This is a genomic window from Streptomyces radiopugnans, from assembly GCF_900110735.1.
GTDB lineage: Bacteria > Actinomycetota > Actinomycetes > Streptomycetales > Streptomycetaceae > Streptomyces > Streptomyces radiopugnans.
Genome location: NZ_FOET01000012.1, coordinates 1 through 114582, shown reverse-complemented (window position 1 = coordinate 114582; position 114582 = coordinate 1). Strand labels below are relative to the sequence as shown.

The 114582-nt window shown below is 74.2% G+C and carries 99 protein-coding genes and 1 riboswitch (1 of these 100 only partly in view); of the genes, 47 read left to right on the top strand and 52 right to left on the bottom strand.

The features are described from left to right. The 9 genes from BMY40_RS20165 to BMY40_RS20125 form a co-directional block, all read right to left on the bottom strand. Positions 1–154 carry the beginning of an ABC transporter permease gene (locus tag BMY40_RS20165; protein ID WP_093661622.1) on the bottom strand. Its footprint begins 1112 nt before the window's first position, so only the first 154 of its 1266 coding nucleotides appear in the window; it begins with the start codon at positions 152–154; its stop codon lies beyond the left edge, outside the window. Then, the gene (locus BMY40_RS20160) at positions 151–1287 is read right to left on the bottom strand and encodes an ABC transporter permease (RefSeq protein ID WP_093661620.1); all 1137 of its coding nucleotides are present in this window, start codon (positions 1285–1287) and stop codon (positions 151–153) included. Before BMY40_RS20160 ends, BMY40_RS20165 begins: the two co-directional genes overlap by 4 nt. Then, positions 1284–2813, bottom strand: a complete 1530-nt coding sequence (locus BMY40_RS20155; RefSeq protein ID WP_245770209.1) for an ABC transporter ATP-binding protein — start codon at positions 2811–2813, stop codon at positions 1284–1286. The genes BMY40_RS20160 and BMY40_RS20155 overlap by 4 nt, the downstream gene beginning before the upstream one ends. A gap of 399 nt (positions 2814–3212) precedes the next feature. Further along, positions 3213–4277 (bottom strand): BMP family lipoprotein, encoded by a 1065-nt coding sequence (locus BMY40_RS20150; protein ID WP_093661616.1) that lies wholly within the window; start codon positions 4275–4277, stop codon positions 3213–3215. Between the two features lie 505 nt (positions 4278–4782). After that, positions 4783–6030, bottom strand: coding sequence for an amidohydrolase (locus BMY40_RS20145; protein ID WP_093661614.1), 1248 nt, complete (start codon positions 6028–6030; stop codon positions 4783–4785). Between the two features lie 169 nt (positions 6031–6199). Further along, positions 6200–7258, bottom strand: a complete 1059-nt coding sequence (locus tag BMY40_RS20140; protein WP_093661612.1) for a hypothetical protein — start codon at positions 7256–7258, stop codon at positions 6200–6202. 216 nt (positions 7259–7474) lie between these two features. After that, positions 7475–8410 (bottom strand): N-acetylneuraminate synthase family protein, encoded by a 936-nt coding sequence (locus tag BMY40_RS20135; RefSeq protein ID WP_093661611.1) that lies wholly within the window; start codon positions 8408–8410, stop codon positions 7475–7477. Positions 8411–8412: 2 nt separating this feature from the next. Beyond that, positions 8413–9633, bottom strand: coding sequence for an acylneuraminate cytidylyltransferase (locus BMY40_RS20130; RefSeq protein ID WP_093661609.1), 1221 nt, complete (start codon positions 9631–9633; stop codon positions 8413–8415). Positions 9634–9680: 47 nt separating this feature from the next. Continuing rightward, on the bottom strand, positions 9681–10964 hold the full coding sequence (locus BMY40_RS20125; protein ID WP_245770208.1) for a DUF6716 putative glycosyltransferase: 1284 nt from the start codon (positions 10962–10964) through the stop codon (positions 9681–9683). A 250-nt stretch (positions 10965–11214) separates the two neighbouring features. Between BMY40_RS20125 and BMY40_RS20120 the strand changes: the two genes are divergently transcribed. The 3 genes from BMY40_RS20120 (at position 11215) to BMY40_RS27570 (ending at position 14076) form a co-directional block, all read left to right on the top strand. Next, entirely contained in the window at positions 11215–12207 is a 993-nt protein-coding gene (locus BMY40_RS20120) for a glycosyltransferase family 2 protein (RefSeq protein ID WP_093661607.1), read from the top strand. After that, positions 12204–13559, top strand: a complete 1356-nt coding sequence (locus BMY40_RS20115) for a hypothetical protein (RefSeq protein WP_093661605.1) — start codon at positions 12204–12206, stop codon at positions 13557–13559. Before BMY40_RS20120 ends, BMY40_RS20115 begins: the two co-directional genes overlap by 4 nt. Before the next feature lie 364 nt (positions 13560–13923). Then, positions 13924–14076, top strand: coding sequence for an SCO1431 family membrane protein (locus BMY40_RS27570; protein ID WP_107436782.1), 153 nt, complete (start codon positions 13924–13926; stop codon positions 14074–14076). Between the two features lie 45 nt (positions 14077–14121). Here BMY40_RS27570 and BMY40_RS20110 read toward each other — a convergent pair whose 3' ends face one another. Beyond that, positions 14122–15732: an acyl-CoA mutase large subunit family protein gene (locus BMY40_RS20110; RefSeq protein ID WP_093661603.1), complete on the bottom strand. Its 1611-nt coding sequence runs from the start codon at positions 15730–15732 to the stop codon at positions 14122–14124. Between the two features lie 268 nt (positions 15733–16000). Between BMY40_RS20110 and BMY40_RS20105 the strand changes: the two genes are divergently transcribed. Beyond that, the gene (locus tag BMY40_RS20105; protein ID WP_093661601.1) at positions 16001–16936 is read left to right on the top strand and encodes a L,D-transpeptidase family protein; all 936 of its coding nucleotides are present in this window, start codon (positions 16001–16003) and stop codon (positions 16934–16936) included. Between the two features lie 259 nt (positions 16937–17195). Here the strand turns inward: BMY40_RS20105 and BMY40_RS20100 are convergent, their stop codons facing one another. Further along, a complete protein-coding gene (locus BMY40_RS20100; RefSeq protein WP_093661599.1) occupies positions 17196–18380 on the bottom strand; it encodes a hypothetical protein in 1185 nt (394 codons plus the stop codon). Further along, positions 18377–19021 carry an RNA polymerase sigma factor gene (locus tag BMY40_RS20095; protein WP_093661597.1) on the bottom strand — a complete coding sequence of 215 codons (645 nt, stop codon included), beginning with the start codon at positions 19019–19021 and terminating at the stop codon, positions 18377–18379. The genes BMY40_RS20100 and BMY40_RS20095 overlap by 4 nt, the downstream gene beginning before the upstream one ends. Positions 19022–19569: 548 nt before the next feature. On the opposite strand from BMY40_RS20095, the gene BMY40_RS20090 reads away from it, so the two are divergent. From BMY40_RS20090 to BMY40_RS20070, 5 genes are all read left to right on the top strand, one after another. Next, entirely contained in the window at positions 19570–22335 is a 2766-nt protein-coding gene (locus BMY40_RS20090) for an FG-GAP-like repeat-containing protein (RefSeq protein WP_245770198.1), read from the top strand. Positions 22336–22574: 239 nt separating this feature from the next. Next, positions 22575–23204: an RNA polymerase sigma factor gene (locus BMY40_RS28695; protein WP_093661593.1), complete on the top strand. Its 630-nt coding sequence runs from the start codon at positions 22575–22577 to the stop codon at positions 23202–23204. A gap of 35 nt (positions 23205–23239) precedes the next feature. Continuing rightward, complete coding sequence (locus tag BMY40_RS20080; RefSeq protein ID WP_143071796.1) at positions 23240–24439, top strand: hypothetical protein; 1200 nt, start codon at positions 23240–23242, stop codon at positions 24437–24439. Positions 24440–24492: 53 nt separating this feature from the next. Further along, positions 24493–27225: an alpha/beta fold hydrolase gene (locus BMY40_RS20075; protein WP_093661589.1), complete on the top strand. Its 2733-nt coding sequence runs from the start codon at positions 24493–24495 to the stop codon at positions 27223–27225. Beyond that, positions 27222–28127, top strand: a complete 906-nt coding sequence (locus tag BMY40_RS20070; protein WP_093661587.1) for an ABC transporter permease — start codon at positions 27222–27224, stop codon at positions 28125–28127. The genes BMY40_RS20075 and BMY40_RS20070 overlap by 4 nt, the downstream gene beginning before the upstream one ends. 119 nt (positions 28128–28246) lie before the next feature. Here BMY40_RS20070 and BMY40_RS20065 read toward each other — a convergent pair whose 3' ends face one another. After that, positions 28247–29875 carry a beta-N-acetylhexosaminidase gene (locus BMY40_RS20065; RefSeq protein WP_093661585.1) on the bottom strand — a complete coding sequence of 543 codons (1629 nt, stop codon included), beginning with the start codon at positions 29873–29875 and terminating at the stop codon, positions 28247–28249. 241 nt (positions 29876–30116) lie between these two features. Between BMY40_RS20065 and BMY40_RS20060 the strand changes: the two genes are divergently transcribed. From BMY40_RS20060 to BMY40_RS20040, 5 genes are all read left to right on the top strand, one after another. Then, entirely contained in the window at positions 30117–30761 is a 645-nt protein-coding gene (locus BMY40_RS20060) for a 2-oxo-4-hydroxy-4-carboxy-5-ureidoimidazoline decarboxylase (protein WP_093661583.1), read from the top strand. 135 nt (positions 30762–30896) lie between these two features. After that, a complete protein-coding gene (gene sdhC / locus BMY40_RS20055; protein WP_093661581.1) occupies positions 30897–31277 on the top strand; it encodes a succinate dehydrogenase, cytochrome b556 subunit in 381 nt (126 codons plus the stop codon). Positions 31278–31281: 4 nt separating this feature from the next. Next, complete coding sequence (locus BMY40_RS20050; RefSeq protein ID WP_093661579.1) at positions 31282–31716, top strand: succinate dehydrogenase hydrophobic membrane anchor subunit; 435 nt, start codon at positions 31282–31284, stop codon at positions 31714–31716. Positions 31717–31740: 24 nt separating this feature from the next. Continuing rightward, complete coding sequence (gene sdhA / locus BMY40_RS20045; protein WP_093661577.1) at positions 31741–33495, top strand: succinate dehydrogenase flavoprotein subunit; 1755 nt, start codon at positions 31741–31743, stop codon at positions 33493–33495. Then, positions 33495–34265 (top strand): succinate dehydrogenase iron-sulfur subunit, encoded by a 771-nt coding sequence (locus BMY40_RS20040; RefSeq protein WP_093661575.1) that lies wholly within the window; start codon positions 33495–33497, stop codon positions 34263–34265. Before sdhA ends, BMY40_RS20040 begins: the two co-directional genes overlap by 1 nt. A 259-nt stretch (positions 34266–34524) precedes the next feature. Here BMY40_RS20040 and BMY40_RS20035 read toward each other — a convergent pair whose 3' ends face one another. Together BMY40_RS20035 and BMY40_RS20030 are read right to left on the bottom strand one after the other, a co-directional pair. Beyond that, the gene (locus BMY40_RS20035) at positions 34525–35925 is read right to left on the bottom strand and encodes a metallophosphoesterase (protein ID WP_093661573.1); all 1401 of its coding nucleotides are present in this window, start codon (positions 35923–35925) and stop codon (positions 34525–34527) included. A 69-nt stretch (positions 35926–35994) separates the two neighbouring features. Continuing rightward, positions 35995–36243, bottom strand: a complete 249-nt coding sequence (locus BMY40_RS20030; RefSeq protein WP_093661571.1) for an SCO4848 family membrane protein — start codon at positions 36241–36243, stop codon at positions 35995–35997. Between the two features lie 111 nt (positions 36244–36354). Between BMY40_RS20030 and BMY40_RS20025 the strand changes: the two genes are divergently transcribed. Then, positions 36355–37974 (top strand): D-alanyl-D-alanine carboxypeptidase, encoded by a 1620-nt coding sequence (locus tag BMY40_RS20025; RefSeq protein ID WP_425443146.1) that lies wholly within the window; start codon positions 36355–36357, stop codon positions 37972–37974. An 86-nt stretch (positions 37975–38060) separates the two neighbouring features. On the opposite strand, the gene BMY40_RS20020 is transcribed toward BMY40_RS20025, so the two are convergent. Together BMY40_RS20020 and trpS are read right to left on the bottom strand one after the other, a co-directional pair. Next, positions 38061–38645, bottom strand: a complete 585-nt coding sequence (locus BMY40_RS20020) for a 2'-5' RNA ligase family protein (RefSeq protein WP_093661569.1) — start codon at positions 38643–38645, stop codon at positions 38061–38063. A 57-nt stretch (positions 38646–38702) separates the two neighbouring features. Next, complete coding sequence (gene trpS, locus BMY40_RS20015; RefSeq protein WP_093661746.1) at positions 38703–39716, bottom strand: tryptophan--tRNA ligase; 1014 nt, start codon at positions 39714–39716, stop codon at positions 38703–38705. Between the two features lie 263 nt (positions 39717–39979). Between trpS and rocD the strand changes: the two genes are divergently transcribed. After that, positions 39980–41242 (top strand): ornithine--oxo-acid transaminase, encoded by a 1263-nt coding sequence (gene rocD, locus BMY40_RS20010; protein ID WP_093661567.1) that lies wholly within the window; start codon positions 39980–39982, stop codon positions 41240–41242. 69 nt (positions 41243–41311) lie between these two features. Here the strand turns inward: rocD and pdxR are convergent, their stop codons facing one another. Then, positions 41312–42895 carry a MocR-like pyridoxine biosynthesis transcription factor PdxR gene (gene pdxR, locus BMY40_RS20005; RefSeq protein ID WP_093661565.1) on the bottom strand — a complete coding sequence of 528 codons (1584 nt, stop codon included), beginning with the start codon at positions 42893–42895 and terminating at the stop codon, positions 41312–41314. Positions 42896–42942: 47 nt separating this feature from the next. Here pdxR and BMY40_RS20000 point away from each other — a divergent pair, with 47 nt between their 5' ends. The 9 genes from BMY40_RS20000 (at position 42943) to BMY40_RS19965 (ending at position 49105) form a co-directional block, all read left to right on the top strand. Beyond that, positions 42943–43446 (top strand): carboxymuconolactone decarboxylase family protein, encoded by a 504-nt coding sequence (locus BMY40_RS20000; RefSeq protein WP_245770197.1) that lies wholly within the window; start codon positions 42943–42945, stop codon positions 43444–43446. Next, entirely contained in the window at positions 43443–44192 is a 750-nt protein-coding gene (locus BMY40_RS19995; protein ID WP_093661561.1) for an isocitrate lyase/PEP mutase family protein, read from the top strand. Before BMY40_RS20000 ends, BMY40_RS19995 begins: the two co-directional genes overlap by 4 nt. A gap of 171 nt (positions 44193–44363) precedes the next feature. Continuing rightward, on the top strand, positions 44364–44966 hold the full coding sequence (locus BMY40_RS19990) for a M48 family metalloprotease (protein ID WP_143071795.1): 603 nt from the start codon (positions 44364–44366) through the stop codon (positions 44964–44966). Further along, positions 44963–46174: an MAB_1171c family putative transporter gene (locus BMY40_RS19985; protein ID WP_177214076.1), complete on the top strand. Its 1212-nt coding sequence runs from the start codon at positions 44963–44965 to the stop codon at positions 46172–46174. The genes BMY40_RS19990 and BMY40_RS19985 overlap by 4 nt, the downstream gene beginning before the upstream one ends. A 53-nt stretch (positions 46175–46227) precedes the next feature. Then, on the top strand, positions 46228–47193 hold the full coding sequence (locus BMY40_RS19980) for an NsdA family TPR-like regulatory protein (protein WP_093661557.1): 966 nt from the start codon (positions 46228–46230) through the stop codon (positions 47191–47193). Further along, positions 47190–47693 carry a DUF3574 domain-containing protein gene (locus BMY40_RS19975; RefSeq protein WP_093661555.1) on the top strand — a complete coding sequence of 168 codons (504 nt, stop codon included), beginning with the start codon at positions 47190–47192 and terminating at the stop codon, positions 47691–47693. The genes BMY40_RS19980 and BMY40_RS19975 overlap by 4 nt, the downstream gene beginning before the upstream one ends. 160 nt (positions 47694–47853) lie before the next feature. After that, on the top strand, positions 47854–48264 hold the full coding sequence (locus BMY40_RS19970) for a Uma2 family endonuclease (protein WP_177214075.1): 411 nt from the start codon (positions 47854–47856) through the stop codon (positions 48262–48264). A 30-nt stretch (positions 48265–48294) separates the two neighbouring features. Next, the gene (locus BMY40_RS28080) at positions 48295–48453 is read left to right on the top strand and encodes a hypothetical protein (RefSeq protein ID WP_177214074.1); all 159 of its coding nucleotides are present in this window, start codon (positions 48295–48297) and stop codon (positions 48451–48453) included. A 223-nt stretch (positions 48454–48676) separates the two neighbouring features. Then, on the top strand, positions 48677–49105 hold the full coding sequence (locus BMY40_RS19965; protein ID WP_093661551.1) for a VOC family protein: 429 nt from the start codon (positions 48677–48679) through the stop codon (positions 49103–49105). Between the two features lie 134 nt (positions 49106–49239). Here BMY40_RS19965 and BMY40_RS19960 read toward each other — a convergent pair whose 3' ends face one another. From BMY40_RS19960 to BMY40_RS19950, 3 genes are all read right to left on the bottom strand, one after another. After that, on the bottom strand, positions 49240–49488 hold the full coding sequence (locus tag BMY40_RS19960) for an AAA family ATPase (protein WP_245770196.1): 249 nt from the start codon (positions 49486–49488) through the stop codon (positions 49240–49242). A 237-nt stretch (positions 49489–49725) separates the two neighbouring features. Next, on the bottom strand, positions 49726–50208 hold the full coding sequence (locus tag BMY40_RS19955) for a hypothetical protein (protein WP_177214073.1): 483 nt from the start codon (positions 50206–50208) through the stop codon (positions 49726–49728). Continuing rightward, on the bottom strand, positions 50205–50597 hold the full coding sequence (locus BMY40_RS19950) for a hypothetical protein (protein WP_177214070.1): 393 nt from the start codon (positions 50595–50597) through the stop codon (positions 50205–50207). Before BMY40_RS19950 ends, BMY40_RS19955 begins: the two co-directional genes overlap by 4 nt. A 169-nt stretch (positions 50598–50766) precedes the next feature. On the opposite strand from BMY40_RS19950, the gene BMY40_RS19945 reads away from it, so the two are divergent. Beyond that, the gene (locus BMY40_RS19945; RefSeq protein ID WP_093661545.1) at positions 50767–51015 is read left to right on the top strand and encodes a GntR family transcriptional regulator; all 249 of its coding nucleotides are present in this window, start codon (positions 50767–50769) and stop codon (positions 51013–51015) included. Positions 51016–51112: 97 nt separating this feature from the next. Here the strand turns inward: BMY40_RS19945 and BMY40_RS19940 are convergent, their stop codons facing one another. From BMY40_RS19940 to BMY40_RS19905, 8 genes are all read right to left on the bottom strand, one after another. After that, a complete protein-coding gene (locus BMY40_RS19940) occupies positions 51113–52084 on the bottom strand; it encodes an ABC transporter substrate-binding protein (RefSeq protein ID WP_093661543.1) in 972 nt (323 codons plus the stop codon). Between the two features lie 68 nt (positions 52085–52152). Next, positions 52153–54300 carry an ABC transporter permease subunit gene (locus tag BMY40_RS19935; protein WP_093661541.1) on the bottom strand — a complete coding sequence of 716 codons (2148 nt, stop codon included), beginning with the start codon at positions 54298–54300 and terminating at the stop codon, positions 52153–52155. Further along, the gene (locus BMY40_RS19930; protein WP_245770207.1) at positions 54297–55403 is read right to left on the bottom strand and encodes a quaternary amine ABC transporter ATP-binding protein; all 1107 of its coding nucleotides are present in this window, start codon (positions 55401–55403) and stop codon (positions 54297–54299) included. The genes BMY40_RS19935 and BMY40_RS19930 overlap by 4 nt, the downstream gene beginning before the upstream one ends. Before the next feature lie 47 nt (positions 55404–55450). Beyond that, the gene (locus BMY40_RS19925) at positions 55451–57049 is read right to left on the bottom strand and encodes a GMC family oxidoreductase (protein ID WP_093661537.1); all 1599 of its coding nucleotides are present in this window, start codon (positions 57047–57049) and stop codon (positions 55451–55453) included. A 95-nt stretch (positions 57050–57144) separates the two neighbouring features. Further along, positions 57145–58629: an aldehyde dehydrogenase family protein gene (locus tag BMY40_RS19920; protein ID WP_412696509.1), complete on the bottom strand. Its 1485-nt coding sequence runs from the start codon at positions 58627–58629 to the stop codon at positions 57145–57147. 369 nt (positions 58630–58998) lie between these two features. Continuing rightward, entirely contained in the window at positions 58999–59988 is a 990-nt protein-coding gene (locus BMY40_RS19915; protein ID WP_093661533.1) for a malate dehydrogenase, read from the bottom strand. A 322-nt stretch (positions 59989–60310) separates the two neighbouring features. After that, complete coding sequence (locus BMY40_RS19910) at positions 60311–60802, bottom strand: DUF3017 domain-containing protein (RefSeq protein WP_245770195.1); 492 nt, start codon at positions 60800–60802, stop codon at positions 60311–60313. Then, positions 60792–61664 carry a bifunctional methylenetetrahydrofolate dehydrogenase/methenyltetrahydrofolate cyclohydrolase gene (locus BMY40_RS19905; RefSeq protein WP_093661529.1) on the bottom strand — a complete coding sequence of 291 codons (873 nt, stop codon included), beginning with the start codon at positions 61662–61664 and terminating at the stop codon, positions 60792–60794. Before BMY40_RS19905 ends, BMY40_RS19910 begins: the two co-directional genes overlap by 11 nt. Before the next feature lie 359 nt (positions 61665–62023). Here BMY40_RS19905 and BMY40_RS19900 point away from each other — a divergent pair, with 359 nt between their 5' ends. After that, on the top strand, positions 62024–62695 hold the full coding sequence (locus tag BMY40_RS19900; RefSeq protein ID WP_093661527.1) for an RDD family protein: 672 nt from the start codon (positions 62024–62026) through the stop codon (positions 62693–62695). Between the two features lie 256 nt (positions 62696–62951). Further along, positions 62952–63524, top strand: coding sequence for a hypothetical protein (locus BMY40_RS19895; RefSeq protein ID WP_093661525.1), 573 nt, complete (start codon positions 62952–62954; stop codon positions 63522–63524). Positions 63525–63585: 61 nt separating this feature from the next. Here BMY40_RS19895 and purH read toward each other — a convergent pair whose 3' ends face one another. Together purH and purN are read right to left on the bottom strand one after the other, a co-directional pair. Continuing rightward, complete coding sequence (purH, locus tag BMY40_RS19890) at positions 63586–65163, bottom strand: bifunctional phosphoribosylaminoimidazolecarboxamide formyltransferase/IMP cyclohydrolase (RefSeq protein WP_093661523.1); 1578 nt, start codon at positions 65161–65163, stop codon at positions 63586–63588. Next, positions 65156–65809 carry a phosphoribosylglycinamide formyltransferase gene (gene purN / locus BMY40_RS19885; RefSeq protein WP_245770194.1) on the bottom strand — a complete coding sequence of 218 codons (654 nt, stop codon included), beginning with the start codon at positions 65807–65809 and terminating at the stop codon, positions 65156–65158. The genes purH and purN overlap by 8 nt, the downstream gene beginning before the upstream one ends. A 231-nt stretch (positions 65810–66040) precedes the next feature. Between purN and BMY40_RS19880 the strand changes: the two genes are divergently transcribed. Continuing rightward, a complete protein-coding gene (locus tag BMY40_RS19880; RefSeq protein ID WP_093661520.1) occupies positions 66041–67042 on the top strand; it encodes a hypothetical protein in 1002 nt (333 codons plus the stop codon). 75 nt (positions 67043–67117) lie between these two features. On the opposite strand, the gene BMY40_RS19875 is transcribed toward BMY40_RS19880, so the two are convergent. Beyond that, on the bottom strand, positions 67118–68380 hold the full coding sequence (locus BMY40_RS19875) for a cell division protein PerM (RefSeq protein ID WP_093661518.1): 1263 nt from the start codon (positions 68378–68380) through the stop codon (positions 67118–67120). A 262-nt stretch (positions 68381–68642) separates the two neighbouring features. Between BMY40_RS19875 and BMY40_RS19870 the strand changes: the two genes are divergently transcribed. Next, positions 68643–69563, top strand: coding sequence for a SigE family RNA polymerase sigma factor (locus tag BMY40_RS19870; RefSeq protein ID WP_093661516.1), 921 nt, complete (start codon positions 68643–68645; stop codon positions 69561–69563). Between the two features lie 93 nt (positions 69564–69656). Here the strand turns inward: BMY40_RS19870 and sucD are convergent, their stop codons facing one another. The 9 genes from sucD to BMY40_RS19825 form a co-directional block, all read right to left on the bottom strand. Further along, positions 69657–70541: a succinate--CoA ligase subunit alpha gene (gene sucD, locus BMY40_RS19865; protein WP_093661514.1), complete on the bottom strand. Its 885-nt coding sequence runs from the start codon at positions 70539–70541 to the stop codon at positions 69657–69659. 24 nt (positions 70542–70565) lie between these two features. Further along, a complete protein-coding gene (gene sucC, locus BMY40_RS19860) occupies positions 70566–71738 on the bottom strand; it encodes an ADP-forming succinate--CoA ligase subunit beta (protein ID WP_093661512.1) in 1173 nt (390 codons plus the stop codon). Between the two features lie 242 nt (positions 71739–71980). Further along, a complete protein-coding gene (locus tag BMY40_RS19855; RefSeq protein WP_245770206.1) occupies positions 71981–74908 on the bottom strand; it encodes an NHLP bacteriocin export ABC transporter permease/ATPase subunit in 2928 nt (975 codons plus the stop codon). A 127-nt stretch (positions 74909–75035) separates the two neighbouring features. Further along, a complete protein-coding gene (locus tag BMY40_RS19850) occupies positions 75036–77405 on the bottom strand; it encodes an NHLP family bacteriocin export ABC transporter peptidase/permease/ATPase subunit (protein WP_093661508.1) in 2370 nt (789 codons plus the stop codon). Continuing rightward, positions 77390–78196 carry an HlyD family efflux transporter periplasmic adaptor subunit gene (locus BMY40_RS19845; RefSeq protein ID WP_093661506.1) on the bottom strand — a complete coding sequence of 269 codons (807 nt, stop codon included), beginning with the start codon at positions 78194–78196 and terminating at the stop codon, positions 77390–77392. The genes BMY40_RS19850 and BMY40_RS19845 overlap by 16 nt, the downstream gene beginning before the upstream one ends. A gap of 313 nt (positions 78197–78509) precedes the next feature. Then, the gene (locus BMY40_RS19840; protein WP_093661504.1) at positions 78510–78749 is read right to left on the bottom strand and encodes a hypothetical protein; all 240 of its coding nucleotides are present in this window, start codon (positions 78747–78749) and stop codon (positions 78510–78512) included. A gap of 641 nt (positions 78750–79390) precedes the next feature. Further along, complete coding sequence (locus BMY40_RS19835) at positions 79391–80521, bottom strand: VWA domain-containing protein (protein ID WP_245770204.1); 1131 nt, start codon at positions 80519–80521, stop codon at positions 79391–79393. A 145-nt stretch (positions 80522–80666) separates the two neighbouring features. Further along, the gene (locus BMY40_RS19830) at positions 80667–83135 is read right to left on the bottom strand and encodes a DUF5682 family protein (RefSeq protein ID WP_425443145.1); all 2469 of its coding nucleotides are present in this window, start codon (positions 83133–83135) and stop codon (positions 80667–80669) included. After that, the gene (locus tag BMY40_RS19825; protein ID WP_093661500.1) at positions 83132–84232 is read right to left on the bottom strand and encodes an ATP-binding protein; all 1101 of its coding nucleotides are present in this window, start codon (positions 84230–84232) and stop codon (positions 83132–83134) included. The genes BMY40_RS19830 and BMY40_RS19825 overlap by 4 nt, the downstream gene beginning before the upstream one ends. A 252-nt stretch (positions 84233–84484) precedes the next feature. Between BMY40_RS19825 and BMY40_RS19820 the strand changes: the two genes are divergently transcribed. Both BMY40_RS19820 and BMY40_RS19815 read left to right on the top strand, forming a co-directional pair. Then, positions 84485–85684 carry a hypothetical protein gene (locus tag BMY40_RS19820; protein WP_177214072.1) on the top strand — a complete coding sequence of 400 codons (1200 nt, stop codon included), beginning with the start codon at positions 84485–84487 and terminating at the stop codon, positions 85682–85684. Then, positions 85681–87306, top strand: coding sequence for a DUF5691 domain-containing protein (locus BMY40_RS19815; protein WP_245770193.1), 1626 nt, complete (start codon positions 85681–85683; stop codon positions 87304–87306). The genes BMY40_RS19820 and BMY40_RS19815 overlap by 4 nt, the downstream gene beginning before the upstream one ends. 124 nt (positions 87307–87430) lie before the next feature. Here BMY40_RS19815 and icmB read toward each other — a convergent pair whose 3' ends face one another. After that, positions 87431–87841: a coenzyme B12-dependent isobutyryl CoA mutase small subunit gene (gene icmB / locus BMY40_RS19810; RefSeq protein ID WP_093661496.1), complete on the bottom strand. Its 411-nt coding sequence runs from the start codon at positions 87839–87841 to the stop codon at positions 87431–87433. Positions 87842–88148: 307 nt separating this feature from the next. Here icmB and BMY40_RS19805 point away from each other — a divergent pair, with 307 nt between their 5' ends. Both BMY40_RS19805 and BMY40_RS19800 read left to right on the top strand, forming a co-directional pair. Then, positions 88149–89084 (top strand): alpha/beta hydrolase, encoded by a 936-nt coding sequence (locus tag BMY40_RS19805; RefSeq protein ID WP_093661495.1) that lies wholly within the window; start codon positions 88149–88151, stop codon positions 89082–89084. Between the two features lie 360 nt (positions 89085–89444). Beyond that, a complete protein-coding gene (locus tag BMY40_RS19800; RefSeq protein WP_093661742.1) occupies positions 89445–90962 on the top strand; it encodes a M23 family metallopeptidase in 1518 nt (505 codons plus the stop codon). A gap of 182 nt (positions 90963–91144) precedes the next feature. On the opposite strand, the gene pcrA is transcribed toward BMY40_RS19800, so the two are convergent. After that, positions 91145–93661, bottom strand: a complete 2517-nt coding sequence (gene pcrA, locus BMY40_RS19795; protein WP_093661493.1) for a DNA helicase PcrA — start codon at positions 93659–93661, stop codon at positions 91145–91147. 59 nt (positions 93662–93720) lie between these two features. Between pcrA and BMY40_RS19790 the strand changes: the two genes are divergently transcribed. Then, on the top strand, positions 93721–94323 hold the full coding sequence (locus BMY40_RS19790) for a DUF1707 SHOCT-like domain-containing protein (RefSeq protein WP_245770192.1): 603 nt from the start codon (positions 93721–93723) through the stop codon (positions 94321–94323). 175 nt (positions 94324–94498) lie between these two features. Next, positions 94499–94640: riboswitch (cyclic di-AMP (ydaO/yuaA leader) on the top strand. Between the two features lie 10 nt (positions 94641–94650). Then, positions 94651–95853, top strand: coding sequence for a C40 family peptidase (locus BMY40_RS19785; RefSeq protein WP_093661491.1), 1203 nt, complete (start codon positions 94651–94653; stop codon positions 95851–95853). A gap of 75 nt (positions 95854–95928) precedes the next feature. Here BMY40_RS19785 and BMY40_RS19780 read toward each other — a convergent pair whose 3' ends face one another. Next, the gene (locus BMY40_RS19780; RefSeq protein WP_093661489.1) at positions 95929–96282 is read right to left on the bottom strand and encodes a hypothetical protein; all 354 of its coding nucleotides are present in this window, start codon (positions 96280–96282) and stop codon (positions 95929–95931) included. Between the two features lie 134 nt (positions 96283–96416). Here BMY40_RS19780 and BMY40_RS19775 point away from each other — a divergent pair, with 134 nt between their 5' ends. The 3 genes from BMY40_RS19775 (at position 96417) to BMY40_RS19765 (ending at position 98802) form a co-directional block, all read left to right on the top strand. Beyond that, complete coding sequence (locus BMY40_RS19775; protein ID WP_093661487.1) at positions 96417–96665, top strand: helix-turn-helix transcriptional regulator; 249 nt, start codon at positions 96417–96419, stop codon at positions 96663–96665. Beyond that, positions 96662–97195, top strand: coding sequence for a hypothetical protein (locus BMY40_RS19770; protein ID WP_093661485.1), 534 nt, complete (start codon positions 96662–96664; stop codon positions 97193–97195). Before BMY40_RS19775 ends, BMY40_RS19770 begins: the two co-directional genes overlap by 4 nt. Before the next feature lie 269 nt (positions 97196–97464). Further along, positions 97465–98802 (top strand): hypothetical protein, encoded by a 1338-nt coding sequence (locus BMY40_RS19765; RefSeq protein WP_425443144.1) that lies wholly within the window; start codon positions 97465–97467, stop codon positions 98800–98802. 107 nt (positions 98803–98909) lie between these two features. On the opposite strand, the gene BMY40_RS19760 is transcribed toward BMY40_RS19765, so the two are convergent. Next, the gene (locus BMY40_RS19760; protein ID WP_093661483.1) at positions 98910–99740 is read right to left on the bottom strand and encodes a pectate lyase; all 831 of its coding nucleotides are present in this window, start codon (positions 99738–99740) and stop codon (positions 98910–98912) included. Positions 99741–99934: 194 nt separating this feature from the next. On the opposite strand from BMY40_RS19760, the gene BMY40_RS19755 reads away from it, so the two are divergent. Together BMY40_RS19755 and BMY40_RS19750 are read left to right on the top strand one after the other, a co-directional pair. Further along, positions 99935–100459 (top strand): SigE family RNA polymerase sigma factor, encoded by a 525-nt coding sequence (locus tag BMY40_RS19755; protein ID WP_093661481.1) that lies wholly within the window; start codon positions 99935–99937, stop codon positions 100457–100459. Positions 100460–100463: 4 nt separating this feature from the next. After that, positions 100464–101189 (top strand): hypothetical protein, encoded by a 726-nt coding sequence (locus BMY40_RS19750; protein WP_093661479.1) that lies wholly within the window; start codon positions 100464–100466, stop codon positions 101187–101189. On the opposite strand, the gene BMY40_RS19745 is transcribed toward BMY40_RS19750, so the two are convergent. Then, positions 101117–102685, bottom strand: coding sequence for a PspC domain-containing protein (locus tag BMY40_RS19745; protein ID WP_093661737.1), 1569 nt, complete (start codon positions 102683–102685; stop codon positions 101117–101119). The genes BMY40_RS19750 and BMY40_RS19745 overlap by 73 nt on opposite strands. 130 nt (positions 102686–102815) lie before the next feature. Between BMY40_RS19745 and BMY40_RS19740 the strand changes: the two genes are divergently transcribed. Both BMY40_RS19740 and BMY40_RS19735 read left to right on the top strand, forming a co-directional pair. Further along, positions 102816–104069 carry an ATP-binding protein gene (locus BMY40_RS19740; RefSeq protein WP_177214071.1) on the top strand — a complete coding sequence of 418 codons (1254 nt, stop codon included), beginning with the start codon at positions 102816–102818 and terminating at the stop codon, positions 104067–104069. Continuing rightward, positions 104066–104752 carry a LuxR C-terminal-related transcriptional regulator gene (locus BMY40_RS19735; RefSeq protein WP_245770191.1) on the top strand — a complete coding sequence of 229 codons (687 nt, stop codon included), beginning with the start codon at positions 104066–104068 and terminating at the stop codon, positions 104750–104752. The genes BMY40_RS19740 and BMY40_RS19735 overlap by 4 nt, the downstream gene beginning before the upstream one ends. A 65-nt stretch (positions 104753–104817) precedes the next feature. Here the strand turns inward: BMY40_RS19735 and BMY40_RS19730 are convergent, their stop codons facing one another. After that, positions 104818–105780, bottom strand: coding sequence for an AraC family transcriptional regulator (locus BMY40_RS19730; protein ID WP_093661475.1), 963 nt, complete (start codon positions 105778–105780; stop codon positions 104818–104820). 90 nt (positions 105781–105870) lie between these two features. On the opposite strand from BMY40_RS19730, the gene BMY40_RS19725 reads away from it, so the two are divergent. Next, positions 105871–106704, top strand: coding sequence for an NAD(P)H-binding protein (locus BMY40_RS19725; protein WP_093661473.1), 834 nt, complete (start codon positions 105871–105873; stop codon positions 106702–106704). A 24-nt stretch (positions 106705–106728) separates the two neighbouring features. On the opposite strand, the gene BMY40_RS19720 is transcribed toward BMY40_RS19725, so the two are convergent. Both BMY40_RS19720 and BMY40_RS19715 read right to left on the bottom strand, forming a co-directional pair. Continuing rightward, positions 106729–107292: a dihydrofolate reductase family protein gene (locus tag BMY40_RS19720; protein ID WP_093661471.1), complete on the bottom strand. Its 564-nt coding sequence runs from the start codon at positions 107290–107292 to the stop codon at positions 106729–106731. Between the two features lie 106 nt (positions 107293–107398). Next, positions 107399–108007, bottom strand: coding sequence for a Uma2 family endonuclease (locus BMY40_RS19715; protein ID WP_093661469.1), 609 nt, complete (start codon positions 108005–108007; stop codon positions 107399–107401). Positions 108008–108251: 244 nt separating this feature from the next. On the opposite strand from BMY40_RS19715, the gene BMY40_RS19710 reads away from it, so the two are divergent. Continuing rightward, positions 108252–108728 carry a hypothetical protein gene (locus tag BMY40_RS19710; RefSeq protein ID WP_093661468.1) on the top strand — a complete coding sequence of 159 codons (477 nt, stop codon included), beginning with the start codon at positions 108252–108254 and terminating at the stop codon, positions 108726–108728. Positions 108729–108737: 9 nt separating this feature from the next. On the opposite strand, the gene BMY40_RS19705 is transcribed toward BMY40_RS19710, so the two are convergent. Further along, positions 108738–109328: a Uma2 family endonuclease gene (locus BMY40_RS19705; RefSeq protein ID WP_093661466.1), complete on the bottom strand. Its 591-nt coding sequence runs from the start codon at positions 109326–109328 to the stop codon at positions 108738–108740. Positions 109329–109451: 123 nt separating this feature from the next. Next, positions 109452–111071, bottom strand: coding sequence for a glutamine-hydrolyzing GMP synthase (gene guaA / locus BMY40_RS19700; protein ID WP_093661464.1), 1620 nt, complete (start codon positions 111069–111071; stop codon positions 109452–109454). A gap of 320 nt (positions 111072–111391) precedes the next feature. On the opposite strand from guaA, the gene BMY40_RS19695 reads away from it, so the two are divergent. Both BMY40_RS19695 and BMY40_RS19690 read left to right on the top strand, forming a co-directional pair. Further along, complete coding sequence (locus BMY40_RS19695) at positions 111392–111682, top strand: chorismate mutase (protein ID WP_093661462.1); 291 nt, start codon at positions 111392–111394, stop codon at positions 111680–111682. Between the two features lie 625 nt (positions 111683–112307). Then, a complete protein-coding gene (locus BMY40_RS19690; RefSeq protein ID WP_093661460.1) occupies positions 112308–113459 on the top strand; it encodes an LAETG motif-containing sortase-dependent surface protein in 1152 nt (383 codons plus the stop codon). Between the two features lie 112 nt (positions 113460–113571). Here the strand turns inward: BMY40_RS19690 and BMY40_RS19685 are convergent. Then, the coding region (locus BMY40_RS19685; RefSeq protein ID WP_143071794.1) for a GMC oxidoreductase at positions 113572–114582 on the bottom strand (1011 nt) is incomplete at its 5' end.

The following is a 114582-nucleotide window of genomic DNA, read 5'->3' as shown; positions in this document are numbered from 1 at the left end:
AGGTGATGCCGTGGGCCCCGGTGATCAGCCGTACGGCGGAGACCAGCACCAGCAGGCCGGCGATCACGAGCATCCACTCGGCCAGGGTCAGCCGGCGGCGGGCGGGCTTCTTCGGCTGCTGTGCGGCCGGCCGCTTGTCGAGGACGGTGCTCATGCCGACACCTCCTTGCGGTTCTTCGGACCGGTGCCGTCGCCCTCGCCTGCGGCGGCGGCCTCGGCGGCGAGTTCCTCGCCGACCTTCTGCTGCTGGCGGCGCAGACCGTAGCGGCGCACGGACTCGTAGCTGATGACGACCGCCATCACGATCAGGCCCTGCATGATCGTGGCGATCTCCTTCTCGTAGCCGTTGTAGTCGAGCGTCGGCGAGGCCTTGTCGAGGAAGGCGATGAGCAGCGCTCCGAGGGCTATGCCGAGGGGGTGGTTGCGGCCGAGCAGGGCGATGGTGATGCCGGTGAAGCCCACGCCCGCGGGGAAGTCCAGGCTGTAGGTGTGGGCGTCGCCGAGCAGGACGGGCATGCCGGCCAGACCGGCGACCGCGCCGGAGATCAGCATGCTGGTGAGCACCATGCGCCTGGCGTCGACGCCGCTGGCGCTCGCGGCGCTGGAGCTGGCGCCGGTGGCGCGCAGGTCGAAGCCGAACCGGGTGCGGTTGAGGACCAGCCAGTACAGCAGGCCGCACAGGGCGGCGACGGCGGTGAAGCCGTAGATCTCGCCGGCCTCGCCCAGGTCGATGCCGGGGAACCAGCCGGATTCCGGTATCAGCCCGGTGGTGAGGTTGTTGCCGCGCTGCTCGCCGAACTGGGCGGGCAGGACGAGGTAGGCGATGATGCTGGTCGCGATGGAGTTGAGCATGATCGTCGAGACGACCTCGCTCACCCCGCGGGTGGTCTTCAGGATGCCGGCGATACCGGCCCAGAAGCCGCCCACCAGCATCGCGACGACCAGGATCAGCGCGATGTGCAGGGGCCCGGGCAGGGTGACCGAGGCGCCGACGAGGGCCGCGGCCATCGCGGCGAGCCGGTACTGCCCGTCGACCCCGATGTTGAACAGGTTCATGCGGAAGCCGACGGCCACCGCGAGCGCCGCCAGGTAGTACGTGGCGGCCTGGTTGAGGATGAGCACCTGGATGTCGGCGTGCATCGCGTACTCGACCATCAGCACGTACGGCTGGACGGGGTTCAGACCGGAGGCGACCAGCACCACCGAGGTCAGCAGCACGGCGACGACGATGGCCAGCGCCGGTCCGCCGACGGCCAGGATCAGCCGGTCCTTGTCGAACTTCTTCATCGGTCCTCTCCCCCGTCCCGGCCCGTGGCGGCGGTCCCGTCGGCGGCTGCGGCGGCGGCCTCGACCGCCACCTCGTCGTCGAGACGGCCGCAGGCCGCGCCGGTCATGGCGGAGCCCAGGGCCTCAGGGGTGATCGTGGCGGGGTCGGCTTCGGCGACCAGTCGGCCGCGGTACATCACGCGCAGGGTGTCGGACAGGCCGATCAGCTCGTCGAGGTCGGCCGAGATCAGCAGGACGGCCAGGCCGGCGCGGCGCGCGGTGCGGATCTGGTCCCAGATCTGCGCCTGCGCGCCGACGTCCACGCCGCGCGTGGGGTGGGCGGCGATCAGGAGCCGGGGCTCGTGGCTCATCTCGCGGCCCACGATCAGCTTCTGCTGGTTGCCGCCGGACAGGGAGGCCGCGGTGACGTCGATGCCGGGGGTGCGCACGTCGTACTCGGCGACGATCCGCTCGGTGTCGGCGCGGGCGGCCTTGATGTCCAGCCAGGGCCCCCGGCTGTTGGGGGGTTCGGTGACGTGCCCGAGTATGCGGTTCTCCCACAGGGGGGACTCCAGCAGCAGCCCGTGGCGGTGGCGGTCCTCGGGGATGTAGCCGACGCCGCCCTCGCGGCGGCGGCGGGTGGGCCAGCCGGTGATGTCCTCGTCGCCGAGGACGATGGTCCCGCCGTCGGCCTGGCGGATGCCGACCAGCGCCTCGATCAGCTCGGTCTGGCCGTTGCCCTCCACACCGGCCAGGCCCAGCACCTCGCCCTTGTGGATGGTGAAGGAGACGCCGTCCAGGACGGTGCGGGCGCCGTCGACCGGGTCGTACCCGGTGAGGGTGAGGTCGTCCACCCGGAGCATGGGGGTCTCGGTGACGGTGGACTCGCGGGTCTCCGGGGAGGGCAGCTCCGCGCCGACCATCAGCTCGGCGAGCTGCTTGACGGTGACGTCGCGGGGGCTGACGGAGGCGACGGTGGTGCCGCGCCGGATGACGGTGATGTCGTCGGCGACCGAGAGCACCTCGCCCAGCTTGTGCGAGATGAAGATGACGGTCAGTCCCTCGGCCTTCAGCTCGCGGAGGTTGGCGAAGAGCGCGTCCACCTCCTGCGGCACGAGCACGGCGGTCGGCTCGTCGAGGATGAGGATGCGGGCACCGCGGTAGAGGACCTTGAGGATCTCCACGCGCTGGCGGTCGGCGACCCCGAGGTCCTCCACCATGGCGTCGGGGCGGATGCCCAGGCCGTAGGCGTCGGAGATCTCCCTGATCCGGGCGCGGGCCTTCGCCCCGATCCCGTACAGCTTCTCGCTGCCCAGGACGGTGTTCTCCAGGACGGTGAGGTTGTCGGCCAGCATGAAGTGCTGGTGGACCATGCCGATGCCCCGGGCGATGGCGTCGCCGGGGTCGGAGAAGCTCACTTCCTGCCCGTCGACGGCGACGGTGCCCTCGTCCGGCTTCTGCATGCCGTAGAGGATCTTCATCAGGGTCGACTTGCCCGCGCCGTTCTCGCCGACGATGGCGTGCACGGTCCCCTTGCGGACGGACATGTGGATGTCGTGGTTGGCGACGACACCGGGGAAGCGCTTGGTGATCCCGGTCAGTTCGACTGCCGGAGGACTGCTGGACGCGTTGATGGTGCACTCTCCTCGGGCTAAGGAGCGGCTCGTAGGGAGCACGGCGGCGGGGGTGGATGACCACGGGGTGGGCCGGGGGTGGGCCGCCGGGCCGTGCGGGTGAGGGCGACGCTACCGCCTCGACGGTTGACTACGCGCGTAGAGCGCATTCCGTGCAGTGGGCCCGGCCGGAAGGGGGCCGCCGCCGTGGGCGGTGGGGCCCTCCTCGGCCGGGCCCGTGCCGGGGCCGCGCGGGCGGCGGCCGGACGCCCGGGCGGACGTCCGGCCCCGCTTACGCTCCGGCGCCGGGCCGGATCGGTCGGGCGGGAGGGGTCAGGACTCGGTGCCGACCTTGATCTCGCCGCTGATGATGCCCTCCTTGGCCTTCTTCACGGCCTCCTGGAGTTCGGTCATCTCGGTGAAGGCCGGGTTGGAGTCGGCCAGGCCGACACCGCCGGACTCCAGGTCGAAGCGGCTCTCCCCGCTCATCGGCTCGCCGTCCTGGACGGACTTGACCAGGTTGTAGACCGCGCCGGAGACGTCCTTGGTCATGGAGGTCAGGATGCTGTCCTTGTACTTGGCCAGCGTCTTCTGCTCGTACTGGTCGGAGTCGACGCCGATGACCCACTTGTCCTTGGCGGCGACCGCCTCGATGACGCCCTGGCCCGCGAGGCCGGCGGCGTGGTAGATCACGTCGGCGTCGGCGTCGAGCTGGCCGCGCGCGGCCTCCTTGCCGAGGTCCGGCTTGGAGAAGCCGTCCATGTTCGGCGGCTGGGTCAGGTACTGGGTCTTGACCTGGATGGACTTGTCGGTGTCCTTCACGCCCTGGACGAAGCCCGCCTCGAACTTCTTGATCAGCGGGACCTCGACGCCGCCGACGAAGCCGACGACCTTGGACTTGGTGGCCTTGGCCGCTGCCACGCCCGCCAGGTAGGAGCCCTGCTCCTCGCTGAAGACCAGGTTGGCGACGTTGTCCGCCTTGACGGTGTCGTCGTCGATCAGGCCGAAGGTGGTCTTCGGGAACTTCTCGGCGACCTCCTCGATCGGCTTGGCATAGGCGAAGCCCACGCCGATCACGGGGTTGTAGCCCTGGCGTGCCAGGTCGGTCAGGCGCTGGACCTTGTCGGCGTCCGACTCGCCGTCGGAGGGCTCGACGTCCTCGCCGCCGATGCCGAAGTCCTTCTTCGCCTTCTCGAAGCCGTTGTAGGCGGCGTCGTTGAACGACTGGTCGCCGCGGCCGCCGACGTCGTAGGCGAGGGCTATGCCCTTGCCCTTCTTGGCGGAGTCGGAGGAGTCCGAGGAAGAGGACTCCGTGGATGTGCTGCCACACGCGGTGGCGCTGAGGGCGAGGGCCGCGGCGGTGCCGACCGCGGCAGCGAGCTTGCTTACCCGGCGCAAGAGGACTTCCCTTCGCTCGAAGCGCCTCCGTTGGCGCTGGCTTCCGCCGCATCGTAACGCGCGTAGATGCCAGGAAAAGGGCTCTTGCGGAGCCGTTATCAGTTCGGTGTTAACAGCTGGTGCCCGCACCCTTGTGGAGGGTGACGCGGGGGCCTCCTCCGGGGTGCCGGGCACCGCGGGCGGGGTGCGCCGTCCCGGTCCGCCGGTGGCGGCGCCGGGCCTCGGCTTTCCGTCCGGCCCCCACCCCACCTGCGCTTTCCCTGCCGCCGCGGGGGCCGGAGGGCAGGACGCCGCGGATCCGGGCACCGCGCGGGAGGAGCGGGGGCCGGGGCCGGACACCCCACCGTCCGGCGGCCGGGCAGCGGCGTGAGACTGGTCACGTGCCGGCTGCGCACCGGCTCCCTCCCGGCCGGGGCCGGGCAACCGCCCGCAGGGCGGCGGCCCTTGGCCGTCCAGTCCCGCCTCCGCCGTCCCGCCCCGGACGTACGGCCCCGGGCGCCGCGCCCTACTCGCGTTCGGCGTCGAGCAGGGCGGCGGCCGTGAACAGCTCCACGCCCGCGGCGATCGCGCTCTCGTCGACGTCGAAGTCGCCCTGGTGCAGGTCGCGCGGCGCGCGGTCGCCCGGGGGGCGCACTCCCAGCCGGGCCATCGCGCCGGGCACGTGCTCCAGGTACCAGGAGAAGTCCTCGCCGCCCAGGCTCTGTTCGGTGTCCTCGACCGAGCCGTGGCCGCGCCGGGCGACCATGGCGTCGCGCAGCAGCTCGGCGGTGGTCCGCTCGTTGACCACCGGGGGGACGCCGCGGATGTAGTTGAGTTCGAACTTGGCGCGGTGCAGCGTCGCGACCTCGTCGATCGCCGCGTGCACCAGGTCGGGTGCGATCCGCCAGGCGGGCAGGTCCAGGCAGCGGATGGTGCCGGACAGCTCGGCGTGCTGCGGGATGACGTTGGGGGCGTGCCCCGCCTCCAGCCGCCCCCAGGTCAGGGCGAGCCCGGCGCGGGTGTCCACACGGCGGGAGAGCACCGCCGGGACCTCGGTGACGATCTTGGCCGCCGCCGTGACCAGGTCGGTGGTCAGGTGCGGGCGCGCGGTGTGGCCGCCGGGGCCGTCGAGGGAGAGTTCCAGCCGGTCGCAGGCGGAGGTGATGGGGCCCGCGCGCAGGCCGATGCGCCCGGCCTCGACCTTGGGGTCGCAGTGGACGGCGACGATCCGGCCGACGCCCTCCAGCACCCCGGCCTCGATGGCGTCGGTCGCGCCGCCCGGCAGCACCTCCTCGGCGGGCTGGAACAGCAGCCGCACCGAGTGCGGCAGCCCGCCGCGGCGCGCCAGGTCGGCCAGGACGAGGCCGGCGCCGAGCACCGCGGTGGTGTGCACGTCGTGGCCGCAGGCGTGCGCCCGGTCCGGGACCGTCGAGCGGTACGGGACGGTCTTGGTGTCGGGGATGGGGAGCGCGTCGATGTCGGCGCGCAGCGCCAGCATCGGGCGCACGCCGCGCTTGGCGTCCGCCCCGCCGGGGTGGATGTCGCAGATCAGCCCGGTGCCGCCGGGGAGTACCCGGGGGGTGAGCCCGGCCTTCTCCAGCCGCTCCTTCAGGGCGGCGGTGGTCCGGAACTCCTGGTGGCCCAGCTCGGGGTGCATGTGCAGGTCCCGGCGGAAGGCGATGAGCTCGGCACGGAGGGCCTCCGGCACGGCGCCGGGCAGCGGCGTCTCACCGGTGGTCCGGATACTGGACTCTGGCGACAACAACTGGCTCACCCTGTCGAGGGTAAGCCCAGGTGACAGCCGTGTGCAGAGAGAACGGTGAAAGTTCACCCTCCGTAGGGGAGAAAAAACGGATCGGGGGTCGCATACGGCCTGGTGCGGATGGGTATGACCTCGGATTCCGTCCGGCCCGGCCCGTTCCGGTATGTGGGACGGAGCGCGATCACGAGGCGGGTGGGGCCGACGGCAGCCGCCGTACCCCCCGTGCGGTGCCGGTGACGCCGGAGAGGAACCCCCGGGCGCGCGGCGAGGCGCCCTCCGTCAGCCAGGCCGGGTCCACGTCGCAGACCGCCACCGTCACCCCGGTGCCGGCCAGGGCCAGCGGGAGGGTGTGGACGACGGTGGAGGGGAAGCTCAGGATGGTGCGGCCGATGGGGCCGCGGCGGGCGACCAGCTCCAGGGGGAGGTCCGGCCGTACGATCTCCAGCCCCGTCCCGGCGGCTATCCGGTGCAGCTTCCGCGCGCTCTCGCGGCGGTGGGCGAAGTAGCGGGTGGCGCCGTGGGCCCGGGCCAGGGAGGCGACGGCCTCCAGATAGCGCTCGGGGTCCACCACACCGGTCTCGACCAGCGAGGTGCCCACCAGATCGGTGCCGCCGGTGAGCGCGGGCGGGCCGAAGCGGGCGCGGGTCCAGGCGAAGTCGTTGCGGACGACCGGCACGTGCTCGGGCGCCTCGACCGGCATCGAGCTGAACACCTCGACCCGCCGGTGTGCCGACGGCGTCATCCGTCGGCGGGCGGAGGCGGAGACGGGCGCGAAGAGCGCGGCGCGCGCTCCCCCCGCCCCCTTGCGGTGCCAGCGCACCAGGCGCTCGCCGCGGGCGAGCTGGGTGACGAACTCCATGGTGGCCGTCCCGTCGTCGACCACCACCACACCCCCCGGTACGTCCGGTGCGGCTCCCTCGGTGCGGGCGAGGGAGAGCAGCAGCTGCACGTACCGCGAGAACGGGTCGCCCACCACGATCCGCTCGGCGCGGCGCAGCGGGCCCAGCAGGGAGGCGACCGTCCTCAGCGGCGCGCCCGCGCCGCCGCGCGCCTCCTCCCAGCGGACCGCGATCCCCTCGTCGCGCGCCAGCTCGGCCATCCGCCGCAGCTGGCCGCGCGTCATCGCCTCCCGCGGCGGCAGGACGACGACGGTGAGGTCGCCGCTCCCCTCCCCCGCACCCTCCGGGCGGTCCCCCCGGTACGCGGTGTGGGCCCACTCCAGGACGTTGAGGAGCTGCACCGGGCTCTCGACGAAGGCGAGGGTGCCCGAACGTCGCCCGGTGCGCCCTGAGCGGCCGGGGTCTTCGGGGCCCCGGGGGAAGCGGCCGGGGCGCGCCCCCCGACGCGCCTCGGCCGCGCCCGTCCTCCGGGCCGGCTGCGGCGGGACCCCTCCCGGGGTCCCGCCGGGGACTGCGCCTGCGCTCACCGTGATCGCCCCGTCAGCCCGTCGTTCCCGTCAGACCGCTGCCGGCTCGCGGCCGGCGGCGGCCTCCTCGGCCTCGGCCACGACGCCCTTGACCCGGCGCAGCTTCCTCATCGGCCCGATCTCGCTGTCGTAGACCCGCTTCACACCGTCGCCGAGGGACTCCTCGATGGTGCGGATGTCGCGCACCAGGCGCTGCAGGCCCTGCGGCTCGACGGAGGCGGCCTGGTCCGAGCCCCACATCGCGCGGTCCAGGGTGATGTGGCGCTCGACGAAGGCGGCGCCCAGCGCGACGGCGGCCAGCGTGGTCTGCAGGCCCGTCTCGTGGCCGGAGTAGCCGATCGGGACGTTGGGGTACTCGGCCTGCAGGGTGTGGATCATCCGCAGGTTGAGCTCCTCGGCCTTGGCCGGGTAGGTGCTGGTGGCGTGGCACAGCACGATGTTCTCGCTGCCCAGCACCTCCACCGCGTGCCGGATCTGCTTCGGCGTGGACATGCCGGTGGAGAGGATGACGGTGCGGCCGGTGGCGCGCATGGCGCGCAGCAGCTCGTCGTCGGTCAGGGAGGCGGAGGCGACCTTGTAGCAGGGCACGTCGAACTTCTCCAGGAAGGCGACGGACTCCACGTCCCACGGGGAGGCGAACCAGTCGATGCCCTTCTTCTTGCAGTAGGCGTCGATGGCCCGGTAGCCCTCCTCGTCGAACTCGACGCGGTGGCGGTAGTCGATGTAGGTCATCCGGCCCCAGGGGGTGTCGCGCTCGATGTCCCACTGGTCGCGCGGGGTGCAGACCTCCGGGGTGCGCTTCTGGAACTTCACGGCGTCGCAGCCGGCGTCGGCGGCGGCGTCGATGAGCGCGAACGCGTTCTCCAGGTCGCCGTTGTGGTTGATGCCGATCTCGCCGGTGACGTAGACCGGGTGGCCCGGGCCCACGGTCTTGGCGCCGAGGGTACGGAGGCGGGGGCTGGTCATGCTCAAGACAGTTCCTTTCCGAGGATCCACGAGGCGATCTCGCGGATCGCACCGGCCCCTCCGGGAGTGGAGGTGACCGCGCGGGCTGCGCCGCGTACGACGTCGTGGGCGCTGGCCACGGCGACGGGCCAGCCGACCAGGCCGAAGCACGGCAGGTCGTTGACGTCGTTTCCGACGTAGAGCACGCGCTCCGGCGCGATGCCCTGCTCCTCGCACCACTGCTTGAGGGCGAGGTCCTTCCGGTCGACGCCGTGGAGCACGGGGATCCGCAGCTTGCGGGCCCGTGCGGCGACCACCGGGTTCTCCTCCGTGGACAGGATCAGCAGCGGCAGTCCGGCGCGGCGCAGGGCGGCGATGCCGAGCCCGTCGCCGCGGTGGACCGCGACCGTCTCCCGTCCGTCGGAGTCGACGTACACCCGGTCGTCGGTCTGGGTGCCGTCGAAGTCGAGTACGACCGCGTCGACGTCGTCGCGGGCCGGAAGCGCGCCGGGGCGCCCGTCCGTCCCGCCGTCGAGCAGCGGTGCGAGTGCGCGGGCGCGGGCGAGGTCGTGCGGGTCGTCGACCTCCAGCACGCGCGCCGGGTCGGTCCGCACCAGTTCGGTGCGGCCGAAGAAGCGGTGCCCGGCCTCGCGGAAGCCGCCGGCGCGCATCGCGTACGCGGCGCCGGTCTCCAGCAGGTCCTGCGGCCGGTCCTGGCGGCGCGGGCGGTACGCCTTGTCGTGGTTGACGCCGTGCCCGCCGTCCGTGCCGTCAGCGCCGTCACGCCAGACGAAGCCGTGGAAGGGGGCGACGGTCAGCGCGCTGTCGGCGCCGCCGGCCACCGCGGCGGCCACGCCCTCGACGTCCTCGCGGGTCAGGAAGGGGCTGGTGCACTGCACCAGCAGCACCACCTCGGCCTCCCGTCCGTGCCGCTGGGCGTGGACGTCCATGGCGTGCAGGACGGCGGCCTCGCTGGTGGCGGTGTCGCCCGCTATGCCGGCGGGCCGCCGCACGACCTCGGCGCCCGCGCCGCGGGCGGCCTCGGCGATGGCCTCGTCGTCGGTGGAGACGACCGTGTGCGTCACGCCCCGCGCGGCCAGGCACTCCCGTACCGCGCGGACGACCAGCGGCACTCCCCCGACGGTGGCGAGGTTCTTCGCGGGCACGCCCTTGGATCCGCCGCGGGCGGGGATCACGGCGAGGACGACGGGGGTGCCGGGCGCGGCGGGGGTTGCGGGGGACACGGGGGCGGCTCCTTGCCGGTCTGGGGTTCGGGGGGTGTCGGGCGCGCTCACAGCTCCCCCATCCGGCGGATGACCGGCGCCACGCGCTGGACGCCGTGGCGGTACGCCCCGCGCGCCGCGTCCCGCACGGCCGCCCGGACGGCCCGGCGCAGCCCGGAGGCCGGACGGCCGGTCTCCCCTCCCGCCCGGGGCGCGCCCGAGGGGTCGAGCCCGTGGCGGGCGAGGATGCCGGGGAGGTAGCCGGGGGCGGTGGCGAGCGTGTAGTAGGGGGTGATCGGCGGCAGGGCGGGGCGGGCGAGGAGGTCCGCGACGCGTTCGCGGGCGGCGTCGAAGGCCGCCTCGTAGAGGCCGTCGGCGGCGACGCCCTGCCGGGCCGTCCACGCCGGGTCGGCCTTCGGCAGCAGCCCGGAGTCGAGCTGGTCCCAGGAGGCCAGGCAGCCGGAGCCCACGAAGTGGTGGTTGCCCAGCGCCTCGCGGACGCCGAGGTCGGTGAGGACGGCGGTGGGGATGCCCCGGTGCAGCGACTCCAGGGCGGCGGTGGAGCTGACGGTGACCAGCAGGTCGGTGCGGTCCAGCACCTCGCCCATGTGGCCGTAGACCAGGCGGCAGTTGTCCGGCAGTCCGCCGGGGATCCGCGCCGCGAGCTTCTGGTAGGGCTGCTCCTCGATGTGCGTGGTGTGCTCGCCCGGCCTGCTGCGCAGCTTGACCAGCACCTCGCGGTCCGGGTGGCGGCGGGCGTGCCCGGCGGCGCGGCGCAGCAGGTACTCGCGGTCGGCGCGGGAGGCGGGGACGGACGGCTGGACGGCGAAGACGACCGTGTACGGCCGCTCGTCCGACTCCCGGTACGGCTCGCCGCCGAGGAAGGGCAGCGCGCACTCCACGACGCCGCCGGCGTCGGCGCCGACCCCCTCGTAGACCGCGCGGAAACGCTCCGCGTCGTGGGCGGAGTTGGCCAGGACGACGTCCGCGCCGTGCCGCAGCAGCAGCCCGTCGGCGAGCTTCTCGTAGACGACGCCGACGTAGCCGGTGACGGTGACCGGGCGGCGCCCGCTCCCGCCCAGGCTGTGGGACAGGCCGTGCAGCATCGCCTGGACGGTGCCGCCGACGCAGGAGAGCACCACCACGTCGTACGCGTCGCGGTCGGCCTCCCGCAGGAACTCCGCGGCCGTCACCTCGCGCAGCGAGGCGGCGCGCACGCCCACCTCGTCGAGCTGGCGGGCGGTCGGGGTGGCCCGGCCGCGCAGCAGCAGTCCGTCGATGCGCGCGCCGGGGGCGATGCGGTGCGCGGTGAGCGCACCCCATTTCCAGCGGGTGTCGGAATCGGCGAGCACGGCGATACGCGTTGCGTTGCCCGAGACGCTGTCCGGGGAATCCGAAGCGGTACGTGATGGCACGTCGATGACGCTAGAAAGACATTCCGATTCTCGGCCCAACGCAAACACAACAGACGGTTAACAGCACACCGACGGAAGGCCAACCGGCCTTCCGGAAAGCGGGGTTCACCGTTCCGCCACCGCGATTTCACCCGCCCGTACGCCCCTGGACAGCACCGATGGCGATCGGGCCCCTAACCTCTCCGGAGTGGTCAAGCTCTCCGTCATCGTGCCGTTCCGCAATGTTCGGCCGTACGCCCCCGATACGCTCCGGAGTCTGCGCGCCAACTCGGCGGACTTCGGAAAGGGGGACATCGAATTCATTCTGGTCGACGACTTCTCGACCGACGGCACCTCGGAACTCCTGGAACGCGCGGAAAAGGAAATCCCCGGCGCGGTCGTCGTACGCCACCGGCGGCAGGGCGGCGTGGCCCGCGCCCGCAACACCGGCCTGGACGCGGCGCGCGGACGGTACGTCGCCTTCCTCGACGGCGACGACTGGACGGCCCCCGGCCACTACCGCGAACTGCTCGCCGCCGCCGAGTCGCTGGGCTGCGACTTCCTGCGCACCGACCATGTGCGCAGCACCGGCCGCAGACGCACCCTGGCCCGGGCCCCCGAGGGCCGCCGCGGCACCGTGCTGGACCCGCGCGACGCCATCCTCCCCGCGCACCGCACCACCGCCGTCGACTACGCCTACGCCTGGGCGGGCGTCTACCACCGGCGGCTGCTGGACCGCGGCCTGCTGCGCTTCGACGACGGCCTGCACACCGCCGAGGACCGGCCCTGGATCTGGCGGCTGCACCGCGAGGCGGCGTCCTTCGCCGTGGTCGGCCTGACGGGCGTCTTCTACCGGCGCGGGGTGGCCACCTCGCTCACCCGGACCGGCGACGAGCGGCAGCTCGACTTCCTCCGCGCCTACGACCTGCTGGTGGAGGAGACCTCCAGGGACCGGGACGCCGCCGCGCTGCTGCCGAAGGCCGTGCGCACCTACTGCGCGGTCATCCACCACCATCTGACCGGCGACCGCTTCGAGCCGCGGCTGCGCCGCACCCTGCGCGCCCGCTGCGCGGCGGCCCTGCGCCGGATGCCCGGCGACCTGGTCTCGCAGGCGCTGGACTCCATGGACGCCGAGCGCGCCGCGCGGCTGCGCCGGCTGCGCCGCCGCCCCGCCGCGTCCCCGACGGAGGCCGCCCGATGACCGCGCCGCGAAACGCCTCCCCCGTACGGCTGCTGGTGGCCTCCACCCCGCACGGCGCGGCGCTGCTGGCCGCCGCGGCGGACGCGGGCCTGCTGGGGACGGCCCGCGAGCGGCTGCTGCTGGTCGCGAACACCGCCCCCGTCCCCGAGACCGTCCCCGCCCCGGACGCCCTGCCCGGCTTCCGGCCGCTGCGCGACCGCTTCGGCCGGGTGCTGTCCTGGAACGCCGCCGTCGCCCCGCTCCACCCCGGCGCCTGGACGCCGCGCCCCGACGACGCGCCTCTGTGGGAGAGGCAGTTGCGCTCCCTGTGGGGGCTGGGCGACGCGGCGGTCGAGCTGGTGGTGGAGGGCGTCGAGGCCGGCCCGGGGCAGGCGCTGGCCCGGATCTTCCCCGACGCCCCGCTGGATGTGTACGCCACCGGGCTGTCGGCCTACGGGCCCACCCCCGGCCGGCTGGACCCGCTGGTGGGCACCCGGGTGCGGCGGCTGCTCCACCCCGGCCTGGTGCCCGGGCTGCGGCCGCTGCTGCTGGCGGAGTTCGGCGTCCCGGCCGAGGAGGTGCCCGGCCGGGCGCTGCGGGCCGTCGCCGCCCGGGCGGCGCGGGAACTGCCGGACCCGGGCGCACCGGAGGGGGCGGCGGTGCTGCTCGGACAGGACCCGCACGCTCCCGGCGCACTCCCTCCGGGCGAGGAGGAGCGGGTGTACGGGCGGCTGCTGGGCGGTCTGCGGGAGGCGGGCCACCGCGCGGTGGTCCTCGCGCCCCACCCCGCCGCCCCCGCGCACCGGGTGCGGGGGATCGCGCGGCGGGCGGCGGAGCTGGGCCTGGAGCTGTACGAGCCGCAGGGCGCGCAGCCGGTGGAGGCGCTGTACGAGCGGCTGCGCCCGGCGCTGGTCACCGGACGCTCCTTCGGGGCGCTGCTGGCCGCGAGCACGCTCCACGGCCTGCCCGCCTCCCACGGCGGTACGGCCGCCCCGCCCGCCGGCGCGGCCGCGTACGAGGGGGGCGGGCCGGTCGCGGCGGTGATCGCGGACGCGCTGCTGCCGGACGGGGCCGGCGGAGGCGGCGCGCCCGGCGGGCCGGAACCGGCCGACACGGCCGAACTGGCCGGGCTGGTGCGGGCGGTGGCGTTCTGCGCGCAGCCGCGGGTCAACCCCGGGCTGCGCGGTGAGACCGAGCGTTTCCTGGCCGCCCACCCCGAGGAGCGCGTGCGGCGCTGGTTCCCGCGCCGGCTGCTGGCCTCCCTCGCCCTGCCCGGCGGGCTCCCCACCGGGCTGGGGCCGGTCGTCCGCAACCCGGCCGTGCGGCGCGCGGCGCGGCGGGCCCGCGCGCTGGGGCGGAGGGCGCGCCGGTGAACGGACCGTGCGGAAGGCATCCTTCCGGGAACCGGCACGGAGACTCGCACAGGGGCTCGTGCAGGGACTCGTACGGGGGTCCGCGCAGCGGCCCGTACGGCCGGCCCGGCGCGTGTCGTTCGTCACAGCCGTACGGCCGCCCGGGCTCCGCCGGGCCCATCACCGCAGCGTGGACGGTGTGTTGGGGGCGGATCGCCCACCGGTGCCCGGCCGCGGGGTGATCTGCGTCTCTGTTTAAACGGTGCGGCTCCCCTCATCCTGGAGATCCGCGACGCCCATTCGCGGCGATCACGGACACAGGTACACCAACGGCGCACCGGTGCCCCGCATCCCGGCGCGCCACGAGGCGAGACGAGGACACACCATGGGCCACACGACGGCGGCGAGGATCCCGGCACCCTGGCTCCGTACCGGCGGACCCTCCGAGGAGGACCGCGAGAAGCTGGTCGAGCAGGCGCTCGGCTGGACGCTCACCGTGCTGGTCTCCGTGATCGTCACCGGGCTCGGCCTGCTCTGACACCCCCGGCGGGGCCCGCCCGGCGGGCCCCGCGACGGGGCGCGGTCAGAAGGCGTCGGTGGGGACGTAGGCGCCCCACACCTCCCGCAGGGTGTTGCAGACCTCGCCGACGGTGGCGCGGGCCCGCAGCGCCTCCTTCATCGGGTACAGCACGTTGTCGCTGCCCTCGGCCGCCTTGCGCAGCTCGGCCAGCGCACCGTCCACGGCCGCCCGGTCGCGCTCGGCGCGCAGCCGCGCCAGCCGCTCGGCCTGCTGGGCCTCGATGGCCGGGTCCACCCTCAGCGGCTCGTACGGCTCCTCCTCGTCGAGCTGGAACCGGTTGACGCCGACGACGACCCGCTCGCCGGAGTCGGTCTCCTGGGCGATGCGGTACGCGCTGCGCTCGATCTCGCCCTTCTGGTAGCCGCGTTCGATGGCGTTGACCGCGCCGCCCATCTCCTCGACCTTGCCCATCAGCTCCAGCGCGGCGGCCTCGACCTCGTCGGTCATCGACTCCACCACGTACGAACCGGCGAAGGGGTCGACGGTCGCGGTCACGTCGGTCTCGTAGGCCAGCACCTGCTGGGTGCGCAGCGCCAGACGGGCCGACTTGTCGGTGGGCAGCGCGATGGCCTCGTCGTAGGAGTTGGTGTGCAGCGACTGGGTGCCGCCCAGCACCGCGCCCAGGCCCTGGACGGCCACGCGCACCAGGTTCACCTCGGGCTGCTGCGCGGTGAGCTGCACGCCCGCGGTCTGGGTGTGGAAGCGCAGCATCATCGACTTGGGGTTCCTGGCCCCGAACTCCTCCTTCATCACCCGCGCCCAGATCCGGCGGGCGGCGCGGAACTTGGCCACCTCCTCCAGGATCGTGGTGCGCGCGACGAAGAAGAACGACAGCCTCGGGGCGAAGTCGTCCACGTCCATCCCGGCCGCCACCGCCGTGCGCACGTACTCGATGCCGTCGGCGAGGGTGAAGGCGATCTCCTGCGCGGGCGTCGCCCCGGCCTCGGCCATGTGGTAGCCGGAGATGGAGATGGTGTTCCAGCGCGGGATCTCGGCCCTGCAGTACTTGAAGATGTCCGCGATCAGCCGCAGCGAGGGCTTGGGCGGGAAGATGTAGGTGCCGCGGGCGATGTACTCCTTGAGCACGTCGTTCTGGATGGTGCCCGTCAGCTTCTCCGACGGCACGCCCTGCTCCTCGGCCACCAGTTGGTAGAGCAGCAGCAGGACGGCGGCGGGGGCGTTGATCGTCATCGAGGTGGAGACCTCGCCCAGCGGGATGCCGTCGAACAGCACCCGCATGTCGTCGATCGAGTCGATCGCCACGCCGACCTTGCCGACCTCGCCGTGCGCGATGGGGGCGTCGGAGTCGTGGCCCATCTGGGTCGGCAGGTCGAAGGCGACCGACAGGCCCATGGTGCCGTTGGCGATCAGCTGCTTGTAGCGGGCGTTGGACTCCACCGCCGTGCCGAAGCCGGCGTACTGGCGCATCGTCCACGGCCGCCCGGTGTACATCGTCGGGTACACGCCACGCGTGTACGGGTACGAACCCGGCTCGCCCAGCTTCGTCTCCGCGTCCCAGTCCCGGAGCGAGTCGGGTCCGTAGACCGGCTCGATCGGCAGCCCGCTCTCGGTGAGCCGGGCCTCGCCAGCTCCGCGGCCAGTCTCGCGTGCCATGTTCGGTGCCTCCCGTTTCGTCGCCCTGTCCGATACGGACTGTAGCGATCGGCGGGAGAGCGGCGGGAGAGCCACAGCCTGGGACCTTGCTCACAAACGAGCGGGGTGGTGCGCGGACGGGCTCGCGCGGGTGCCGCGCGCGGAACCGCCGGGGGGTGGCCGGAAGTCCGCGGTTCGGGCAGTCTGGCTGCCGGGAATCCACACAGGTGGGGAAGACCGGTGAAGGTCCGGCGGGTTCGAGGGGGTTTCGATGTCCCGGGGGGAGTCCATGTCGCACGGATCGGTGGGCCGCACCGCGCTCGCCGCGGCGGCCGCGGTGCTGCTGGGGGCGGGGTGCACGGTGCAGCAGACGGACTCGGAGTCACGGGTGCCCGCGGCGGTCACGGCACCGCCGCCCGCACCGTCCGTGACGCGGAGCACGCCTGCGCCCGCGCCGACGCCCACGGCGACGGCGCCGTCCACGCCGTCCGCCCCGTCCGCGAGCCGGGAGGAGGCACCGGGCACCTCGGCGCCGCCGGCCGCGGCGCCGCCGGTGACCGCCTCGCCGCCCGCGCCGCCGACGTCCGCTCCGCCGCCCGCGCCGATGATGCGCGAGGGGGCGCAGGGCGAACGGGTCCGCGAACTCCAGGCGCGGCTGCGCCAGGCCGGGCACTTCGACCTCAACCCGACCGGCTACTACGGCCCGGTCACCACCGCGTCCGTCTCCGCCTTCCAGAAGCGGCGCGGTCTGACGGCGGACGGCCAGGTCACCCGGGACACCTGGAGCGCTCTGACGGCGCGGACGAGGACCCCCACGCGGGCGGAGCTGTACCCGCCCACCACCCGGCCGATATCCGACCCCGACCCGAGGTGCCTGACGGGCCGGGCGCTGTGCATCAGCAAGGAGAGCCGGACGCTGGCCTGGATGATCGACGGGAAGGTCGTCTCCGCGATGGACGTGCGCTTCGGTTCGGAGCTCACCCCGACCCGCGAGGGCGAGTTCGGCGTCACCTTCAAGAGCCGGGACCACCACTCCACGATCTACGACACCCCGATGCCGTACGCGATGTTCTTCAGCGGAGGCCAGGCGGTGCACTACTCCGCGGACTTCGCCGCCAACGGCTACAACGGCGCCTCGCACGGCTGCGTCAACGTACGGGACAGGGAGAGGATCGCCGCGCTCTTCGAGCAGGTGAGGGTGGGCGAGAAGGTGATCGTCTACTGACGTCTCCGGCGCCCTCCGGAACGGGGCGCGGGCCGGTGTGAAGAGGCGCGGGCGGGGCCGGGGGAACGTGCCCCGCCCGCGCTACGCGCATCCCGCAGGTACGGGGGGAACCTTGGGTGGCGCGCTCGCCGATGACCAGTCGGCTTGTTCTGTACTGCGTCCGCGGCCCGAAAAGTGTCACACCCCCCGGGCGGCGGACCCGGTGACGCCGGTCACACGGCTCCCGGCACGCCCTCCGGGGCGTGGACCCGGCCAGGGCTCAGGGCGTGGGAACGGCCGTCGCGGCGCCCCGGGACGCGTCCGGGATCTGCGGGAGCCCTCCGGGCTCGGCGGGACCGGTGGGGCCGGCCTTCCCGGTGTCGGCGGGGAAGGTGTCGCCGCCCTCCTCCCCGGGCAGCGTGTCGCCGCTCTCCTCGGGGACGGCGTCCCCGCCCTCGGCGCCGTCCCCGGTGCCGTCCTGGCCGCCCGTGGCGGGCCCCGCGGAGTCGCCCGTGCCGGAAGACCCGCCGGACGATCCACCGGGAGTGCTCCCGCCGGAGGAACCGCCCGAGGTGCTCCCGCCCGAGGTGCTCCCACCGGAGGAACCGCCCGAGGCGGAACCGCCGCCCGCACCGCCGTCGGCGCCGCCGGCCGCCGCGCCGGATCGGCGGCAGTGGCCTTCCACCCGGTCCGGGCCTCCCAGGGCCCGCTCCAGTTCGGCCCGTTCCCGCCGGCCCAGCTCGCCGTCCAGGAACTTCTCGCACAGTTCCTCGAGGCGCGCTTCCGCCTGGGGGGACCGGGTGGTGGGATCCCCGGCCCGGTCGCCCGCGCCGTCCCTCCCCGGGACGGGCGAGCCGCTCTCCGCCGACCGCCCGCCGGGGCCGGCGCCGGCCGGATCGCCTTCGCCCGGGGCTCCCGGGCCGCCGCGCTCCTCGCCTTCCCGCCCGCCGTCCGCGCCCGGGCGGCCGGAGAGGGAGTCGGCGGTGCCGGCCGGCGGCGGGAGGAGCCCGTCCGGCTCGGCGGACACGCTCGTCGCCGGGGCGGGTGATCCGTTCCCTCCGCCGAACGGCGCGGGCAGCACCCCGCTGCCGGCCGCTATGGCGACCCCGCCGAGCACGCCGCCGAGTGCCAGCGCGGCGAGACCCACCCTCAGGGGGCGGCCGAGCGACCGCAGACGGCCGCGGCGCTCGGCGGCCACGGCTCCGGGCCGTACGCGGGCCGCCCGGAAGGCCGCCAGCGCGGCGGCCTCCCCGGGCAGCTCACCGTCGTCACGCGCGCCGGGCACGGCGGCAGGACCGGCTGTGGCGGCAGCGGTCGTGGGGACGGCGGCGAGTCTTTCGAGGGCCTCGGCCAGTGCCGACGCGCCCGGGTCGTCCGCGGACAGCGGGGGGTGGGCCGACCGTCCGCGCAGCAGACGCTCCGCGGTCTCCTCGTCCAGCCAGTCGTACCGGTCGTCGGCCCTCACGTTTCCCTCAGCGTCCGTCTGGCCTTTTCCGTCACACTCCGTGCGGCTCCGGCCCTGGGTGCGGGCACCCCGTCACCGACCCCTTCCTCCCCCTCCAGCAGCTCCGCCAGCTTCCGCAGACCCCGGTGCGCGGCGGTGCGCACCGCGCCCGGCCTCTTGCCCAGCACCTGTGCGGCGCCCTTGGCGTCGAGGCCGACGACCACCCGGAGCACGACGGCCTCGGCCTGGTCGCGCGGCAGCCGGGAGATCAGGGCCATGGTGTGCCCGGTGCCGATCGACTCCAGGGCCTCGTCGAAGGTGTCGGATCCGGCGGGCAGCACCGCCAGCTCGTTGTCGTCGTCGACCGGGCTGGAGACGGGCCGCCGCCCCCGCGCCCGGATGTGGTCGAGCGCACGGTTGCGGGCGATCCGCGCCGTCCAGCCGCGGAAGCGATCGGCGTCCCCGTCGAACCGGCCGATGTCCCGGGCGATCTGCAGCCACGCCTCGGAGGCGACGTCCTCCGCGTCCGCATCCGGGACCAGCGTCCGCACGTACCCCAGCAGGCGGGGATGCACGGCGCGGTAGACGGTGCGGAAGGCGCATTCGTCCCCCTCCCGCGCCGCCCGCACCGCTGCGGTGAGTTCCGCGTCTTCCCCCTGCACGCCTTAGTCCTGCCCCACTTCGCGATGTAGCGCTCGCCCGCGCTCCTGGCCGAGCGCGGTCCCGCCATGATGCTTCGATCTGCGTCGATGCGAAGCAGAACGCTACGACCTAGTGTGCGCTCCCGTCCATGCGGGCGGGGCGGTAGTTACCGAGATGAAGACGGCGGGGAGGACACGCGGACGGGCGACGGAGACCGGGCGGAGGGGGTGTGGGAGCAGGGGGCGCAGGGGGGAGTAACAGTTTTCGGCCTCCCGGCGCTGAGGATTGTGACGGGCCTCGCTCGGCGCGGCGGTCCGTACTCGACGACGGCCGGGGTCTCTCCTGTGGGGGGTGGCGACCCCGGCCGTCTTCGCATGCCCGGCCCGGTCACGGCCCGGCCCTGTAACGGTTGAGTACCCGCCGCTTTCCCGGAGTGACATCTCCTCTACGGTGAGCGCTTACCGAAGGGTCCCGTGACGGACGCGGGGCGAGCGAGTCTCCGGACGAACGATCCAGACGACAAGGGGCGGGACACTTGAGTCCGCGAAGAACACGAGCGCGCAGAACATTGAGCCTGAAGAGGCGGACCTGGCTGACCCTGGGTGCCGTCGCGGTGGGCGGAGCCGGCGTGGTGACCGTCGCCGTGGCCAACCCGCCCGAGGACAACGGGAGTTCAGTGACCGCGTCGCCGGTCAGGGTGTACTCCGTGAACCTGAAGACCAGGGGCGAGGGGCACAGCGGCGTGACCCGCCGCGACACCAAGCCGTTCAGCCTGCTGGGCATCTCCTGGCCCCGGGCGACCGCGGAGATCGGCGGCCGGGCCGAGGTGCGCACCCGCGACATCGAGACCGGCGAGTGGACGCCGTGGCAGGAACTGGACCTGGACATCCACGTCCCCGAGGGCGAGGAGGGCCGGGAGGCCACGGCCCGCGGCGCGACCGCGCCCCGCTGGGTCGGCCCCTCCGACGGCGTCGAGGCCCGGGTGGTCTCCGCCGACGGACAGACCAGTGACGAGTTCCCCGCCGGAATGCGGCTGGACCTGGTCGACCCGGGCGTGACGCCGCGCGAGGCCAGGAAGGCGAACGCGGCCGACCTCGGCCCGGCGGCCTTCGAGACGGCCGTGGACACGGGCATGCGGCCCGCCGCCTACGTCGCCGAGGACCCGGTTCCCACCGCCACCGCGAGCGACCCGGTGGACGGCGCCTCGGCGTCGCCCGGCGAGCCGTCGCCCACCGAACCGGCGCCCACGGGGACGGAGTCCACCGCTCCGGGCACCACCGAGCCCACTCCCACCGGGACGGAGTCCACCGAGCCGGACGCCACCGGGAGCCCGACGGCCGACCCGTCGCCGACCCCGACCGTGCCGACCGCACCCGAGTCCACGGTCACCCGGCCGCCGATCGTCTCGCGCGCCGCCTGGGGCGCCGACGAGTCCATGGTCGAGGAGCCCTCGGCGTACCTGGAGGACGGCATCAAGGCGGCCTTCGTCCACCACACGGCGCTCGAGGACATCAACTACACCTGCTCCGACTCGGCCGCGATCGTGCGGTCGCTGATGACGTTCCACGTCAAGAGCAACGGCTGGAACGACCTGGGCTACAACTTCCTGGTCGACAAGTGCGGCACGATCTTCGAGGGCCGGCACGGCGGCGTCGACCTGCCCGTGGTGGGCGCGCACACCTACGGCTTCAACAGCTACTCCACCGGCATCGCGGTGATCGGCAACTACGCCGCGGGCGATGTGCCCACCCCCGATGTGACCGGCGCCGTCGCCAGGATCGCCGCCTGGAAGCTCGGCCAGTACGGCGTGGACCCCACCGGCAGGGTGACGCTCACCGCCATGGGGAACACCGGCGTGTGGAAGGAGGGTGAGCAGGCCACCCTGCGCACCGTCTCCGGCCACCGCGACGGCTACAACACCGCGTGCCCGGGCCAGACGCTGTACGACGCGCTGCCGGAGATCCGGCGCTTCGCCGCGAGCCCGGCCGCGAGCTCCGCGGCCCCCACCGCCGACTTCAACCGCGACGGCATGGGCGACATGGCCGTGGGCACCCCCCGCGCCGCCGTGGGCGGCAAGGCCAAGGCCGGCACCGTCAGCGTGGCGCCCGGCGGCGCGGACGGCCCGGTGGCCTCCACCAGGGTCACCCTCTCCCAGTCCAGCCCGGGTGTCCCCGGGGCCTCCGAGACCGGTGACAGCTGGGGCGCGGCGGTCGCGTACGGCGACGTCAACGGCGACGGGCACGCGGACCTGGCGGTCGGCGCGCCCGGCGAGGACGACACGGTGGGCAACACCGACTCCGGCGCGGTGACCGTCCTGTACGGCCCCGGCTTCACCAAGGCCAAGTGGCTGGAAGCCGCCACCGCGGACCGCACCGGCGGAGCCCGGTTCGGCTCGACCGTCGCCGTCGGCGACTTCGACAGCGACGGCACCGCCGACGTCTTCACCGCCTCCACCCGCGGCCCGGCCGGCTGGTGGGCGTTCGACGTCGCCGACGGCACCGTGCGCAAGGGCGCCCTGAAGACCGGCACCACCGGCACCATCGACTCCCTGGCCTCCACCACCGGCGACTTCAACCGCGACGGCTACACCGACGTGGTCCTCAACCACCGGGACTCCGGCGGCACCGGCCGGCTCACGCTCCTCAACGGATCGGCCGGCGGCCTGACCTACGTGGGCATGTCGTCCGTCAAGGGCGGCCGTTCGGTCGCGGCGGCGGACATCAACGGCGACGCGTACACGGACCTGGTCGTCGGTCAGCCGTACGCCTCCGAGTCCAGCGCCTTCCGCGGCGGCCAGATCACCGTGCTGCCCGGTTCGCCCGACGGGCCGACCACCACCGGCCGGAAGGTGATCCACCAGGACACCTCCGGTGTTCCGGGGGCCGCCGAGGCCGGCGACGCGCTGGGCTGGTCGGTCTCGGCGGGCGACGTCAACGGCGACGGGCGCGCCGACGTCCTCGCGGGCCTGCCCTTCGAGGACCTCACCCGCGACGGCGTCAACCGCAAGAACGCCGGTATGGCGCTCCTGCTGTACGGCACCTCCTCGGGGCTGGGCACCTCCGGCGCCATGAGCCTCCACCAGGACACCTCGGGCGTCGCCGGGGCCTCCGAGACCGACGACCGGCTCGGGGCGGGCGTCCTGCTCGCCGACATGTCCGGCTGGGGGCGGGCGGACCTGGCCGTCGGCGCGCCGGGGGAGAACTCCTTCGACGGGACGATCCTCCAGTTCGACGCCGGCAGCCGGGGCGTCTCCACCTCGGGCGCCGTCTACTACGGCCGCTCGGCCATGGGTACGCCCGCGGGCGCCTGGCTGGGCTATCCGCTGGCTCCGTGAACGAGCCCCGGGCGAGCCGTGGGCGAGCCGTGAGCAGGCGGACGGCTCGCCGGTGACCGGCGGCCGGTGAACGGCCGGCCGCCGGTCCGCGGCACAAGGGGCCGGACGGGATCTCCCGTCCGGCCCCTTCCGCCTTCTCCCGGGCGGCGTACGGGTGTTCGCGTTCACATCAGTCCGTCCCCGCCGACGTGGGGCCGCCGTGTCGACGTGTCGCACGGGAGCGTGGAAGGATCCCGTGCGTGAGTGATTCGGCGGACGGCGGCAACGGGATCCACCCGGAGCGCACCGGGGATCTGAACGCTGCGGTTCTCGGTGTGCGGCGGGGCGACGAGGCCGCCTTCCGCGCCGTCTACCGCTGCCTCAACCCCGAACTCCTGCGCTACGCGGCCGTCATCGTCGGTCAGGACGCGGAGGACGTCGTGGCCGAGACGTGGTTACAGATCGCCCGGGACGTGCTGCGCTTCGAGGGGGACGGCGCCTCCTTCCGCCGTTTCGCCCTGGCCGTCACACGGAACCGGGCCCGTGACGTCCTGCGTCGCAGGAGGAGGCGTGTGCAGGAGATCACCGTGCCGACCGACGAACTGCCCGAACCGCGCGCGGCCGGCACCCCCGGCGGGGAGGCCGCCCCGGACACGGCGGAGGTGGCCGGGGCGAAGCTGTCGACACGTGAGATCGTCTCCCTCATCGGCACCCTGCCCGTTCCGCAGGCCGAGGCGGTACTTCTGAGGGTGGTTCTGGACCTGGACACGAAGAGCACGGCCGAGATCCTCGGCAAGCGGCCGGGGGCGGTGGCGATGGCGCTGTCACGCGGTCTGAAGAAACTGGCCCGGCTGGTGGAACGGCCCGAGGCAACGGCGGTACGGAGGTGAACGACCCGATGCGGGACGGGGAGGAAGGCGCCCGTGTGACCGAGGCCGCGCTGCGCCGTCTGATCGCCGAGGGCTCCCGGCCGGGCGTCGGCCTGCGGGGTTCCGGTTCCAGGGGCTCGGGCGACCTGCCGTCGGACGACAGCCTGCGCGCCCTCGCGGCAGTCCTCAGCGCCGCGGCGCCGCCGCCGGGCTCCGGCGTGCTCAAGGGCGAGGAGGAGGCCCTGGCCGCCTTCCGGGCGGCCCGCGACGAGCGGGCGGCCGCCGATCCGGCGGCGGCCGGCCTGCGGGGCCGTCTCGCCCGGCTGACGCGGCGCCTGGGCCGGACGCGCACGGGCGCGCTCGGCGTGGTCGTGGCCGCCGTCCTCGGCAGCGGGGTGGCGGTGGCCTCCGTCGGTGTCCCGTTCCTGCCCGGGAGCGGCCCGAACGGCGCGCCCGGCACCTCCCAGGCGCCGGACACCGCCTCGACGCCTCCTGTCCCCGCGTCCCCGAAGGCACCCACGACCGGGGAGGCCGGCCCGGCCGGGCCGCACCCCGACGGCTCCGGGTCGGGGACCGTACCGCCCTCGGAGGCGTCGCCGCGGATCGTCGCGCTGTGCCGGGCCCAGGAGCGGAATCCGGGCAGTCCGGCCGAGGCCGCGCGGAAGCCGCTGGTCACCGCGGCGGGCGGACGCGACCGGGTCGCCGAGTACTGCGACGCGGTGCTGGAGGGCCCGGCGGCCCGGCCGTCTCCCGCCGACGGCGGCCGGGGCAGCGGCAACGGAGACGGCAACGGGAGCGGGAACGGCAGCGGCGGCGGGAACCCGGGCGGCAACGGCACGACGCCGGACACCCCGAACCGGCCCGGTGAAGCCCCCGGCGGCGGCCGGCAGGACGCCGACCCCCCCGGCTCCGGCAGCGGGAACGGCGGCGGGAACAGCGGCGGGAACGGGAACCCGGGCAACGGCGCCGGCCGGGGCAACGCCGACCAGACCGGCACCCGCCCCGGCAACGGCGGTGGCGGCCGGGACGCCGGCAACCCCGGCAACCCCGGCAACGGCAACGGCAACGGCAACGGCAACGGCAACGGCAACGGCAACAACGGTGGCAACGGCGGCCGGGGCGACGGCAACCCGGGCAGCGGCAACGGGGCGGGCGGCAACGACAACGGCGCCGGTCCCCGGGCCGAGGCCGCGCGGGACCGGGCCGCCCCCGCGGACCGTCCCGCGGCCGCCCCGGCGGGCAGCGCCGTCCCCTGATCCCGCCCCGGGGCGCTCGGTGTGCCGGGCGGGACACCGCGTAGGGTCGGGCCATGGATCTCCGACTGCCCAGGCCCCGCCGGCGGCTGCTCGCGGCGATCGCCGCCGCCGCCGTCCTCGCGGGGGGCGGTGTGTGGGCGGCCCTTCCGGACGACGCGCCCGCCGTACGCCACACCGAGCAGAAGCTCACCCTGCCCGAATCGCCGGAGGACGGGGACGGCGGGGACACCGTCCGGATCGACACCTCCTACTTCACCGCCGGCGACCCGGACACCCGCCGCCCGGCGGTCCTGCTGGGCCACGGCTTCGGCGGCAGCAAGGCCGAACTGCGCGGCCAGGCCGAGAAGCTGGCCCGCTCCGGCTACGCGGTGCTGACCTGGTCGGCCCGCGGCTTCGGCGCCTCCACCGGCCGGATCGGGCTGAACGACCCCGACCGCGAGGTCGCCGACGTCAGCGCCCTGATCGACTGGCTGGCGGAGCGGCCCGAGGTACGCCTCGACGGCGAGGGCGACCCCCGGGTGGGCGTGGCGGGTGCCTCCTACGGCGGCGCGGTCTCACTGCTGGCCGCCGGGCACGACGAGCGGGTCGACGCCGTGGCCCCGCGCATCACCTACTGGGACCTGTCCGAGGCGCTCTTCCCGGACGGTGTCTTCAAGGAACTGTGGACCGGGATCTTCTTCACCACCGGTTCCACCGTCGCGGGCGCCGGTGCCCCCACCGCCGGGCCGGTCTCCGAGCGGGCGGGCTGCGGCCGGTTCGCCACGGAGCTGTGCGCGATGTACGAGCGGGTCGCCGTCGCCGGGGAGCCGGACGAGGAGGCGCGCGAGCTGCTGCGCGAGCGCAGCCCGGTGGCCGTCGCCGACCGGATCGACGTGCCGGCGCTGATCGTCCAGGGCCGCTCCGACTCCCTCTTCCCGCTCGGCCACGCCGACGCCATGGCGGAGGCGATCCGCTCCAACGGCGCGCCGGTGGCGGTGGAGTGGATCGCGGGCGGCCACGACGGCGGTCCCGACGAGACGGAGCGGCTGGACGACCGCACCCGCGCCTGGTTCGACCGCCACCTCGGGAACGAGAAGGGGGTGGACACCGGCCCGGCCTTCCGCGTCACCCGTACCGGCGGCATGGACACCACCGACGGCGAGACGCGGCTGCGGGCCGCCACCGCCGAGCGCTACCCCGGCCTGGCGGCCGGCGACCGGACCGTAGGGCTGCGGGGGCGCGAGCAGACCTTCGCCAACCCGGCCGGCGGCGGCCCGCCCGCCGTCTCCGCCGTCCCCGGCCTGAGTGCCGTGGGCGGCGGTCTGTCGGACCTGGGCGTCGGCCTGTCGGTGGACTACCCCGGCCAGCACGCACGCTTCGAGTCGGCGCCGCTGGCCGAGGCCGTCCAGGTCACCGGCGCCCCCGCGGTGCGGGTGGAGGTCGCGTCCACCTCCGGGGAGGCGGTGCTGTTCGCCAAGGTCTACGACGTGGGCCCCGACGGGCGCCAGGTCCTGCCCTCGCAGCTCGTGGCGCCGCTGCGGGTCACCGGGGCCGGGGAGGGCCGGAGCGTGGAGGTGCGGCTGCCCGCGATCGACCACCGCTTCGAGGCCGGGCACCGCATGCGGGTGGTGTTCTCCGCCACCGACCTGGCCTACGCCTCGCCGGTCGAGCCCGCCGCCTACACCGTCTCCCTCGGGGAGGGCGGGCTGAGCGTGCCGACCGCGCCAGGCCTGGCCGTCGAGGCGGCCGGCACCCCGTGGTGGGTGTGGGGCCTGCCGTCGGCCGGCGCGGCCGTGGCGGCCGTGCTGCTGCTGACCGGACGCCGCCGCAAGGCCTCGCCCGGCACCTCCGCCGCACCCGCCGCCGTACCGGAGGCGGATCCCGTACGCGAGGACGTCCCGCTGGAGATCACCGGCCTGTCCAAGCGGTACGCGGGCTCGGCCGACCGTTACGCGGTGCGCGATCTGTCCTTCCGGGTGGAGCGCGGGCAGGTGCTCGGCCTGCTCGGCCCCAACGGCGCGGGCAAGACCACCACCCTGCGGATGCTGATGGGCCTGATCGCCCCCGACAGCGGTGAGATCAGGGTCTTCGGCCATGTGATCCGCCCGGGCGCGCCCGTGCTGTCGCGGGTCGGCGCGTTCGTCGAGGGCGCGGGCTTCCTGCCGCACCTGTCGGGCCGGGACAACCTCGAGCTGTACTGGCGGGCCACCGGCCGCCCCGAGGGGGACGCCCACATCGAGGAGGCGCTGGAGATCGCCGGACTGGGCGACGCCCTGGAGCGCGCGGTGCGCACCTATTCTCAGGGTATGCGGCAGCGGCTGGCGATCGCCCAGGCCATGCTGGGCCTGCCGGACCTGCTGATCCTGGACGAGCCGACCAACGGCCTGGACCCGCCGCAGATCCGCGAGATGCGGGACGTGATGATCCGCTACGCGGCGGCCGGCCGTACCGTGATCGTTTCCAGCCATCTGCTGGCCGAGGTCGAGCAGACCTGTACGCATCTGGTGGTCATGGACCGCGGCGAGCTGGTGCAGGCGGGTCCGGTGGAGGAGATCACCGGCTCCGGCGACACCGTGCTCGTCGGGGTGCGGGGCCCGGTGCCGGAGGCCCTGCCGGAGAAGGTGGCGGCCCTGCCCGGTGTGGGCTCGGCCGTCGCCGTCGACGAGGGGCTGCTGGTGCGGCTCGACGGCGCCACCACGACGCAACTGCTGACCGAGCTCCTGCGGCTGGAGGTGCCGGTGGAGCGCGCCGGACCGCACCGCCGTCTGGAGGACGCCTTCCTCACCCTGATCGGAGGAGAGCGATGACCGCCACCGCCCCCGACCCCACTCCCCCGTCCGCGCCGGGCCGGCCGGGCGCGGACCCGTCGGGCGCGGCGCCCGGCTACCACCCGCGGCGCACCCTGCCGCTGCGGGTGGAGGCGGTGCGCCAGCTGCGCCGCCGCCGCACCCTGGTGACCGGCCTGGTGCTGGCCGCGCTGCCGTTCGTGCTGATCGCGGCCTTCGCGATCGGCGGCGAGCCCGAGCGCGGCGGCCGGCGCATCAACCTGATGGACACCGCCACCGCCTCCGGGCTGAACTTCGCCGCCATGGCGCTGTTCGTCTCCGCCGGCTTCCTGCTGGTGGTGCCGGTGGCGCTGTTCTGCGGCGACACGGTGGCCTCCGAGGCGAGCTGGTCCTCGCTGCGCTATCTGCTGGCGGCCCCGGTGCCGCGCTGGCGGCTGCTGCTGAGCAAGCTGGTGGTGGCGCTGGTGTTCAGCGCGGCGGCGATGGCGCTGCTGCCGCTGGTGGCGCTGGCGGCGGGCTCGGCGGCGTACGGCTGGGGCCCGCTGGAGCTGCCCACCGGCGGCACGCTGCCGGCGGACGAGGCGCTGGGCCGGCTGGCGCTGGCGGTGGTGTACGTCTTCGTCGGCCAGCTCGTCACGGCCGGGCTGGCGTTCTGGCTGTCCACGGTCACCGACGCGCCACTGGGCGCGGTCGGCGGCGCGATCGGGCTGACGATCGTGGGCAACATCCTGGACGCGGTCACGGCGCTGGGCGACTGGCGCGAACTGCTGCCCGCGCACTGGCAGTTCGCCTGGGCGGACGTCTTCCAGCCGGAGTTGGAGACGGGCGGGATGCTGCGGGGCGCGTCGGTGTCCGTGGCGTACGCGCTGGTGCTGTTCGCCCTGGCCTTCCGCCACTTCCGCACCAAGGACATCGTGTCCTGAGCCCCGCGTTACGGTCCGTCCCCGAGCCGCCTCGCGATCACGGTCCGCCTCCCGGACCGTCTCCCGAGCGGCACGGGCCCCTTCCCCGGGGTGCCGACCCCACTCCTGGGTGCCGGCCCTTACGTCACCCGGTCCGACAGGTCCCGGAAGTCCTTCCACTCCAGGGCGGGCGGGGAGGGGTCCCACAGCTTCTGCGCCACGGCCCGCAGCGGCATCCGGATCCCCCGGGCGACCTCGGCCGCCGTCTGCGCGCCCGACAGGTCGCACCAGACGGCCAGCCGCCCGCCCACCACGCGGTCCGGCCCGGTCAGCTCCGCCGGCTCCGGCTCGGTGCCGCGCAGCACGGCCGGGGTCCACTCCTCGTAGATCCGCTCTCCGGTCGGATAGGTGAACTCGTTGGGCTCGCCGAGGACGTAGTAGAGGTACTCGTCGTTGAGGTTGACCACCTCCCAGCCCTCGCGCAGGTACTCCCCGGGCGGCCGGGCGCCGATCTCCTTGCCCGTCCAGTAGGCCACCTGTCTGGGGCGGCTCGGTTCGACGACCCCGCCGGCGTGCTGGCCGTCGTTCCACACCTGGGGTGTGAAGCCCGCCTTCCGCACGGTCTCGGCGCGGTCGTTGAGCCAGGCAGCGGCCAGGTCGCGCACCAGGGCCCGGGGGCCGTGCTCGCGGCGGGCGGTCTCGGCCAGCTCCGGGTAGGCGGCCTCGGGGTCGGAGCGCATCAGCGCCCGGTACTCGTCGCCGCCCAGGTGCCAGTAGGGGCCGGGGCCGGGCTGGTCGCGGAAGAGGGGGGCGTACTCGCGCAGCAGGTCGTCCACCAGGCGTGCCGAGCGCGGGTCGGAGATGTCGATCGCGCCGGGCGCCGGGTCGCCGTCGGCGTCGCGCAGCTGGAGGCCGGGGTGGGCGTCGAGCACCGCGCCGAGGTGGCCGGGCGAGTCGATCTCGGGGATGACGGTGATGTGCCGGGAGTTGGCCAGCTCGATGATCCGGCGCAGTTCGTCCTTGGTCAGGTGGGGGTCGGAGACGACCTCGGGGTGGGAGTCGCTCTCGACGCGGAAGGCCTGGTCGTCGGAGAGGTGGAGCTGGAGCTGGTTGAGCTTGAGGTCGCCCATCTCGCGGATGCGGTCCTCGATCCACTCCGCGCTGAAGTGCTTGCGGGCGATGTCGAGCATGAAGCCGCGCTGCGGGCGGTCGGGCCAGTCGCGGACGGTCCCGCGGGGGATCGAGCCGCCCTCGCGGAGGGCCTGGAGGAGGGTGCGGGTGCCGTGGAAGACGCCGGCGTCGGTGCGGCCGGTGACGGTGACCCGGCCGGTGTCGGCCCTGAGCACATAGCCCTCGCGGCCTCCGTACCCCTTGTCGGAGGCGGTGGAGTCCAGTCTGAGCTCGATGTCGCCGGGCCCGGCCGGTCCGCCGGAGTGCTCCACGTCCAGCTCCCCGGCGAGCAGCTCGGCCTCGTCGGCGAGCGGCCCGCCGGGGTCGGCCACGACGCGGGTGCCGGGGGCGGGCTGCCAGCCGATGCCGGGCTCGGGCGTCCACCGGCGTACGGCGGGTACGGCGGCGGGGGCGGCGGGCAGGGTGACGGCCGGTACGCCGGGGGTCCTGCGGGGGCCCTCGCCCGGCTCCCCGCCGCCGTCCCCCGTGCCGTCCGGCAGCACGAGGAGGGTGACGGCCGTGACGGCGGCGGCCACTCCGGCCACGGCCGCGACGGCGGCGGTCTTCCTGCGGGGATTGCGTCTGCGCCTGCGTCCCATGGGGTGACCGTATTGCCCCTTTCCAGTTCTCATCCGTCAACCATGCGCCCGGAACTCGTCTCGTCCGGGTGAAAAGAATCTGCCCGCCGACCGCCCTCTCCCACTTATCGTTACCGTGACGTCATCCTCCGTCACACGATCACTCCGGTAATCCGGCCACCCCGGCCGCCCCGACCACCACTGTCACCCGCACTCCCGTGTCCCGCGACGTCCCTGACGTCTCCCCGCGCCCGAGGAGCCCATGCGCCTGCCCCCTCAGCGAAGCGAGGCAACGCCGCTCCACCGCCTCAACAACGCCTCCCCCGCCGACCTCCGGGGCGCCCTGCTGGCCTGCTGCGGCAGCCGGCGGTGGGCGGAGAGCATCGCCGCCCACCGCCCCTACCCGGACGTGGAGGCGCTGCTCGCCGCCGCCGACGAGGCCAGCTACGACCTCACCGACGAGGATCTGTCCGAGGCCCTGACCGGGGAGTCCGCCGCCGGCGCCGGGCACGGCGGCCCGCTGTACGGCGGGCGGCACATCGCCATCACCGGCCCCGGCGCGCTCGCCGCGCACACCGCCCTGCGCGCCGCCCACGCCGCGTACGAGAGCCGCTTCGGCTACGCCTTCGTGCTGTGCGTGGACGGGGTGCGCGAGGAGGAGGCGCTCGGCCACGTCCTCGCCGCGATCCGCACCCGGCTGGGCAACGAGACCGAGCGGGAGCGCGCCGTGGCCGCCGAGGAGCTGCGCCGCATCGCGCGCGGCCGGCTGCTGCGGCTGGCCCGGGAGGGGACGCCCCCGTGGCGGGCACGGCGGCCGGGCCACCCCGCCGGACCGGAGGCCTCCGCTCAGGTCCCGGCCCCTACCACGGCCCCCGGCCGGGCTCCTAGCCCGTCCGTGCCTGATTGATCACATCTGACCCCCCGGGGGAACCGTGCCGACAGGACGTCGTTACCATGGCCATCGGCCGGTGGACCGTACCCGGCCGGGCCAGACCGACACCGAAGCCGGCCGGCCCCGTAACCGCTCCCGGAGGGTATTTCCGTGCCGGCTGGAACGCTGTACCGCGGCCGGGAAGGCATGTGGTCCTGGGTGGCTCACCGAGTCACCGGCGTCCTCATCTTCTTCTTCCTGTTCGTGCACGTCCTGGACACGTCGCTCGTCCGCGTCTCCCCGGAGGCCTACGACGACACCGTGGCGGTCTACAAGACGCCCATCGTCGCGCTGCTGGAGTACGGCCTCGTGGCCGCCATCCTCTTCCACGCGCTCAACGGCCTTCGGGTCGTCGCCGTCGACTTCTGGTCGAAGGGCACCAAGTACCAGCGCCAGATGCTGTGGACCGTCATGGGCATCTGGATCGTGCTGATGATCGGGGCGCTGTACCCGGTCCTCGGGCACGCCGTGAGCGAGCTGTTCGGGAGCTGACGACATGGCCTACGACGTAGACAACCCCGCCCCCGTCATCGAGCCGCCCCGCGCCCGGACCAGCCGGACCCCCAGGAAGTTCACGCCCGGCAACTTCGAGATGCACGCCTGGCTGTTCATGCGGCTGTCCGGCATCGTGCTGGTCGTGCTGGTGATCGGCCACCTGCTGATCCAGCTCGTCCTGGACGGCGGCGTCAGCAAGATCAACTTCGCCTTCGTGGCCGGTCGCTGGGCATCGCCCTTCTGGATGACCTGGGACCTGCTGATGCTGTGGCTGGCGATGCTCCACGGCGCCAACGGTCTGCGGACCGTCATCAACGACTACGCAGAGCGGGACGGCACCCGCTTCTGGCTGAAGATGCTGCTGTACACCGCCACGGTGTTCACCGTCCTGCTGGGCACGCTGGTGATCTTCACCTTCGACCCGAACATCCGCTAGAGCCGGGGCTGAGGCGCTTTCATCATGAAGATCCACAAGTACGACACCGTCATCGTCGGCGCCGGCGGCGCCGGGATGCGCGCCGCCATCGAGGCGACCAAGCGCAGCCGCACCGCGGTGCTGACCAAGCTCTACCCCACCCGCTCCCACACCGGCGCGGCCCAGGGCGGCATGGCCGCGGCCCTCGCGAACGTCGAGGAGGACAACTGGGAGTGGCACACCTTCGACACGGTCAAGGGCGGTGACTACCTGGTCGACCAGGACGCCGCCGAGATCCTGGCGAAGGAGGCCATCGACGCCGTCCTCGACCTGGAGAAGATGGGCCTGCCGTTCAACCGGACCCCGGACGGCACCATCGACCAGCGCCGCTTCGGCGGCCACTCCCGCAACCACGGCGAGGCCCCGGTGCGCCGGTCCTGCTACGCCGCGGACCGCACCGGCCACATGATCCTCCAGACGCTGTACCAGAACTGCGTCAAGGAGGGCGTGGAGTTCTACAACGAGTTCTACGTCCTGGACCTGCTGCTCAGCGAGGTCGACGGGGTCAAGCGCACCGCGGGCGTCGTCGCCTACGAACTGGCCACCGGCGAGATCCACGTCTTCCAGGCCAAGGCCGTCGTCTTCGCCTCGGGCGGCAACGGCAAGTTCTTCAAGGTCTCCTCCAACGCGCACACCCTGACCGGCGACGGCCAGGCAGCCGCGTTCCGCCGGGGCCTGCCGCTGGAGGACATGGAGTTCTTCCAGTTCCACCCGACCGGCATCTGGCGCATGGGCATCCTGCTCACCGAGGGCGCCCGCGGCGAGGGCGGCATCCTGCGCAACAAGGACGGCGAGCGCTTCATGGAGAAGTACGCGCCCGTCATGAAGGACCTGGCCTCGCGCGACGTCGTCTCCCGCTCGATCTACACCGAGATCCGCGAGGGCCGCGGCTGCGGCCCCGAGGGCGACCACGTCTACCTGGACCTCACCCACCTGCCGCCGGAGCAGCTCGACGCCAAGCTGCCGGACATCACCGAGTTCGCGCGCACCTACCTGGGCATCGAGCCGTACACCGACCCGATCCCGATCCAGCCGACCGCGCACTACGCGATGGGCGGCATCCCGACCAACGTCATGGGCGAGGTGCTGGCCGACAACACCACGGTGGTGCCGGGCCTGTACGCGGCCGGCGAGGTCGCCTGCGTGTCCGTGCACGGCGCCAACCGCCTGGGCACCAACTCGCTGCTGGACATCAACGTCTTCGGCCGCCGGGCGGGCATCGCCGCCGCCGAGTACGCGGCGACCGCCGACTACGTGGACCTGCCGGAGGACCCGGCCGCGTTCGTCCAGGGCCAGGTCGAGGCGCTGCGCTCCTCGGAGGGCACCGAGCGGGTCACCGAGATCCGCAAGGCGCTCCAGGAGACCATGGACAAGAACGTCATGGTCTTCCGCACCGAGCAGACGCTCAAGGAGGCCGTCGAGGAGATCGCCTCCCTGCGCAAGCGCTACAAGAACGTGTCCGTCCAGGACAAGGGCAAGCGGTTCAACACCGACCTGCTGGAGGCCATCGAGCTGGGCAACCTGCTCGACCTGGCCGAGGTGACGGCCGTCTCCGCGCTGGCCCGCAAGGAGTCCCGCGGCGGCCACTACCGCGAGGACTACCCCAACCGCGACGACGTCAACTTCATGCGCCACACCATGGCGTACCGCGAGGTGGGCGACGACGGCACCGAGTCGATCCGGCTGGACTACAAGCCGGTCGTGCAGACCCGCTACCAGCCGATGGAGCGTAAGTACTGATGGCCACTCCCGTCATGGAGAAGTCCGAGGCCGGTGCCGGCGGCACGGCGGCGGACTCCCCCTACATCACCGCGACCTTCCGCATCCGCCGGTTCAACCCGGAGATCTCCGACGAGGTCACCTGGCAGGACTTCCAGCTCGAGATCGACCCCAAGGAGCGCGTCCTGGACGCCCTCCACAAGATCAAGTGGGAGATCGACGGCACGCTGACCTTCCGGCGCTCCTGCGCGCACGGCATCTGCGGCTCCGACGCGATGCGCATCAACGGCCGCAACCGGCTGGCGTGCAAGACGCTGATCAAGGACATCAGCCCGGAGAAGCCGATCACGATCGAGCCGATAAAGGGGCTCACGGTCCAGAAGGACCTGGTGGTCGACATGGAGCCGTTCTTCCAGGCCTACCGGGACGTCATGCCCTTCCTGATCACCAAGGGCAACGAGCCGACCCGCGAGCGCCTGCAGTCCGCCGAGGACCGCGAGCGCTTCGACGACACCACCAAGTGCATCCTGTGCGCCGCGTGCACGTCCGCGTGCCCGGTGTTCTGGAACGACGGCCAGTACTTCGGCCCGGCGGCGATCGTCAACGCGCACCGCTTCATCTTCGACTCCCGCGACGAGGGCGGTGAGCAGCGTCTGGAGATCCTCAACGACCGCGAGGGCGTCTGGCGCTGCCGGACCGTCTTCAACTGCACGGAGGCCTGCCCGCGCGGCATCGAGATCACCAAGGCCATCCAGGAGGTCAAGCGCGCGCTGATCACGCGCCGCTACTGAGACCCCGCTCCCGGCCCGCCCACCGCGGGCGGCCCGGGACACGGTCCGCGGTGAGGGCCCGCACCCTTCGGGGTGCGGGCCCTCACGCATGCGTCGCTCCGGTGCCGGGAGGCGGGGTGCGTCCGCGGCGCGCCGGCGTGAACCGCCGACGGGCTCGGGCTCCGTCGTGCCGCCGCCGGAGCCCGGCGCGTCACCCTCCACGGAAACGTCGGTGACCACGGTGGGTGGCCACGTCGGTGACCTCGGGTGCGGAGGGGTGTCAGGCCTGCCTGGAGGCCAGTTCGACGACGGTGATGTCCGACTCCGCGCCCACCCGCACCGGCGGGCCCCAGGCGCCCGCGCCGCGGCTGACGTAGAGCTGGGTGTCGCCGTAGCGCTCCAGGCCGGCGAGGGTGGGGTTGACCAGGCCGGCGAGGTGGTTGCCGGGCCACATCTGGCCGCCGTGGGTGTGGCCGGAGAGCTGGAGGTCCACGCCGTGGTCCACGGCGTCGTGGATCATGACCGGCTGGTGGGCCATGAGGACCACCGCGCGGGAGGTGTCGCGGTCGCCGAGTGCCCGCTCGAAGTCCGGCCCCTGCCCCTCCTCCTCGCCCGCGAGGTCGTTGACACCGGCCAGGTCGAAGTGGCGCAGCTCGCGGCGGGCGTTCTCCAGCGGCTCCAGGCCCAGCTCGCGGACGTGGTCGATCCACTCGGCCGCGTCGCCGAAGTACTCGTGGTTGCCGGTGACGAAGTAGGAGCCGTCGCGCGAGCGGAGCCGGGCCAGCGGCTCGGCGGCGCTGCCGAGCTCGGCGACGGTGCCGTCCACCAGGTCGCCGACGACGGCGACCATGTCGGCGTCGGCCCGGTTGATGGTGTCCACGATCCGCTGGGTGTGGGCGCGGCCCAGGACGGGGCCGAGGTGGATGTCGCTGACGACGGCGATGCGGTAGCCGTGGGCGGCCCGGGGCAGCTTGGCCAGGGGGACGGTGACGCGCTTGAGCTTCGGGCCGCGCAGCACGCCGTACGTGCCGTGGCCGACCGTCCCGGCCGCCGCGACGCCCGCGGCGGCGGCCACGGTGCGGGCCACGAACAGCCGCCGTGACGGACCGGCCGGCGGCCGCTCCCCGGTTGCGGAGCCGGCCGCGGTCACGGCACCGGCACCGGAACCCGCGCCGTCGCGGACGGCGACGGCCGTACGCGCCGTACCGGCCCGCGTAGCGCCGTCCGCGCCCTCCTCGGCGGATGTGGAAGCGGGCGCGGAGGCGGGGGGCGCGGTGCGCACCGCGCCCCCGGCGTCCTCACCGCCGTTCTCCCCCGCGCCCTCTCCGGCGGCGCTCCCGTGCGCCGCCCGCCTCGCGTCCCGCCGCTCCAGGAAGCGGCGCAGCAGCGGCCGCACCGCCTCACCGGCGAGCAGGGCCAGCGTCAGGTACAGCACCATGGCGAGCCAGAGGAAGCCCGGCCAGGCGAGGATCTGCTTCAGGACGAAGGGAACCTCCGCCCGTCCGGCGGCCTGTGCCGCGACGGCGGTCAGCGGCAGCAGGACGAGCAGGGGCGTGCCCACCCGTCTGTACCAGGTGCCGCGCGCCGCCACGTCGCGCACCAGACGCCGCCACAGGTACCAGTGCACCGCCGCCAGGACGGCGATCACCAGCACCAGGACGCCCACGAACACCATGGCCATGCCCCGCTCCACTCCCCTGCCCGATTGCCTGTCCTCAGCCGAACGTACCGGCGGCCGTCATGCGTTCCTTCAGCCGTCGCTCGGGGCGCGCAGGGCCCGCAGGCCGCGCAGCCCGATGATCCCGATGGCCGTGCCCAGCGCCAGCGAGACCACGGCCAGCACCAGGTGGATCCAGAAGTACGCGGTCGGGTCGCCGGCGTCGTCGAACGCCAGGCCGCCGCTGTCCTTCCACAGGTTCCTGGTGAAGTTGGTCCACACGAACCAGCTCCACACCCCGAAGGCGAGCAGGAACCACGAGACGGGGCGAGAGAGTTTCACACCTACAAGTATGTCTATCGGCCCAATGGAATCACTGGCAGGGGCGTCTCCCGCCACCGCGATGGTCCTCTCGGAGGTTCCGTACGGTCGCGGAGCCGATACGTTCGCTCCGTGTCGAAGACCCACTGCGTAATCGCCCGCGCGCGCCGAGTGCGCAGCGCCCGCGGCCTCGCCGCCGCCACAGCCCTGCTCCTGCCGTGCTTCCTGCCCGGCCTGTCCGGCACTCCGGCCGCGGCGCACGCCGTGGCGGACAAGCCCCGGGAGCCGTCCCCGCCCGCGAGGATGTCCGCCGTCGGCGGAGAACGCCTCGGCCTCCCCGGCGTCCAGATAGAACCGCGGGCCGGGGCCGGCACCCCCGAACTGCCCGACTCGATCACCTCGCGCGCCTGGATCGTCGCGGACGCCGAGACCGGCGACGTGCTGGCGGCCAAGAACGCGCACTGGCCGCTCGCCCCGGCCAGCACCATCAAGATGCTGTTCGCCGACACCCTGCTGCCGAAGTTCGACAAGGACCGGGTCCACCGGGTCTCCCGGGAGGAACTGCTCCGGGTCGGCCCGGGCAGCAGCATGGTCGGCCTCAAGGAGGGCCTCACCTACACGGTCGACGACCTGTGGAAGGGCGTCTTCCTCCGCTCGGGCAACGACGCGGTGCACGCGCTGGCCGAGCTGAACGGCGGCGTGGACAAGACCGTCCGGGAGATGAACGAGCACGCCAGACGGCTCGGCGCGACGGACACCCACGTCGTCAGCCCCGACGGCTACGACGCCGAGGGGCACGTCTCCTCCGCCTACGACCTCACCCTGTTCGCCCGCTCGGGGATGCAGAAGCCGGACTTCCGCGCGTACGCGGCCACCGTCCGCGCGCAGTTCCCCGGGGACGTGGAGAAGGGGAAGGACGGGAAGAAGAAGCGCGGCACCTTCGAGATCCAGAACACCAACCGCCTGCTGACCGGCGCCCCCGGCCTGGAGCCGTACGAGGGCATCGCGGGCGTCAAGAACGGCTACACCACCAACGCCGGGTCCACCTTCACCGGCGTCGCCCAGCGCGGCGACCGGGTGCTGCTGGTGACCGCCATGCACCCCGAGGGGGGCGGCCTGAGCGTCTACGAGGAGACCGCCGACCTCCTGGACTGGGGCTTCGAGGCCGCCGGGAAGACCGAGCCCGTGGGCGAGCTGGTGCCGCCCGAGGGGGCCGCGTACGGGAGCGGCAAGAACGCCGACGACAGGCCCGGCAGCCAGGCGGGCGGGGCCGACGCCCAGCCGGCCGGGCCCACCACGCCCAACGCGGCCAGGACGCACGGGCCGTCGGACGGCGCCGGTACGGCCCTGATGATCGTGGTGGCGGTCCTGGTCGCGCTCGGCGCGGGGGCGTACGGGGTGCGCCGGCGCTGGCCGCTGCCGGGCGTGGCCGGTCTGCCGCACCCGGGGCGCGGCCCGCAGGGCCCGGCGGTCCTGGGCGGCCCGGGGAACCCCGGTGCCCTGGAGAGGATCGTGACGAGGCCGGCGGCTCCCGGGAGGCCGCAGAGCGCCGCCTCCGCGCCCGGAAGCGGCGGAAGCGCCGGGAGGACCGAAGGGGCGGGCGGGGCCGGGGCCCGGGCTCCGAGGAACCCCGGGACGCCCGGGGCCCCGGAGGACGCGGGGAACCCGGAGGACTCCGGGGAGGGGCCCGCCACCGGTCCCGTCGGGACCGAGCCCCCGGCGCCCCCTGCTGAGGGCGCCGGGACGCCCTGAGGCATCCGGGACGCCCGAGGAACCCGATGAGCCCCACGGCCCCGAGCGGGCCGTGACCGGCCCCCTGGTCTGCGCGCGAGGGCGCGTCAGAGCGAGGGGGCCGGAGGCCTGGAGAAGTTCGGCTGCGGGGGCAGGGGCAGGTGCGCGGCACCACCGAAGGAGAACTCTCTCTGGAGCCGCCACACGCAGTCCTCGCCCTGCTCGTACAGCGCGAAGCCCGTGGCCGTCCAGGCGGCCTCGAAGTCGGCCAGTTCCGCGTACGCCCGGTCCATCGCCTCCTCGGCGATGCCGTGGGCGACCGTGACGTGCGGGTGGTACGGGAACTGGAGCTCGCGGGCGAGCGGGCCGTCCTCCGCCCGGACCCACTCCTGGAGCCGTCCGCAGGCAGAGGAGCCCTCGACGACCCGGACGAAGACCACCGGCGACAGCGGGCGGAAGGTGCCCGTGCCCGACAGCCTCATCGGAAAGGCCCGTCCCGCCGCGGCGACCCCGGCGAGGTGCTCCTCGATCTCGGGGCGGCGCGCGGCGTCCACCTCGGTCGGCGGCAGAAGGGTCACGTGGGTGGGGATGCCGTGGGCCGCGCTGTCACCGAAGCCGGCACGCCGCTGCTGGAGCAGGCTGCCGTAGGGCTCCGGGACCGCGATCGATACGCCGAGCGTGACGGTCCCCACGTGCTTCTCCTTCCTCGTCCCTCTCGTTTCCGTTCCCCCTGGTCGTCCGGTGCCCTGTCAGTGCTTGGCGGGCACGAAGCCCACCTTCTCGTACGCGGCGGCCAGGGTCCGCGACGCGACCTCGCGCGCCTTCTCGGCCCCCCTGGCCAGCACCGAGTCCAGCGTCTCGGGGTCGTCCAGATATTCCTGGGTGCGCTCCCGGAACGGTGTCACCCAGGCGGCGACGACCTCGGCCAGGTCGGTCTTGAGGGCACCGTAGCCCTTGCCGGCGTACTGCTGCTCCAGTTCCGGGATTCCGGTACCGGTGAGGGTGGAGTAGATCACCAGCAGGTTGCTGACGCCGGGCTTCTCCTTCTCGTCGTAGCGGATCTCGGTCCCGGTGTCGGTCACCGCGCTCTTGATCTTCTTGGCGGAGGCCTTCGGCTCGTCGAGCAGGCTGACCACGCCCTTGGGGGAGGCCGCGGACTTGCTCATCTTGACCGTCGGGTCCTGGAGGTCGTAGATCTTCGCCGTCTCCTTGAGGATGAAGGCGGAGGGGACGGTGAAGGTGTGGCCGTAGCGGCTGTTGAAGCGCTCGGCGACGTCGCGGGTCAGCTCGATGTGCTGGCGCTGGTCCTCGCCCACGGGGACGCTGTCGGCCTGGTAGAGCAGGATGTCCGCGACCTGGAGGACGGGGTAGGTGAACAGGCCGACCGTCGTGGCCTCGGCGCCCTGCCGCGCGCTCTTGTCCTTGAACTGGGTCATCCGGGAGGCCTCGCCGAAGCCGGTGAGGCAGTTCATCACCCAGGCGAGCTGCGTGTGCTCGGGCACATGGCTCTGGACGAACAGGGTGCAGCGCTCCGGGTCGAGCCCCGCGGCCAGGAGCTGGGCGGCGGCCAGCCGGGTGGAGGCGCGCAGTTCCTTCGGGTCCTGCGGGATCGTGATGGCGTGCAGGTCCACGACGGCGTAGAACGCGTCGTGGGTGTCCTGCAGATCGACCCACTGGCGGACGGCACCGAGGTAGTTGCCGAGGTGGAAGGAGCCCGCGGTGGGCTGGATGCCGGAGAGTACACGGGGACGGTCAGTGGCCATGGCGTCATTCTCGCAGAGGGCCGCCGCGGGGATCACCCGTGTTCCGCCTCCCGTGCGAGGCCGGACCCGGCCCCGGACACGGCCCCGGACACGGGCCCGGACACGGGCCCGGACAGGCGTATCGGCGCGCCGGAACTCGCCGCGCCGGAGGGTTTCGGTGCGAAGCGGGCGTACGACGATAGAGATAGGCATCACACGCGGCGACCGCCGCACGATCGCCGGTGCACAACGTCCACTCCGCCCACCCGACACGGAGCGTTCCCATGGCCACCTCGGCAGAACCGTCCGCCACCGCCGTTCCGGCAGCCGCCCGTACCGCCTCCGCCGAACTGATCGCCGCCGCCGACGCGCACAGCGCGCACAACTACCACCCGCTGCCGGTCGTCGTCTCCTCGGCCGAGGGCGCGTGGATGACCGACGTGGAGGGCCGGCGCTACCTGGACATGCTCGCCGGCTACTCGGCGCTCAACTTCGGCCACGGCCACCCCCGGCTGCTGGCCGCCGCCCACGCGCAACTGGACCGGCTCACCCTCACCTCCCGCGCCTTCCACCACGACCGCTTCGCCGCCTTCTGCACCGAACTGGCCGAGCTGTGCGGCATGGAGGCGGTGCTTCCGATGAACACCGGCGCGGAGGCGGTGGAGACGGCCGTGAAGACGGCCCGCAAGTGGGGCTACCGGGTCAAGGGCGTCCCCGACGGGCGGGCGCGGATCATCGTGGCGGAGAACAACTTCCACGGCCGCACCACCACGATCGTCAGCTTCTCCACCGACCCCGAGGCCCGCGCCGACTACGGCCCCTACACACCGGGCTTCGAGATCGTCCCCTACGGCGATCTGGAGGCGATGCGGGCCGCGCTCGACGAGGACCCGGACAACACCGTCGCCGTGCTGCTGGAGCCGATCCAGGGCGAGGCGGGCGTGCTGGTGCCGCCGCCGGGCTATCTGGCGGGCGTGCGCGAGCTGACCCGCGAGCGGAACGTGCTGTTCGTCGCGGACGAGATCCAGTCGGGCCTGGGCCGCACGGGCCGGACGTTCGCGTGCGAGCACGAGGGCGTGGTGCCGGACGTGTACGTGCTGGGCAAGGCGCTCGGCGGCGGCATCGTGCCGGTCTCGGCGGTGGTCTCCTCGGCGGACGTGCTGGGCGTCTTCCGGCCCGGCGAGCACGGTTCGACGTTCGGCGGCAACCCGCTGGCCTGCGCGGTGGCGCTGGAGGTGGTCGCGATGCTGCGCACCGGCGAGTTCCAGCAGCGGGCGGCCGAACTGGGCGAGCACCTCCACCACGAGCTGGGCCTGCTGGCGGGCGGCGGCGCGGTCGAGGCGGTGCGCGGGCGCGGGTTGTGGGCGGGCGTGGACGTCGTCCCGTCGCTGGGCACGGGCCGGGAGATCTCCGAGCGGCTGATGGAGCGGGGCGTGCTGGTCAAGGACACCCACGGCTCGACGATCCGCATCGCCCCGCCGCTGGTGATCTCCAAGGAGGACCTGGACTGGGGTCTGGAGCGGCTGGGCGCGGTGCTGGGCGCCTGAGCGCCGGGTGCTGGGCGGGGCCGGGGCGGCGCCGGGTCTTCCGGGTCCGCCGCCCCGGCCCTCGGTCCGTCACCCGGCCCGGCGCCCGCCCAGCACCCGGCGCAGCACCGCGCACAGCGCCTCCACGGCGGAGGAGAAGCCGTGTTCGGGCGGAGTGCCGTAGCCGACGACGAGCGCGTCGCGCCCGGGGCGGGACCACTCGCGCCCGGAGCCCGGGCGCCCGGCCCCGGGCTCCGGGGCGGCCGGGTGGCGGAAGCGCGCCAGCCCCTCCACGGCCACCCCCGCACGCCCCGCCTCCTCCAGCACCGGCCCTTCGGTGCCCGGCGGCAGTTCCAGCACGGCGTGCAGTCCGGCCGCGATGCCCGTGACGCGTACCGCGGGGGCGTGCTCGGCGAGCGCCGCCACCAGCTGGTCGCGGCGGCGCCGGTAGCGCAGCCGCATGGCGCGCACATGCCGGTCGTACGCCCCCGAGTCCACGAAGTCGGCGAGGGTGAGCTGGTCGAGGGCGCCGCAGGTCTCGACCGTCTCGCGGCGGACGGCCAGGACGGGGCCGAGCAGCGACTCGGGCACCACCATCCAGCCCAGCCGCAGCCCCGGCGCCAGGCTCTTGCTGGCGGTGCCGAGGTAGACCACCCGCTCCGGGTCGAGGCCCTGGAGCGCGCCGACGGGCTGGCGGTCGTAGCGGAACTCGCCGTCGTAGTCGTCCTCCAGGACCAGTCCACCGGTGGCCCGCGCCCAGTCGACGGCCGCCGTGCGCCGGTCGGGGTGGAGGGGTGTGCCGGTGGGGTACTGGTGGGCGGGTGTGAGGAGGGCGGCACGGGCCCCCGAGGTGTACAGGGCGGACACGTCGGCGCCGCGGTCGTCCACCGGCAGCGGTACGGTGCGCGCCCCGACGCGGGTCAGCAGGTCGCGGTGGATCCACAGGCCGTACGACTCCACCGCCACCGCGGTGCCCAGCACCTCCCCCAGCAGCGCCAGCCCGCGCACGAACCCGGCGCAGACCACGATCCGTTCGGGGTCGGCGCGCACGCCCCGCGCGCGGGAGAGGTATCCGGCCAGCGCGCGGCGCAGTTCGGGCCGGCCGCGCGGGTCGTCGTAGCCGAGGGCGGCGCTGGGCGCGGCGGCCAGGGCGCGGCGGGCGGAGGTGAGCCAGGCGGCGCGGGGGAAGGCGGAGACGTCCGGCCGCCCGGAGCGCAGGTCGTGGAGGATCCGCGGGGGCGTACGGGCGGGCGCGGCGGGGCGCGGGGACTGGCGCGGCACGGCGGGGGGAGCGCCCGGCGGGCCGCCCGGCGCGGCCGGTTCGGCGCGCGACGCGACGCGGGTGCCCGACCCCTGGCGGGCCGCCAGCCAGCCCTCGGCGACGAGTTCGGCGTACGCGTCGGCCACGGTGTTGCGGGCCACCCCCAGGTCGGCGGCGAGCGAGCGGGAGGAGGGCAGCCGGGTGCCGGGGGCGAGGCGGCCGGTGCGGACGGCGTCGCGCAGGGCGCGCATCAGCGAGGCGCGCAGCCCGCCCGGCCCGCCGAGGTCCAGATGGAGGTCGCCGCCGGCACCGCCGGCCGAACCGCCCCGCGCGCCTCGGTTCGGACCGCCGTCCGGCCTGCCGCCTGAACCCCCGTCCGAGTTCCCAACTGAATTGGCCCAGGAATCCCGCATGGAAGTGGACCATACCCCTGGGCTACCGCCTGCATAGGGTCGTCACCATGACGACAGTGCACGAACACGGCCCGCGCATGAACCTGTGGAAGCTCGTCCCCGAGGTGTACAAGGGGATGGCCGCCGTCGAGGCCGCGGCGTCGAAGGGGCTGGATCCGGTCATCGCCGAACTGGTCAAGATCCGCGCCTCACAGCTCAACAAGTGCGCCTTCTGCCTCGACATGCACTTCGCCGACGCCCGCAAGCTGGGCATCTCCCAGCTCAGGCTGGACCTGCTCGAAGCCTGGGAGGAGGCCCACGGCCTCTACACCGACAAGGAGCAGGCCGCACTCGCCCTCACCGAGGCGGTCACCCGGCTGGACGGCGGCACGCCGCAGGGGCACTACGTGCCGGACGAGGTCTACGAGCGGGCGGCGAAGAACTTCGAGGAGACCGAACTGGCCCATCTGATCTCGCAGATCGTCTCCATCAACGCCTGGAACCGCTTCCAGGTGGCCACCCGCGCCGTCCCGGCCTCCCTGAAGGAGAACAAGGAGAGCGGAGCGGAGTGACCGGCGGTGCCGCGGGCGCGGTGGACGCCTTCCGCGCGCTCCACCACGGTGAGGCGCCCCTGGTACTGCCCAACGTGTGGGACGCGGTGAGCGCCCGCGCCTTCGCCGGCGCGGGCTTTCCCGCGCTGGCCACCTCCAGCAGCGCGGTGGCCGCCACCCTGGGGTACGCCGACGGCGAGGACACCCCGCCCGGCGAGATGTTCGCGGCCGTCGCCCGGATCGTCCGCGCGGTGGACGTACCCGTCACCGCCGACATCGAGCGGGGCTACGGCCTCGCCCCGCGGGAGATAGCCGAGCGGCTGCTGGAGGCCGGGGCGGTCGGCTGCAACCTGGAGGACTCCGGGCCGGCCGCACGGGGGTTGGCCGAACCGGGGCGCCAGGCGGAGCGGCTGGCCGAGGTGTGTGCGGCGGCGGGCGGAAGGCTGCTGCTCAACGCCCGGATCGACACCTATCTGCGTGGTGCCGGCGACCCGTTGGCGGCGGCGGTGGAGCGCGGGCGGCTGTACGCGGCGGCGGGCGCGGAATGCGTCTACCCCATCGCCGCGCCCCCGGACCACCTGCCCGTGCCGGCGGCGGAGATCGGCGCCCCGGTCAACGCCCTGTGCCGCCCCGGCACCCCCTCCCCCGCCGAACTGGGCGCCCTGGGCGCCGCCCGCGTCACCTTCGGCGGCTCGCTCCACGCCCGCGTCGCCGCCGCCGTCGCGGAACTGGCCACCGGACTGCACGGCGGACAGGGGCGTCTTTGAGCCAACCTGACGGCGGTCCCGGCGCGATCGCGGTGAGAGGTTGCGCACGGCCCGGCGTTTGGTGACGATCTCTCAGGAGGCGCCGAAAACCGACACCCGCCGACCGCCCCACGGCGCCGTCCCCTCCAGGACCCCGAAGGCGACGCGGTGCGGAGCCGGAAAGGACACACGGTGGCAGCGTCCCCCCTGCGTTTACCGGGCCGCCGCCGTGCCCGGTTCCGGGAGATGCAGCGCGCCTGCGAAAGACGCCTCGCCGAGATCGGCATCGCCTCCGGGCAGGACGGCACCGCGGACACCGCGGACCTCACCGGCGCCGCGGGCATCACGGCCGTCTGCGAACAGGTGGGCCGGCGGCGCGGGCGCACCATCCGCCTCGTCCCCATGGAGTTGGACGAGCCGCTGCTCCACGGCCTGTGGATCGCCCTGCCGGACACGGACGTCATCGTCTACCGGGCGAACACCAGCAGGCCCCACCAGGAGCACATCATCGCCCACGAGCTCTCCCACATCATCTGCGAACACGACTTCGGCGCGCTCCCCGGGCCGGCCGTCCCGGCGCACCTCTTCCCGGGCACCGATCCGGACCTCGTCCGCAGGTCGCTGAAGCGCTCCGCCTACGACGACCGGGCCGAGCAGGAGGCCGAGATGATGGCGTCGCTCATCCTGGCGCACGCCCGCCGCAAGGCCGCCCCGGACCCGGAGGGCGCCGACGCCCTGCCTCCCGAGGAGGCCACCGTGATCGCCCGCGTGGAAAGCGTCGTCGGCCGCGGATGATCTACGACGCCCTGTCCCACCTGTGCGCCCTCGTCGGGCTCGCCGCGTTCTGCTACAAGCTCCCCGAACTCCTGCGGCGCAGAGGCGATCCGGCCCTGTGGGCCCTGGAGACCTACTTCCTGTGCTCCGGGCTCAGCTTCCTCATCGACCTCAACTGGCTGCGCGACGACGTCTCCCGCCTGTTCGGCTATCCGAACCTCACCACGCTCATGACGCAGGCCGCGGTGGTCGTGCTGACGGCCGCCCAGCAGGTCGTACTGGTCCACTGGTCGCGTCCGCCCGAGCGGGCGGCGGTCCTGGCCAGGCGGCGCGTGCTGGCGTTCTCCGCCGCGCTGGCGGTCCTGGTCGTGCTGTTCTTCGTCGTGGAGCCCTACCGGCAGACCGCCTCCGCCGAGGGCACCCTGCTGCGCAACATGCAGGACCCCGGCTACGCGGGATACCTGCTCCTCTACATCACCGTCTGCGCGGTGGGACAGGTCGGGGCCGTACGGCTGTCCTACCGCTACGCGCGCATCGCCCGCCGCACCTGGCTGCGCGCGGGCATGTGGACGGTCACCGCGGGCGCCTCGCTCATCCTGGTCTACTGCGCCATCCGCTACACCCAGATCGCCGGCACCCAGCTCGGCCACGACATGAGCGCCTGGGAGCCCGCGTACTGGCTGGCCGGGAGCGTGGGGGCGCTGCTGCAGGTGTTCGGCTGGACGGTGCCGTCCTGGGGGCCCGCCCTCTCCGGCCGGCTGCGCGGCTACCGCTCCTACCTGCGGTTGCGCCCCCTGTGGTGGGCCATGTACGAGGCGGTGCCGGCGATCGCGCTCGAACCGCCGCCCGGGCGGCCGCTGGACCTGCTCCCGCCGGCCGACCTCGACTACCGGCTCCACCGGCGCGTCATCGAGATCCTCGACGGCTACCACGCCCTGGGCCCGCACCTGCCCCGCGGCGCGGAGCAGGGCTCCCCCGCCGACGAGGCCCGTCTGCTGAGGGCAGCCCTCGACGCGCGGGCCGGGGACCCGGCGGCCGCCCCGCCCTCCTTACCCGCCGCGCCGCCCCCGCCGGCCGAACGCCGTGGCGACTCCGGCGACTTCGCCCAGGAGGTGGCCTGGCTGTCCGAGGTGGCGAGGGCCTTCGCCCGGCTCCCCGCCAACCTCCCGGCCGCCTCGCGGGCCGCCGCCGCACAGGCCGCCGCACCGCAGGGAAACGATCACTCCTGATCCCCTGATCCCTGATTCCTGACCCCGCCAGGACCGATCCCGCCAGGAAAACGATGGAACCCCGCACACCCCCTCCCCCGGACGTCCGCGCCATGACGGCCGAACTCCTCGCGCTCGACCGGACGCTGGGGGCGCGCCACGCGGCCCCCGTGGCGATGCGGTCGGTGCGGGCGGTCGAGACGGCCGAGGCGCTGGGGGCCGCCGGCACGGCGGGTACGGCCGTCGCGGACCTCGCGGAGTTCTTCGAGGTCGCCGCCTGGATCCTGTTCGACGCCGAACGGCACGGGCTGTCCCGCCGCCTCAACCGGCGGGCGCTCGCCCTGGTCCGCCGCCTGCCCGAGGAGGAGCGCTCCATCGAGCTGCTGGTGCTGTCCGTGCTGAGCATGCAGCAGGCCCACCTCATGCGCCCCCGCGCGTCCCTGCTCACCTCCTCCTCCGTCCTGGCCCGCAAGGGCCTGCCGCCGCGGGTGGCCGCCCTGTTCCACGTACGCGAGGCGCGGGCGTACGCCCAGCTCGGCAGGAGGGCGCAGGCGCTGCGCTCCCTGGACGCCGCCCGGGAGATGTCCGCGGACGGCCCCTCGGACCGGGATCCCGCCTGGAGCTGGTGGTTCGACCGCGCGGAACTCGACGGCCACCACGGGCTCGTCCTGGCCGACCTGGGAGACGCGGAGGGGGCCGCGACCCTGCTCCACGCGGCCGTGTCGTCCGACGGCGGCCCCGCCTACCGCGCCCTGTTCGCCGCCGACCTCGCCCGCGTCCTGGCGCGCGCGGGCGCGTGGCGGGACACGGACGCCTGGCTGTCCGCCCTGGCCGAGAGCGCTCCCCGCATGGGCTCCGTGAGGGCCCTGAACTCCCTGCGGCAGGCGGTCGCCGCCGTCGGGGAGGGCCGCCGTGTACCCCGCGCACTGCGCGGCACCACCCGAGACCTGGCCGGGCTGCTCGCACGGGAACTCCCGCGCGAGCGGCCCGGTGAAGGAGAAGTCCACCCCCCGCCCGCCCGACCACCGGAGTCCCGATGACACCGCACACCTCCCGTCCCGCCCGCCGCACCCGCCTCGCCGTCCTGCTGGCGGCCCTGCTCTGCGCGGCCGGCGCCTCCACCGCCTTCGCCACCACGCTCCAGGAGCGGGACGCCAGACCCTCCGCCGTCCGCGCCGAGGTGTCCGGGACGTATCAGTCCCCCCACACCAAGCCGTACGTGCGCACCCAGCTCTTCTTCGGCACCGGCCGCCACGGCGGCGAGCCGCCGATCACCGAGGAGCAGTTCATGGACTTCCTGGACGAGTACGTCACCCCGCGCTTCCCCGACGGCCTCACCCTCCAGGAGGGCTACGGCCAGTGGCGCGACAGGACCGGCTCCATCAACGGCGAGCGCTCCTACGAGCTGATCCTGCTCTACCCCCGCGAGAAGGCCGAGGCCCGCGACGCCGACATCGAGTACCTCCGCGACCGGTACACCGAGATGTACGACCTGGAGTCCGTCGGCCGGGTGGACGAGCAGGTGCGCGCCGACTTCTGAGGCCCCCGCCTCCCCGCCCGTGTCCCCTCCCCCGCCGGATCGTTGCCCCGGCGGGGGACGGGTTCCGGCATCGGCGCCCTTGCCTGGCGCATGATGGTGGCGTCCCCCGTGAGGCAGGCAGTCCGGCACGAACGTGCACAGCCACAGAGAGGGATCAGCCGTGAAAGGCACGGTGACGACACCGCCGCCCGGCCGGAGGCCGCACGACATACTCCACACCTACGCGCGGATCGAGCGGACCGAACTGCCCGAGGGCCTGCGAGCCGAGCTCATCAGAGGGGAGATTTTCATCCCTTCGAGGCCCACGAACCACCACAACTGGATCTACGGCGAGCTGCACTACCTTCTCGCCCATCCCTCCAGGGAACGCGGCTGGTCCGTCACCAACACCACCACCGTCACCCTCCCCGCGACCGGCGAGCGCTACGTCCCCGATCTCCTGGTGTGCGAGTCGGCCGTGCTGCGCGACGCCCGGGAGTGGCAGGTCCCTGCCGAGGACGTGCTGCTCGTCGGTGAGATCACCTCGATGTCCACGGTCCTGCGCGACCGCAAGAACAAGGCGCAGGGCTAAGGCCGGTCGCGCGTACCGCTCTACCTGCTGGTGGACCCGCTGGACGGGGAGGGGAGCGCGACGGTGTTCGCCGAGCCGGACGGCTCCGGCCGCTACAGGGTGGAGCACCGCGTGCTGTTCGGCGAGAAGTTCACGCTCCCCGAGCCGTTCGGCCTGGAGATCGACACCTCGGTCCTCCACCGGGAGTGACCCCGGCGCACCGGCGCCGTCCCGGTCGCGGACGGCGCCGGTGCCCGTACGGTCGCCGGCCGCTCCCCAGCCAGGACCCGTACGGCGGGCGACCTTCCGGGCGCGTCCGTACCGGTTTCCCCCGCCGCACGGCACGGCGGCGGCCGCAAGGGGTTCCCTCCCGTCAACGTTCCTGTCGTCAAACAAAGTTGAGCCAAGGAATCACCTTGCTTACGGTGACCTGATGGCATCGGTCAGACAGGTCCAGATCACCTTCGACTGCGCGGAACCCGAGCGCCTCGCCCGCTTCTGGTGCGAGGTGCTGGGGTACGTCGTACCGCCGCCCCCGGAGGGGTTCGCCACCTGGGACGACTACAGCGGCTCGCTGCCGCCCGAGGAGCGGGATTCGTGGTTCGCCTGCGTCGATCCCTCCGGCGTGGGCCCGCGGCTGTTCTTCCAGCGCGTCCCCGAGGGCAAGACCGCCAAGAACCGGGTGCACCTCGACGTGCGGGTCGGCACCGGCCTCGTGGGCGAGGAGCGCCTGGCCGCGCTCGAGGCCGAGTGCGCGCGGCTGGTCCCGCTCGGCGCGGTACGCGTACGGCTCCTGTACGACGGCCACGACTCGTGCATCGTGATGCAGGACATCGAGGGCAACGAGTTCTGCCTCGACTGACCGTCCCGTCCGGGACGGCGCTCAGCCGATGGAGTCGTGGAACTCCACCACCTCGCGCTCGAAGACCAGTTCCCCTTGGGCGGCAGGCACCAGAACCGCCTCGTAGGCGTTGCCCAGGCGCCCGTCCTCCGCCTTCACTCGCAGCTCGATGCGTGCGGCGGTACCTTTCGCGCCGTCGTGCAGCATGGCCTCCCCCCCTGCAGGCCGACCTCCATCCGCAGGTCCCCGTCGGCGATGCGTCCGAGCAGTTCGACCGCGTCGATGAAGTTGCTCTTGCCCGCGCCGTTGGGGCCGACGAGGACGGTGATCGGTCCCGGGGCCAGCTCGGTCGCCCTGATCGACTTGTAACCGGTGACGGCGATGCTCTCGACCCTGCGTGACATGTGCTCAATCTATCGGCGTACGACTGCTCCGACGGCTCGGACATGCGTCCTCGCCTCCCGCTCCGCCTCGGGTGGGGAGGGCGTCCCCTCCCCACCCGGTGGACGTGATGCGGGGCCGTACGGGTCAGCCGCGGTGGGCGGCCTGGACGAGGAGGACCACGGCCACGGTGGAGACGGCCACCAGGAGGGTGGTCCAGGTGCACGACTCCAGCCGCCCGCGGCGCGTGCGGTGGGACATCACGCCCGGCACCCCCTCCGGTCCGGGCAGCCGAACAGGGCCGCGCGGTCGGCGGGTTCGGCCGGTTCGGCGATGCGGCGGGCATGGGCGGTGAGGGCGGCGGTCTCGTACGTCCAGCCGCGCCCGGTGTCCGCCTCGGCCCGGACGCGGGCCGGGTCGTGGAAGGCCGGCGGGGCCAGGCAGCCGCGCATCCCGCGCAGTATCGCGGGCACGTCCTGCCCGAGCAGTACGCCGTGGAGCACGCGCGGCAGGAGCCGGTGCGGGTCCTGCTCCGGCCGTACGGTCCAGCACAGCCGGTACCAGTGCCCGGCGCCGGGCGGGGGCACGGCGGCGGACTCCCGCGCCTCCGGCGCGGGGTGGCACGGGCAGGCGCACACCAGGTGGCGGACGCCGGGGACACCGCTGTCGCGCGGTTGACCGTCGGCGCAGTGCCCGTGCCGGCCGATCACGCAGGACGGGGAGCGGTACTCCGCCTCGTTCACCACCGGGCACCCCCGGCCGCCGCGTGGATGTTCCGGGTGTCCAGGTCCAGTCCCATCGTCGCCAGCCACAGCACCCGCCTCCGTCGCCGCGCCACCCACTCGCGGGTCGCCCGCTCATGGGCCGCCCAGTACGGCCGCACCAGCGCCGAGTCCGCCCCGTCCAGCGGCCGGGCCTGCTCGCGGCTGTACGGCGAGCGCGGCGCCGGGATCCGGCCGACGGCCCTCGCGCCGGTCGGCGCGGGCCGGGCGGAGCCCGTCCGGCGCAGGCGCGCCGGGGCCGGGACGGGGATCCTGCGGTGCCGGCCACTGGCCGGAAGCAGCCGGGCGAGCAGCGTTGCGAGGACGGGACGGCGTGCCCGTCCGAGGGCACGCGCGATAAGGTCGCGCACGTCATCAACTCCTGTGTAGTTGGTGGCCACGCCCCCGGACCGGTTGCGTCGGTCGCGGGGGTCTTTCCGTTCCGGCGTGAAGCAAATCACACCGTGATGCATCTAGATGTATCACGATGTAGATAGAGCTAGCCATGCGAACTGTTGTATGACTAGCTAGCTTCAAAGCATGAGCCTTGATCCGGAGTCGGGACGCCCGCTGTACATGCAACTGGCGGATGTGATCGAAGCGAAGATCGCGAGCGGTGAGTACGCGCCGGACCGGATGATCCCGACCCCGGCCCGCCTCTCCGAGGAGTACGGGATCGCCCAGATGACCGCGCGCCGCGCCATGCGCGAACTGCGGGAGCGCGAGCTCGTCTACACAGTGCCCGGCAAGGGTTCCTACGTCGTACCCGAACCCAAGACCGGCGGCTGAACCGCTACCCGCGCGCCGCAGGCAAAATGGCGGGCCCGGAACGCGAGTGCGTTCCGGGCCCGTGGCCGTACGGGGCCGCCCCTTGCGGGGCCGGTCCTTACGGGAGCCACTTCTCCCAGGTGGACTTGTTCTCCTTGGCCCACTTGGCCGCCGCGTCCTCCGCGGACATGCCGTCCCCGGCGATCCACTTGGCGACCTGGTTCTGCTGCTCGGTCGACCAGTTGAAGTTCTTCAGGAACTGCGCGGCGTCACCGCCGTCCTTCGCGAAGTCGGCGTTGAGGTACTTCTGCAGCGGGGTCTCGGGGTAGGCGCAGGCGACCTTCTCGGGGTCGGCGTCGCAGCCCTCGGTGTACTCCGGCAGCTTCACCTCGACGAAGTCGATCTCGGCGTTCAGCCACTGCGGCGTCCACCAGTACGTCAGGAAGGGCTTCTTCTCCTTGACGTACTTCTTGATCTGGGTGATCTGGGCGGCCTCGCTGCCCGCGTAGACCGTCTTGAGGTCCAGGTCGAGGTTCTTGATGATCGCGTCGTCGTTGGTGGTGTACGACGGCGATCCCTCCAGGAGCTGGCCCTTGCCGCCGCTCTCGGTGGTCTTCAGCTCGTCGGCGTACTTGTTGAGGTTCTTCCAGTCGGTGACGTCGGGGTTCTCGTCCGCGAAGTACTTGGGCACGAACCAGCCGATGTGGCCGGTCACTCCGAGGTCGCCGGCCTCCACGACCGTCTTGCGCTCCTCGATGTAGCGCTTCTCCTTCTTGGGGACGCCGCCCCAGTCCTCCAGGATCGCGTCGACCTTGCCGCTGTCGAGCGCGTCCCAGGCGACCGGCTCGTCCATCTGCTGGAGCTTGACCTTGACGTCCAGCTCCTCCTCCAGGATGTGCTTGGCGACGGCCGCGTTGGCCTCGGCGCCGACCCAGGAGGGGACGGCGATGGTGACGGTGTCGCCGCCGCCGGAGGAGGCGGAGGCGGAGGTGTCGGCGGCGCCGCAGGCGCTGAGCGCGGCCATGCCGAGGACGGCCGATCCGGCGGCCAGGGTGGTGCGTACGCGTCTGCTGTTCTTGCCGGTGTTCATGCCTGATCTCTCTTCCTGTGGTGCGTACTTGTGCGTGTGTGGGGGTGGTGGGGTGTCGGGGGCCCGGGTCAGCGCCGGTCGCGGGAGGCGGCGGGCTGGGTGATGCGGTCCAGGAGCACACCGAGGCAGACGATCGCCGCGCCGGCGGTCAGGCCGATGCCCAGTTCGCTCTTCTGCAGGCCGTAGACGACGCCGTAGCCGAGCGCGCCGCCGCCCACCAGGCCGCCGATGACGACGATGGCCAGGACGAGGACGACCCCCTGGTTGACGGCCAGCAGCAGGGCGGGCCGGGCCAGCGGGAGCTGGACGTGGCGCAGTTGCTGGCCGGTGGAGGCGCCCATGGAGCGGGCGGCCTCCAGCGCGCCCGGGTCGGTCTCCCGGATGCCCTGGGCGGTGATGCGGACGACCGCGGGCAGCGCGTAGACCACCGCGGCGATGATCGCGGCGGTGCGGCCGACGTTGAACAGCGCCACCACCGGGATGAGGTAGATGAACTGCGGCATCGTCTGCATCACGTCGAGCACCGGCCGGATGGCCCGGTCCACCCAGGACACCCGGGCGGCCAGGACGCCGATCGCGACGCCCAGCAGCAGGGTGACCACCAGGGCGGCGAGCACCTGGGAGAGGGTGTTGAGCGAGGTGGGCCACAGTCCCATCGCGCCGATCGCCGCCAGCGCGGCCACGGCGGTCAGGGCGGTGCGCCAGGTGCCCGTCAGCAGGGCGAGGGCGGCGGCGGCCAGGAGCAGCAGCCACCAGGGGGCGCCCTGGAGTCCGTCGCGCAGCGGGTTGAGCACCCAGCGGGCGAAGTTCTCCGACCAGGTGGCGGTGCCGCCGACCAGGGGGATGCCCGAGCCGAGGTTCTCGGTGATCCAGCCGACGGCGGTGTTGACCGGGCCGGAGATGCTCACGGTCCACTGCTCGGGCCACTCCCGGCCCAGGGCGGCCGAGCCGGCCGCGGAGGCCGCGGCGACGAACGCCGCGGCGGCGGCCCGTACCGACCAGGCGCGCCTGCGGCTCGCGGGGGCGGAGGCGTCGTCCAGGCGCGCGCCGGCGGCGGCGGTGGTGCGGTCCAGCCAGATCGCGATGAGCACGATGGCGATGCCGGGGCCGAGCGCCTGGCCGACGTCCACCCGCGACAGGGCGGTGAAGACCTCGTCGCCCAGGCCGCCCGCGCCGATGACCGAGGCGAGGACGACCATCGACAGGCACATCATGATGGTCTGGTTCAGGCCGAGCAGCATCTGCCTGCGGGCCAGCGGCAGCCGGGCCGTGATCAGCCGCTGCCAGGCGTTCGCGCCCAGCGAGGCGGACGCCTCCAGCGCGGCCGGGTCGGCGCCGCGCAGGCCGAGCGAGGTGAGGCGGGCCATGGGCGGTGCCGCGTAGATGACGGTGGCGATCAGGGCCGAGGGCGTGCCGATGCCGAAGAGGAGCACGAACGGCAGCAGGTAGGCGAACGCCGGCATCACCTGCATGGTGTCGAACACCGGGCGCAGCAGCCGCTCGCAGCGGTCGGAGAGCCCGGCGGCCAGGCCGAGCGTTGCGCCGATCAGCGCGGCGGCGGCGACGGCGACGACCATCAGCGCCAGGGTCTCCATGGCGGGCGCCCACAGGTCCAGCAGGCCGATCACGGCGAAGGTGCCCAGGGCGGTCGCGGCGGTGCGCAGGGCGCGGCGGCCGAGGTCCGCGCCGCCCGCCAGCCAGGCGAGGACGGTGGCGGCGGCCGTCACGCCCGTCCAGCCGAGCCCCTGGAGGAGGGCGAGGACGCCGTCGACGGCGGAGACGGCGTTGTTGCTGATGTGCAGCAGGAAGTACAGGAACAGCCAGTGCGACTCGCGGTTGTCGACCAGCCAGGCGTCCAGTTCGTCCAGCGGCGTGCGGACGTCGTAGGTCAGGGCGTCCGGCCAGCTTCCGCTGCCCCACGCCGATGCCGCGGCGGGGACCGCCACGAGGGCGAGGAGGGCGAGGACGAGCAGTCCGCGGGCGGCCGGCCGGCCGGGGGTGCGGGCGGCCAGGCGGCGCAGGGCGCCGGGGCGGCCCGGGGGTCCCTCGCGGTCCGGGCCGGGTCCGGGGGCGGTGGAGGCCGTCTTCCCGGGCTCCCCGGGCTTCCCGGTCTCCTTCTGCCTGCCGACCTTCCCGGCCTTCCCGGTCTTGTGCTGGCTCTCCGGCTTCCCCGGTTCCGGGGTCGGGGCGGAGGGGGCGGGGGTGGCGGTCGTCATACGGCGGCCACCTCCCCGCCGGTGGTATGGGAGTCGGCGGCGTCGGGGGCCGGTCCGGCGGCGTCCGGGTCCAGTCCGGCGACGACGGCCAGCAGCCGGGCGTGGTCGACGACGCCGAGGGTGCGGCCGTCCTCCACCACGCGGACGTGCCCGCCGCTGCGCGCCACGGCCTCGACGGCCTCGGCGACCACCGTGCCGGGGGCGAGGGCGACACCGGTGTCCGCCTCGCCGGCGAGGGCCGGGCGCATCGCGCGGCGCACCGAGATGACCTGCTCGCGCGGCACGTCGCGGACGAAGTCGCGCACGTAGTCGTCGGCCGGGGCGGCGACGATCTCCTCGGGGGTGCCGAGCTGGACGATCTCGCCGTCGCGCATCAGCGCGATGCGGTCGCCGATGCGCAGTGCCTCGGCCAGGTCGTGGGTGATGAAGACCATCGTGCGGCCCTCCTCGCGGTGCAGGCGGATGACCTCCTCCTGCATGTCGCGGCGGATCAGCGGGTCCAGCGCACTGAACGGCTCGTCGAACAGCAGGACTTCGGGGTCGACGGCGAGTGCGCGGGCCAGGCCGACGCGCTGCTGCTGGCCACCGGAGAGCTGACCGGGGCGGCGCTCCCCGAGTCCGGCCAGGCCGACCTTCTCGATCATCTCGGCGGCGCGGGCGCGGCGTTCGGCCCTGCCCACGCCCTGGATCTCCAGGCCGTAGGCGACGTTGTCGACGACGGTGCGGTGCGGCAGCAGGCCGAAGTGCTGGAAGACCATGGCGGCGCGGGTGCGGCGCAGTTCCCGCAGCCGGGACCGGTCCATGGCCAGGACGTCCTCGCCGTCGATGTGGAGGGTGCCGGCGGTGGGCTCGATCAGCCGGGTCAGGCAGCGCACCAGGGTGGACTTGCCGGAGCCGGACAGGCCCATGACGACGAAGACCTCGCCGCGGGCGACGTCGAAGGAGACGTCGCGGACGGCGGCGGTGCAGCCGGTGCGCTCGCGCACCTCGGTGGCGGACAGCCCGGTCAGGGATGTGTCGCCGGGGACGCGGTCGGCCTTGGGGCCGAAGACCTTCCACAGGTTCCGGACGGAGAACACCGGGTCGTCGGTCTCCGGCGTCACTGCGTCCGGCGCTGAGAAGGCTCCGGAGGGAGTGGCTGGGGCTGCGGTCACGCGGCACCTCCCGGTGTCGTGGTGTCGTCGGGCTCGTCGGGCTCGTCGTGGTCGTCGTGGTCGTCGCGGAGCAGGTCGGCGGCCTTCTCACCGACCATCAGCACGCCGATCATGGGGTTGACGGCGGGGATGGTGGGAAAGACCGAGGCGTCGGCGACACGGACGCCGTCCAGTCCGCGGATGCGCAACCGCGGGTCGACGACGGCCAGTTCGTCGTCGGCCGCGCCCATCCGGCAGGTGCCGGCGGGGTGGTAGACGGTGTGGGCGACCTTGCGGGCGTACTCGCTCAGTTCCTCGTCGGACGTGATGTCCGGGCCGGGGCAGACCTCCCGCTTGAGCCAGGAGTCCAGCGGCGCGGTCCCCGCTATCTCGCGGGCGATGCGGATGCCGTCGACGAGGGTGCGGGCGTCGTAGTCCTCGGCGTCGGTGAAGTAGCGGAAGTCCAGGGCCGGTTTGACCGAGGGGTCGGCGCTGGTGAGGTAGAGCCGGCCGCGGCTGCGGGGCTTGGGGATGTTGGGGGTCATCGACACGCCGTGGGCGGGGCGTTCGTAGCCCAGCCGCTCGGGGTTGTCGGTGAAGGGGATCTGGTAGAAGTGGAACATCAGGTCGGGGCCGGGCGAGTCCGGGTCCCGGCGGACGAACAGGCCCGCGTCCGAGTCCATCGCCGAGTTCTCGGGGATGGGGCCGTCGGTCTCCCAGACGATGACCGACTCGGGGTGGTCCAGCAGGTTCTCGCCGACGCCCGGCAGGTCGTGGACGACCGGGATGCCCAGGGCCTCCAGATCGGCGGCCGGTCCGACGCCGGAGTGCAGCAGCAGCCGCGGGGTGTCCACGGCGCCCGCGCACAGCACGACCTCGCGCCGGGCGCTCACCAGCGTCTCCCCGCCGTCGGCGGTGCGGACGTGGACGCCGGTGACGCGGCGGCCGTCGTCCCCGCCGAACTCCAGGCGGTACGCCCAGGTCTCCAGCCACAGCTCCAGGTTGGGCCGGTCGCCGGCCTCCATGTGGGGGTGGAGGTAGGCGACGGAGGCGGAGGAGCGCTTGTTGGTCTCCGGGTGGTAGGCGAGGTCGAAGAAGCCGACGCCCTCGGTGAACGGCCTGGCGTTGAAGCCCTCCACGCGCGGTACGCCGAGGGCCGCCTGGGCGGCGTCGACGAAGTCGCGGGCGATGGCGTTGCGGTCCTTCTCGTCCACGGCGACGATGTTGTTGCGCAGCCGGTGGTAGTAGGGCTCCATCGCGATGGCGTTCCAGCCGCTCGCCCCGGCGTCCTCCCACTCCTGCCAGTCCGAGGGCAGCGGCTTGAAGGAGATCAGGGTGTTGTGCGAGGAGCAGCCGCCGAGCACCCGCGCGCGGCTGTGCCGGATGTGGGAGTTGCCGCGTGGCTGCTCGGTGGTGGGGTAGTCGTAGTCGAGGTCGCCGCCGAGCAGGCCGAGCCAGCGGCGCAGGGTCAGTACGTCGGGGCGGTCGACGTCGGAGGGGCCTCCCTCGATGAGGGCGACGGTGGTGCCGGGGTCCTCGGCGAGCCGGGAGGCGATCACCGAGCCGGCCGTACCGCCGCCGATCACCACGTAGTCGTAGGTGGTCTTGCTGGGCATGAAGGTGGTGCTCCTACAGGGGTGTCGCGTCAGGGGTGCGCGGGAGTGAGTGGGTGCGCGCGGGGGCGCGTGGAGGCGTCCGGGCGCGGGCGGGGTCAGCCGGCGAACCAGCGCACCGGCGCGGGGCGCAGGTTCTCGTAGACGTGCTTGGTCTCGCGGTACTCGTCCAGCCCGGAGGGGCCGAGTTCGCGTCCCACGCCGGAGCGGCCGAAGCCGCCCCACTCCGCCTGCGGCAGGTAGGGGTGGTAGTCGTTGATCCACACGGTGCCGTGGCGCAGCCTGGCGGCGATCCGGCGGGCGCGGGCGGTGTCGGCGGAGAAGACGGCGCCGGCCAGGCCGTACTCGGTGTCGTTGGCCAGGGCCACGGCCTCGTCCTCGGTGCGGAAGGTCTCCACCGTCAGGACCGGGCCGAAGACCTCCTCGCGCACCACGCGCATCGTGCGGTCGCAGCGGTCCAGGACGGTCGGCGGGTAGAAGTAGCCGGTGGCCGGGAGGGTGTCGGAGGGCTTCGGGCGCTCTCCGCCGCAGCGGACGACGGCCCCCTCGGCGACCGCGGAGGCGACGTACTCCTCGGTCCTGTCGAGCTGCTGCTGGGAGACGAGCGGGCCGCACTCGACGCCGGGCTCGGTGCCCCGGCCGAGCCGGATGCGGCGGGCGCGGCGGACGAGTTCGGTGACGAAGCGGTCGTGGACGGACTCCTCCAGGATGAGGCGCCCACCGGCCGAGCAGACCTGGCCGCTGTGGATGAAGGCGGCGTTGAGTGCCTGGTCGACGGCGGTGTCGAAGCCCTCCTCGGTGGCGCAGGCGTCGGCGAAGACGACGTTGGGGTTCTTGCCGCCCAGTTCCAGGGCGACCTTCTTGACCGTGGCGGCCGCGGCGGCGGCCACCCTGGTGCCGCTGGCCAGGCCGCCGGTGAAGGAGACCAGGTCCACGCCGGGGTGCTCCGAGAGCCGGGCGCCGACCGGGTCGCCCGCGCCGGTGACCAGGCCCGCCACGCCCGCGGGCAGGCCGGCCTCGGCCAGCAGCCGTATCAGGTGGACGGTGGACAGCGGGGTGATCTCGCTGGGCTTGACGACGAAGGTGTTGCCCGCCGCCAGCGCCGGGGCGATCTTCCAGCTCGCCTGGAGCAGCGGGTAGTTCCAGGGGGTGATCAGCGCGCAGACGCCGACCGGTTCGTGGACGACGACGCTGTGCACATCCGGGCTGCCCGCGTCCACCACGCGCCCGCCGGAGGTGCCCACGGCCTGGTCGGCGAAGTAGCGGAAGGCGGCGGTGACGTCGTCGACGTCGACACGGCCCTCCTCGATGGTCTTGCCGGTGTCCATGGACTCGGTGAGCGCGAGCTGCTCGCGGTCCCGCTGGAGGAGGTCGGCGGTGCGCCGCAGCAGTGCCGCCCGCTCGGCGACGGGGGTGCGGGGCCAGACGCCGGTGTCGAAGGCGCGGCGGGCGGCCTCGACGGCGGCGTCGGCATCCTCGGCGCCGCCCTCGGAGACGACCGCGAGCACCGTCGCGTCGGCGGGGTCGAGGACCTCCCTGGTTCTTCCGGAGAGGGAGGGACGCCACTCCCCGTCGATGTGCATGGTCTCGATTGCCGACACGTTCCGTACTGCCTTCCTCGCATGGTGCTGTTGCCGCCCGGCGGTCCGAGCGACCCGGTCCCATGCCCCATACCGAGGAATTCATTCTTTTAATCCATGTCAAGTGGCGTGCTTCACACAGGAAACCATGATCACTTGGGCTCTATGTAAATGGATTTAAGGGGATGGCGGGATATGGAGGACATTACGGTCACTACGTGACGCACCCGGGCGGGCACGGGGAGCAGCCCGGCGCCGGAACGCCGAAGGCCCCCGGCTCCGGGAGCCGGGGGCCTTCGGTGCGCAGACGTTCCGGATCGGGTCCGGATCGGGTCCGGATCGGGTCCGGAACGGAATCGGGGCGGGGCCGGGTCAGATGAGGCCGAGACCGCGGACGGCCTCGCGCTCCTCCTCCAGCTCCTTCACGGAGGCGTCGATGCGCGCCCGCGAGAACTCGTTGATCTCCAGGCCCTGGACGATCTCGTACTTCCCGCCGGAGCAGGTGACCGGGAAGGAGGAGATCAGGCCCTCGGGGACGCCGTAGGAGCCGTCCGAGGGGATGCCCATGGAGGTCCAGTCGCCCTCCGGGGTGCCGTTGACCCAGGTGTGGATGTGGTCGATGGCGGCGTTGGCGGCGGAGGCGGCCGAGGAGGCGCCGCGGGCCTCGATGATGGCGGCGCCGCGCTTGGCGACGGTCGGGATGAAGTCCTCGGCCAGCCACTTCTCGTCGTTCACGGCCTCGGCGGCGTTCTTGCCCGCGACCTCGGCGTGGAAGACGTCCGGGTACTGGGTGGCCGAGTGGTTGCCCCAGATGGTGAGGCGGCGGATCTCCGACACCGGGGTGCCGGTCTTCTTCGCGAGCTGCGACAGGGCCCGGTTGTGGTCCAGGCGGGTCATGGCGGTGAAGCGCTCGGCCGGTACGTCCGGGGCGGCGGCCTGGGCGATCAGAGCGTTGGTGTTGGCCGGGTTGCCCACGACCAGGACCTTGATGTCGTCCGCGGCGTGGTCGTTGATGGCCTTGCCCTGCGGCTTGAAGATCCCGCCGTTGGCCTCCAGCAGGTCGCCGCGCTCCATGCCCTTGGTACGCGGGCGGGCGCCGACCAGGAGGGCGACGTTGGCGCCGTCGAACGCCTTGTTCGGGTCGTCGGTGATCTCGATGCCGCTGAGCAGCGGGAAGGCGCAGTCGTCCAGCTCCATCGCGGTGCCCTCGGCGGCCTTGAGACCCTGCGGGATCTCCAGGAGGCGCAGCGCGACCGGCACGTCCGGGCCCAGCAGCTGGCCGGAGGCGATGCGGAACAGCAGCGCGTAGCCGATCTGGCCGGCGGCGCCGGTGACGGTGACATTGACGGGAGTGCGGGTCATGGCGGTCTCCGTTTACCTGACAGTGGCGGCTGGGTCTCCAACGTATCTCTACGTCAAGAGACCTGGCGTCAGGCTATCCGACGGCCCCACCTCGGGGGGCAGCCGCCCGCCGGAGGGGGGAGCGGCGGGCGGCTGCGGGGGGACGTACCGCACCCGAGGGGGGGTACGTCATCCGCATGCCCCGGATTCCCGCCGTCATGCCGTCCGGGACCGGCCGGATCCCGCCGTGCGCGGGCATCCGCGTCGGCGGCCACGTCGGCGTCGGCGTCGGCGGTGGCGTCGGCGGTGGCGGTGGCGTCGGCGGCGGTGGTTCCCGGCCCGGTCAGCGGATCGTGAAGTGGACGACGTCCTCCAGGAAGGGGATCTCCAGCACGGGCGCGGGCTGCGCCATCAGCGCCAGCAGCACGATGGCGGTGCCCAGCACGCCGTACGTCACCACGTCCGTGAAGCGGGAGCGCACCGCGAGCATCCCCACCGACGGCACCGCCCAGCGCAGCACGGCGCCGGCGAACACGGACAGGCCGACGGTCAGCAGGCCCGCGCGGAAGTGGCCGAGCGTCACCAGCAGGCCGGCGGCCGTCCCGATCAGCACGCACAGCAGCGGCCACTGCCGCGCGGGCGCGGGGGCGTCCCCGGGGGCCGCCCGCCCGCCCCCCTCGGGGCGGGCGGTGTCACGGGTGATCAGCGGGAACCGCCGGGAGGGACGCCGGGGGGCACCGGCGGCCTCCCCGGCCTGCCCGCTCTCCCCGGCTCCTCCGGCCCCTCCGGCCCCTTCGGCCCTCCCGGCCTTCTCCGTCCCCGTCTCAGCCGACACGGTCCGCACCCGCGGCGCGCTCCGCCGCCTCCACCACGTTGGCCAGCAGCATCGCCCGCGTCATCGGGCCGACGCCGCCCGGGTTCGGCGAGAGCCACCCGGCGACCTGCGCGACGTCCGGGTGCACATCGCCGGCGATCTTCCCCGTCGCCGCGTCCCGGCTGACGCCCACGTCCAGCACGGCCGCGCCCGGCTTGATGTGCTCGGGGCGGACCAGATGCGCCGCCCCGGCCGCCGCCACCACGATGTCCGCCCGGCGCAGATGCTCCCCCAGGTCCCGGGTGCCGGTGTGGCACAGGGTCACCGTGGCGTTCTCCGAGCGGCGGGTGAGCAGCAGCCCGATGGAGCGGCCGACGGTGATGCCGCGGCCGACGACGGCCACGTCCGCCCCGTCGATCTCCACCTTGTGGCGGCGCAGCAGCTCGACGATGCCGTTGGGGGTGCACGGCAGCGGGGCCCGCTCGTTGAGCACCAGGCGGCCGAGGTTGGTCGGGTGGAGCCCGTCGGCGTCCTTGGCCGGGTCCATCAGCTCCAGGACGCGGTTGGTGTCGATCCCGCGCGGCAGCGGGAGCTGCACGATGTAGCCGGTGCAGGCCGGGTCCTCGTTGAGTTCGCGGACGACCGCCTCGATGTCCTCCTGGGAGGCGGTGCCGGGCAGCTCGCGCTGGATGGAGGCGATGCCCACCTGGGCGCAGTCGCGGTGCTTGCCCGCGACGTACTTCTGGCTGCCGACGTCGTCACCGACCAGGAGCGTCCCCAGGCCTGGCTGGATGCCGCGTGCCCTCAGGGCTTCTACGCGGGCGGCGAGTTCGGTCTTGATCGCGGCTGCGGTGGCCTTGCCGTCGAGAATCTGGGCGGTCATGGGGCCATCCTCCCGGATACGGAGGCCCGGTCTCCAATCGCGTCCGCACCGCGCGGCACCTCCGGCACGGAGAGCGACCGGAGCGTCGCGGAACGCCTCGTTCCCCGGTGCGGCGGGGCCGGGCGTTGCGGATTCGCCACAGTCCCCTGCCTTGTCTGGACAGCGTCATCCTTGCCCACCAGCATGGTCGCGGGTGCCGTGCCCGCGGGGGGGCCGACGGGTGCGGCGCACGGGGGAGGCACGCTCATGTACGACCCGTTCCTCGCGCAGCGGAGCTGCGGGGGCGCCGCGGTGTTCCTCCGGACGTCCCCCTGGACATCCCCTCGGCCCCGCCCCGTCCGCTCGTAAGGAAGAAGCTCATGAGCTACCCGCAGCAGCCCGGCGGCCGGCCGCAGGACCCCTACGGCCAGCAGCCTCCGCAGCCCGGCTACGGCTACCCGCAGCAGGGCGTGCCGCCGCAGGGCACGTACACCCAGCAGCCGCAGTACCCCCAGCAGCCCGGCGGGGCGTACGCCCCCTACCCCCAGCAGCCCGGATACGGCGGCACGCCGCCGTACGCGAGCTGGGGCGCCCGGGTCGGCGCGACCCTGCTGGACGGCCTGATCGCCGGCCTGGTGCCGATGATCCTGATCGGCATCGGCTACGCGCAGTTCCTCGGGGCGGTCATCGACGCGGCCGACAGCTGCCCGATCGGCGACACGGTCTGCGCGCAGAACGCGGCCGAGGTGCCCGGCAGCACCTGGCCGCTGATCGGCATCGGCATCCTGCTCTCCCTGGCCGGCCAGCTCTGGCTGATCCACAAGGAGGGCAAGACCGGGCAGACCCCGGGCAAGAAGGCCCTGAAGATCAGCGTGCTGCGGGAGGCCGACGGGCAGCCGCTCGGCTTCGGCATGGCCTTCGTGCGGAGGCTGGCGCACTTCCTGGACGGCGCGGCCTGCTACATCGGTTATCTGTGGCCGCTGTGGGACGACAAGAAGCAGACCTTCGCCGACAAGGTGATCAACAGCGTCGTCGTGAAGCAGCAGCGGTAGTCCCGGGCGATCCGGCCCGGTGGATTCCCACCCGTCCGGCGCGTCCCCGCAACGGCGGTCCCCCGTACCGGCCGGGGGATGCACGGGCCGGTACGGGGAAGGGTGGTCTTGAGGGAGTGGCGCGGCCCGCCCGGCGGGCGCCGCGCAAGGGCGCAGGCATCGGGGGCCGCACCGCGGGGGCCGCGGTGCGGCCCCCGCGGCGTCCGGTCACCGCACAGACCGTCCGGAGGAACCGGAGGAACCGGAGGAAAACGCCATGAGCAGCTCCGACCCGAACACCCCGAACGACCCCTACCGGAAGAACCCGTACGACCGGCCCCCCGGAGGGCAGCCGAGCGGTCCGCCGGCCGGGCACTACGGCCCCTTCGGCGGCGCCGAGGAGCATCCGCTGTCGCCGCCGCCCGGCCCGGTGGGCTCGCCCAGCGGGCCGCCCGGGGCGATGCCGCGCAAGGTCGGCTCGTCCCGGATGATCTTCTTCATCGCCGGCGGGATCCAGGCCCTCTTCTCACTGCTGGCGATCATCACCTTCGCCGCGGCCGAGGACGACCTGGAGGAGACCTACGGCGATCTGGGCGTGGGCACCGGCATCTACTACGCGATGTTCGTCTTCTTCCTGCTCCACGCGATCGCCGGCATCGTGCTGGCCGTGAAGTTCCCGCAGGGCGGCAACGGACTGCGGATCGCGGGCGTCGCCTGGTCGGCCGTCCTGGTGCTGGTCGGCCTGGCCACGCTGCCGCTCGGGCTGCTGTGGCTGGTGCTCGGCATCGTCTGCATCGTGCTGCTGTCCTCCGCCGAGTCGGCGGCCTGGTTCAACCGCCCGCGGGCCTGACCCGGCCCGCACACGCCGCAGGCCGCGCCCCCGCCGGGGCGCGGCCTGACGCGCGTCCACCTCAGTGGAAGAAGTGCCGGGTGCCCGTGAAGTACATCGTCACACCCGCCGCCTTCGCGGCCTCGACCACCTGCTCGTCGCGGACCGAGCCGCCGGGCTGGACGACCGCCCGCACGCCCGCGTCCGCCAGGACCTGGAAGCCGTCGGGGAAGGGGAAGAAGGCGTCGGAGGCCGCGTAGGAGCCGCGCGCCCGCTCCTCGCCGGCGCGCTGGACGGCGAGTTTGGCGGAGTCCACCCGGTTGACCTGGCCCATGCCGACGCCGACGGTGGCGCCGTCCCTGGCCAGCAGGATCGCGTTGGACTTCACCGCCCGGCAGGCGCGCCAGGCGAAGGCCAGCTCCGCCAGTTCCGCCTCCCCCAGCGCCTCGCCGGTGGCGAGCGTCCAGGCGGCGGGGTCGTCGCCGTCGGCCTGGAGGCGGTCGGCGACCTGGAGCAGCGCGCCGCCGTCGACCGGCTTGTGCTCCAGGCGGGCGGCCGGGGCCTCGGGGCAGCGCAGCACGCGGATGTTCTTCTTGCGGGCCAGCACCTCCACCGCGCCGTCCTCGTAGTCCGGGGCCACGATGACCTCGGTGAAGATCTCGGCGACCTGCTCGGCCATGGCGACGGAGACCGGGCGGTTGACCGCGATCACGCCGCCGAAGGCGGACAGCGGGTCGCAGGCGTGGGCCTTGCGGTGGGCCTCGGCGACGTCCGCGCCGACGGCGATGCCGCAGGGGTTGGCGTGCTTGATGATCGCCACGCACGGCTCGGCGTGGTCGTGGGCGGCCCGGCGCGCGGCCTCGGTGTCCGTGTAGTTGTTGTAGGACATCTCCTTGCCGTGCAGCTGCTCGGCGTCGGCCAGGCCGCCGGTGCCGTCGCTGTAGAGGGCGGCGGCCTGGTGCGGGTTCTCGCCGTAGCGCAGCACGCTCGAACGCCGGTAGGCGGTGCCGAGGAACTCGGGGAAGCCGGAGTCGTCGGCCGGGGCGTAGTCGTCCGCGAACCAGGAGGCGACGGCCACGTCGTAGGCCGCGGTGTGCGCGAAGGCCTCGGCGGCCAGGCGCCGGCGGGCGGCGAGGTCGAAGCCGCCGCCCGCGACGGCCTCCAGCACCTCGCCGTAGCGGCCGGGGTTGACGACGACGGCCACGGACGGGTGGTTCTTGGCGGCGGCGCGGACCATCGACGGGCCGCCGATGTCGATCTGCTCCACGCACTCGTCCGGGGAGGCGCCGGAGGCGACGGTCTCCCGGAAGGGGTAGAGGTTGACGACGACGAGGTCGAAGGGCTCCACGTCCAGCTCGTCGAGCTGCCGGCGGTGGTCCTCCAGGCGCAGGTCGGCCAGGATGCCGGCGTGCACGCGCGGGTGGAGGGTCTTCACCCGGCCGTCCAGGCACTCGGGGAAGCCGGTCAGCTCCTCGACCCGGGTGACCTCCACGCCCGCGGCGGCGATCCGCGCGGCCGTCGAGCCGGTGGAGACGAGCTTGACGCCCGCCGCGTCCAGGCCGCGGGCCAGCTCCTCCAGGCCCGTCTTGTCGTAGACGCTGACCAGCGCGCGGCGGACGGGCCGCCTGGTGGCCTCGGTGGTCTCGGAGCCTTCAGTCATGACCGAGAATGACCTTTCTTGCCTCGATGCGGTAGCCGTGGCGGGCGATGCGTCGCACCGTGTCGACGAGCAGCCGCCGCTCGACTTCCTTGATCCGCTCGTGGAGCGTGGATTCGTCGTCCTCCTCCCGCACCTCGACCACGCCCTGGGCGATGATCGGGCCGGTGTCGACGCCGTCGTCGACGAAGTGGACGGTGCACCCGGTGACCTTCACGCCGTACGCGAGCGCGTCGCGCACGCCGTGGGCGCCGGGAAAGCTGGGGAGCAGGGCGGGGTGGGTGTTGACGAAGCGCCCGCCGAACCGGGCGAGGAACTCCTTGCCCACGATCTTCATGAAGCCGGCGGAGACCACCAGATCGGGCTCGTACGCCGCCACCGCCTCGGCCAGCGCGCGGTCCCAGGCGTCCCGGGTGCCGTGGTCGCGCACGCGGCAGACGAAGGTGGGCAGCCCGGCGCGCTCGGCGCGCTCCAGCCCGGCGATGCCGTCGCGGTCGGCCCCGACGGCGACGATCTCGGCGCCGAAGGCGTCCGGCCGCTCCTCGGCGATGGCGTCGAGGAGGGCCTGGAGGTTCGTCCCCGAACCCGATACGAGCACCACGACGCGGGCCGGGGAGTGGGCGGCGAAGGAACGGGAAGCGGAAGCCACGACGAGGCTCTTCTCGGATCTCTCGATGGGACGGTGCGGCTTTGTACGGTCGTACGAATCCATGGGGCGGACGAATCCGGGGAACCCTACGAAGCGGCCGACCGTCAGCAACGATACCGGCACACCGGACAGCCCCCTCGGGACGGGGGGACGGCCGCCCGGTAGCGTCTGGGCCACACATCGGCGAACGGCCCGGGGCCGGGACGACATCTAGGGGAAGACACAGAGCACATGACGGACCGACGACGCCGCGCGGCCCCTGAGACCTCGACCGGTACCGCTCCGGGCCCGATCCGGTGGCGGCCTCCCTCCGGCCCGTCCTCCTCCGGCCCGTCCCCCTCCACCGGCCGCCTCTCCCGCGACCGGTTCTCCGGCGGTCCGCTCTCCCGCGGCCGGGAGGACGACAACCCCTTCGCCGCGCCCCCCGAGGGGCACCCCGAGCAGCCCTGGAGCCCGCGCGGGTCCCGGGGAACGGATCCGTCCGACTCCTCCGGCTCGTCCGGCTCGTCCGGCTCGCCGGACTCCCCGCGGGGCGACGGGAACGGCGACCGGCCGGAGGGCTCCTCGCCCGACTGGGGCAGCCGGTGGAGCAGCCGCCAGCCGGGCCGCCAGAGCGGCGGCTTCGGCAGCGGCGGCCGTCCGGAGCAGGGCGGCGGACCCGGCGGCGGACCCGGCGGCATGCGCTGGGATCCGACCGACCCGGTCCAGCGCCGGGCCCGGTACGCCCTGGTCATCGGCGGCTGGGGACTGATCTTCGCCTTCTTCGGCCTCCCCTGGCTGGCGGTGCCCCTGGGCGCGCTGGCCGTGTACTGGGGCATCGGCGCCATCCGCGGCAAGCCGGGCACCGGCGGCGGTGCGGGCGGCGGTGCGGGCGGCGGTGCGGGCGGCGGCACCGGCTCCGGCGCGGAGACCGGCCGGGCGGCCGCCCGGCCCGAGGACGTGGCCGGCACCGACCGCTCCACCGCGCCCGGGCCCGGCGCGGACCAGGCGCCCGCCCCCTCCCGCCCGGAGGCCGGCCGCTCGGGCCGGCCCCAGCTGGCGGCGGCGGTGACCGGGCTGGTCACGGGGATCCTCGCGCTGGTGATCATCGCGGCGCAGTTCACCGTCCAGCTCGTCTACCGCGACTACTTCGTCTGCGTCGAGGACGCCCTCACCACCTCCTCCCGCGAGGCGTGCGAACGGCATCTGCCCGAGGAGCTGCGCCCGCTGTTCGGCGACCCCGGGCAGGAGTGAGGCCGGACAGGAGAGTGAGGCCGGGCGCGGCCGCCACGGCCGCGGGGCGGCGGGAGACTTCGCGCCCGGCACACGTCAGCGCCCGCGGGCCGGACGCAGCCGCCAGGACCGCAGGGCCAGGGCCGCCGGCGCCCCCAGGACGGCCGTCCAGCCCAGCGCCGCGGCCCCGGTGAGCCGCCAGTCCGGGCCGAGGTGGGCCAGTGCCCCCGTGCCCAGCGGGCCGCCCGCGCACGCGGCCAGCACCGCCATCGCCGCGCCGCAGCCACAGGCGGCCAGTACGGCCGCGCAGGCGGTCGCCCGTCCGTCCAGCGCCGCGAGGCCTCCCCTGGCGGGCACGGCCGCGCGCGCCACGCACCACGCGGCGAGCAGTCCACCCGCCAGCGGGACCGGGAACGCCGCGGCCCAGGCCGCGGCGGTGCCCGGCCCCTCGGCCGGTACGGCGGCCAGCAGCGGGAAGTCCGGCAGCGGCGGCAGGCCGGCCACGGCCGAGGGCCGCACCACGCTGCCCCCGCCGAGCGTGAACCCGGGGCCGAGGCCGTACGACGCGCCCCAGACGGCCGCGTTGGGCGTCAGCGCCAGGGCGAGCAGCAGGACCGCCGCCAGCCCCGACGTGGTCGGGGCCGGCGGCTCCGGCGACGGGAAGGCGGCCCGCTGGGCGGTGGCGACATGCCAGAGCAGGGCGCCCGCCGCCAGCAACGCGCCCCCGGCGCACAGCGCCGCGGTCGCCGCGGCGGCGCCGCGCAGGGCGGCCGACGCTCCGGCGCGGGTGGGCGCCGACCGCTCCGTCCGCCGCCGCATCCGGCGCGGGAGCGGCAGCGGGGCCTCGGGCAGCGGCCGCCCGAGGCCCGTCCACGTTCCCGCGACCGCCGCGGCGGCCACCACGGCGGGCAGGCGCAGCGCGGCGCCCAGCGGATCGACCCGGATGGGGCCGGAGGCCGCGTAGACGGTGACGAGCGCCGCGACCAGCAGGTACCCCGCGATGATCCAGCCCGTGGCACGCCATGCCGCACCCGCGTCCCCCGCCCCGGAACTCCCGCCGGAACCCGCGCCCTGAACGCCACCGGGGACGCGGGCGGAGGCCGGCCCCCGGACCGCGCCGCGGGCCGTGCGGTGGAGCAGCCACACCGGCACGGCGCACAGCAGCAGGGGCACCAGCCCGACCGGCGCGGGGGAACCGCTGAGGGTTTCGGTGCGGACGAGGGGGGCACCGTGTGCCACCAGCCAGAGGTCGGCGGCGATGCGCAGCGCGCCGCCGGGACCGTCGTCGGGGTGGGGCGAGGTGATCCACAGCAGTATGACGAGGACGGCGATTCCGCCCAGGCCCAGGCCCGCTGCCATCACACCGTCGAGAAGGCGGTCACGGGGAGGGACCGGCGCATGACGGACGAGCACGAGGGCATGCGGGGGCGGTGGGGAGGGCGACGCGTCGCGGTGGGTCATCGGATGCACGCCGACATGCTGCCAACAACGCCCGATTCGTCCGGGGAGCAGGGAAACAGTCGATGTGTCGCACACAGTACGCTATGCAGTTTTTTCATACAGTGCGGCGGTATGGCACCCATACCGCCGCAATCATGACGACCCGTAGGGGGCGGCCAGCATGACCGAGACACTCTCCGTTCCCGCACCCGCCGAGGGCGCGGCCCCGGAAACCGCCGCGGACGAGAGGCCCGCCGCCGGACCGCCGTCCGGGCTCGCGGAGGCCGCGGACCACCCCCGCCCGGCGACGGCGGACGGACCGGCCGAGGCGTTCGACCTGCTCTACGAGCGCCTGGCGCGGCCGCTGCTGCGCCAGGCGTATCTGCTCACCGGCGACCGGGAGCTGGCCGGACGGGCCGTGCGCCACGCCTTCCGGCAGGCGTGGGAGCGGTGGCCCGAGGTCGCCGTGGACCGGGACCCGGCCGGCTGGGTGCGGACGGCGGCGTACGACCACGCGCTCTCGCCCTGGCACCGGCTGGACCCCCGCCGCCGCGCGGCCCGGAGGGGCGGGACGGGAAAGGACGGGCCGGGGAGGGACGGGCCGGAGGGGAGCGGCGGAGGGCTGCCGCCGGAAGCCCTGCTGGACCTGCCGCCCTCCTACCGCCGCACGCTGCTCCTGCACGACGGCCTCGGGCTGGGGCTGTCGGAGACGGCCGCCGAGAGCGAGGCCAGCACCGCCGCCACGGCCGCACGGCTGATGCACGCGCGCGAGGCACTGGCCGAGTGCGTGCCGGTCCTGCGCCGTGTCGCACCGGCCCGGCGCAGGGAGATCATCCGCTCCCTGCTGGAGGAGCTGGCGGACACCGAGTCCCTGCCGGAGCTCCCGTCCGCCGCCACGGCGCGCGACGGCAGCGAGCGGACGGTCCGGCTGCGGACGGGCGCGTCCTTCGGGGCGACCGCGCTGGTGGCCGCGGCGGCGCTGCTGGCGTCGCTGGGCGGGCCCCAGGCGCACGACTCCGCGCGGCAGGCGCCGCAGAAGACCGGGGCCCCGGCCGTGTCCGAGTCCTCCCCGGACGGGCCGGAGGACCGGGCGGCCGGCTGAGGACGGCCCCGGGACCTGGCGGGCGCGCGGACGGCGCGGGCCCGCGCCCCTTGAAGGGGTGCGGGCCCGCGCCGTCCGGCGTCGTGCGCCGTGTCAGCCGGCGAGCAGTTCGCGCGCCAGGCGGGCGGTCTCGGACGGCGTCTTGCCGACCTTCACACCCGCGGCCTCCAGGGCTTCCTTCTTCGCCTGGGCGGTGCCGGAGGAGCCGGAGACGATGGCGCCGGCGTGGCCCATGGTCTTGCCCTCCGGGGCGGTGAAGCCCGCGACGTAGCCGACGACCGGCTTGGTGACGTTGGCCTTGATGAAGTCCGCGGCCCGCTCCTCGGCGTCGCCGCCGATCTCGCCGATCATCACGATCAGGTCGGTGTCGGGGTCGGCCTCGAACGCCTTGAGGGCGTCGATGTGGGTGGTGCCGATGATCGGGTCGCCGCCGATGCCGACACAGGTCGAGAAGCCGAGGTCGCGCAGCTCGTACATCATCTGGTACGTCAGCGTGCCGGACTTCGAGACCAGGCCGATGCGGCCCGGCTTGGTGATGTCGGCCGGGATGATGCCCGCGTTGGACTGGCCGGGGGTGATCAGACCGGGGCAGTTCGGGCCGATGATGCGGGTCTTGTTGCCCTTGGAGCCCGCGTAGGCCCAGAACTCGGCGGTGTCGTGGACGGCGATGCCCTCGGTGATCACCACGGCGAGCGGGATCTCGGCGTCGATCGCCTCGATGACCGCGCTCTTGGTGAACTTCTCCGGGACGAAGACGACGGTGACGTCGGCGCCGGTGGCCTCCATGGCCTCCTTGACCGTGCCGAAGACGGGCACCTCGGTGCCGTCGAAGTCGACGGTCGTGCCCGCCTTGCGCGGGTTGACGCCGCCGACGATGTTGGTGCCGGAGGCCAGCATGCGCCGGGTGTGCTTCTGGCCCTCGGAGCCGGTCATCCCCTGGACGATGACCTTGCTTTCCTTGGTGAGGAAGATAGCCATTGTTGTCGGTGTCCTCGTCCTTCGTTACTTCGCGGCCAGCTCGGCGGCACGCTCGGCCGCGCCGTCCATGGTGTCCACCTGCTGCACCAGCGGGTGGTTGGCGTCGGTCAGGATCTTGCGACCCAGCTCCGCGTTGTTGCCGTCGAGGCGCACCACCAGCGGCTTGGTGACGTCCTCGCCCTTGGACTTCAGCAGCTCCAGGGCCTGCACGATGCCGTTGGCGACGGCGTCGCAGGCGGTGATGCCGCCGAAGACGTTGACGAAGACGGACTTGACGTCCGGGTCGCCGAGGATGATCTCCAGGCCGTTGGCCATGACCTCGGCGGAGGCGCCGCCGCCGATGTCGAGGAAGTTGGCGGGCTTGACGCCGCCGTGGTTCTCACCGGCGTAGGCCACGACGTCCAGGGTGCTCATGACGAGGCCCGCGCCGTTGCCGATGATGCCGACCTGTCCGTCGAGCTTGACGTAGTTCAGGCCCTTGGCCTTGGCGGCGGCCTCCAGCGGGTTGGCCGCGGCCTTGTCCTCCAGGGCGGCGTGGTCCGGCTGGCGGAACTCGGCGTTGGCGTCCAGGGACACCTTGCCGTCCAGCGCGATGATCCGGCCGTCACCGGTCTTGACCAGCGGGTTCACCTCGACGAGGAGGGCGTCCTCCTTGACGAAGACGGTCCACAGCTTCTGCACGGCGTCGACGATCGCGTCGGCGACCTCGGCCGGGAACTTCGCGGCCTCGACGATCTCGCGGGCCTTGGCCTCGGTGACGCCCTCGACGGCGTCCACCGGGATCTTGGCCAGGGCCTCGGGCTTGGTGGCCGCGACCTCCTCGATGTCCATACCGCCCTCGACGGACGCCATCGCGAGGAAGGTGCGGTTGGCGCGGTCCAGCAGGAAGGAGACGTAGTACTCCTCCGCGATGTCCGCGGTCTGGGCCAGCATCACCTTGTGGACGGTGTGGCCCTTGATGTCCATGCCCAGGATCTGGCGGGCCTTCTCGACGGCGTCGTCCGGGTCGGAGGCCAGCTTCACACCGCCGGCCTTGCCCCGGCCACCGGTCTTGACCTGCGCCTTGACGACCGCGCGACCGCCGAGTCGCTCGGTCACCTCGCGCGCCGCCTCGGGCGTGTCGATGACTTCACCGGCCAGCACCGGTACGTCATGCTTGGCGAAGAGATCCCTCGCCTGGTACTCGAACAGGTCCACGCGCGTCCGTCCCTAGTTGTGGTGTCGCGGTTCGTTGTCAGCGTGGGCGTGCCGCGTGGCCGCGGCGTCTGCGGAGCGCGCGGCATGTCCGCCTTGCAGGTTAGTCCCGTCGGTGTGCCCGGCATAAATCGCAGCTCACACCCGTGCGGTGACAACCGTCACAGACACCGCCCTCCCCACCTGGGTAAGGGGCGCCGCGGCGGGACGGGATCCGGCCGGCCGCCGGGCCGGGCCCGGCCCGGTCACCCCAGCTGGCGGCGGACCAGCTCGTGGAAGAGGCCTGCGGTGTCGGCGAGCAGATCCGCCGGAGCGCCCTCCTGCGCCACCCTGCCCTCCGACATCACGATCACCCGGTCGGCGTCCATGACGGTGGACAGCCGGTGGGCGATGACGACGCGGGTGCAGCGCAGGGCGCGGGTGGAGGCCATGACCACGCTCTGGGTCTCGTTGTCCAGCGCGCTGGTGGCCTCGTCGAGGAAGAGGATGCGCGGCCTGCGGATCAGCGCCTGGGCGATCATCAGCCGCTGGCGCTGGCCGCCGGAGATGGTGCCGCCGCCGTCCGACAGCATGGTGTGCATGCCCATGGGCATGGCCTTGATGTCCTCGGCCAGACCGGCCATCGCGGCCGCCTCCCACGCCTCCTCCGGGGAGAACGCCTCGGCGCCGCAGATGCACTCCAGGATCGAGCCGGTCAGCGGCTGGGCGTTCTGCAGCACGACCCCGCACTGCCGGCGCACGGCCGTGCGGTCCAGGGCCGCCAGGTCCTGGCCGTCGTACAGAACGCTGCCGGAGAGCGGCCTGTCGAAGCCGATGAGCAGCCGCAGCAGCGTCGACTTGCCGCAGCCGCTGGCCCCGACGATCGCGACGAACTCGCCCGGCCGGATCCGGAAGCAGACGTCGTCCAGGACCAGCGGACCGTCGTCGCCGTAGCGGTAGGAGAGCTGCCGGGCCTCGATGGCGCCGCTCAGCTCGCCCGGCGGCACGCTGCCGCCGCCCACCTCCGGCAGCTCGTTCAGGATCGGCCTGACCTGCTCGAACATCGGCAGCACCGCGGCGGCCGAGATCAGCGCGCCGGTCAGCTGGGTGGCCGAGGACAGCATCATCGTCACGGCGGTGTTGAAGGTGAGGAACTCGGCGGCGGACATGCTGCCGCGGGCCGGTCCGGCCAGCAGCATGAACATCGCCAGCGTGCACAGCGGCAGGTAGACCGCGTTGAGCACGGCGACGGCGTTCCTGATCCGGCCGACGCGCCGCTGGAGTTCGCGGGTGCGGGCGAACTCCCGGGCCCAGGCGGCGTAGGCGAAGCTCTCGGCCGCGGCGACGCGCAGCTTGGGCAGTCCGCGCAGGGTCTGGAAGGCGCGGTTGTTGATCTTGTGGCCGAGCTTGACCAGCCGCCGCTGGTAGCGCAGCTGCCACAGCCCCAGCGTCAGGAAGACCGCGGCGACGACCAGCAGCAGGGCGATCGCCGCCAGTGCCAGCGGCGCGCTGTAGACGAGCAGCAGGACGAGGTTGACCGCGCCCACGGTGGTCGCCTGGAGGGCCACCGTGCTGATGCCGGAGAGCACCCGGCGGATGGCGCTGATGCCCATGGCCGCGCCGGCCAGCTCGCCGGTGGAGCGGCCCGCGAAGAACGTCGTCGGCAACCGCAGCAGCCGGTCCCACACGGCGGGCTGGAGCGTCGCCTCGACACGCCCCTCCAGCCGCAGGACGGCGGTGTTCTGCATCAGCATGAAGGCGGCCGAGACGACGCCGGCGGCGATGAGCGCCAGGGCCGTCTGCACGATGAGCCCGGTCTCGCCGCCGGGCACGTACTCGCCGAGCACCTTGCCGGTGGCGATGGGCACCAGTGCGCCCAGGCCGACGGCGACCAGGCCGCCCAGGGCCAGGTCGCGCAGTTCGGCGCGGGTGCCGCGCACGCTGAAGCGCAGCAGTCCGAGCAGGCCCAGCGGACGGTCGGGCAGCGGGCGGTAGAACATCACGGCGCGCGGCTCGAAGTCGGCCTCGTTGGACCCGCCGACGCGTTCGCGCTCGCCGGTCGCGGGATCCACCGCCTCGTAGCCGCCGCGCCGCCACAGCAGCGCCACGGGCGCGCCCTCCCCGGAATCCGCCCCCGGGGCCCCCCGGGCGCCCCGGGCGCGCCGGCCGACCAGGGGGCCGCTGTCCTCCTGCCACCAGCGTCCGCCGAGCCGGACGGTGCGGGTGCGGACGCCGGAGGCGATCGCGATGCGCTCGACCGGGTCCGTGCGCTCGGAGACGGCGCCCGCCCCGCCCGGCTCGGTCAGGGTGATGCCGGCCCGTCCGGCCACCAGCCGGCAGACGGCGAGGACCGCGTCGTCGCCCGCGCCGCGCCGGGGGGTGCGGCCGGAGCGGCCGATGGAGGCCAGCAGCGCCTGGTCCGCCTGGGTGCGGGCGGCCTCGCCGGCCTCGATGCCGGCCGCGGTGCGGTCCTCGTGGGTGCGCTCCAGCTCCTCGATCCAGCGGTCCAGGGCGTACAGCAGCCGGTACTGCTGGTCGACCATGCCCTGCCACATCGCCGTGTCGACCAGCAGCGTGCCGACGGCCTCCGCCTGGTAGGCGGCGCCGTACTGCACACTGCCGGGGGCGATCTGCATCCACAGGACGTCGTCGTCGGCCGGGTGCTCGTCGGTGACGGCGGGGCCGTCCAGCGGCGCCTGGTAGAGCACCCGCAGGCCGCGGCCGATGCCGAGCGCGAACGCCTGCTCCAGCGGGCTGAGCCGGCCGGCGGCCCCGTCCCACGAGCCGGCTCCGCCGCTCCCCCGGTCGCCGGCCGGCGCGGCCCCGGCCCACTGGCCCGTGTCCCACCGGTCCGCCGTCCACTGCTCGGTGTCCTCCCATCCGTCCGTGCCCCAGGAGTCCGTGCCCCGGGAGGGGGCGGTCCGGGCGGGGTGGGGCAGCTCGCGCAGTTCGACGCGGTGCAGCCGGCAGCCCTCCAGAGGGCGGCCGACCAGGGTGTGCTCGGGGCCCTCGACCGGGCCCAGCAGCAGCGTGCCCGCCTCCAGCCGGCCCAGGAAGTGCCAGTGGCCCGAGCTCACGGAGCCGACGGCGAACAGGTCCAGGGACCCGTCCACTATGAGCCACAGCACGTGCGGCCCCTCCAGGGAGAGGCTGCGCACACCGGTGCAGTCGACCGCCGTGCCCAGCCCGCCCAGGGCCGCGACGACGGGGTCGGTGTGCGGGGCGCGCGGGGGATGCGGGACGTGGGGGGTGTACGGGGCCTGTGCCGCATGGGGGGCCTGTGCCGTGTGAGGGGCGTACGGGGTGTGCGGGGACGTCAACTCAGTGCTCCCTGACCAGTTCGGCGTACGGCCCCCGCGCGGCGACCAGGTCCTCGTGGCGTCCGCGCTCCACGACCGCGCCCCGGTCGAGTACGACGATCTCGTCGCTGTCGCGCACCGTGCTCAGCCGGTGGGCGATCACCACGCAGGCGCAGCCGCGCCGCCGCAGGTTGTCGATGATGGTCTGCTCGGTCACCGCGTCCAGCGCGCTGGTCACCTCGTCCAGGACCAGGACGCTGGGGCGGCGCACCAGTGCCCGGGCGATCTCCAGCCGCTGGCGCTGGCCACCGGAGAGGTTGCGGCCGCCCTGCTCGACCCGGCTGTGGATGCCGCCGGGACGGCGGGCGACCACGTCGTACACGGCGGCGTCCTTCAGGGCCGCGACGACGGCCTCGTCCGGGATGGAGGGGTCCCACAGCGCGACGTTGTCGCGGACGGTGCCCTCGAAGAGGAAGACGTCCTGGTCGACGAAGGACACCGACGCCGCCAGCGCGCCGCGCGGGATGTCCTCCAGCCGCATCCCGTCGATGCGGACGGTCCCCTCCCAGGGGGTGCGCAGGCCCGAGATCAGCCGGGAGACGGTGGACTTGCCGCTGCCGGAGCCGCCGACGAGCGCGACCTGCCGACCGGGGCCGACGGTGAGCGAGAAGCCCTTCAGCAGCGGCGGGTCAAGTGGGCTGTAGCCGAAGGTGACGTCCTCCAGCTCCACATGGCCCGTCAGGCGGCGGGTGCTGGGGACGGGTTCGCGCCGTGTGTAGAGCGGGTCGACGGGGAAGTTCTCCACGTCCCGCAGGCGGGCGACGTCGGCCGCGAAGTCCTGGATCCGCCCCGCCACCCCGTTGAGGCGGGTGATCGGCGCGGTGAAGCTGGTCATCAGGGTCTGGAAGGCGACGAGCAGACCGACCGTCAGATGCCCCTCGACCGCCCGCAGGCCGCCGATCATCAGGATCAGCGCGCTGTTGAGCGTGGCCAGCACGGGCGCGACGACCGCCAGCCACGCGCTGGGCACGCCGAGCCGCTGCTGCACGTCGAGGGTGGCCGCGTGCTGCCCGGCCCAGCGGCGGAAGAAGCCCTGCTCGCCGCCGGTGGCCTTCATCGTCTCGATGAGCTGGAGGCCGCTGTAGGAGGTGTTGGTCAGCCGGGCGACGTCGGCGCGCAGCTTCTGGGTGCCGGTGGACCGCAGGTGGAGGACGACGCGCATGGCCACCACGTTGAGCAGTGCCACGCCGATCCCGACGACGGTCAGCTGCGGGTCGTAGGTCCACAGCAGCACCGCGTAGAGCACGACCACCACGGCGTCCACGCCCGCGGCGGCCAGGTCGCGGGAGAGGGTCTCGGCGACCGTGTCGTTGGACTGCAGCCGCTGGACGAGGTCGGCGGGGTTGCGCTGGGTGAAGAAGGAGACCGGCAGGCGCAGCAGGTGCCGGAAGAAGCGGGCGCCGGCCAGGGTGGAGGAGATGATGTGGCCGCGCAGCAGATTGGCCTGCTGGAGCCCGGTGAGGACGGCGGTGAGCACCAGGGCGGCCGCCATCGAAGCGAAGAGCACGCCCAGCAGGGAGGACTGCCCCCCGATGAGGAACATGTCGATGTAGGTGCGGCTCAGCGCGGGCACCGTCGCGCCGACGGCCACCAGCAGCAGGCTGGCGAGCACGGCCGCCAGCAGGGTGCCGCGGGTGCCGCGCAGCCGGGCGGGCATGGCGCCCATGACACCGGGCCTGCGGCCGCCGCCGCGGAAGCCCGCGTCGGGCTCGAAGGTGAGGACGACGCCGGTGAAGCTGGTGTCGAAGTCCTCCAGGGGCACGAACCGCCGCCCCTTGCCCGGGTCGTTGACGTACACGCCGCGGCGGCCGAGGCGGCGGCCCATGCCGTCGTAGACGACGTAGTGGTTGAACTCCCAGAAGAGGATGGCCGGGGCGCGCACCTCGGCGAGCGCCGCGAGGTCCATCTGCATGCCCTTGGCCCGCAGTCCGTAGCCGCGGGCGGCCTTGAGGATGTTGCTGGCGCGGGAGCCGTCGCGGGAGACGCCGCAGGCGATGCGCAGTTCCTCCAGGGGGACGAAGCGGCCGTGGTGGCCGAGCACCATGGCCAGCGCGGCGGCGCCGCACTCGACCGCCTCCATCTGGAGCACGGTGGGGGTGCGTACGGCCCTGGGGGTCCTGCCGCGTACGGCCGCCCCCGGTGCGGCGGCCCGGCCGCGCGGGGCGCGGCGGGAACCGCCTCCGCCGCCGTTCCTGCGGCGGCGGCCGGGGGGCGGGAGCCGGTCGGGCCGGGGGCGGGCGGGCCGCTGTGCCACGGGTTCGTGCGGGGCGGGTTCGCGATGGGCCGGTTCCTGCGGGGCCGGTTCGTACGGGGCGTTCACGGGAGGAGCCATTCGACGGGGCGCTGGGCCGGGAGGTGGATGGCGCCGGTGACCGGTGTCCTGGACTCGAGGGCGTGCGGGGGGCCGTCCTCCGAGGACCAGAGGTAGCCGGACTCGGTGGCGGAGGAGCGCTCCAGCTCCACCAGCACCGCCACGGGGCTGCCCTGCCGGGCGAACTCGGCGGCGAGCCGGGCGTCTCCCAGGAAGGCGGCGATCCGCCGCTCCGTCTGGGGCGCCCGCCCGACCTGCCCGACGCGGCCGCGCAGCACGCCGAACTCCTCCTGAGGTGCGGACTGGACCTCCAGGTCCACCCGGGCGCCCTCGGTGATCGCCGCGCCGCTGTCGCCGGGGACGTACAGCACGGCCACCAGCGGGTCGTCCGGGTCGTCCACCCGTTCCACGGTCGCCACGTCCGCGCCGGTCCTGACGACCGAGCCCGTTCCGGCGACCAGGGCCGTCAGCCGGCCGCCGGCCACCGCGCGCACGGCCCGGTCGCCCTGTGCCGTGCGGACCTTCAGCAGGGGCGCGTCCGGGCGCAGCAGCTCGCCCTCCTCGGCGAAGACCTCGGTGACCTGGCCGGAGATCGGGCTCTGCAGCGTGTAGCTGCCCCCGGGGCGGGCGAGGAGGCCGGGGGCATCCAGCTTGGCGGACACCGAGCCGTTGACCGCCCACAGGCCGGCGACGGCCATGACGACGACCGTGACGGCCAGGGCGAGCCGGCCCTGGGGACGCGCGAAGCGCACGGGGAGGTCGAGTTCCTCCGGCGACTGCAGTTTGGAGAGCGCCTTCTTCCGGAACTGCACGGGCTACTCCTTCGACTGCGTTCCTCCGGGTCGCTCCGGAGCGGCATCGCGGCGGGCCGAGGCGTACGGCGACGGTGCCGGCGCCGGTACCCGGGCGGGCGGCGGCGCGGGGACGACTCCGGGTGGTGCGGGGGGCGGTACGGGCGGTGCGGGGTGGTGGGGTGGCGCGGGGCGCCCCCGGCGGGGTCCGGGCGGACAGCCGTGAACCCCGGAACCAGGGGGAGCTCCGGGGTTCGGGGTGGCCTCGCGGCGCGCACGCGCACCTGCGGGGCCGTACGGCGCACGGGCCGGCGGGTCCGTGCGGACGCCGCTGTCAGAGACCGGCGATGTTGGCGTCGGCCTGGACGCCGGTGACGCCGGAGACGCTGCCCGGGAGCGTGCCGGCGATGCCGGTCGCGGCCTGGACGGTGTTGAGGGAGGACACGGCGCCCACGACGCCGGAGACGTCGCTGAGGGCGGCGCCGGCCACGCCTCCGGAGATGCTGACGATGCCGCCGGAGACGGCGTCCAGCTCGGCGTCGTCGATCTCGCGGGTCTCGAGGTGCTCACGCATGGCGCGTTTCCCTTCGTTGGTGGAGGAGTTTCTCGATGGCGTGGAACGGGCCGACGGGAAGGGCGGCCCGGCCACTCACGACGGCCTGATGACCGAAAACCGATCACCTTTCGCAGAGCCGCCGTGGTGCGGACGATGAAAACACGCGCCCGACTGGCCTGGCCAACTCGTCGGCGACCGTCACCGGCGGATTGCGGCAAACAGGTTGACGCACATCCACTTTCGGCCACCGAAGAGTTTCAGGATCTGCACAGGATTGAGCGACGGACCAGGTCGGACCGTGTTTTCCGCCGGCCATAACCGGACACTTCCTCCCCCGCGCGCGGCCCGGTATACCGGACATGGCGGGCGACGGCGATATGGGGGAATCGGCGTCCGCGCACCGTGTGAAAGTTTTACGAGCACGGCGTCCGGTTCCCTTCGGGCGGCACCGGCCGCCGCCCGGGAAGCGGTCCGGCGCCTTCCGGACGGATCGGCCCGCGAAGCACCCCGCCATGGCTCCCGGCCTCCGCCCGGAGGGACGGCCCGGAGACGGCCGGGGATTTCCGTTTTCCCGGCGCATGGAATTCCCCGTGCATCGCGGTGTGTTCGCGAATTCCCCTCTTCTCCGTCACCGGTGTTCCACGGCTTTCCCCGTTCGGTCACTCCCCGGGGACCGGCAGGGGGCGCTTCTCGACGGCCGCCGCCATCACCTCCGGGAAGTGGTCGGGGGTGCAGGCGAAGGCGGGCGCGCCGAGCGCGGCCAGCGCCGCGGCGTGCTCCCGGTCGTAGGCGGGGGCGCCCTCGTCCGAGAGGGCCAGGAGTGTCACGAACCGCACCCCCGCGCTCCTCATCGCGGCGACCCGCTTGAGCATCTCGCCGCGTATGCCGCCCTCGTGGAGGTCGCTGACGAGGACGAGGACGGTCTCGGCGGGCCGGGTGATGCGCGACTGGCAGTAGGCGAGCGCGCGGTTGATGTCGGTGCCGCCGCCGAGCCTGGTCCCGAACAGGACGTCGACGGGGTCGTCGAGCAGGTCGGTGAGGTCCACGACGGAGGTGTCGAAGACGACCAGACGGGTGGAGAGCGACCGCAACGAGGCGAGCACGGCCGCGAAGACGGAGGCGTAGACGACCGAGGCGGCCATCGAGCCGGACTGGTCGACACAGAGGACGATGTCCTTCCGCACCGCCCGGGAGGCGCGGCCGTGGCCGACGAGCCGTTCGGGCACGACCGTGCGGTACTCGGGCAGGTAGTTCCCCAGGTTGGCCCGGACGGTGCGGTTCCAGTCGATGTCCCGGTGGCGGGGGCGGCGTACCCTCGCCGACCGGTCCAGGGCGCCCGTCAGCGTCGCCCTGGTGCGGGCCGCCAGCCGGCGCTCCAGCTCCCCGACGATCTTGCGGACGACCGCGCGGGCGGCCTCCCGGCTCTCCTCGGGCATCGCCTTGCCCAGGGAGAGCAGTGTGCCGGCGAGGTGGACGTCCGCCTCGACGGCCTCCAGCATCTCCGGCTCCGCCAGCAGGGCCGACAGGCCGAGCCGGTCGATGGCGTCCCGCTGCATCACCTGGACGACGGAGGCCGGGAAGCAGTCGCGGACGTCGCCCAGCCAGCGGGCCACGCCCGGCGCCGAGGCGCCCAGCCCTGCGGAGCGCGGCCCCGGCCGGGCACCGGCGTCCTCCCCGTCCCCGTAGAGGGCGGCGAGGGTGCGGTCCATGGCCGCGTCCCGGCCGGTCAGGGCGCGTCCGGTGCCGTCGGCCTCCTCTCCGCCGCCCAGGACCAGCCGCCAGCGCCGCAGCCGCTCGTCGGCGTCCCGTTCGTCCGTACCGCCGGCCGCCGCGGCGGCCGTGCCCGCGCCCGCGCCCGTGTGCGTGGCCGTATCCGGGTTCGCGTCAGTGGTCGGGTCAGTTGTCGCGTCAGTGGCCGGGTCGTTCACCGTGCGGTCACCCTCTCCCCCGCCGTGCCGTCTCGTCCGCCGCCGGCCCCGCGCCCCCCAGCAGCAGCCGCAGGGTGGGCAGTACGGCGTCGGCCCGCTCCGGGTCCGGCTCCTCCCCGAAACCGGGGACGGCCTCCCACGCAGCCACCGGACCGCCCGGCGCCCGCGCACCGCGCCGGACCAGTTCGCCGACGGTGCGCCGCACCCCCGGCCCGTACGCGGCGAACGTCCGCCGCAGCAGCGGCAGTACGCCGGTGAACGCCTCCTCCGGTATCCCCGCGAGCCAGCCGTCCACCAGGGCCAGCAGCCGCTCGTCGTGGACGAGCAGCATCCCGCCGTCCGCCACGAACCCCTCGATCCACCCCGCCGCGTCCTCCGGCGGGGCCCCCGGGGAGAGCGCCAGGCCCATCAGCCGGGCCGCCTCGTCCTCGGGGAGCCGTCCGTCGTCCAGCAGCAGCCGGGCGCAGCGGCCCCGGAGCAGCCCCGGAACCGCGGGGGGCCGGTCGCGGCCGGCGAGGGTGCGCAGCACCGACCGCCAGCGCGTGAGCAGCTCCTCCCTCCCCAGCAGGACGACCGCCCGGTGGGCGGCCTCCACATGGCCTCGCATCTCGGCCGCCCCGGCGGCGCCGAGGCCGGCGCAGGCGGGCGGCAGCCCGACGCACACCCGCTCGGCGATCCCCTCGGCGACCTCGCGCAGCGCGGCGGCGTCCGTGCCGCGCACGTCGCCGTAGCGGACGGAGCGCACCAGCGCGGGCAGGGCCTGGGCCAGGTGGCCGACGTCGGCGTCCAGGGCCGCGCGGTCGGCGAGGGCGCGCATCACCGCGGGCAGCGCCTCACCGAGCCCGGCGAGCAGGCAGCGTTCGGCCAGCTCGGTGGTCTCGGCCAGCGAGGCCGCGTCGCGGGCCAGCGCCTCGGCCCTGGCGCAGGACGCGGCGGCCACGGTGGTGCCCCACACCCCGGCCTCGGCGATCCGCACCGACAGCTCCGGCCGCCAGTGCAGCCGCCAGGTTTCGCGGAAGGTGCCCGTGCCGCCGGTGCGGGTGCGCACCGGCTCGCCCCAGTCGACGCCGAGCAGCCGCAGCCGGTGCAGCAGCCTGCTGCGCGCCGCGGCGTTCGCCTCGCGCAGGTCGAGGCCGAGTTCGCGCTCGCGCGCCTCGGGCCTGAGGCGCAGCGACCTCTGCAGACGGGCGAGGTCGCGCTGGAGCGGAACGGCGGGGGCGTCCGGCGGCACCGTGCCGAGGGCGTCCCCGACGACCAACCGGTCGTGTACGAGGGCGAGCGGCAGATCCGAGCCGTCGCACATCACGGCCCGCACCGCGTCGACCGTCTCGCCGAGCCCCGGCAGCGGGCGCCCGCGCAGGGCCGCCAGGGCGCCGGCGAGCCGTACCGCCTCGATGACGTGCGCCGGGGACACCGAGAAAGCCGATGACGCAGTGCGGCCCTCCTCGCGCAGCAGCCGGGCGGCCTCGGCCATCCACCGCTCCACGGGCCGGTCGGGCGCGGCGAACAGATGGCCGTACCAGCCCGGCGAGGTGATGCCGGCGCCGTAGCCGCTGCGCCGTGCCAGCCGCTCGTTGGTCCACGGCACCCAGGTGATCTCCACCCTCACCTTCGGCAGGCCCCTGAGGAGCCGGCGGTCGGCGGTGGCGGTCGTCCGCGCGGTGAGGGCCGGTACGTGCCAGGCGCCGCAGACCACGGCGACCCGGTCGTCGCCGAACTCCCTGCGCGCCTCCCGCAGCCGCAGCCGCATGTGGGCCTCGCGCACCGCGTCGCGCCGCCGGCCCGCGCCGTCGGACGCGGTGCCGGGCGGGATGCCGGGCGCGGTGCCGGAGGTGCCCTCGTACGCCTCGCGCAGCGCGGTCATGGCGTCGGCGAGGGCGGCGAAGGGCGCGTACGGGTCGGCGGGGCGGCCCCCGGCGGTACGGACCGGAGTGCCGCGGTGCTCTACGGCGTCCTCCCACCAGCGCTCGGGATCGTCGTGGCCGGCCGTCTCGGCGAGCACCCGCAGCGGATCGAGGCTCGGTTCCCCGGCCTCCTCCTCCCCTTCCCGCCCTTCCTCCCGGGCGCCGCCCGCCGCGCCCGGGGCCAGCGTGTGGGCCGCGGGCAGGTCGAAGAACCGCACCGGCACCCCGTGCTCCAGCGCCCAGCGGATGGCGACCCACTCCGGGGAGAACCCGGCCAGCGGCCAGAACACGGCACGGCCCGGGTCGTCCGCCGCGTGCGCCAGCAGCGCGACCGGCGGGCGCATCTCCTCGTGCGCCGCGAGGTCCACCACCGCGTCGGCCTCCGGCGGCCCCTCCACCAGCAGCACCGCCGGCCTGTGGGCCTCCAGCGCCGCCAGGACGGCCCGTGCCGAGCCGGGGCCGTGGTGGCGCACGCCCATCAGCAGCGGCCCCGGTGGCGGCGCGGCCACCGCGGCGGTACCGGCGGCGGCTTCAGCGGTGGTGCCGGCGGCGACCGCGCCGCGCACGCTCATGCGCCCGCCTCGCGGCAGGCCCGGTAGAAGTCCTTCCAGCCCTCCCTCTCCCGGACGACCGCCTCCAGGTACTCCTGCCACACCACCCGGTCGGCGGCCGGGTCGCGGACGACCGCGCCGAGGACGCCGGCGGCCACGTCGCCCGCGCGCAGCACCCCGTCGCCGAAGTGGGCGGCCAGGGCCAGTCCTCCGGTGACCACCGAGATGGCCTCGGCCGTCGACAGGGTGCCCGAGGGCGACTTGACCCTGGTGCGGCCGTCGAGGGTGACGCCGTCGCGCAGCTCGCGGAAGACGGTGACCACCCGCCGGATCTCGTCGGCGCCGTCGGGGACGCCCGGCAGGTCCAGGGAGCGGCCGATCTGCTCCACGCGCCGGGCCACGATGTCCACCTCCTCCTCGGGTGTCCCCGGCAGCGGCAGGACGACGGTGTTGAAACGGCGGCGCAGCGCGCTGGACAGTTCGTTGACGCCCCTGTCGCGGTCGTTGGCCGTGGCGATCAGGTTGAAGCCGCGGACGGCCTGGACCTCCTCGCCCAGCTCCGGTATCGGCAGCGTCTTCTCCGACAGGATCGTGATCAGGCTGTCCTGCACATCGGCCGGGATGCGGGTCAGCTCCTCGACCCGCGCGACCGCGCCGCCGGACATGGCCCGCATGACGGGGCTGGGCACCAGGGCCCCGCGACTGGGCCCCTCGGCCAGCAGCCGCGCGTAGTTCCAGCCGTAGCGGACCGCCTCCTCGGCGGTGCCCGCCGTGCCCTGGACCAGCAGTGTGGAGTCGCCGCTGACGGCCGCCGCCAGATGCTCCGACACCCAGGTCTTGGCGGTGCCGGGCACCCCGAGCAGCAGCAGGGCCCGGTCGGTGGCCAGCGTGGCGACGGCCACCTCCACGATCCGGCGCGGGCCGACGTACTTGGGGCTGATGACCGTGCCGTCCGGCAGGGTGCCGCCGAGCAGGTAGGTGGCGACGGCCCACGGCGACAGCCTCCACCGCTCCGGGCGCGGCCGGTCGTCCGCCGCGGCCAGGGCGTCCAGCTCCTCGGCGAAGGCCTCCTCGGCGTGGGGCCGCAGAGCGGCCGGTGCGCTGGTGGTGGCGGTCACGTTTCCCCCTCGCAGGCGGCTTTCGCGTGTCGGTCCCACGATGCACGGGGCCACTGACAATCCCCGCGGCGATCCCGTGGCCGCCCTTCCCACCTGCGCGGACACCGTTCGGAGGGGGATTGTCAGTGGCGGCTCGTACGGTCGTTCGCATGGTTCACCGCACAGAGAGCGAGCTTGTGTTTCCGGTCGGTGAGAGCTGCGGCATCGGTGGCGACGACAACCACGCGTCCGTACGGGGAGAGCGAGGGGCACATGAGCACAGGAGGATCGCGGCGGCCTGCGGAGCGGCGTCAGGCTCCGGCGCCTGACGCCGGGTGCACGGGAGCGGGGGCCGGCCGGCCGTGTGCCGGGGGATCCGGGGAGCCCGGAGGGGCCGGGGGGAGGGAGGCCGCCGCCCGCGCCGGGGAGCGGGCGGCGGCCCCGGCCGGCCCGGAGGCGGCGCGGCGGCGGGCCGAGCGGCGGGCCGAGCGGATCTCGGCGGGCGCCACCGAACTGGAGCAGCGGCTGGCGGACCTGCTGCGCGGCGGTCTGGCGGACATGGAGGGGCCGGCGGGGGAGGCGGGCCGCGGTGTCTGGGAGGAGACGGCCGCCCGCATGGTGGACGCCCAGGCGCCGGGGCTGGCCGCCCGGGTGCGGGAGCTGGGGACCGTCCCCGGCTCCGGCCCCGGCTGGCCGTCCCGTCTGCTGGAGGAGTGCGCCCTGCTGCATCTGCTCGACCAGGGGTTCCTGAACATCGGCGGGCTGCCGGATCCGCTGGCGGCGACCGTGCGGTCCCGGGTGGGGATCACCACAGAGGCGGCCGGGGTCCTGGCCGACCGCGACGCGCTGGTGCGCGACCACTGGCTGGTGCTGGGCCGGCACGACACCGAGGAGGGGAGGGTGACGGCGCGCCGCGTCTGGCTGCACGGGCGGCGGACCGGGCGCACGGCGCTGGTGCTGTCGTTCACCGCCGGCCCGCCGCCGGAGCCGTCCCTCCCGCTGGGGGCCTCGGTGGACGCCGACCTCGCCTACTACCCCGGCGCCCCCGCGCTGCGCGCCGCTCTCGGCGAGCGGCACGCGGAGCCCGGGCCGGGCGGGCGGCCGCCGGGGGGCGGCGTGCACGACGCGCTGGCCTCCTACGGCGCCGCGCTGTGCGGCGATCCCTGGCTGGATGGCTGGCCGGCGGTCCTGGCCGGCGTGGTGCCCGTGCCGGCCGGGGAGGGCTGGCAACTGGCCGACGGGAGCGGTTTCGCGCTGCCGGTGGCGGAGACGGCGGGGGTGCGCTCCCGGATGTGGCGGCTCGCCGCCGTCTCGGGCGGTGAGCCGGTCACCGTGTTCGGCGAGTGCGGCCACCGGGGCTTCACCCCGTACACCGTCTGGCCGGGCCCGGGGGCGGTCTCGGGGGCGGGTCCTTCGGCGCGGGCTCCGGCCGTGCCGCTCACCTCGGCCGACACGCCGGGCGGTGCGTGGTGAGCTGGAGCGAGCTGGTGGGCGCCGCGCTGCTGGGCGCGGAGCGGCGCACACCGCCCGGCGGCTCGGTCGAGGCGCTGCTGGACGCCGCCGCGGTGGAGACGGTGCGGCGGCGGGCCGGGCTGCGGCCCGCCGCCGCGGCCCCCCGGCCGGAGCCCGCGCCCGGGGATCCGCGTCCGCCGCTGCCGCCGGCCGCGGCCCGGCGGCTGTCCGTACTGCTCGCCGACCGCCCCGGCGCGGGCGGCGGGCGCCGGGGCACCGCGCCCGACCTCGCCGAACTGCTGCCGCAGTGGCTGGCCGCCGCGTGCGCCCACGGCTACCGCGCCCCGGCCGAGCTGCTGCCCGCCCTGCTGGACGCGGCCCGCGCCCGCACGGATCTGCGCGCCCGGGCGCTCGACCTGGGCGGGCCGCGGGCCCTGTGGCTGGCGCGGTTCAACCCGGACTGGCGGTTCGCGCTGCGCGGCCGGTCCGGGTACGGCTCCGGCCTGCCCGCCGGGGGCGCGGGCAGGCCGGACGGCGCACCGCGGGCGGACGACGGCGCCGTACGGCGGCTGTGGGAGGAGGGCCTGTTCGCCGAGCGGTCGGCACTGCTGCTGTCCCTGCGGCGCCGTGATCCGGCGGCGGCCCGCGAGCTGCTGGCCGGCACCTGGGCCGCGGAGCGGGCCGAGGACAGGCTGATGTTCCTGGACTCGCTGCGCGAGGGCCTGTCGCCGCAGGACGAGGAGTTCCTGGAGCGCGCGCTGGCCGACCGCAGCCGCAACGTACGGGCCACCGCCGCCGAGCTGCTGTCGGCCCTGCCCTCCTCCGCGCTCGCGGCGCGGATGGCGGCCCGGGCCCGCTCCTGCGTCGCGCTGGACCGCACCGGCCGGCCGGACCGGCTGGTGGTCGAGGCGCCGTACGAGTGCGACCCGGGCATGCGCCGCGACGGCGTGGTGCCCGGGGCGCCCCCGGGCCGCGGCGAGCGGTCGTGGTGGCTGGTCCAGGTGGTGGAGGCCACGCCGCTCGACACCTGGCCGGCGCATCTGGGCGGCCGTACGCCCGCCCAGATCACGGCGCTGCCGGTCGCCGACGACTGGGAGGCGGACCTGCACGCCGCCTGGGCGCAGGCCGCCGTGCGCCAGCGGAACACCTCATGGGCGCGGGCGCTGCTGAGGAAGCCGTCCGCCCCGATGGCCGTGGCCCCGGGCGATCCGGCGAGGCTGCTGGCGGTGCTGCCGGCCCGGGAGCGGGCGGAGTGGGCGGCGGAGTTCATAGCCGCCCACGGCCTGTCCGAGGCGTTCCGGGTGCTGGGCGTCTGCGCGGTCCCCTGGGCCGAGCCACTGGGGCGGGCCGTGGTGGACGCGCTGGAGATCGCCCGGGACGCGGGCAGTTATCCGTGGAGCTTCAGCGGGGTGCTGGGCCTGGCCGAACGCTGCCTGGATCCGGGCGGGGCCGACCGCCTCGCCCCGCTGGCCGCGGTCCCGGACGAGCCGGAGGACGGCTCGCCGGGCGCGGGCGGCTACTGGGCGGAGGCGTTCCAGCGGCTGGTGGCCACGCTCCGCCTCCGCGCCACGATGCTCGCGGAGCTCGAGCCGCCGGGGGACGGCGGGCCCGCGGAGGGCCGCGCCGCCGCAGGCGGCGGGTGAGGCGCACCCGCCCCACCGCCTCGCCGGCGGGCGTGCCCGGCGCACCGCGTCCCCGGAGGACGTCCCGGGACCCGGGCCCCGGCCCGTACGCCGGCTCGTGCCCCGGCCCGTACGCCGCCCGGCGTCAGGCCGCCACGGAACGCACGTGGGAGCGCACCCACTCCACCACCTCGCCGGTGGGCGCGCCCGGGGTGAAGATCGCCGCGACGCCCTGTTCCTTGAGCGGGGGGATGTCGTCCTCGGGGATGATGCCGCCGCCGAAGACCTTGATGTCCTCGGCGTCGCGCTCCCGCAGCAGCTCCAGGACCTTGGCGAAGAGCGTGTTGTGGGCGCCGGAGAGGATGGACAGGCCGATCGCGTCGGCGTCCTCCTGGATCGCGGTGTCCACGATCTGCTCGGGCGTCTGGTGCAGGCCGGTGTAGATGACCTCCATACCGGCGTCGCGCAGCGCCCGTGCGATCACCTTGGCGCCGCGGTCGTGGCCGTCGAGACCCGGCTTGGCGATCACCACGCGGATCGGACCCGACACACCCATCACTGCCTCCCATAACGACTGCGGCCCGGCTGGTCCGCCCGACCATCTGTCAGCGGGCGGTTACCCGGTGAACGAACGTTATCGCCAGCATCCCCCACCCGGCAGTTCCGCGGTAAGGAGGGAGGGGGAAATCACACGGAGAACCGGCTGTCACGGCCGGGCCCCGGGAAGGAGCCGGCAGCGGGTCCCCGGGCGGTCCGCGACCCCGCGATCCCGCGATCCGCGCCCACTCTGCATCAGGTCCCCTCTCGGGGGGCATACGACCACATATGTCCGGCGCGTGCCACCGGGGAGGAGGTCATCGGCCATGAGGGTCACCAGGGCGCTGCCCTTCTCCTCCGGCTCGTTCCTCGGCGCCCTGCCGCTGTCCCTGATCCCCTTCGCCCCGCGTGAACTGCGGGCCGCCGCGCTGGAGGCCGCCTCCCTGGCGAGCCGCACCCTGCTCTACCCCGCGGGCATGGCGCAGGAACGCTACGCACCGGCTCCGCCGGCGGGCGGGGGCGAGGAGGACGAGCGGGTGCAACCGGGCTCTCCGCCCGGAGGGAGGCAGGGGAAGGGGCGCGCCGGCGGCGCGGAGAGCCGCGAGGGGGAGGACTGCCCGCCCGTACTGCTGCTGCACGGCTTCGTCGACAACCGCTCGGTGTTCACCCTGCTGCGCCGCTCACTGGTGCGCAACGGCTGGCGCGACATCCGCGCCTTCAACTACTCCCCTCTCACCTGCGACGTCCGCTGCGCCGCGGAGCGCCTGGCGGAGTGCGTCGAGGAGGTCTGCGGGAGCACCGGCCGCCGCATCGACGTGGTCGGCCACAGCCTGGGCGGCCTGATCGCCCGCCACTACGTCCAGCGGACGGGCGGTGACGCCCGTGTCCGCACCCTGGTGACCCTGGGCACCCCGCACTCCGGGACCCGGGTGGCGCCGCTGATGTCGGCCCATCCGATCGTGCGTCAGCTCCGGCCGGACTCCGATGTGATCGAGGAGCTGGCGGGCCCGGCGCCGGGCTGCCGCACCCGCTTCGTGGCCTTCTGGAGCGATCTGGACCAGCTCATGGTCCCCGTCGAGACCGCCCGGCTCGACCATCCCGACCTGGACTCCCGCAATGTGCGCGTGAGCGGCCTGGGGCATCTGACGCTTCCCGCGCACTGGGAGGTCGCCGCCGGGATCCGGCGGGAGCTGGCCGCGGGGGCGTCGCGCCGGGGGGAACGGGCGGAGCGGACGGGCCGGGGATCCGCCGGAGCCGCCTGACCGGTCCCGGCCGGCGGCCCTCTCCGCCGCCGCGTCCCGGAACACCCTCCCTCGCCGGCCTCACCGGTCCCGCCCGTGCCCCCACATCCCCGTATCCCGCATCCCGGTATCCGCGCATCTCCGTATCCCCGCACGGGAATTCCCGGGCTTCCGGCGCCGGTTCGGCACTTTCCGGCACTCGCTTTATTCGAACTTATTTCGAACGCGCGGCCAAGTACTGATCCGTAGTCCACCGAAAGGCGACCGAATGCCCGTTTCCCGGCCGTCCGAAACCTGCCGAAGATTGTCGCCGTCGCGTACCGCCGGGTACAGTCGCCGCACTGCTCCGCCCCTGTCGTCGAGGCGAAAGAGAAGTTGGTGGTGAACGACCGTCACCTGTCGGGAGTCTCGGCCCCCGCCGATTCCCCCGCCGACTCCTCGTACGGCTCCTACAGCTCTCCGTACGACCAGTCCGCCTACGGCTACCAGGGTTCGCAGGACACCCCGTACGGCTACGTCACCGGCACCTCCGACGCGTTCGGCACCGCGTACGGTGACGGCGACCCCCTCTTCGGGGCATTGCCGGGCGACACCTCCCAGGCCCCCGCCGACCAGCGGTTCCCCTCGGGCGACGGCTGGGCCGGGGACACCGGGCAGCACGCCGCGTACGACGGCTACTCCACCGCCTCCTGGACGCACGCCCCGGCGCAGCCCGCCGGGTCCCCGGACGGCGGCGGCCACGGCTGGACGGAGACCGGCTACGGCACGGGCGTCCACACCGACCCGGCGGTCTCCCACGAGGCCGCCTGGACGGGGGACACCGGGCAGCACGCCGCGTACGACGGCTACCCCACCGCCTCCTGGGACGACTCCGGCTCCTACCCCGCGGTGGAGTCCGAGGCCGGCGAAGGACAGGCCTACGGCGAGTACGGCCGGTACGCCGAATACTCCGAGTACGGCGCCTACTCCCCCGCCGACACGGACGGAACCGGCACCTTTCCCGCACCCGAGCCCGAACCCGGTCCCGGACCGGCCGAGTCCGCCGAGTCCACGGAGCGGCCCGGTGCCTCCGAACCCTTCGACCTCCCCGGCCCGGCCCGGCCGGAGGAGCACGAGGAGGATTCGCGGAGGTCCGGGCCGCCGGCACGTCCGGCCGGCTCGCGCCGCCGCCGCTCCGCGCGGCCGAAGCGCTCGGCGCTGCTCACCGTCGCCGTGCCGTCCGTCTGCGTCATGGGCGTGACCGCCGTGGCCGCCGCCTCCGTCAGCGGCGTCGGCGACGAGGCCGAGGACACCGCCGCCCAGGCCGCCCCCGACGCCGCCTCCGCGGTCAAGTCCGAAGCGGCCAACAGCAAGCTCGACACCCAGCTCGCCGGGCTCTCCGACGAGGCCGAGGGCTTCGCCGACCGGGCCAGCCGCACCCAGGAGCGCATCGATCTCAAGGAGCGCCAGGAGGCCGAGCGCAAGCGCAAGGAGGCCGAGGCGGCGCGCAAGGAGGCGATGCGCCCCAAGTTCGCGCTCCCCGTGGCCCAGCAGGGGCTCAGCGCGTACTACGGGCAGGCCGGCATCAACTGGATGTCGCTGCACACGGGCCTGGACTTCCCCGTCAGCTACGGCACCCCGGTCATGGCCGCCACCGACGGCACGGTCAGGACCCAGTGGAACAGCGCCTACGGCAACATGGCGATAGTGACCGCGCCCGACGGCACCGAGACCTGGTACTGCCATCTGAGCAGCACCCGGATCCGCTCCGGCTACGTCAAGGCCGGCGACACCATCGCCTACTCCGGCAACTCCGGGAACTCCACGGGTCCCCATCTGCACTTCGAGGTGCGGCCGGCCGGCGGTGCGGCCATCGACCCGCTGCCCTGGTTCCGCGCCCAGGGCCTCGACCCCACCTGATCCCGCCTCCGGCCCGGCCGGGACCGCCTCCGGCCCGGCCGGCGCACCGTCGGCCGGGTGCCGGAATTCCGGGGCCGACGCACCGTCGGCCGGGGCCGGTCGCCGTGAGCCCGGAGGTGCGGGAAGCCCCGGCTCCCGGCTCCCGGCCCCCGACTCACGCCGGCCGCGGGGTCAGGACCTCCTCAGAGCTTCTCCACCGGGGCGTACCGCAGCAGCAGCCGCTTCGGCTTCTCGCCGCCGAAGTCGATCGTCGCCTCCGCGTTGTCCCCGCTGCCCTTCACGGCCACGACCCTGCCCAGCCCGAAGCTGTCGTGCGTCACCCGGTCCCCCACCTCCAGTGCGACGACCGGGCGGTCCTTGGCCCGGCCCGTGGCGAAGCCGCTCGGACCGCGCCGCCGCGACGCCGCCGGTCCCGACGGGAACGACGACGACAGCGAGGACGACAGGGAGGACGCCGTCGACGACAGCCCTCCGGCACCGGCGCCGCTCCCCCGGCCTCCGCCCGGCGCGGCCATCGGCCCCGTGCGCTTCCACTCCAGGTACTGCTCCGGGATCTCCTCCAGGAAGCGGGAGGGCGGGTTGTAGGCGGGCTGCCCCCATGCGCTGCGCATCGCCGAGCGCGTGAGGTAGAGCCGTTCGCGCGCCCGCGTGATGCCGACGTACGCCAGCCGCCGCTCCTCCTCCAGTTCCTTGGTCTTGCCCAGGGTCCGCATGTGCGGGAAGACGCCGTCCTCCATCCCCGTCAGGAAGACGACCGGGAACTCCAGGCCCTTGGCGGTGTGCAGCGTCATCAGCGTCACCACGCCCGAGCCCTCGGTGTCCTCGTCCGGGATCTGGTCGGAGTCGGCGACGAGGGCCACCTGCTCCAGGAACTCCGCGAGCGTGCCCGGGTTCTCGCCGCGCTCCTGCTCGAACTCCAGCGCCACGGCGGCCAGTTCCTGGAGGTTCTCCACGCGGGTCTCGTCCTGCGGATCGGTGGACGCCTGAAGCTCCGCCAGGTAGCCGGTGCGCTCCAGCACCGCCTCCAGTACGGTCGCCGGCCCGGCGCCGGACTCCACGACCGTCCGCAGGTCGTCCATCAGCGCGTTGAAGCGCTTGACGGCGTTGGCCGAGCGGGCCGCCATGCCGTACGCCTCGTCGACGCGGCGCAGCGCCTGCGGGAAGGTGATCTTCTCGCGCAGCGCCAGCGCCTCGACCATCGCCTCGGCCCGGTCGCCGATGCCCCGCTTGGGGACGTTGAGGATGCGGCGCAGCGGCACGGCGTCCTCGGGGTTGGCCAGCACCCGCAGGTACGCCAGGACGTCGCGGACCTCCTTGCGCTCGTAGAAGCGCACTCCGCCGACGACCTTGTACGGCAGGCCGACCCGGATGAAGACCTCCTCGAAGACACGGGACTGGGCGTTGGTGCGGTAGAAGACGGCGACGTCGCCCGCCTTCGCCTCGCCCGCGTCCGTCAGCCGGTCGATCTCCTCGGCGACGAACTGCGCCTCGTCGTGCTCGGTGTCGGCCACGTAGCCCGTGATGCGGGCCCCGGACCCGGCGTCGGTCCACAGGTTCTTCGGGCGGCGGTTCTCGTTCCGCTCGATGACGGCGTTGGCGGCCGAGAGGATGGTCTGGGTGGAGCGGTAGTTCTGCTCCAGCAGGATGGTGGTCGCGTCCGGGTAGTCCTCCTCGAACTGGAGGATGTTGCGGATGGTGGCGCCGCGGAAGGCGTAGATCGACTGGTCGGCGTCGCCCACCACGCACAGCTCGGCGCGCCCGCCACCGGTCGCGCCCCCCTCGTCGCCGTCCACTCCCACCAGCTCCCTGATCAGGGTGTACTGGGCGTGGTTGGTGTCCTGGTACTCGTCGACCAGCACATGGCGGAAGCGGCGGCGGTAGTGCTCGGCGACGTCGGGGAACGCCTGGAGCAGGTGGACCGTCGTCATGATGATGTCGTCGAAGTCCAGGGCGTTGGCCTCGCGCAGCCGCGCCTGGTACATCGCGTACGCCTGGGCCAGCGTCTTCTCGAAGCCGTCCGAGGCCCTGGCCGCGAAGTCCTCCTCGTCGACCAGTTCGTTCTTCAGGTTCGACACCTGCGCGCTGAACGACTTGGGCGGGAACCGCTTGGGGTCCAGGTCCAGGTCCCGGCAGACCAGCGCCATCAGACGGCGGGAGTCGGCGGCGTCGTAGATCGAGAAGCTGGAGGTGAAGCCGAGCTTCTTGCTCTCGCGCCGCAGGATGCGCACGCACGCGCTGTGGAACGTGGAGACCCACATCGACTGGGCGCGCGGGCCGACCAGCTCCGCCACGCGCTCCTTCATCTCGCCCGCGGCCTTGTTGGTGAAGGTGATCGCGAGGATCTCCCCGGGGTGGACGCCGCGTGCGCCCAGCAGGTGCGCGATGCGGTGGGTGAGCACCCGCGTCTTGCCGGACCCGGCGCCCGCGACGATCAGCAGGGGCGAGCCGGTGTGCACCACGGCCGCGCGCTGCTGGTCGTTGAGCCCCTCCAGCAGGGCGGCCGGATCGACGACGGGACGGGCCGCGCCGTTGCCGTAGTGGGCGTCGCGCGCCCCGCCTCCGCCGAAGGCGCCCGCGAAGAGGTCGTCGGGGACGTCGTCCTCCGGCGGCGCGGACGCCTCCTCCGGCGGGGGCGGCGGCTCCTCGTCCCCGGAGGGCTCGAGGTCGGCCAGGAAGCTGTCGTCGAAGAGGCTGCTCATCGCCGTCGAGTCTAGGACGCCGCGTCCGCGGCCGGGGCGGCCCTCCTAAGATGGCGGGCATGACCGACGCCCCCGCGCCCCGTCCCCGTCCCGGCTCGGAGCTGCGCGCCGGGCACACCGACCGCGAGGCGGTGGCCGAGCGGCTGCGCGAGGCCGCCGGCGACGGCCGCATCGACCTCGAGGAGCTGGACGAGCGGCTGGAGAAGGCGTTCGCCGCCAAGACCTACGGCGAGCTGGAGGCACTGGTCGCGGACCTGCCCGGCCAGGACGCGGCGGGCCTGGCCCCGAGCGCTCAGGAGCCGCTGGCGCTGAGGACGGTCGCCGGTGACATCCGGCAGGACGGCCACTGGGTGGTGCCGGAGCGGATCACCGCCAAGACCACGCTGGGGCGGATCGTGATCGACTTCACCCGGGCGGAGTGCCGCCACCGCGAGGTCCGTCTGGAACTCGACGCGGGAATGGGCGAGATCAGGGTCGTCGTGCCGCGCGGCTGGACGGTGCGGGCCGAGGGGGTGACCTCCGGAATGGGCTCCGTCCGGAACCGGGCCACCGAACCGCCCGTGCCCGGGATGCCGGTGCTGCGGATCAGCGGCGGCTCCAAGGTGGGGACGATCGTCGTGCGCCACCCGTACCGCTGGCCCGGGCGCCGCTCCCGCGACTGAGCGCCGCCGCCCCCGGAGCGGCCGGGCCGACGGCGGGACCCGAAACGGACGATAACCGACCGATAACGAATCGGTTTCGGGATATACCGAACACCAGCCTTCACAGGAGCCCCACTGGTGCTCTACGGTCCAGCGTCAGGCGGCCCGGACCCCTCGCCGGCGACAGCGTCGGCACGGGCGGCCTCCGCCGAGCCCGGCCGTGCGGCCGGGGCCGGGGACCCACTCCCCACGGGGTGAATCGGGCCCGCGGGCCCGTAGGGCGGACTTCCGACGCCCGAACCCGTCAGCTAACCCGGTAGGCGGTGTTCCACGGAAGGAGCGCTCGCCTTGGCGTCGCACCGCAGACCGCGCACCCCCCTGCTGTCCCCCGCCTCCCGTCGCGGAGCGGTCGGGCTCACCACCGCGGCCATCGCCTCCGCGACCCTTCTCTCCCAGGGTCCCGCCCAGGCCGCGCCCGAGGACGACAGGCCCTCGATCGAGGAGGTCCGCAAGCGGGTGGACGCGCTGTACCGGGAGGCGGGCAGCGCGACGCAGAAGTACAACGCGGCCAAGGAGAAGGCGGACGAGCAGCGCGAGGAGGTCGACCGGCTCCTCGACGAGGCCGCCGAGCGCGCGGACAGGCTCAACGACGCCCGCCGGAAGCTGGGCGGCTACGCCACCGCGCAGTACCGCAGCGGAGGGGTCTCCGACACCGCGGTGCTGCTCCTGTCCGACGACCCCCAGGACTTCTTCGGCCGCAAGCACCTGATGGACCGGATCACCGACCGCCAGCGGCAGGCCGTCGACGACTACCGGGACGAGCAGCGCGCGGCTCGGAAGAAGCGCTCGGAGGCGTCGGCGAGCCTGGCCGAACTCACCGACGCCCAGAAGGAGCTGGCGGACAGCAGGAAGACCGTCCAGGGCAAGCTGGCGCAGGCCCGGAAGCTGCTGTCGGAGCTGACCGCCGAGGAGAAGGCGCGCCTGGCCGCGCAGGAGCGCAGGCGGCAGGAGGAGGCCCGCCGCAAGGCGGCCGCAGCCGCCGCCGAGCGCGAGAGGCAGCAGGCCGAGGCCGAGGCCGCCGCCGAGCGCGAGAAGCGGGACGAGACGCCGGCGGACAGCGGCACGGACACCGGCGGCGGCACGGGCGCGGACACCGGCGGCACGGACACCGGAACCGGCGGCACCGCGGACGACTCGTACGCCGTGAAGGCCCAGAAGGTGCTCGCCTTCGCCGAGGCCCAGCTCGGCAAGCCGTACGTCTGGGGCGCCACCGGCCCCAACTCCTACGACTGCTCGGGGCTGACCCAGGCCGCCTGGCTCAGCGCGGGCGTCTCACTGCCGCGCACCACCTACGACCAGGTGAACGCGGGCACCCGGATCGCCAAGGCCGACATGCGGCCGGGGGACCTGGTCTTCTTCTACGACGACATCAGCCACGTCGGCATCTACGCGGGCGGCGGCCAGATGATCCACGCGCCGAAGCCGGGCGCCGAGGTGCGCTACGAGTCCGTCGACCACATGCCCTTCCACAGCGCGGTCCGGCCGGCCTGAGACGGGACGGCGGGCGGGCGGCCGGCCGTGCCTTTGCACCGCCGCCCGCCCGCCGCCGGCCGTCCGCGTGGCCGCCTAGGTCCACATGACGGCGATGAAGATGTTGGCGACGGTGAGCAGGCCGATGGTGCCGAACAGCGGCGCGGGCAGCCGCTCCTCGTCCCGCTTGACGTAGACCAGGCCGAGGATCACCACCAGCAGGGCGAGCTTCACACCGATCTTGACGTGGTTGACGGTCTGGCCGTCCGCCTCGTTCAGGCCCACCAGGGCCACACCCGTCACCAGCATGGTGAGGGCTCCGTGCAGCATCGCCGGGACGATGCGGGCCTCGCCGGCACCCATGGCCTTCATCTGGGTCATGAAGCCGCCGAGCAGGGCGCTGATGCCGACGATGTGCAGGCCGACGAAGAAGTGGGTGAGTGCCTCCATGGCACGCGAGCGTATCCGGGGGCCTCCCCACCCCCGTCGGCCAGGGCGCTCTTCCGCCCCTCCGTCCGGTTCCCGCAGCCTCCTCCCTCGCCGCCTTGTTGCCAGCACACTCAAATATGTAGTACTTCTTATACATGAGCGAGCAGGTGCACAACAGGCTGGCCATGGTGCGGGCGGAGCGGAAGGTCTCCCGCCGACGCCTGGCGGAAGCGGTCGGCGCCCATTACCAGACCATCGGCTACATCGAACGCGGCGACTACAACCCGAGTCTCGACCTGGCTCTGCGGATCGCCGCCTTCTTCGAGCTGCCCGTCGAGGCGCTGTTCTCCCTGGAGCCCTTCCGCCCGCTCACCGACGAGGTCTACGGGAGGAAACCGGTATGAAGACCACCACGCGCCACGACCGGCGCATGCTGCGGCTGATGAACGACCCGCGCCACCGGCGCCTCCACGCCACCCGTGCGCGCCGGCGCGGCCTCGTCGCCGCGCACGTCGCCCTGACCGCCGCCGTACTCGCCGTCCTGGTGCCGGTGGCGGCCCCTTCGGCGGACACCGGCCCGCGCTGGGCCGCGCTCGCCGCCCTCCTCCTGCTGACGGCGGCGTGGTGCGTCGTCACCGGGGCGCTCAACCTCGCCACCCGCGGCCTGATGGAGCTGCGCGCCCGGATGCTGGACGAGCGCCAGCGCGCAGAGCGCGGGCGGGCCTTCGTCCTGGCCCACCGGACCTCCCTCCTCCTGCACCTGGCCGCGCTGCTGTGGCTGCTCCTGGCGTTCGGCGGCGAGGAGGCGGTCTCCGTCCGGACCCTGGCCGGGACCGTGCTCGTCCTGCTGGTCGCGCACTGGCTGCTGCCGCTGTGGGCGGCCGCGCTGACCGCACGCGACGAACCGGCCGACGAACCGGCCGAGGAGGACTGAACGGCCCCGTCACCCTCGGGGGTGCACCGTCCGCCGGGGCGGCTCACTCGTCCGGGTGGTGAACGCACGGCGCCCCCGGAGGCGTCCCCCCTCCGCGCCACCGCAGCGAACCGGCTCCCGCGCCCGGGAGTACGGGCCGGGCACGGGCCGGAAGCGGGCCGGGGAACATGTCCCGAACACCGCCCCGGCCCCCTCCCCGTAGGGCACAATTCCCTCCCGTTGCCGGAGAGTCGGCGGCTCGGGGAGAGCCGGGGAGAGGTGGGTCGACAGTGGCCGTGGACACGGCGCGGGGCGGCGGTACGGCGAGCGCGCCCCCGGGAGGGACGGCGAGACCGTCCGGCGCAGCGGGCGGCGCTCCGCCGGCCGGGCACGGCGGCGGCTGCGCCTGCACCGACTGCCCGCACGGGGTGCGGGAGGGCCGCCGTCGCGCGCTCGCCGAGTTCCGGCGGCGGCGCGACGAACTCGCGGCGGGCGGCGGAGTGCCCGCCGCCCTCGCCCACTCGCCCGGCGCGTCCCGCCAGTGGGTCTCCGACGAGCTGACCCAGGCGGCCCGCACCGTCGCCGAACGCACCCGCGCCGAGGCCGGTTTCCGGCTGGGCAGGCTGTGGCGGCACACCGCCGCCGCCGTCTGGGGCGCGGTCGCCCTGCTGCTGGCCGCCCAGGCCGCCACGGCGGTGCTCGGCGCGGGCTGGACGGCCGGACGCACCGCCGCGCTGGCCGCCGCGCTGGTGTGCGCGGCCGCGCTGACCGCCGCCGCCCGGCTGCACCGGGCGCGCGGCGGGGTGCTGGCACCGGTGACCGGCGAGGACGGACGGCTGTCCACCTCGCGCACGGTCGCCGCCGTCTGGGTGCTGCTGGCCTCGTACTCCGTGCTAGCCGTCGCCGCCGGCCTGGCCCTCGCGCCCGGCGCGGACGCGCGTGCCCGGCTGCTCGCCGGACTGGACCTGGGGCGCGGCGCCGGGCTGCTGACCGTCCTCGCCCTGTGCTCCGCGGTCGCCGTCACCGTGCGCCGGACCGTCGCGCTGCGGGTGCGGGCGCAGCGGCTGCAGAAGGTGCGCGCCGACCGGCCGCGCGCCGCCGACCTGCTCACCGACGACAGCGGGCGCGGCTCCTTCACGGACGTGCAGTACGTGGCGGTGTGCTCGGTGGCGGCGGTCTTCGCGGCGGTACGGCTGGCCCGCCGGCCCGGCGAACTGCCGGACCTGCCCTGGGGCCTGGCGCTGCTGGTGGCGATCTCGGCGCTGACGTACCTGGCCGGGAAGTACTCCGAGGGCGGCCGGCCCGTCATCCTGTCCGTCGTCCGCTCCCGCGAGGTGGGCGACCTGGACGCGCCCATCCGCACCGGCGACGACATCGAGATCCGCGGCTCGGGCTTCGTGCCGCCCGGCGCGGAGGCGCCGGACCTGCTGGCCCGGACGACGGTGCGCATCGGCACCGTCCACGTCCACGTGCCGCTGGTCCCGGTGGCCGGGGGCTTCGCCAACCCGGCCGACACCGTGCTGACCGTCCCCGTGCCGGTGGATGTCGAACCCGGCCGGGTCGAGGTGCAGGTGATCACCGCGGCGGGTGTGGAGACCAACCGCTACTCCATCGACGTCCTGGACTGAACCGGGCCGGCCGGACGGACCGGAGACCGCGTCCGCGCCCGCCGGGAGGGGAACCGGCGGGCGCGGACGGGCGGAGGGGATCGTTTCAGCGGCTGTTCAGCGGCGGCTCACTTGTAGGTGATGTCGGAGGCGGAGTAGAGGCAGTGCTTGCCGTCCGGACCGCTGCCGATCTTGGAGGGCTCCTTGCCGCTGCTGTTGCCCCGGTAGCGCTCGCACGGCGTGATCTTCTTCTTGGAGTCGCCGGTGATCGTGACGTTCCGCAGGGTGGCGGTGTCCCCGTAGTTGCTGTTGATGCCGACCAGCGACTTGCCGGGCGCGGTGACCGTCACACCGTCGACGACGACGTGCCGGGTGTACTGCTTGCCGCAGTTGCCGCAGGCGCGCACCAGCTTGCCGAAGTCGGCCACGTCGAAGTTCCTCACCGTCAGCGTGCCCGCGCCGTTGAACTGGAAGACCTTGTCCGAGGCCTTGCGGGCGCCGCCGCCGGTGACGGTGTACTTCGCCGAGGTCGAGGTGCCCTTGAAGGTGGCGGCGTCCTCGCCGACGTCCTCCCACCACACGTTCTGCAGGGTGCAGCTGCCCGTGCAGTGCACGCCGTCGGCGGCGGGGGCGCCGAGGATCACGTTCTTCAGGACGGCCCCGTCCTTCAGCTTGAAGACCGGGTCCTGGCCCTCGTCCTGGCCGTCGCCGCCGAGCTCGCCGCTGCCGTAGTAGCGCTTCATGCCGCCGTCGAGGGCGCCCGACACCTCGATGGTGGAGGAGACCGCCTGGGTGCCCTTGGCGGTCGGCCAGGTGGCGGCGGCGCCCGCCGACGACGTCAGCACGGCGCCGGTGGCGACCGCCGCTCCCGTCGCCACGGCGGCGGTCAGGGCCGCGACGGTACGGCGGCGGGTGAACCGCCTGCGGTGGCCGCCGCGCTGGTGGGTTCTCTGGTTCATAGGGGGTTTCCGACTCTCGTGGGGGCTTGCTTGCAGCCTCATGTCGCCGCCGGGGCCCGGGAGGTTGCCGCCGGGAGGAAAATTCTCCGCACCGGTGCGACAAGGGTCCGCGGACTTACGCAACAAGGTTTCGCAAGCGGTTACTATGCTCAGCGCCCCACGCCGGGCATGAGCACACCAAACGGAGGCTCGCCATGGTCCTGGACGACGCGTCGGCCGAGTTCCATGACTTCTTCGAGCACCACCACGCCGAACTCGCCCGCCTCGCCTACATGCTGACGGGCGAGCCGGATACGGCCGAGGACCTGGTGGCCGACGCTCTGGTCGAACTCTGGCACCGCTGGGACCGCGTGCGCCGCGCCGACCACCCGGTCGCCTACGCCCGCGGCGTCGTCGCCAACAAGGCCCGCTCCCGCATCCGCAGCGCGGTGCGCGAGCGGCGCCGCATCGCCCTGTTCCGCCTCCACCGCTCCGAGCGGGTGGACGATCCGGACGTGGCGGCCGCTGTGGACGTGCGGACGGCCCTGGCGAGGCTGTCCTTCGGCAAACGCGCCTGCGTGGTGCTCCGTCACGCCCTCGACCTCTCCGAGAAGGAGACCGCGCTCGCCCTCGGGGTGTCGGTGGGTACCGTCAAGAGCCAGACCTCCAAGGGCATGGCGGAACTGCGCCGGCTGCTGGGCACACGGGCCGCCGGCGAACTGGTGGGAAGAGAGCACTGAATCGATGGACCCCCTGCACGAACTGCTGCGGGAAGAGGCCGGCTCCTACCGGCCGGACCGGGCGCGCATGTACGCACGGGTGAGCCGCGCCGTCTCCGCCGGGCCGGACGGCGGCCCCGGCCGCTTCCGCGCCCGGGTGCGCGGCATGTCGCGGCCCCGGGTCGCCCTCGTCGCCGTGGCCTCGACCGCGGCGCTCCTGGCCGGCGCCCACACCCTCACCTCCCTGGTGCGCGAGGACGGCCCGGCGCGGGAGGTGGCCACCGCCCCGCTCCCGGCACCGCCGGACCCGGACGCCGCACAGTCCTCCCCCGCCGGACGGGTCCCGGACGCGCCGAGCAGCGGGCCCCTGCGGTCCGAGGGCGCCGTCGACCCCCACAGCAACGCCTACTGGGCGCAGAGCAACGTCACACTCACCACCCGCGAGCCCCTCACCTCGCTCGTGCTGGAGGTGCGGATCGCCCAGACCGGCGGCGTACGGCACACCGGGAGCTGGCGGACCCTGCCCGAGGCCGACTTCACCGTCACCGCCCGCGAGACCGGCGGCGCGCTGGTCTACCGCTGGACGCTGAAGGAGGGCCGGACGGTCCCCGCCGGACGCCACGTCTTCGCCGCCCAGTACGACCATGCGGCCGGTGCACGGGAGGCGGCGGGCGACGGCTACACCGCGACCGCCGCGGCGGCGGACGGCGAGTACACGGTCCGGGGTTCGTTCCGGAGCCCGTCCGGCTGACGGCCGGCCGGCGGCCGGGCGCGCGCCGCCTCACCGCCCGCGCTCCCGGTCGGCTCCTGCACCGTCCCCTTCCCCGGCTCCTCCGGCCCCTTGGAGCCGTCCCCCTCCCCGGCCGCCCCGTCCGGCCCATGCTGCACGATCACGACCTCGCCCACCCCGACGCGGACGGTCAGCCGCAGCGTGCCCCCCGGGCCGCCGTCCTCGGCCGGGGGCAGTGTGCGCCGCTCGGCGATTCCGATCCCGCCGCCCTGCGCGCTCCCCCAGCCGCCGTCCCCGGGCAGTCCGGCGAGCCGGTAGCCGCCGACGCCCACGTCGACGGTCAGCTCCACCTCGACGTCGTGGGGGACCGTGATCCGCGCCTCGCCCGCGCCCAGGTCCAGCACCGTGCTCAGCGTCCGGCCCTCGCCCGGACTCGCTTCCGACAGGTCGAGCAGGGCCGAACCGGTGCCCAGTTCGTACCGCTCCTCGACCGCGGCGGCGCTCGCCGGGCTCCACGCCCGGTCGGCCCAGTCGGTGGTGATGTCCCTCGGCAGCAGCATCGAGCCCGCCAGCAGCAGGCCGGTGCACATGATCGCGAAGAACGTCCCCCCGCCGATCCGCCCGTAGAAGACGCTGACCAGCGCGCCCAGGACGAAGACGCCCAGCGCCGAGCCGAGGCCCACGGAGAGCGCGACGCCCAGCGGCTGCGTGTGCCAGACGGCGGCGGCGCCGATCACCGCCGCGGCCAGCGCGAGCAGGAAGACCGGGCCGCCGATCGGTCTGCGCCCGCGCGGCGTACCGGACCGCTCCGGGCCGCCACCGTCCCCGTCCCCGCCCGGCGCCTCCTCCGCGTACGGGGGCGCGCTCGCGTACGGGCCGACGGACGGCTCGTCCTCCGGCCCCCACAGGTACCCGGTGTCCCGCGGCGTCTGCGGCGGCCCGTCCTTCGTCAGCGGCTCGCGCCACCATGACGGTCCGGCCGGTGCGGGCGGGGCCTGCGCCTCGGGGGGCGCGTCGGCGACGGCGTGCGCCGTCACCGGATCGGCCGGGCCCCCCTGTTCCTCCGCGGCCGCGGCGCGGCGCCGGTGCCGGGACCAGTAGGCCGCGCCCGCGACGGATCCGGCCAGCAGCACGGAGAACGTCTGCGTCCCGCCGTCCCCGCTGCCCAGCGAGTTCAGGAACAGCCCGCTGCCGACGAGCGCGCACAGCACCGCGCTCAGCGTGGTGCCCTCCACCCGGCCCGACAGCAGCCGCCGCCCCTCGTTCTCGTCCTCTCCCTCCAGCGGGACGAGCAGCCAGGCGAAGCCGTAGAAGAGCAGGCCGAGACCGCCGACGACCGACAGCACGGCCAGCGGCACGCGGAAGATCACCGGATCGAGTTCGTAGTGGCGGCCCAGGCCGCCGCACACCCCGGCGACGACCTTGTGCCGGCGGCTGCGGGTGAGCCGCGCTCCGGCCTCCGGGGCGTCCGGCGCGTCCGGTTGGGGCTCGCCGGCGGGCGGCTGGGCGTCCTTCATGGGGACCATGGTGGCGTGCCGCCCGCTCCCGGACATCAGGGGGCGTCCCGGAGGCGACCCTGAGTTCTCCGGGCCGGATCAGGGACCGACCCTGATGCCCCGCGCCACACGCCCGTGTGACGATCGTGGCATGACCACCACCGCCCCGCCTCCCGCTGCCGAGTCCCCGCCGCTGCGCAGGCTCTACCGCAGCTCCGAGGGACGGCTGCTCGGCGGTGTCGCACGCGGCCTGGCCGGACACCTGGGCGTGCCGGTCTCCTGGGTGCGGATCGTCTTCCTCGTGCTGTTCATGACCAACGGCCTGGGCGCCCTGCTGTACGCCGCCTTCTGGTTCTTCGTGCCGCTGGGCGCGGGCGGCGTCGAGGCCGCACCGAGGAGGGCGGACGGGCCGCGGCATGTCCGCAGGCCCGACAAGGGCCAGCTCCTGGCGGTGCTGGCGCTGGTCGTGGCGCTGGGAGCCCTGGGCTCCAACCTCCAGTTCGGCGCGGCGAACGCCTACGTCTGGCCGCTGCTGCTGGCCGGGATCGGCGTGGCCGTCGTCTGGCGGCAGGCGGACAACTCCCGGCGGGCCCACTGGGCGGAGGTCAGCCGCCGCAGGCGGCTGCTGCCCATCGCCCGCAGCGCGGCCGGCGCCCTCCTGGTCGGTGTGGGCATCACCGGCTTCGCCGTCACCCGGGGTCTGGGCCCGCACCTGGGCACTGTGCTCCAGGCGTCGCTGGCGCTGCTGGTCGGCACGGCGCTGCTGGCCGGCCCGTATCTGATCCGCCTCACCCAGGACCTGTCGGAGGAGCGGCTGATGCGCATCCGGGCGCAGGAGCGGGCCGAGGTGGCCGCCCACGTCCACGACTCCGTCCTGCACACCCTCACCCTGATCCAGCGCAACGCGGACAACCCCCGCGAGGTGGCCCGCCTCGCCCGCGCCCAGGAGCGCGAGCTGCGGGCCTGGCTCTACAAGCCGACCGGCACGGGCAGGGACGAGGAGGAGGAGCCGGACACCCTGGCCGACGCGGTGCGGGCGGCGGCCGCCGAGGTGGAGGACCACCACGGGGTGCCGGTGGAGGTGGTCTGCGTCGGCGACTGCCCGCTGGACGAGAGGCTGGGCGCACAGCTCCAGGCCTCCAGGGAGGCGATGGTCAACGCCGCCAAGTACGGTGGCGAGGGCGGCCCGGTGCAGGTCTTCGCGGAGGTCGAGGGGCGTACGGTCTTCGTCTCCGTGCGCGACCACGGCCCCGGCTTCGACCTGGACTCGGTGCCGCCGGACCGGATGGGCGTACGGGAGTCGATCATCGGCCGGATGCGGCGCAACGGCGGTACGGCGGTGCTGCGTTCCGCCCCCGAGGGGGGCACGGTGGTGGAGCTGGAGATGGAGAGGGCGGAGACATGAACGAGGAGCAGCACCGGGAGCAGCGCCGGGCCCGGGTGGTCCTGGTGGACGACCACCGGATGTTCCGCACGGGCGTCCAGGCGGAGATCGGGAACACCGCCGAGACCGGGGTCGAGGTCGTCGGCGAGGCCGCCGACGCGGACCAGGCCGTCACCGTCATCACCGCGACCCGCCCCGACGTCGTCCTGCTCGACGTCCACCTGCCCGGCGGCGGCGGGGTGGAGGTGCTGCGCCGCAGCGCGGCGCTGATGGCCGATCCCGAGCGCCCGGTGCGCTTCCTGGCCCTGTCGGTCTCGGACGCGGCCGAGGACGTCATCGGGGTCATCCGCGGCGGCGCCCGCGGCTACGTCACCAAGACGATCACCGGCGCGGACCTGGTCAGGGCCGTCTTCCGCGTAGCCGAGGGCGACGCGGTGTTCTCCCCGCGCCTGGCGGGCTTCGTCCTGGACGCCTTCGCCTCCACCGACGCCCCGCCGGTGGACGAGGACCTGGACCGCCTCACCCAGCGCGAGCGCGAGGTGCTGCGCCTGATCGCGCGCGGCTACGCCTACAAGGAGATCGCCAAGCAGCTGTTCATCTCGGTCAAGACCGTCGAAAGCCATGTCTCGGCGGTGCTGCGCAAGCTCCAGCTCTCCAACCGCCACGAACTCACCCGCTGGGCCACGGCCCGCCGTCTGGTGTGAGGTCTCCCGGGCCCGCGGTCCGGCCCGGGACCCGCCGCGGCACGGCACCGCACCACCCTCGCCGTCTACGCCGGTGAGCACGGTGGGCACTCGGTGCCGGCACGGTCGGCGCCCGGGCGGCAGGCCCTGCGGTACTCGCTGGGGCTCACCCCGTGGAACCGTTTGAAGGCGGCGCTGAAGCCGAACGCGTCCGCGTAGCCGACCCGGCGCGCCACCGCGGCGACCGTCGCGGTGGGCTCAGCGGTCAGCAGGTCGGCGGCCAGGGACATCCGCCGGTCCGTCAGGTACGTCAGCGGCGGCTCGCCCACCAGCCTGGTGAACCGGCCGACCAGCGTCGTGCGCGACACCCCCGCTTCGGCGGCCAGGGCGGCGAGCGTCCAGGGCCGGTCCGGCGCGGCGTGCATCGCCCGCAGCGCCGGGCCGGCGACCTCGTCGCCCAGCGCCCGGAACCAGCCGTCGGGCATGGTCTCCGGCCGGTCGAACCAGCCCCGCAGCGTGCACACCAGCAGCCAGTCCAGCAGCCGGTCCTGCACGACCCGCCGGCCCGGCGGGCAGGCTGCCGTGACCTGCGCCTCCAGCGCTTCCAGGAGGGCGAGGCACTCCTCGCCGCCGGGCACCACCAGCACGGGCGGCAGCACTCCGAGCAGCCGCTGTGCCATCGCGTCCCGCGCGCGGTACGTCCCGGTCACGAGCACCGTGCGGCCGGGCGGCTCCGCGGCCGCCGTTCCGGCCGTCGCCGTCCCGGGCGGCGACGGCCGGTCGGTGAGGACGAACGGTTCCGGTCCGCGCACGATCGCGGCGTCACCGGCCCGCACCCGCCGTGGTTCCCCGCGGTCTTCCCCCGCCTCCGCCCAGGCCCCGGTCCCGGCTTCGGGCCCGGAGACCCAGACCTCGCCCCGCAACGGCGCGCACAACGTCAGAGGCGCCCCGTCGGTGAACCGCATTGCCCACGGCGGTGACAGCTCCACCCGTCCGAAGCCGGCGCCGTCCGCGCGGACACCCCGTAACAGATCGTCGAACGGATCCATGCGGTTCACGGTAGCGCGCCGGACGATCGGACATGGTCCGCGTACGACGGGCCATGTCCCCTCCGGGACCGCGCCGGTTGACTGGCGGTCATGACGACACACACGGACGCGATCCTGGTCCTGGGATCGACGGGCAAGACCGGGCGCCGCCTGGTGAGCGCACTGCGGGCGGCGGACCGTCCCGTGCGGGCCGCCTCCCGCTCCGGCGAGGTGCGGTTCGACTGGTTCGACCGGGAGACCTGGGCCGCCGCCCTGGACGGGGCGGCGGCCGTCTATCTCGTGGCTCCCGGAGACCCGGCACCGGTCCGGCCCTTCGTCGAGCAGGCGGTCGAGGCGGGTGTCCGCCGCTTCGTGGCGCTGTCCGGACGCGGAATCGACCAGGTCCCCGCGGGCTTCTTCCGGGGCATGGCCGCCGCCGAGCGGGCCGTACGCGACTCCGGCGCGGAGTGGACGGTCATCCGCCCGAACAACTTCAGCCAGAACTTCGACGAGGACCTGTGGCACGCCCCGCTGCGGGCCGGGCGGCTGGCCCTGCCGATCGGCTCCGTGCCGGAGCCGTTCGTCGACGCCCAGGACATCGCCGACGTCGCCGCGGTGCTGCTGACCTCGGACGGCCACCACGGCCGGGTGTACGACCTCTCGGGCCCCCGTGCTCTCACCTTCGGCGCGGCCGTGGAGACGATCGCCGGGGCCGCGGGCCGGACCATCCGCTACGAGGAGCTCACACCGCGGGAGTACCGGGCCGAGCTCCTGGCCGAGGGTGTGCCGGAGGAAGCCGTCGGGGAACTCGACGCGATGTTCGCCGCGATGCGCGCCGGACACCTCGCCGAGCCCGGCGACGGGGTGCGGCGGGTGCTCGGACGGGAACCGGCCGACTTCGGCGCCTACGCCTCCCGGGCCGCGGCTGCCGGCGCGTGGTCGTGACCGGAGGCGGACTCTCCGCCGGGGTCAGGACCGCTCCGGCTCGTAGTGCAGCGCGGTGATCCCGCAGTCGAACGGCCGGGCGGCGACGAGGCGGAGCCGCCGGTGCGCGCCGGTGTCGGGGAAGACGGGCATCCCGGCGCCGAGCGCGACCGGGTTGACGAACAGGTGGAGTTCGTCGAGCAGGTCCCGGGCGATCAGGTTCCGCACGAGGGTGCCGCCCCCGTAGGTGATGATGTCCCCGCCCGGCCGCGCCTTCAGCCGGTTGACGGCCTCGGCGAGATCGCCGCCGGCGACCGCGGCGTTCTCCCAGGGCGACTCGGTCAGGGAGTCGGAGATCACGGTCTTGGGCGTGTCGTTCATCCAGGCGATGGTCTCCTCGGACTCGCCCTCGGGCCCGGCGGCCCACGCCGGGATGAACCCCTCGGCGAGGCGGCGGCCCAGCACGATGTGGTCGACCGGCTTGGTGAGCGCGTCGATGTAGGCGTTGATGTCGTCGGTCCAGGGGAACGTCATCCAGTCCATCTCGCCGTTCGGCCCGGCCATGCAGCCGTCGACACTCACCTGGACCTGGAGCTTGAACCTGCGCATGACTGCTTCCCTCCGGAACCGCTGGGGCTGGCCTCGTGTCAGGAGAGAAGCTAACGGCGGCCACTGACAACGCCCCGGGACGGCTCGCGGGCGGGCCGCACACGGGCTACACGCGGTCGATCGCGGTGAGGTCGATGTCGATGCCGAACGGCGCGGAGAGCGTCAGCCGCCCCTCGTGGACGCCGGTGAGGACGTACGCCCCCGCTCCCGGGTCGAGCCGGTGGACGTGGACCACCGGACGGCGGCCCGTGCCCTCCTCCACCAGCCAGAAGTGCGGGATGCCCGCCCGCGCGTAGAGCTGGGGTTTGCGTTCGCGGTCGCGGATCGCCGAGTCGGGGGCGACGGTCTCCACGGCCAGCACGACGTCCCTGGCGTCGTAGCGGTTCGCCTCCAGTCCGCGTACGGCCTCGGCGCGGAGCACGGACACGTCCGGCTCGGGCGCCTGCCCCGGGCCGAGCACCACGACCATCTCCCGCCGCACCCGCAGATGCGCCGGGCAGGTGCGCCGCAGGCCCTCCACCAGCAGGGAGTTGGCCAGCGAGTGGTACGCGCTCTGCCGTGCGCGGAAGACCAGCGCACCGTCGACGAGCTGGGTGTGGGACGGGAGGTCGGTCAGGCGGAAGAGGTCGTCGACGGTGAAGCCCCGGTACGGGGGCCGCAGCCACTCGGGGAACGGCTCGTCGTCGACTCCGTTTGCGGTCGCCACATCGTCCATGCCGCCATCGTGATCAGCCCTCCCGTCCGACTTGCCGCAAACGCCCGCGCCGCCGCTCGAAGGGGTGAGCGGCGGCGCGGGCGTTGACGGGAGGGGCCGCGTACCGCCGCCGGGGGCGGAACCCGCGGTGCGGCGCACGCGCAGCGCTCGACCGGCCGATTACTTCTCCCCGCCCCTCCGGTCGTACGGGCGACCCCACGGAAGCGCGGAAGCTCCGGGACCCACCCGGAGGAAGGGAACGAGCATGACGGAGCACATGGAGAACACGGAGAGCACGGAGAGCACCGGCGGCGCCCCGGCCCCCCAGCCCGACGAGGGCATCAGGGCGCTGGACCGGCTGACCGGCTCCTGGCGGGTGACCGGCGGCGCGGAGGGCACCGTCGTCTACCGCTGGATGGAGGGCGGCTTCTTCCTCCTCCAGGAGGTCGAGCTGGAGCAGTACGGGCAGCGCGTCACCGGGCTGGAGGTGATCGGCCGGGAGAGGCCCTTCGGCGCGGAGAAGCCGGGCGAGGACATCCGCTCCCGCTTCTACGACGGCCGGGGCAACACCTTCGACTACGTCTACGAACTCGACGGCGACACCCTGACCATCTGGGCCGGCGAGAAGGGCTCTCCCGCGTACTTCCGGGGCACCTTCGACGCCGCGGGCGACGTCCTGACCGGCGCCTGGGTCTACCCCGGCGGCGGTGGCTACGACTCGGTGACGACCAGGATCGGGTGACCGGCCGGGCTACAGCCGGTCGATCGCGGTGAGGTCGATGTCGATGTCGAAGGGGACGGTGAGCTTCAGCCGGTCGTGGTGGATGCCGGTGGGCACGTAGCCGCGTGTCGCGGGCTCCAGCTCGAAGACGTAGACGACCGGGCGGCGGCCCGTCCCCTTCTCGATCCGCCAGAAGTGCGGGATGCCCGCCTCCGCGTAGAGCTGCGGCTTGCGCTTGCGGTCCCGCTCCTCCGAGTCCGGCGAGACGACCTCCGCGGCGAGTACGACGTCCTCGGCCCGGAAGCCGGTCTCCTCGGCCTCCTCGGTGACGCCTTCCGCCCTCAGCACCGAGAGGTCCGGTTCGACGCGGTTGCGCCTGTCCAGCACGACGGCCATCTCCCGGCACACCCGCAGCCCGCCGGGAACGGTCTCGTGGAGTCCCCTCTCCAGCAGGAACATCGCCAGCGAGTGGAAGTACTTCTGCGGGCTCACGAAGACCAGGCTCCCGTCGATCAACTCCGTGTGGGGCGGGAGGTCCGGGATGCGGTCGAGATCGTCCGCGGTGTAGCCGTCCGGCGGCGGCACGGGCCACGAAGAGGTGGGCAGCGGCTCGGCGGTCATGGTTCCTCCCATGCACGGGATTCTCGGCCTCGCCCCAGCGTATCGACCCGGGAACGCCCGCGCCGCCGCTCGAAGGGGTGAGCGGCGGCGCGGGCGTTGACGTTCAGGGGAGCGCGGGAGACGTCACTCCCACTCGATGGTCCCCGGCGGCTTGCTGGTGACGTCCAGCACCACTCGGTTGACCTCGGCGACCTCGTTGGTGATGCGGGTCGAGATGCGGGCCAGCGTCTCGTAGGGCAGACGCGTCCAGTCGGCCGTCATCGCGTCCTCCGAGGAGACCGGGCGCAGCACGATCGGGTGGCCGTAGGTGCGGCCGTCCCCCTGGACGCCGACGGAGCGGACGTCGGCGAGCAGCACCACCGGGCACTGCCAGATGTCGCGGTCCAGCCCGGCCGCCGTCAGCTCCTCGCGGGCGATGGCGTCGGCCTCGCGCAGCAGGTCCAGGCGCTCCTTCGTCACCTCGCCGACGATGCGGATGCCCAGGCCGGGGCCGGGGAACGGCTGGCGGTGGACGATCTCCTCGGGCAGGCCCAGCTCCTGGCCGACCATCCGGACCTCGTCCTTGAACAGCTTGCGCAGCGGCTCCACGAGCTGGAACTGGAGGTCCTCGGGCAGTCCGCCGACGTTGTGGTGGGACTTGATGTTGGCGGTGCCGGTGCCGCCGCCGGACTCCACCACGTCCGGGTAGAGGGTGCCCTGCACCAGGAACTCCACGGCCTCCTCGCCGGAGCCGGCCTCGGCGACGATCTCGCTCGCGGCCTGCTCGAAGACGCGGATGAACTCCCGGCCGATGATCTTGCGCTTCTCCTCCGGGTCGGAGACGCCCGCCAGCGCGTCCAGGAAGCGCTTCTCGGCGTCCACCACCTTGAGCTGGACGCCGGTGGCGGCCACGAAGTCCTTCTCGACCTGCTCGGACTCGCCCTTGCGCATCAGCCCGTGGTCCACGTACACGCAGGTCAGGCGCTCGCCGATGGCCTTGTTGACCAGGGCGGCGGCCACCGCCGAGTCCACTCCGCCGGACAGTCCGCAGATGGCGCGCTTGGTGCCGACCTGGGCGCGGATGGCCGCGACCTGCTCCTCGACGACGTTGGCGGCCGTCCAGGTCGGCCTCAGGCCCGCGCCCCGGTACAGGAAGTGCTCCAGCACCTGCTGGCCGTGGGTGGAGTGCATCACCTCGGGGTGGTACTGCACGCCGTAGAGCCTGCGCTCGTCGTCCTCGAAGGCCGCCACGGGGACGCCGTCGGTGGAGGCGGTGACGGCGAAGCCCTCGGGGGCGGCCGAGCAGGCGTCGCCGTGCGACATCCACACCGACTGCTCGACGGGGGTGCCCTCGAAGAGGGTGGAGCCGGGCCGGGTGACGGTCAGGGCCGTACCGCCGTACTCGCGGCGGCCGGTGTTGTCGACGGTGCCGCCCAGCGTCTGGGCCATCAGCTGGAAGCCGTAGCACATGCCGAAGACGGGCACCCCGGCCTCGAACAGCGCGCGGTCGATGCCGGGCGCGTCCTCGGCGTAGACGGACGAGGGGCCGCCGGAGAGGATGATCGCCTTCGGGTCCCTGGCGAGCATCTCCTCCACCGGCATGGTGGAGGGGACGACCTCGCTGTAGACCCGGGCCTCGCGTACGCGGCGGGCGATGAGCTGGGCGTACTGCGCGCCGAAGTCGACGACGAGGACGGTGTCCGGTGCGTCGGGAGCGGCCGTGGACTCGGCGGGCGCGGTGGGCTCGGTGGGCTCTGATGCCACGGGGCTGGCTGCCTTTCGGCGTGGATCTGGGCTGGGAAAGCCCAGTCTACCGGGGGGGTGCACCCGATCGGCCGTCTCACCATCCGGCCATCCGCCCACCCCGTTCCGCCTCCGAGTGCATACTGGACCGCATGTTCGCGCAGAGCTTCTGGTTTACCTATGGCACCGGCCCGGCCGGCCGCCATGGGATCCCGCGCGCTGCGTGAACGACTGACGAGCGACTTCCCAGGCGCCCCGGGCCGGTCAAGGCCCGGGGCGCCTGCCGTGTCCCCGGGCGCGACCGGCACTGGGCGCGACGACCCCAGGAGGGACGTACGGCCATGGCCACCACCACCCCCACCCCCGCCGCCACCGGAGCCGGAGCCGGAGCCGATGAGCGGATCGCGGAGGACCGTGAGCGGATCGACGAACTGGACCGCCGGATCATCCGTCTGGTGCGAGAGCGCATGGAGGTCTCCGCCCGCATCCAGCAGGCCCGGATCGGCGCGGGCGGACGCCGGGTGAACCTCTCGCGCGAGATGGAGATCCTCACCCGCTACCGCGAGCGGCTGGGCCGGCCGGGCACCTCCCTGGCCATGACCCTGCTGGAGCTGTGCCGCGGACGCGTCTGAGCCCGCCGGGCCCGCGCGCCGCCGGCTTCCCCTCCCGCGCCTCCCTTCCGCGTCACCGGGACGACCACCCGTACGGCGCATTACCGCCGCGGGGCACGGTCGTTGGACCTGACGACCCCAGAGCCGGCCGGGCGCCCGGAGGCGTGGGGAGCGCATCGGAGCGATGAGACGCCGTCCTCCCTCGGGAGGTGAGGACCGGGCGTCGTGGGACCTCGCTCCGGTGCAGTGGCCGGACGGCAGGGGACAGCGGTCCGGTCACGACCAAGCGGTCGGTTCCCGGGACGCCGGGGACCGACCGCTCCGCGATTCCGCCCTCACCGCTTCCACCTGCGGGAACGGCCATGACGAATGAGGGCCCGGAAGGGTTGTACGGCGTTCCGTCACGGATTCGCCATGCAAACGACACGACCCCGTGTGACATACGGCACACCGAAACCTGGGTGAGGGTGGGCAACTGCTCGCTTCCGCCCCTTATGCCGCGCCGGTCCGGATGCGGCGCCGGCAACGGGCCCGGAAACACCTCCGCTGAAAATCCCGCTCCGCCCGTACTCTGCTGCCAGCCCGACGCGCCGTCTGCGCGAAGGCCCCTTACTTTCCCTTTCGCCTCAAAGCAGATGAGGTACCCATGAAGCTCCGCCGTGCCCTTGCGGCCGCCGCCGCCACGGCCGTCATCGCCCCCGTCGCGCTGATCGCGGCACCCGCCGCGTACGCCGACGGCCACGAGACCACCTCCGTCGAGAACACGGAGACCCCCGCCCCGGAGAAGACCGAGGGTGAGGAGACCGAGCCCCCCGCCGCAGACGGCGGGACCGAGGGTGGCGACACCGAGCCTCCCGCCACGGACGAGACCGGCGGCGAGGAGACCGACAACCCCGGCGAGACCGAGGACGACGAGACCGAGCCCCCCGCCACGGACGAGACCGGCGGCGAGGAGACCGACAACCCCGGCGAGACCGAGGACGAGGACTCCGACACCCCCGGTGGCGACGAGGGCAAGGACGGGGAGGAGGACTCCGACGCCCCCGGTGGCGACGAGGGCAAGGACGAGGAGGAGGCTCCCTTCCAGTGCGCCGTCGACGACAACGGCGAGGAGATCTACGACATCAGCGAGGACCTCAAGACCTCCCTGGTCGGTCTCCCCGACACCGTCGTGGCGGGCACCGGCTGGAAGAACTTCGAGTTCCGGATGCACAACAGCGGCAAGGGCGCCATCAAGGACGTCGCGCCGTACATCACCGTCTTCTCCGGTGACGAGAACAACGACTACTCGGCCGGCTTCACCCTCGAGGTCCACAAGGCCGAGACCGGCACCTGGCAGGTCGTGGCCGACGAGCTCGGCGCGGGCGGCTACTTCGAGCCGGTCACGCTGAACTCCGGGGAGACGCGCACCCTCAAGCTGCGCATGAAGATCGACGGCGGTGTGCCCGACTCCCTGGGCATCGCCATCGGCGCGGGCGAGTACTCCGACGAGCGCGGCTGCTGGGTCTCCGACGACGACAACGGCTGGGTCTACTTCTTCGAGGTCCTGGGGAAGGGCGCGGCCGCTCCCAAGCCCGGCGAGTCCAAGCCCAAGCCGCAGACCGGTGGCGCGAAGCCGATCAGCTCGGACAAGGTCACCAAGGTCGACACCGCCGGCCAGCTCGCCGAGACCGGTTCGTCCTCCGCGCTGCCGATGTTCGGTCTCGCGGGTGCCGCGGCCGTGGCGCTGGGCGCCGGTGCGATGTACGTCGTGCGCCGCCGCAACGGCGCCGGGGCGGACACCTCCGCCGCCGCGTGACGGCCGTGACGGCGTGAACGCCGCGAACGGCGTGGCCGTCTGAACGTGCGGGCGCGCCACACGCGCCGAGAGGGGGGAGCGGCCCGGCCGCTCCCCCCTCTCGCGTGTTCGCTCAGGCCTCGGCCGCCCCGGCGGCCTCCGCCGCGCCCGCCGCCTCCGCCTCCGGCGCCGTCCGCCTCGGCGGGACGGCCGGGACCGGCAGCACCGGCAGCCTCAGCGCCGCGAACGCCTCCTCGGGCACCGCCGGGGCCCGGGGAGGCACCACGGGCACCCGTACGTAGTCGGCGCCCTGCTCGGGGCGGGGGTCGGCCTCGCCCTTGTTGGGCCACAGGGACATCGCCCGCTCGGCCTGGGCGGTGATGGTCAGCGACGGGTTGACGCCGAGGTTGGCGGAGACGGCCGAGCCGTCCACGACCGAGATGCCCGGGTGGCCGTAGAGCCGGTGGTAGGGGTCGATGACGCCCTCCTCGGGCGAGGCGCCGATCGGGCAGCCGCCCAGGAAGTGCGCGGTCAGCGGAGTGCCCATCAGCTCGCCGACGTTCGTGCCCGGGAAGCCGTTGATCTCCTCGGCGACGAGCCGCGCGGCCTCGGCGCCCTCGGGGATGTGGTCCGGGTTGGGCGCGCCGTGGCCCTGCTTCGCCGTCAGCAGGCCCTTGCCCAGCCCCTTGGGCTTGCGGTAGGTGGTCAGGGAGTTGTCCAGGGACTGCATCACCAGACCGATGATCGTCCGCTCCGACCAGCGGTAGTTGGACAGCGTCCGCGCGGCCTGCACGGGGTGGCGCAGGCAGTGCGCGAGGAAGGCCAGCGGCCTCGGCGCGCGGCCGTACGGCACCTGGAGGACGGAGAGGGCGCCCATGGCGTTGGAGCCCTTGCCGTAGCGCACCGGCTCGATGTGGGTGTTGTCGTTCGGGTGGATGGAGGAGGTGATGGCCACCCCCTTGGTGAAGTCCGGCTCCGCGTCCGGCCCGTGCTTCTTCCGGTAGCGGCGCGGAGAGGTCATCGCGCCGACCAGCGCCTCGGAGTTGGTGCGGGTCAGCTCGCCCAGCCTCGGGGAGATGCGCGGCAGGACGCCCTCGTCGCGCATCCGGTGCAGCAGCGTCTGGGTGCCGTAGGTGCCGGCGGC

Bases quoted from the DNA above. Each gene is read 5' to 3' on its own strand.
- BMY40_RS19755 (WP_093661481.1), top strand. From the start codon at position 99,935: ATGGTCCTGGACGACGCGTCGGCCGAGTTCCATGACTTCTTCGAGCAC.
- sdhA (WP_093661577.1), top strand. From the start codon at position 31,741: ATGAAGATCCACAAGTACGACACCGTCATCGTCGGCGCCGGCGGCGCC.
- BMY40_RS19705 (WP_093661466.1), bottom strand. From the start codon at position 109,328: ATGACCGCCGAGCCGCTGCCCACCTCTTCGTGGCCCGTGCCGCCGCCG.
- BMY40_RS19745 (WP_093661737.1), bottom strand. From the start codon at position 102,685: ATGAAGGACGCCCAGCCGCCCGCCGGCGAGCCCCAACCGGACGCGCCG.
- BMY40_RS19875 (WP_093661518.1), bottom strand. From the start codon at position 68,380: ATGGCAGCGGGCCTGGGCCTGGGCGGAATCGCCGTCCTCGTCATACTG.
- BMY40_RS19750 (WP_093661479.1), top strand. From the start codon at position 100,464: ATGGACCCCCTGCACGAACTGCTGCGGGAAGAGGCCGGCTCCTACCGG.
- icmB (WP_093661496.1), bottom strand. From the start codon at position 87,841: ATGGGTGTGTCGGGTCCGATCCGCGTGGTGATCGCCAAGCCGGGTCTC.
- BMY40_RS19715 (WP_093661469.1), bottom strand. From the start codon at position 108,007: ATGGACGATGTGGCGACCGCAAACGGAGTCGACGACGAGCCGTTCCCC.
- BMY40_RS19690 (WP_093661460.1), top strand. From the start codon at position 112,308: ATGAAGCTCCGCCGTGCCCTTGCGGCCGCCGCCGCCACGGCCGTCATC.
- BMY40_RS20135 (WP_093661611.1), bottom strand. From the start codon at position 8,410: ATGACCAGCCCCCGCCTCCGTACCCTCGGCGCCAAGACCGTGGGCCCG.
- BMY40_RS19820 (WP_177214072.1), top strand. From the start codon at position 84,485: ATGAGCACAGGAGGATCGCGGCGGCCTGCGGAGCGGCGTCAGGCTCCG.
- BMY40_RS19915 (WP_093661533.1), bottom strand. From the start codon at position 59,988: ATGACCCGCACTCCCGTCAATGTCACCGTCACCGGCGCCGCCGGCCAG.
- BMY40_RS19895 (WP_093661525.1), top strand. From the start codon at position 62,952: ATGAGCAGCTCCGACCCGAACACCCCGAACGACCCCTACCGGAAGAAC.
- BMY40_RS19985 (WP_177214076.1), top strand. From the start codon at position 44,963: ATGATCTACGACGCCCTGTCCCACCTGTGCGCCCTCGTCGGGCTCGCC.
- BMY40_RS19780 (WP_093661489.1), bottom strand. From the start codon at position 96,282: ATGGAGGCACTCACCCACTTCTTCGTCGGCCTGCACATCGTCGGCATC.
- BMY40_RS20115 (WP_093661605.1), top strand. From the start codon at position 12,204: ATGACCGCGCCGCGAAACGCCTCCCCCGTACGGCTGCTGGTGGCCTCC.
- BMY40_RS19980 (WP_093661557.1), top strand. From the start codon at position 46,228: ATGGAACCCCGCACACCCCCTCCCCCGGACGTCCGCGCCATGACGGCC.
- purH (WP_093661523.1), bottom strand. From the start codon at position 65,163: ATGACTGAAGGCTCCGAGACCACCGAGGCCACCAGGCGGCCCGTCCGC.
- BMY40_RS19760 (WP_093661483.1), bottom strand. From the start codon at position 99,740: ATGAACCAGAGAACCCACCAGCGCGGCGGCCACCGCAGGCGGTTCACC.
- BMY40_RS19790 (WP_245770192.1), top strand. From the start codon at position 93,721: ATGACCGACGCCCCCGCGCCCCGTCCCCGTCCCGGCTCGGAGCTGCGC.
- BMY40_RS19805 (WP_093661495.1), top strand. From the start codon at position 88,149: ATGAGGGTCACCAGGGCGCTGCCCTTCTCCTCCGGCTCGTTCCTCGGC.
- BMY40_RS19965 (WP_093661551.1), top strand. From the start codon at position 48,677: ATGGCATCGGTCAGACAGGTCCAGATCACCTTCGACTGCGCGGAACCC.
- BMY40_RS19710 (WP_093661468.1), top strand. From the start codon at position 108,252: ATGACGGAGCACATGGAGAACACGGAGAGCACGGAGAGCACCGGCGGC.
- BMY40_RS20050 (WP_093661579.1), top strand. From the start codon at position 31,282: ATGGCCTACGACGTAGACAACCCCGCCCCCGTCATCGAGCCGCCCCGC.
- BMY40_RS19920 (WP_412696509.1), bottom strand. From the start codon at position 58,629: ATGCACATCGACGGGGAGTGGCGTCCCTCCCTCTCCGGAAGAACCAGG.
- BMY40_RS19740 (WP_177214071.1), top strand. From the start codon at position 102,816: ATGACCACCACCGCCCCGCCTCCCGCTGCCGAGTCCCCGCCGCTGCGC.
- pcrA (WP_093661493.1), bottom strand. From the start codon at position 93,661: ATGAGCAGCCTCTTCGACGACAGCTTCCTGGCCGACCTCGAGCCCTCC.
- BMY40_RS20060 (WP_093661583.1), top strand. From the start codon at position 30,117: ATGCGCCTGCCCCCTCAGCGAAGCGAGGCAACGCCGCTCCACCGCCTC.
- BMY40_RS20105 (WP_093661601.1), top strand. From the start codon at position 16,001: ATGTCGCACGGATCGGTGGGCCGCACCGCGCTCGCCGCGGCGGCCGCG.
- BMY40_RS19775 (WP_093661487.1), top strand. From the start codon at position 96,417: ATGAGCGAGCAGGTGCACAACAGGCTGGCCATGGTGCGGGCGGAGCGG.
- BMY40_RS19730 (WP_093661475.1), bottom strand. From the start codon at position 105,780: ATGGATCCGTTCGACGATCTGTTACGGGGTGTCCGCGCGGACGGCGCC.
- BMY40_RS19925 (WP_093661537.1), bottom strand. From the start codon at position 57,049: ATGCCCAGCAAGACCACCTACGACTACGTGGTGATCGGCGGCGGTACG.
- BMY40_RS19880 (WP_093661520.1), top strand. From the start codon at position 66,041: ATGACGGACCGACGACGCCGCGCGGCCCCTGAGACCTCGACCGGTACC.
- BMY40_RS19735 (WP_245770191.1), top strand. From the start codon at position 104,066: ATGAACGAGGAGCAGCACCGGGAGCAGCGCCGGGCCCGGGTGGTCCTG.
- BMY40_RS20000 (WP_245770197.1), top strand. From the start codon at position 42,943: ATGACGACAGTGCACGAACACGGCCCGCGCATGAACCTGTGGAAGCTC.
- BMY40_RS19770 (WP_093661485.1), top strand. From the start codon at position 96,662: ATGAAGACCACCACGCGCCACGACCGGCGCATGCTGCGGCTGATGAAC.
- BMY40_RS20040 (WP_093661575.1), top strand. From the start codon at position 33,495: ATGGCCACTCCCGTCATGGAGAAGTCCGAGGCCGGTGCCGGCGGCACG.
- BMY40_RS20155 (WP_245770209.1), bottom strand. From the start codon at position 2,813: ATGTCCGTCCGCAAGGGGACCGTGCACGCCATCGTCGGCGAGAACGGC.
- BMY40_RS19905 (WP_093661529.1), bottom strand. From the start codon at position 61,664: ATGACCGCCCAGATTCTCGACGGCAAGGCCACCGCAGCCGCGATCAAG.
- BMY40_RS20110 (WP_093661603.1), bottom strand. From the start codon at position 15,732: ATGGCACGCGAGACTGGCCGCGGAGCTGGCGAGGCCCGGCTCACCGAG.
- BMY40_RS20035 (WP_093661573.1), bottom strand. From the start codon at position 35,925: ATGGCCATGGTGTTCGTGGGCGTCCTGGTGCTGGTGATCGCCGTCCTG.
- BMY40_RS19975 (WP_093661555.1), top strand. From the start codon at position 47,190: ATGACACCGCACACCTCCCGTCCCGCCCGCCGCACCCGCCTCGCCGTC.
- pdxR (WP_093661565.1), bottom strand. From the start codon at position 42,895: ATGCGGGATTCCTGGGCCAATTCAGTTGGGAACTCGGACGGGGGTTCA.
- BMY40_RS19960 (WP_245770196.1), bottom strand. From the start codon at position 49,488: ATGTCACGCAGGGTCGAGAGCATCGCCGTCACCGGTTACAAGTCGATC.
- trpS (WP_093661746.1), bottom strand. From the start codon at position 39,716: ATGGCCACTGACCGTCCCCGTGTACTCTCCGGCATCCAGCCCACCGCG.
- BMY40_RS19900 (WP_093661527.1), top strand. From the start codon at position 62,024: ATGAGCTACCCGCAGCAGCCCGGCGGCCGGCCGCAGGACCCCTACGGC.
- BMY40_RS19935 (WP_093661541.1), bottom strand. From the start codon at position 54,300: ATGACGACCGCCACCCCCGCCCCCTCCGCCCCGACCCCGGAACCGGGG.
- sucD (WP_093661514.1), bottom strand. From the start codon at position 70,541: ATGGCTATCTTCCTCACCAAGGAAAGCAAGGTCATCGTCCAGGGGATG.
- BMY40_RS19720 (WP_093661471.1), bottom strand. From the start codon at position 107,292: ATGCGCAGGTTCAAGCTCCAGGTCCAGGTGAGTGTCGACGGCTGCATG.
- BMY40_RS19725 (WP_093661473.1), top strand. From the start codon at position 105,871: ATGACGACACACACGGACGCGATCCTGGTCCTGGGATCGACGGGCAAG.
- BMY40_RS19695 (WP_093661462.1), top strand. From the start codon at position 111,392: ATGGCCACCACCACCCCCACCCCCGCCGCCACCGGAGCCGGAGCCGGA.
- BMY40_RS19850 (WP_093661508.1), bottom strand. From the start codon at position 77,405: ATGGCTCCTCCCGTGAACGCCCCGTACGAACCGGCCCCGCAGGAACCG.
- rocD (WP_093661567.1), top strand. From the start codon at position 39,980: ATGGCCACCTCGGCAGAACCGTCCGCCACCGCCGTTCCGGCAGCCGCC.
- BMY40_RS19870 (WP_093661516.1), top strand. From the start codon at position 68,643: ATGACCGAGACACTCTCCGTTCCCGCACCCGCCGAGGGCGCGGCCCCG.
- BMY40_RS19840 (WP_093661504.1), bottom strand. From the start codon at position 78,749: ATGCGTGAGCACCTCGAGACCCGCGAGATCGACGACGCCGAGCTGGAC.
- BMY40_RS19945 (WP_093661545.1), top strand. From the start codon at position 50,767: ATGAGCCTTGATCCGGAGTCGGGACGCCCGCTGTACATGCAACTGGCG.
- BMY40_RS27570 (WP_107436782.1), top strand. From the start codon at position 13,924: ATGGGCCACACGACGGCGGCGAGGATCCCGGCACCCTGGCTCCGTACC.
- BMY40_RS20075 (WP_093661589.1), top strand. From the start codon at position 24,493: ATGGATCTCCGACTGCCCAGGCCCCGCCGGCGGCTGCTCGCGGCGATC.
- BMY40_RS20065 (WP_093661585.1), bottom strand. From the start codon at position 29,875: ATGGGACGCAGGCGCAGACGCAATCCCCGCAGGAAGACCGCCGCCGTC.
- BMY40_RS19830 (WP_425443145.1), bottom strand. From the start codon at position 83,135: ATGAGCGTGCGCGGCGCGGTCGCCGCCGGCACCACCGCTGAAGCCGCC.
- BMY40_RS20070 (WP_093661587.1), top strand. From the start codon at position 27,222: ATGACCGCCACCGCCCCCGACCCCACTCCCCCGTCCGCGCCGGGCCGG.
- BMY40_RS20160 (WP_093661620.1), bottom strand. From the start codon at position 1,287: ATGAAGAAGTTCGACAAGGACCGGCTGATCCTGGCCGTCGGCGGACCG.
- BMY40_RS19940 (WP_093661543.1), bottom strand. From the start codon at position 52,084: ATGAACACCGGCAAGAACAGCAGACGCGTACGCACCACCCTGGCCGCC.